General features: G+C 55.1%; 115 protein-coding genes and 2 tRNA genes (1 of these 117 cut by a window edge). 51 read left to right on the forward strand and 66 right to left on the reverse strand.

The genetic code is table 11. The features are described from left to right. Positions 1-339 precede the first annotated feature (339 nt). The gene (locus BUC32_RS09165; protein ID WP_073251859.1) at positions 340-1,113 is read right to left on the reverse strand and encodes a hypothetical protein; all 774 of its coding nucleotides are present in this window, start codon (positions 1,111-1,113) and stop codon (positions 340-342) included. Between the two features lie 288 nt (positions 1,114-1,401). Between BUC32_RS09165 and BUC32_RS09170 the strand changes: the two genes are divergently transcribed. Both BUC32_RS09170 and BUC32_RS09180 read left to right on the forward strand, forming a co-directional pair. Then, entirely contained in the window at positions 1,402-1,722 is a 321-nt protein-coding gene (locus tag BUC32_RS09170; RefSeq protein ID WP_073251861.1) for a hypothetical protein, read from the forward strand. 417 nt (positions 1,723-2,139) lie between these two features. Further along, positions 2,140-2,535, forward strand: a complete 396-nt coding sequence (locus BUC32_RS09180) for a hypothetical protein (protein WP_073251864.1) — start codon at positions 2,140-2,142, stop codon at positions 2,533-2,535. Between the two features lie 238 nt (positions 2,536-2,773). On the opposite strand, the gene BUC32_RS09185 is transcribed toward BUC32_RS09180, so the two are convergent. From BUC32_RS09185 to sfsA, 7 genes are all read right to left on the reverse strand, one after another. Beyond that, positions 2,774-2,848 (reverse strand) — tRNA-Phe (locus tag BUC32_RS09185). Positions 2,849-2,929: 81 nt separating this feature from the next. Continuing rightward, on the reverse strand, positions 2,930-3,112 hold the full coding sequence (locus BUC32_RS09190) for a DNA gyrase inhibitor YacG (RefSeq protein WP_073251866.1): 183 nt from the start codon (positions 3,110-3,112) through the stop codon (positions 2,930-2,932). Further along, the gene (locus BUC32_RS09195) at positions 3,109-4,134 is read right to left on the reverse strand and encodes a ribonuclease E/G (RefSeq protein WP_073251868.1); all 1,026 of its coding nucleotides are present in this window, start codon (positions 4,132-4,134) and stop codon (positions 3,109-3,111) included. The genes BUC32_RS09190 and BUC32_RS09195 overlap by 4 nt, the downstream gene beginning before the upstream one ends. Beyond that, complete coding sequence (locus BUC32_RS09200; RefSeq protein ID WP_073251870.1) at positions 4,131-4,709, reverse strand: Maf family protein; 579 nt, start codon at positions 4,707-4,709, stop codon at positions 4,131-4,133. Before BUC32_RS09200 ends, BUC32_RS09195 begins: the two co-directional genes overlap by 4 nt. A gap of 43 nt (positions 4,710-4,752) precedes the next feature. Beyond that, the gene (gene infA, locus BUC32_RS09205) at positions 4,753-4,971 is read right to left on the reverse strand and encodes a translation initiation factor IF-1 (RefSeq protein WP_007205486.1); all 219 of its coding nucleotides are present in this window, start codon (positions 4,969-4,971) and stop codon (positions 4,753-4,755) included. A gap of 80 nt (positions 4,972-5,051) precedes the next feature. After that, on the reverse strand, positions 5,052-5,930 hold the full coding sequence (locus BUC32_RS09210; RefSeq protein WP_073251872.1) for a carbon-nitrogen hydrolase family protein: 879 nt from the start codon (positions 5,928-5,930) through the stop codon (positions 5,052-5,054). A 79-nt stretch (positions 5,931-6,009) separates the two neighbouring features. Then, positions 6,010-6,714 carry a DNA/RNA nuclease SfsA gene (gene sfsA / locus BUC32_RS09215; RefSeq protein ID WP_073251876.1) on the reverse strand — a complete coding sequence of 235 codons (705 nt, stop codon included), beginning with the start codon at positions 6,712-6,714 and terminating at the stop codon, positions 6,010-6,012. Positions 6,715-6,759: 45 nt separating this feature from the next. On the opposite strand from sfsA, the gene BUC32_RS09220 reads away from it, so the two are divergent. The 4 genes from BUC32_RS09220 to BUC32_RS09235 are packed head-to-tail and all read left to right on the forward strand — an operon-like array spanning position 6,760 to position 9,738. After that, on the forward strand, positions 6,760-7,479 hold the full coding sequence (locus BUC32_RS09220) for a competence/damage-inducible protein A (protein ID WP_073251878.1): 720 nt from the start codon (positions 6,760-6,762) through the stop codon (positions 7,477-7,479). Further along, positions 7,476-8,201 carry a GNAT family N-acetyltransferase gene (locus tag BUC32_RS09225; RefSeq protein ID WP_073251879.1) on the forward strand — a complete coding sequence of 242 codons (726 nt, stop codon included), beginning with the start codon at positions 7,476-7,478 and terminating at the stop codon, positions 8,199-8,201. The genes BUC32_RS09220 and BUC32_RS09225 overlap by 4 nt, the downstream gene beginning before the upstream one ends. Before the next feature lie 11 nt (positions 8,202-8,212). Beyond that, the gene (locus BUC32_RS09230; RefSeq protein WP_073251881.1) at positions 8,213-8,776 is read left to right on the forward strand and encodes a peroxidase-related enzyme; all 564 of its coding nucleotides are present in this window, start codon (positions 8,213-8,215) and stop codon (positions 8,774-8,776) included. Further along, positions 8,773-9,738, forward strand: coding sequence for an OmpA family protein (locus tag BUC32_RS09235; RefSeq protein ID WP_073251883.1), 966 nt, complete (start codon positions 8,773-8,775; stop codon positions 9,736-9,738). The genes BUC32_RS09230 and BUC32_RS09235 overlap by 4 nt, the downstream gene beginning before the upstream one ends. An 84-nt stretch (positions 9,739-9,822) precedes the next feature. Here BUC32_RS09235 and BUC32_RS09240 read toward each other — a convergent pair whose 3' ends face one another. The 3 genes from BUC32_RS09240 to BUC32_RS09250 all read right to left on the reverse strand — a co-directional run bounded on the left by BUC32_RS09240 (position 9,823) and on the right by BUC32_RS09250 (position 13,947). After that, complete coding sequence (locus BUC32_RS09240) at positions 9,823-10,728, reverse strand: LysR family transcriptional regulator (protein WP_073251885.1); 906 nt, start codon at positions 10,726-10,728, stop codon at positions 9,823-9,825. A gap of 141 nt (positions 10,729-10,869) precedes the next feature. Next, positions 10,870-11,778 (reverse strand): AEC family transporter, encoded by a 909-nt coding sequence (locus tag BUC32_RS09245; RefSeq protein WP_073252107.1) that lies wholly within the window; start codon positions 11,776-11,778, stop codon positions 10,870-10,872. Positions 11,779-11,919: 141 nt separating this feature from the next. Next, positions 11,920-13,947 (reverse strand): NADPH-dependent 2,4-dienoyl-CoA reductase, encoded by a 2,028-nt coding sequence (locus tag BUC32_RS09250; RefSeq protein ID WP_073251887.1) that lies wholly within the window; start codon positions 13,945-13,947, stop codon positions 11,920-11,922. A 158-nt stretch (positions 13,948-14,105) separates the two neighbouring features. Here BUC32_RS09250 and BUC32_RS09255 point away from each other — a divergent pair, with 158 nt between their 5' ends. Next, the gene (locus BUC32_RS09255) at positions 14,106-14,870 is read left to right on the forward strand and encodes an SDR family oxidoreductase (RefSeq protein WP_073251889.1); all 765 of its coding nucleotides are present in this window, start codon (positions 14,106-14,108) and stop codon (positions 14,868-14,870) included. 43 nt (positions 14,871-14,913) lie between these two features. Here the strand turns inward: BUC32_RS09255 and BUC32_RS09260 are convergent, their stop codons facing one another. Both BUC32_RS09260 and BUC32_RS09265 read right to left on the reverse strand, forming a co-directional pair. Further along, positions 14,914-15,291, reverse strand: coding sequence for a hypothetical protein (locus BUC32_RS09260; RefSeq protein WP_073251891.1), 378 nt, complete (start codon positions 15,289-15,291; stop codon positions 14,914-14,916). A gap of 23 nt (positions 15,292-15,314) precedes the next feature. Next, on the reverse strand, positions 15,315-16,088 hold the full coding sequence (locus BUC32_RS09265) for a DUF6478 family protein (protein ID WP_073251893.1): 774 nt from the start codon (positions 16,086-16,088) through the stop codon (positions 15,315-15,317). Positions 16,089-16,289: 201 nt separating this feature from the next. On the opposite strand from BUC32_RS09265, the gene BUC32_RS09270 reads away from it, so the two are divergent. The 3 genes from BUC32_RS09270 (at position 16,290) to BUC32_RS09280 (ending at position 19,494) form a co-directional block, all read left to right on the forward strand. Continuing rightward, a complete protein-coding gene (locus BUC32_RS09270) occupies positions 16,290-17,171 on the forward strand; it encodes a CPBP family intramembrane glutamic endopeptidase (RefSeq protein ID WP_073251895.1) in 882 nt (293 codons plus the stop codon). Positions 17,172-17,245: 74 nt separating this feature from the next. Then, positions 17,246-18,223 carry an acetyl-CoA carboxylase, carboxyltransferase subunit beta gene (gene accD / locus BUC32_RS09275; protein WP_073252110.1) on the forward strand — a complete coding sequence of 326 codons (978 nt, stop codon included), beginning with the start codon at positions 17,246-17,248 and terminating at the stop codon, positions 18,221-18,223. Next, entirely contained in the window at positions 18,220-19,494 is a 1,275-nt protein-coding gene (locus tag BUC32_RS09280; RefSeq protein WP_245815160.1) for a bifunctional folylpolyglutamate synthase/dihydrofolate synthase, read from the forward strand. Before accD ends, BUC32_RS09280 begins: the two co-directional genes overlap by 4 nt. A gap of 255 nt (positions 19,495-19,749) precedes the next feature. On the opposite strand, the gene zapE is transcribed toward BUC32_RS09280, so the two are convergent. Further along, positions 19,750-20,817 (reverse strand): cell division protein ZapE, encoded by a 1,068-nt coding sequence (gene zapE, locus BUC32_RS09285; RefSeq protein ID WP_073251897.1) that lies wholly within the window; start codon positions 20,815-20,817, stop codon positions 19,750-19,752. A 132-nt stretch (positions 20,818-20,949) separates the two neighbouring features. Here zapE and BUC32_RS09290 point away from each other — a divergent pair, with 132 nt between their 5' ends. After that, positions 20,950-22,185: an MFS transporter gene (locus tag BUC32_RS09290; RefSeq protein WP_073251899.1), complete on the forward strand. Its 1,236-nt coding sequence runs from the start codon at positions 20,950-20,952 to the stop codon at positions 22,183-22,185. A 3-nt stretch (positions 22,186-22,188) separates the two neighbouring features. On the opposite strand, the gene BUC32_RS09295 is transcribed toward BUC32_RS09290, so the two are convergent. From BUC32_RS09295 to mbfA, 7 genes are all read right to left on the reverse strand, one after another. Continuing rightward, positions 22,189-23,100, reverse strand: coding sequence for an ornithine cyclodeaminase family protein (locus BUC32_RS09295; RefSeq protein WP_073251901.1), 912 nt, complete (start codon positions 23,098-23,100; stop codon positions 22,189-22,191). After that, the gene (locus tag BUC32_RS09300) at positions 23,097-23,717 is read right to left on the reverse strand and encodes an HAD family hydrolase (RefSeq protein WP_073251903.1); all 621 of its coding nucleotides are present in this window, start codon (positions 23,715-23,717) and stop codon (positions 23,097-23,099) included. Before BUC32_RS09300 ends, BUC32_RS09295 begins: the two co-directional genes overlap by 4 nt. A gap of 26 nt (positions 23,718-23,743) precedes the next feature. Continuing rightward, on the reverse strand, positions 23,744-24,712 hold the full coding sequence (locus tag BUC32_RS09305; RefSeq protein ID WP_073251905.1) for a DMT family transporter: 969 nt from the start codon (positions 24,710-24,712) through the stop codon (positions 23,744-23,746). Positions 24,713-24,787: 75 nt separating this feature from the next. Further along, positions 24,788-25,240 carry a YaiI/YqxD family protein gene (locus BUC32_RS09310; protein ID WP_245815161.1) on the reverse strand — a complete coding sequence of 151 codons (453 nt, stop codon included), beginning with the start codon at positions 25,238-25,240 and terminating at the stop codon, positions 24,788-24,790. A gap of 7 nt (positions 25,241-25,247) precedes the next feature. Next, complete coding sequence (gene fghA, locus BUC32_RS09315) at positions 25,248-26,081, reverse strand: S-formylglutathione hydrolase (RefSeq protein ID WP_073251909.1); 834 nt, start codon at positions 26,079-26,081, stop codon at positions 25,248-25,250. 83 nt (positions 26,082-26,164) lie between these two features. Continuing rightward, complete coding sequence (locus tag BUC32_RS09320; RefSeq protein WP_073251911.1) at positions 26,165-27,094, reverse strand: AEC family transporter; 930 nt, start codon at positions 27,092-27,094, stop codon at positions 26,165-26,167. Between the two features lie 54 nt (positions 27,095-27,148). Next, positions 27,149-28,123 (reverse strand): iron exporter MbfA, encoded by a 975-nt coding sequence (gene mbfA / locus BUC32_RS09325; protein ID WP_073251914.1) that lies wholly within the window; start codon positions 28,121-28,123, stop codon positions 27,149-27,151. Positions 28,124-28,243: 120 nt separating this feature from the next. Here mbfA and BUC32_RS09330 point away from each other — a divergent pair, with 120 nt between their 5' ends. Next, positions 28,244-28,861: a TetR/AcrR family transcriptional regulator gene (locus tag BUC32_RS09330; protein ID WP_073251916.1), complete on the forward strand. Its 618-nt coding sequence runs from the start codon at positions 28,244-28,246 to the stop codon at positions 28,859-28,861. A 58-nt stretch (positions 28,862-28,919) separates the two neighbouring features. Here BUC32_RS09330 and BUC32_RS09335 read toward each other — a convergent pair whose 3' ends face one another. After that, complete coding sequence (locus BUC32_RS09335; RefSeq protein ID WP_073252115.1) at positions 28,920-30,050, reverse strand: S-(hydroxymethyl)glutathione dehydrogenase/class III alcohol dehydrogenase; 1,131 nt, start codon at positions 30,048-30,050, stop codon at positions 28,920-28,922. Positions 30,051-30,187: 137 nt separating this feature from the next. Here BUC32_RS09335 and BUC32_RS09340 point away from each other — a divergent pair, with 137 nt between their 5' ends. From BUC32_RS09340 to xsc, 5 genes are all read left to right on the forward strand, one after another. Then, on the forward strand, positions 30,188-30,460 hold the full coding sequence (locus BUC32_RS09340; RefSeq protein WP_073252117.1) for an I78 family peptidase inhibitor: 273 nt from the start codon (positions 30,188-30,190) through the stop codon (positions 30,458-30,460). Between the two features lie 191 nt (positions 30,461-30,651). Beyond that, positions 30,652-32,049 (forward strand): aminotransferase family protein, encoded by a 1,398-nt coding sequence (locus BUC32_RS09345; RefSeq protein WP_073251918.1) that lies wholly within the window; start codon positions 30,652-30,654, stop codon positions 32,047-32,049. A 68-nt stretch (positions 32,050-32,117) separates the two neighbouring features. Further along, positions 32,118-32,705, forward strand: coding sequence for a GNAT family N-acetyltransferase (locus BUC32_RS09350; protein ID WP_073251920.1), 588 nt, complete (start codon positions 32,118-32,120; stop codon positions 32,703-32,705). A 65-nt stretch (positions 32,706-32,770) separates the two neighbouring features. Next, positions 32,771-34,228: a MocR-like pyridoxine biosynthesis transcription factor PdxR gene (gene pdxR, locus BUC32_RS09355; protein WP_073251922.1), complete on the forward strand. Its 1,458-nt coding sequence runs from the start codon at positions 32,771-32,773 to the stop codon at positions 34,226-34,228. A 116-nt stretch (positions 34,229-34,344) separates the two neighbouring features. After that, entirely contained in the window at positions 34,345-36,120 is a 1,776-nt protein-coding gene (gene xsc / locus BUC32_RS09360; protein WP_073251924.1) for a sulfoacetaldehyde acetyltransferase, read from the forward strand. A 51-nt stretch (positions 36,121-36,171) separates the two neighbouring features. On the opposite strand, the gene BUC32_RS09365 is transcribed toward xsc, so the two are convergent. The 8 genes from BUC32_RS09365 to BUC32_RS09405 form a co-directional block, all read right to left on the reverse strand. Beyond that, positions 36,172-36,825, reverse strand: a complete 654-nt coding sequence (locus BUC32_RS09365) for a DUF1523 family protein (RefSeq protein ID WP_073251926.1) — start codon at positions 36,823-36,825, stop codon at positions 36,172-36,174. A gap of 10 nt (positions 36,826-36,835) precedes the next feature. Then, positions 36,836-37,102 (reverse strand): hypothetical protein, encoded by a 267-nt coding sequence (locus BUC32_RS09370; RefSeq protein ID WP_073251928.1) that lies wholly within the window; start codon positions 37,100-37,102, stop codon positions 36,836-36,838. A gap of 4 nt (positions 37,103-37,106) precedes the next feature. After that, positions 37,107-38,450: a DUF6638 family protein gene (locus tag BUC32_RS09375; RefSeq protein ID WP_073251929.1), complete on the reverse strand. Its 1,344-nt coding sequence runs from the start codon at positions 38,448-38,450 to the stop codon at positions 37,107-37,109. Continuing rightward, positions 38,447-39,100, reverse strand: coding sequence for a hypothetical protein (locus BUC32_RS09380; protein ID WP_073251931.1), 654 nt, complete (start codon positions 39,098-39,100; stop codon positions 38,447-38,449). The genes BUC32_RS09375 and BUC32_RS09380 overlap by 4 nt, the downstream gene beginning before the upstream one ends. Beyond that, complete coding sequence (locus BUC32_RS09385; RefSeq protein ID WP_073251933.1) at positions 39,097-41,034, reverse strand: AAA family ATPase; 1,938 nt, start codon at positions 41,032-41,034, stop codon at positions 39,097-39,099. Before BUC32_RS09385 ends, BUC32_RS09380 begins: the two co-directional genes overlap by 4 nt. After that, the gene (locus tag BUC32_RS09390; RefSeq protein ID WP_073251935.1) at positions 41,031-41,300 is read right to left on the reverse strand and encodes a hypothetical protein; all 270 of its coding nucleotides are present in this window, start codon (positions 41,298-41,300) and stop codon (positions 41,031-41,033) included. Before BUC32_RS09390 ends, BUC32_RS09385 begins: the two co-directional genes overlap by 4 nt. 73 nt (positions 41,301-41,373) lie before the next feature. Continuing rightward, the gene (locus BUC32_RS09395; protein ID WP_073251937.1) at positions 41,374-42,495 is read right to left on the reverse strand and encodes a hypothetical protein; all 1,122 of its coding nucleotides are present in this window, start codon (positions 42,493-42,495) and stop codon (positions 41,374-41,376) included. A 201-nt stretch (positions 42,496-42,696) separates the two neighbouring features. After that, complete coding sequence (locus BUC32_RS09405) at positions 42,697-43,773, reverse strand: coiled-coil domain-containing protein (RefSeq protein WP_073251941.1); 1,077 nt, start codon at positions 43,771-43,773, stop codon at positions 42,697-42,699. 222 nt (positions 43,774-43,995) lie between these two features. Here BUC32_RS09405 and BUC32_RS09410 point away from each other — a divergent pair, with 222 nt between their 5' ends. Next, on the forward strand, positions 43,996-44,337 hold the full coding sequence (locus tag BUC32_RS09410) for a cupin domain-containing protein (protein ID WP_073252119.1): 342 nt from the start codon (positions 43,996-43,998) through the stop codon (positions 44,335-44,337). Between the two features lie 105 nt (positions 44,338-44,442). Here the strand turns inward: BUC32_RS09410 and BUC32_RS09415 are convergent, their stop codons facing one another. Continuing rightward, a complete protein-coding gene (locus tag BUC32_RS09415; RefSeq protein WP_073251943.1) occupies positions 44,443-45,651 on the reverse strand; it encodes an aminopeptidase P family protein in 1,209 nt (402 codons plus the stop codon). A gap of 234 nt (positions 45,652-45,885) precedes the next feature. Here BUC32_RS09415 and BUC32_RS09420 point away from each other — a divergent pair, with 234 nt between their 5' ends. Continuing rightward, complete coding sequence (locus tag BUC32_RS09420; RefSeq protein ID WP_073251945.1) at positions 45,886-46,866, forward strand: P1 family peptidase; 981 nt, start codon at positions 45,886-45,888, stop codon at positions 46,864-46,866. 3 nt (positions 46,867-46,869) lie between these two features. Here the strand turns inward: BUC32_RS09420 and BUC32_RS09425 are convergent, their stop codons facing one another. Next, the gene (locus tag BUC32_RS09425) at positions 46,870-47,328 is read right to left on the reverse strand and encodes an Lrp/AsnC family transcriptional regulator (RefSeq protein ID WP_073252121.1); all 459 of its coding nucleotides are present in this window, start codon (positions 47,326-47,328) and stop codon (positions 46,870-46,872) included. A gap of 142 nt (positions 47,329-47,470) precedes the next feature. Between BUC32_RS09425 and ald the strand changes: the two genes are divergently transcribed. Then, positions 47,471-48,583: an alanine dehydrogenase gene (gene ald, locus BUC32_RS09430; protein ID WP_073251947.1), complete on the forward strand. Its 1,113-nt coding sequence runs from the start codon at positions 47,471-47,473 to the stop codon at positions 48,581-48,583. Positions 48,584-48,731: 148 nt separating this feature from the next. Next, positions 48,732-49,724 carry an Lnb N-terminal periplasmic domain-containing protein gene (locus BUC32_RS09435; RefSeq protein ID WP_073252123.1) on the forward strand — a complete coding sequence of 331 codons (993 nt, stop codon included), beginning with the start codon at positions 48,732-48,734 and terminating at the stop codon, positions 49,722-49,724. Between the two features lie 42 nt (positions 49,725-49,766). Here BUC32_RS09435 and BUC32_RS09440 read toward each other — a convergent pair whose 3' ends face one another. Both BUC32_RS09440 and mscL read right to left on the reverse strand, forming a co-directional pair. Then, positions 49,767-50,567 (reverse strand): mechanosensitive ion channel family protein, encoded by an 801-nt coding sequence (locus BUC32_RS09440; RefSeq protein WP_073251949.1) that lies wholly within the window; start codon positions 50,565-50,567, stop codon positions 49,767-49,769. A gap of 89 nt (positions 50,568-50,656) precedes the next feature. After that, positions 50,657-51,091: a large conductance mechanosensitive channel protein MscL gene (gene mscL, locus BUC32_RS09445; protein WP_073251951.1), complete on the reverse strand. Its 435-nt coding sequence runs from the start codon at positions 51,089-51,091 to the stop codon at positions 50,657-50,659. Positions 51,092-51,235: 144 nt separating this feature from the next. Here mscL and BUC32_RS09450 point away from each other — a divergent pair, with 144 nt between their 5' ends. After that, on the forward strand, positions 51,236-51,934 hold the full coding sequence (locus tag BUC32_RS09450; RefSeq protein ID WP_073251953.1) for a glutathione S-transferase N-terminal domain-containing protein: 699 nt from the start codon (positions 51,236-51,238) through the stop codon (positions 51,932-51,934). A gap of 48 nt (positions 51,935-51,982) precedes the next feature. Here the strand turns inward: BUC32_RS09450 and BUC32_RS09455 are convergent, their stop codons facing one another. From BUC32_RS09455 to pheT, 3 genes are all read right to left on the reverse strand, one after another. Then, positions 51,983-52,432 carry a YtoQ family protein gene (locus BUC32_RS09455; RefSeq protein ID WP_073251955.1) on the reverse strand — a complete coding sequence of 150 codons (450 nt, stop codon included), beginning with the start codon at positions 52,430-52,432 and terminating at the stop codon, positions 51,983-51,985. A gap of 102 nt (positions 52,433-52,534) precedes the next feature. Then, complete coding sequence (locus BUC32_RS09460) at positions 52,535-52,981, reverse strand: GNAT family N-acetyltransferase (RefSeq protein ID WP_073251957.1); 447 nt, start codon at positions 52,979-52,981, stop codon at positions 52,535-52,537. A gap of 5 nt (positions 52,982-52,986) precedes the next feature. Continuing rightward, complete coding sequence (gene pheT, locus BUC32_RS09465; RefSeq protein ID WP_073251959.1) at positions 52,987-55,386, reverse strand: phenylalanine--tRNA ligase subunit beta; 2,400 nt, start codon at positions 55,384-55,386, stop codon at positions 52,987-52,989. A gap of 153 nt (positions 55,387-55,539) precedes the next feature. On the opposite strand from pheT, the gene BUC32_RS09470 reads away from it, so the two are divergent. Both BUC32_RS09470 and BUC32_RS09475 read left to right on the forward strand, forming a co-directional pair. Beyond that, positions 55,540-56,388: a DMT family transporter gene (locus tag BUC32_RS09470; protein ID WP_073251961.1), complete on the forward strand. Its 849-nt coding sequence runs from the start codon at positions 55,540-55,542 to the stop codon at positions 56,386-56,388. Between the two features lie 85 nt (positions 56,389-56,473). Continuing rightward, positions 56,474-57,607 carry a DUF2652 domain-containing protein gene (locus BUC32_RS09475; RefSeq protein WP_073251963.1) on the forward strand — a complete coding sequence of 378 codons (1,134 nt, stop codon included), beginning with the start codon at positions 56,474-56,476 and terminating at the stop codon, positions 57,605-57,607. 6 nt (positions 57,608-57,613) lie between these two features. Here BUC32_RS09475 and BUC32_RS09480 read toward each other — a convergent pair whose 3' ends face one another. Both BUC32_RS09480 and pheS read right to left on the reverse strand, forming a co-directional pair. After that, positions 57,614-58,387, reverse strand: a complete 774-nt coding sequence (locus BUC32_RS09480) for a type 1 glutamine amidotransferase (protein ID WP_073251964.1) — start codon at positions 58,385-58,387, stop codon at positions 57,614-57,616. Between the two features lie 121 nt (positions 58,388-58,508). Then, positions 58,509-59,579 carry a phenylalanine--tRNA ligase subunit alpha gene (gene pheS / locus BUC32_RS09485; RefSeq protein ID WP_073251966.1) on the reverse strand — a complete coding sequence of 357 codons (1,071 nt, stop codon included), beginning with the start codon at positions 59,577-59,579 and terminating at the stop codon, positions 58,509-58,511. Positions 59,580-59,787: 208 nt separating this feature from the next. Here pheS and BUC32_RS09490 point away from each other — a divergent pair, with 208 nt between their 5' ends. Continuing rightward, a complete protein-coding gene (locus tag BUC32_RS09490; protein ID WP_073252125.1) occupies positions 59,788-60,975 on the forward strand; it encodes a YbfB/YjiJ family MFS transporter in 1,188 nt (395 codons plus the stop codon). A 77-nt stretch (positions 60,976-61,052) separates the two neighbouring features. On the opposite strand, the gene rplT is transcribed toward BUC32_RS09490, so the two are convergent. The 4 genes from rplT to pyk all read right to left on the reverse strand — a co-directional run bounded on the left by rplT (position 61,053) and on the right by pyk (position 63,438). Further along, a complete protein-coding gene (gene rplT, locus BUC32_RS09495; RefSeq protein WP_073251967.1) occupies positions 61,053-61,418 on the reverse strand; it encodes a 50S ribosomal protein L20 in 366 nt (121 codons plus the stop codon). Positions 61,419-61,429: 11 nt separating this feature from the next. Then, positions 61,430-61,630 carry a 50S ribosomal protein L35 gene (gene rpmI / locus BUC32_RS09500; protein WP_073251969.1) on the reverse strand — a complete coding sequence of 67 codons (201 nt, stop codon included), beginning with the start codon at positions 61,628-61,630 and terminating at the stop codon, positions 61,430-61,432. Between the two features lie 108 nt (positions 61,631-61,738). Continuing rightward, positions 61,739-61,963: a hypothetical protein gene (locus BUC32_RS09505; RefSeq protein WP_073251971.1), complete on the reverse strand. Its 225-nt coding sequence runs from the start codon at positions 61,961-61,963 to the stop codon at positions 61,739-61,741. Between the two features lie 35 nt (positions 61,964-61,998). Then, positions 61,999-63,438: a pyruvate kinase gene (gene pyk / locus BUC32_RS09510; protein WP_073251973.1), complete on the reverse strand. Its 1,440-nt coding sequence runs from the start codon at positions 63,436-63,438 to the stop codon at positions 61,999-62,001. Positions 63,439-63,555: 117 nt separating this feature from the next. Between pyk and BUC32_RS09515 the strand changes: the two genes are divergently transcribed. The 4 genes from BUC32_RS09515 to BUC32_RS09530 all read left to right on the forward strand — a co-directional run bounded on the left by BUC32_RS09515 (position 63,556) and on the right by BUC32_RS09530 (position 65,451). Then, positions 63,556-64,299 (forward strand): N-formylglutamate amidohydrolase, encoded by a 744-nt coding sequence (locus BUC32_RS09515; protein WP_073251975.1) that lies wholly within the window; start codon positions 63,556-63,558, stop codon positions 64,297-64,299. A 3-nt stretch (positions 64,300-64,302) separates the two neighbouring features. Then, complete coding sequence (locus BUC32_RS09520; RefSeq protein WP_073251977.1) at positions 64,303-64,650, forward strand: 5-carboxymethyl-2-hydroxymuconate Delta-isomerase; 348 nt, start codon at positions 64,303-64,305, stop codon at positions 64,648-64,650. Positions 64,651-64,779: 129 nt separating this feature from the next. Continuing rightward, entirely contained in the window at positions 64,780-65,022 is a 243-nt protein-coding gene (locus BUC32_RS09525; RefSeq protein ID WP_073251979.1) for a DUF6868 family protein, read from the forward strand. Between the two features lie 111 nt (positions 65,023-65,133). After that, complete coding sequence (locus tag BUC32_RS09530) at positions 65,134-65,451, forward strand: DUF1244 domain-containing protein (RefSeq protein WP_073252127.1); 318 nt, start codon at positions 65,134-65,136, stop codon at positions 65,449-65,451. Positions 65,452-65,613: 162 nt separating this feature from the next. On the opposite strand, the gene BUC32_RS09535 is transcribed toward BUC32_RS09530, so the two are convergent. Then, positions 65,614-66,135, reverse strand: a complete 522-nt coding sequence (locus BUC32_RS09535; RefSeq protein WP_073251981.1) for a fasciclin domain-containing protein — start codon at positions 66,133-66,135, stop codon at positions 65,614-65,616. 166 nt (positions 66,136-66,301) lie between these two features. Here BUC32_RS09535 and BUC32_RS09540 point away from each other — a divergent pair, with 166 nt between their 5' ends. Then, complete coding sequence (locus BUC32_RS09540) at positions 66,302-66,889, forward strand: helix-turn-helix domain-containing protein (protein WP_073251983.1); 588 nt, start codon at positions 66,302-66,304, stop codon at positions 66,887-66,889. A 72-nt stretch (positions 66,890-66,961) separates the two neighbouring features. Here the strand turns inward: BUC32_RS09540 and BUC32_RS09545 are convergent, their stop codons facing one another. The 4 genes from BUC32_RS09545 to BUC32_RS09560 form a co-directional block, all read right to left on the reverse strand. Further along, entirely contained in the window at positions 66,962-67,825 is an 864-nt protein-coding gene (locus tag BUC32_RS09545) for a D-amino-acid transaminase (protein WP_073251985.1), read from the reverse strand. A gap of 10 nt (positions 67,826-67,835) precedes the next feature. Further along, positions 67,836-68,798, reverse strand: a complete 963-nt coding sequence (dgcA, locus tag BUC32_RS09550; protein WP_073251987.1) for an N-acetyl-D-Glu racemase DgcA — start codon at positions 68,796-68,798, stop codon at positions 67,836-67,838. 73 nt (positions 68,799-68,871) lie between these two features. After that, positions 68,872-69,873 carry an N-acetyltransferase DgcN gene (gene dgcN / locus BUC32_RS09555; RefSeq protein ID WP_073252129.1) on the reverse strand — a complete coding sequence of 334 codons (1,002 nt, stop codon included), beginning with the start codon at positions 69,871-69,873 and terminating at the stop codon, positions 68,872-68,874. Positions 69,874-70,023: 150 nt separating this feature from the next. Continuing rightward, positions 70,024-71,268, reverse strand: a complete 1,245-nt coding sequence (locus tag BUC32_RS09560) for an MFS transporter (protein ID WP_073252130.1) — start codon at positions 71,266-71,268, stop codon at positions 70,024-70,026. A gap of 174 nt (positions 71,269-71,442) precedes the next feature. Between BUC32_RS09560 and BUC32_RS09565 the strand changes: the two genes are divergently transcribed. The 5 genes from BUC32_RS09565 (at position 71,443) to BUC32_RS09585 (ending at position 76,144) form a co-directional block, all read left to right on the forward strand. Continuing rightward, on the forward strand, positions 71,443-72,402 hold the full coding sequence (locus tag BUC32_RS09565) for an HpcH/HpaI aldolase/citrate lyase family protein (protein WP_073251989.1): 960 nt from the start codon (positions 71,443-71,445) through the stop codon (positions 72,400-72,402). Positions 72,403-72,472: 70 nt separating this feature from the next. Then, the gene (locus BUC32_RS09570; RefSeq protein ID WP_073251991.1) at positions 72,473-73,099 is read left to right on the forward strand and encodes a hypothetical protein; all 627 of its coding nucleotides are present in this window, start codon (positions 72,473-72,475) and stop codon (positions 73,097-73,099) included. After that, positions 73,096-73,692: a LysE family translocator gene (locus BUC32_RS09575; RefSeq protein WP_073251992.1), complete on the forward strand. Its 597-nt coding sequence runs from the start codon at positions 73,096-73,098 to the stop codon at positions 73,690-73,692. Before BUC32_RS09570 ends, BUC32_RS09575 begins: the two co-directional genes overlap by 4 nt. A 120-nt stretch (positions 73,693-73,812) precedes the next feature. Then, entirely contained in the window at positions 73,813-74,775 is a 963-nt protein-coding gene (locus BUC32_RS09580; protein ID WP_073251993.1) for an acetyl-CoA carboxylase carboxyltransferase subunit alpha, read from the forward strand. Positions 74,776-74,812: 37 nt separating this feature from the next. Beyond that, positions 74,813-76,144 carry an MFS transporter gene (locus BUC32_RS09585; protein ID WP_073251994.1) on the forward strand — a complete coding sequence of 444 codons (1,332 nt, stop codon included), beginning with the start codon at positions 74,813-74,815 and terminating at the stop codon, positions 76,142-76,144. 12 nt (positions 76,145-76,156) lie between these two features. On the opposite strand, the gene BUC32_RS09590 is transcribed toward BUC32_RS09585, so the two are convergent. Together BUC32_RS09590 and BUC32_RS09595 are read right to left on the reverse strand one after the other, a co-directional pair. Then, on the reverse strand, positions 76,157-76,807 hold the full coding sequence (locus tag BUC32_RS09590) for a GntR family transcriptional regulator (RefSeq protein ID WP_073251995.1): 651 nt from the start codon (positions 76,805-76,807) through the stop codon (positions 76,157-76,159). Positions 76,808-76,838: 31 nt separating this feature from the next. Next, positions 76,839-77,531, reverse strand: coding sequence for a M48 family metallopeptidase (locus BUC32_RS09595; protein ID WP_073251996.1), 693 nt, complete (start codon positions 77,529-77,531; stop codon positions 76,839-76,841). 110 nt (positions 77,532-77,641) lie between these two features. Between BUC32_RS09595 and BUC32_RS09600 the strand changes: the two genes are divergently transcribed. From BUC32_RS09600 to BUC32_RS09615, 4 genes are all read left to right on the forward strand, one after another. Further along, positions 77,642-77,965 (forward strand): TIGR02300 family protein, encoded by a 324-nt coding sequence (locus tag BUC32_RS09600; protein WP_073251998.1) that lies wholly within the window; start codon positions 77,642-77,644, stop codon positions 77,963-77,965. An 85-nt stretch (positions 77,966-78,050) separates the two neighbouring features. Further along, positions 78,051-78,126: transfer RNA gene (locus tag BUC32_RS09605), tRNA-Ala, on the forward strand. A gap of 237 nt (positions 78,127-78,363) precedes the next feature. After that, on the forward strand, positions 78,364-79,095 hold the full coding sequence (locus BUC32_RS09610) for a lipid-binding SYLF domain-containing protein (RefSeq protein WP_073252000.1): 732 nt from the start codon (positions 78,364-78,366) through the stop codon (positions 79,093-79,095). 80 nt (positions 79,096-79,175) lie between these two features. Then, positions 79,176-80,831, forward strand: a complete 1,656-nt coding sequence (locus tag BUC32_RS09615; protein ID WP_073252002.1) for a U32 family peptidase — start codon at positions 79,176-79,178, stop codon at positions 80,829-80,831. On the opposite strand, the gene BUC32_RS09620 is transcribed toward BUC32_RS09615, so the two are convergent. The 7 genes from BUC32_RS09620 to BUC32_RS09650 are packed head-to-tail and all read right to left on the reverse strand — an operon-like array spanning position 80,832 to position 87,310. Further along, positions 80,832-81,308 (reverse strand): class I SAM-dependent methyltransferase, encoded by a 477-nt coding sequence (locus BUC32_RS09620; RefSeq protein ID WP_073252004.1) that lies wholly within the window; start codon positions 81,306-81,308, stop codon positions 80,832-80,834. After that, positions 81,305-82,066 (reverse strand): polysaccharide deacetylase family protein, encoded by a 762-nt coding sequence (locus BUC32_RS09625; protein WP_073252006.1) that lies wholly within the window; start codon positions 82,064-82,066, stop codon positions 81,305-81,307. Before BUC32_RS09625 ends, BUC32_RS09620 begins: the two co-directional genes overlap by 4 nt. Then, entirely contained in the window at positions 82,063-83,202 is a 1,140-nt protein-coding gene (locus BUC32_RS09630; RefSeq protein ID WP_073252008.1) for a glycosyltransferase family protein, read from the reverse strand. The genes BUC32_RS09625 and BUC32_RS09630 overlap by 4 nt, the downstream gene beginning before the upstream one ends. Then, complete coding sequence (locus tag BUC32_RS09635) at positions 83,199-83,783, reverse strand: histidine phosphatase family protein (RefSeq protein WP_073252010.1); 585 nt, start codon at positions 83,781-83,783, stop codon at positions 83,199-83,201. The genes BUC32_RS09630 and BUC32_RS09635 overlap by 4 nt, the downstream gene beginning before the upstream one ends. Further along, entirely contained in the window at positions 83,780-84,856 is a 1,077-nt protein-coding gene (locus tag BUC32_RS09640) for a glycosyltransferase family 4 protein (RefSeq protein WP_073252012.1), read from the reverse strand. Before BUC32_RS09640 ends, BUC32_RS09635 begins: the two co-directional genes overlap by 4 nt. Before the next feature lie 4 nt (positions 84,857-84,860). After that, positions 84,861-86,096 (reverse strand): glycosyltransferase, encoded by a 1,236-nt coding sequence (locus tag BUC32_RS09645; RefSeq protein WP_073252014.1) that lies wholly within the window; start codon positions 86,094-86,096, stop codon positions 84,861-84,863. After that, positions 86,093-87,310 carry a glycosyltransferase family protein gene (locus BUC32_RS09650; RefSeq protein WP_073252132.1) on the reverse strand — a complete coding sequence of 406 codons (1,218 nt, stop codon included), beginning with the start codon at positions 87,308-87,310 and terminating at the stop codon, positions 86,093-86,095. Before BUC32_RS09650 ends, BUC32_RS09645 begins: the two co-directional genes overlap by 4 nt. A gap of 411 nt (positions 87,311-87,721) precedes the next feature. On the opposite strand from BUC32_RS09650, the gene BUC32_RS09655 reads away from it, so the two are divergent. Next, on the forward strand, positions 87,722-90,085 hold the full coding sequence (locus BUC32_RS09655; protein ID WP_073252016.1) for a mechanosensitive ion channel family protein: 2,364 nt from the start codon (positions 87,722-87,724) through the stop codon (positions 90,083-90,085). A gap of 87 nt (positions 90,086-90,172) precedes the next feature. On the opposite strand, the gene BUC32_RS09660 is transcribed toward BUC32_RS09655, so the two are convergent. Genes BUC32_RS09660 through BUC32_RS09675 form a run of 4 tightly spaced genes read right to left on the reverse strand, consistent with a single transcriptional unit; the run spans position 90,173 to position 96,016 of the window. Beyond that, entirely contained in the window at positions 90,173-91,324 is a 1,152-nt protein-coding gene (locus BUC32_RS09660) for an ABC transporter permease (RefSeq protein WP_073252018.1), read from the reverse strand. After that, positions 91,321-92,349, reverse strand: coding sequence for an ABC transporter permease (locus BUC32_RS09665; RefSeq protein WP_073252020.1), 1,029 nt, complete (start codon positions 92,347-92,349; stop codon positions 91,321-91,323). The genes BUC32_RS09660 and BUC32_RS09665 overlap by 4 nt, the downstream gene beginning before the upstream one ends. 12 nt (positions 92,350-92,361) lie before the next feature. Continuing rightward, positions 92,362-94,251 carry an ABC transporter substrate-binding protein gene (locus BUC32_RS09670; protein ID WP_073252022.1) on the reverse strand — a complete coding sequence of 630 codons (1,890 nt, stop codon included), beginning with the start codon at positions 94,249-94,251 and terminating at the stop codon, positions 92,362-92,364. Further along, positions 94,244-96,016: a dipeptide ABC transporter ATP-binding protein gene (locus BUC32_RS09675; RefSeq protein ID WP_073252024.1), complete on the reverse strand. Its 1,773-nt coding sequence runs from the start codon at positions 96,014-96,016 to the stop codon at positions 94,244-94,246. The genes BUC32_RS09670 and BUC32_RS09675 overlap by 8 nt, the downstream gene beginning before the upstream one ends. Before the next feature lie 234 nt (positions 96,017-96,250). On the opposite strand from BUC32_RS09675, the gene BUC32_RS09680 reads away from it, so the two are divergent. From BUC32_RS09680 to BUC32_RS09715, 8 genes are all read left to right on the forward strand, one after another. Next, complete coding sequence (locus BUC32_RS09680; protein ID WP_073252026.1) at positions 96,251-96,742, forward strand: class I SAM-dependent methyltransferase; 492 nt, start codon at positions 96,251-96,253, stop codon at positions 96,740-96,742. A gap of 142 nt (positions 96,743-96,884) precedes the next feature. Beyond that, positions 96,885-98,111 carry an aminotransferase class I/II-fold pyridoxal phosphate-dependent enzyme gene (locus tag BUC32_RS09685; protein WP_073252028.1) on the forward strand — a complete coding sequence of 409 codons (1,227 nt, stop codon included), beginning with the start codon at positions 96,885-96,887 and terminating at the stop codon, positions 98,109-98,111. A gap of 179 nt (positions 98,112-98,290) precedes the next feature. Continuing rightward, positions 98,291-98,740, forward strand: coding sequence for a DUF4833 domain-containing protein (locus BUC32_RS09690; protein WP_175556918.1), 450 nt, complete (start codon positions 98,291-98,293; stop codon positions 98,738-98,740). After that, entirely contained in the window at positions 98,737-99,837 is a 1,101-nt protein-coding gene (locus BUC32_RS09695; protein ID WP_073252032.1) for an inositol-3-phosphate synthase, read from the forward strand. Before BUC32_RS09690 ends, BUC32_RS09695 begins: the two co-directional genes overlap by 4 nt. A 4-nt stretch (positions 99,838-99,841) precedes the next feature. Continuing rightward, complete coding sequence (locus BUC32_RS09700) at positions 99,842-100,636, forward strand: SDR family oxidoreductase (protein ID WP_073252034.1); 795 nt, start codon at positions 99,842-99,844, stop codon at positions 100,634-100,636. Beyond that, complete coding sequence (locus tag BUC32_RS09705; protein WP_073252036.1) at positions 100,633-101,517, forward strand: phosphatidate cytidylyltransferase; 885 nt, start codon at positions 100,633-100,635, stop codon at positions 101,515-101,517. Before BUC32_RS09700 ends, BUC32_RS09705 begins: the two co-directional genes overlap by 4 nt. 40 nt (positions 101,518-101,557) lie before the next feature. Next, positions 101,558-102,667, forward strand: a complete 1,110-nt coding sequence (locus tag BUC32_RS09710; protein WP_073252038.1) for an LptF/LptG family permease — start codon at positions 101,558-101,560, stop codon at positions 102,665-102,667. After that, complete coding sequence (locus BUC32_RS09715; RefSeq protein WP_073252040.1) at positions 102,664-103,794, forward strand: LptF/LptG family permease; 1,131 nt, start codon at positions 102,664-102,666, stop codon at positions 103,792-103,794. Before BUC32_RS09710 ends, BUC32_RS09715 begins: the two co-directional genes overlap by 4 nt. On the opposite strand, the gene BUC32_RS09720 is transcribed toward BUC32_RS09715, so the two are convergent. Then, complete coding sequence (locus BUC32_RS09720) at positions 103,791-104,540, reverse strand: phosphocholine cytidylyltransferase family protein (RefSeq protein ID WP_073252042.1); 750 nt, start codon at positions 104,538-104,540, stop codon at positions 103,791-103,793. The genes BUC32_RS09715 and BUC32_RS09720 overlap by 4 nt on opposite strands. A gap of 90 nt (positions 104,541-104,630) precedes the next feature. On the opposite strand from BUC32_RS09720, the gene BUC32_RS09725 reads away from it, so the two are divergent. The 3 genes from BUC32_RS09725 to BUC32_RS09735 all read left to right on the forward strand — a co-directional run bounded on the left by BUC32_RS09725 (position 104,631) and on the right by BUC32_RS09735 (position 108,005). Then, positions 104,631-105,752: a glycosyltransferase family 4 protein gene (locus BUC32_RS09725; RefSeq protein WP_073252044.1), complete on the forward strand. Its 1,122-nt coding sequence runs from the start codon at positions 104,631-104,633 to the stop codon at positions 105,750-105,752. Positions 105,753-105,834: 82 nt separating this feature from the next. After that, entirely contained in the window at positions 105,835-107,376 is a 1,542-nt protein-coding gene (locus tag BUC32_RS09730) for a xylulokinase (RefSeq protein WP_175556919.1), read from the forward strand. 11 nt (positions 107,377-107,387) lie between these two features. Beyond that, the gene (locus tag BUC32_RS09735) at positions 107,388-108,005 is read left to right on the forward strand and encodes a CDP-alcohol phosphatidyltransferase family protein (protein ID WP_073252048.1); all 618 of its coding nucleotides are present in this window, start codon (positions 107,388-107,390) and stop codon (positions 108,003-108,005) included. Here BUC32_RS09735 and BUC32_RS09740 read toward each other — a convergent pair. The 4 genes from BUC32_RS09740 to BUC32_RS09755 all read right to left on the reverse strand — a co-directional run. Next, a complete protein-coding gene (locus tag BUC32_RS09740) occupies positions 107,990-108,751 on the reverse strand; it encodes a Frag1/DRAM/Sfk1 family protein (RefSeq protein ID WP_073252050.1) in 762 nt (253 codons plus the stop codon). The two genes, BUC32_RS09735 and BUC32_RS09740, sit on opposite strands and share 16 nt — an antisense overlap. Beyond that, complete coding sequence (locus BUC32_RS09745) at positions 108,748-110,463, reverse strand: ATP-binding cassette domain-containing protein (RefSeq protein WP_139280690.1); 1,716 nt, start codon at positions 110,461-110,463, stop codon at positions 108,748-108,750. The genes BUC32_RS09740 and BUC32_RS09745 overlap by 4 nt, the downstream gene beginning before the upstream one ends. Before the next feature lie 56 nt (positions 110,464-110,519). Further along, positions 110,520-111,476 (reverse strand): hypothetical protein, encoded by a 957-nt coding sequence (locus BUC32_RS09750; RefSeq protein ID WP_073252054.1) that lies wholly within the window; start codon positions 111,474-111,476, stop codon positions 110,520-110,522. 101 nt (positions 111,477-111,577) lie between these two features. Further along, positions 111,578-112,495: the 3' portion of a THUMP domain-containing class I SAM-dependent RNA methyltransferase gene (locus tag BUC32_RS09755; RefSeq protein ID WP_073252055.1), read on the reverse strand. Its footprint extends 198 nt past the window's final position; the window shows 918 of its 1,116 coding nt (coding positions 199-1,116); the start codon falls outside the window, past its right edge; it ends in the stop codon at positions 111,578-111,580.

Here is a 112,495-nt window from a genome sequence, read left to right on the forward strand (position 1 = left end):
CTGTCTCATGTCCCACTCCTTGGTGGTTACGATGAGCCAGAAACACTCCCTTATCAAATCACCCTATTTGGACCCATAAGCGCTGACGTCAGACAGGCCCGAGGTAGAGCAAGGACGGAAGTCACTGAAGAAGACAGCATTGGTGTTTGCAAGTTCATCGGTGACTAAAAACGTCTTACAGGAGCTCACGGGGGCATTGAGAAGGTTCGAAATTCAGGCCAAATAGACTTGGCGATTTGGGGAAGTCCGATTGGTGACCTTGCACGTTCCTAGTGCTCATTGGCACCGCCCGTAAGGGTCGGACTCCCAAGGCCCTGCTAGCTTCACGTCCGGAAGAGGCTAAGCCCGATGTTGTACCAGCTTAACCTCACCTTTCGAAATCATCAAACCCTTGCGCCACTGATTGCCCTTCATCACTGTTGGGTATTCTGGCGCATAATCGCGGAATAGATCGTTTGTCACAGCAAATGAAATTGGTAGGTGTTTCAAGCTCTCCAGAATAAATTTGTCCGCCTGTACTCCGCTAGGCACCACATAGATTTCATCTGTCTTCAGCCCAAAAATGTCCTCAAGCTCCGCCAATGAATGCAGTTGACCACTTGGGAATGCTCCGTGATCGTTGAGCGTGTAAAAAATATTGGCATCAAAGAAACAAACGATACGATAGCCTTGTGTTCGAAGTTGATGCACGATCTCTCCGAGTGGTTGCGCATCTTTTCCATTGTCGTGGCCAAAGTGGTAAATATTGCTACCATCAAATATGGCTGTTTTCGCATCCAACCGCAGATTGCGCATAAATCCCTGACGATCATTTGCCAGCAATGAATGTATCTGGGGGTGCGCGTTTATTATTTCGGCCTTGCTGACTTGAAGTCGATGATAAACGATCAACCATAATGCAATCAGCACTGCCAAAAGGACCACCATGATATTCCCCCCGATTTCGGGGCGCATCAAAAGCCACCATAAAAGCAAAGCTGAAATTGCCGTCAGCAGGGAAAAATTAAGCAGCGTAAGCACTGTGTTTCGCAACCACGCGCCAAATTCGAATCGAGGATTCTTGGATTCCACAGGCGCTAGCTTCTCGCCCAGTGTAATTGGGTTGTGCTTCATAATGTGGCTCTGTCAAATACCTTTCGCAGGAACGTATCTCAGGATTTCAAAGAAAACCATAAGCTCTCAACCGCCGTTCGCAGAGGCGCTCACGTAGGTCGGCCAATGACTGAAAATCCTAGGCGTTTACTCGGCTTTTGTGAACATGATGGCATGTGAATAAATGTCGCCCAATTGCTGCATCCTGCACATTTAGACAAAAATTGCGAAATCTCTAGCTCTCACTGTGACTGAACGATTTTGAAACCTTAATAGTGCAATATTTTCTTCTACAATTTGGAGAAAAAAATGAGGCTATCGACAAAGAAATACAATTTTGCTTGGAAAGTACTGGAGTTGATTTCGAGTTCAAATCAGGTGGAGAAATCCCGGATTGCCAATCTTGGTTGGTTTGGGATCAAGTTATCATGGAAAAATGACGTCGAGCTTGCTTGCGGTGAACTGGACGTTCAGCTGTGGTCTGGTAGCGAGGTAGATCCCGGTGCACGGGAGATCGTTCTGGCTCCCTACAGGTCGCGGTTAGAAGACGAAGATCTGGTCGCCGAAATTGCAGACGATATTGAGCGGCACTGGGACCGAACTGCCGGAGTTCGAGAACTAGAGACATAAAGAAAAGATCGGAAGCCCTTCCGCTCATTCTACGGGAGCGACAAAGGCAGAACTTTGCTGGGCACATTCCTAGTTCTTCAACTTATCCATTTTCAATTCCAAGGCAGGAATTTCAAGTTTGAACTTTTGGATTACTCTTTGAAAAAGAACCACATTCTGGCATGAGAAGAATTCTAAAGGCGGCAACCAGTCTATTGGACCGGATGCCCCTTTATCTCGATTGACGCGAACCGCGATTGAGGTACTGACAGGAGCGACGCCCTTCATCGCTGCGGAGCCATAGTTTCAACTTTCTGACTTCGCCCGTTTGTTTCGGTTGCGCCAACCGGAACCGTTGAAGAGCCCGTTTTGATAAGCTCCCGACCAGTCTTGTCCCTTGCATCGGCTTACCCATTTACGGGTGAAAAGGAGCCCGAAATGAGCGCAAATTGCAGACTTAGACTTTACAAAGACAAGGCCCTGAGCGAGCCCAATCGGCCAATTTGGTCCGCCATAAAAAAAATCGGCAAACATCGCTTTCTCGTTCTTGGGCAATTCGAACTTTATTCCAAGTCAGATGGTGGCCTCTTTCTTGAATTCTTTCGAATTGGCAAGGGCAACAATGATTACAATCGTGGAAAGCTGGAGACACTAAAGCGCAGAAAGAAAGCAACCGATCCACATTTGTTCGGGTGTCTAAAAATCTTGGATAAAACCTTCACTGCGGCGGCTTGGATATGTCGTGACGAAAACCAGAAATACTTTCACCTTACACTTCTCAAAATAAAGGAAGCCGCTCATGCTGAAGGCGGCGCCTTCAAATCTTCAAAGTGAGCTTGCACACAGGCTAAAAGTGCCGGACCTTAGAATGGGGCAGCGGTTATCTGAAACAACAAAGCCCGCTTGTCCAAATGCGCGGAGTGTCTGTAAGCGCTCGTGAACGAGCTTTTTAACCTAACAGAAATGTCAGTTAAAATGAGATCAAATGGTACAGCGATGGTACAGAAGCATTTTTTGCAAAATTTTATCGCAATCCATCTCACGTATTTTTCAATAATATCAAGGTGTTAAATGGTGCCCAGGGGCGGAATCGAACCACCGACACGAGGATTTTCAATCCACTGCTCTACCCCTGAGCTACCCGGGCACCGGGGAATGGAAAAACCATTCGGGTTGCGGCGTTCTATGTCAGGTCTCGGGAGCTGTCCAGAGGGTTTTCGCAAAAAAGTCAGTGCAGGTGCGAGGAATTTCTGGTCAATTCTTCCAGGGCTTCCTGCTGCTCTTCAGGATCTTGCGATGGCACCGAATATTCGCCGTTGAACCAGCGCCCCAGATCGACATCTGCACAACGCTTTGAACAGAAGGGGCGAAAGACTTCGACGGTATCCTTTTTGCAGGTCGGGCAGCTCATTGTAGAACTTCCGTGATCGGCAGGCGGGCGCGTTTGCGTTGAAGTTCGAAGTGGCCCAGAGGCGTCCACCCAACCGAAGTCGTCTCAATGGAATCAGCCCGGAACGCAGCCCTAAGCGCGCTTTCAAATGCACGGCGGTCTTTCTTGGGCATTGGTGCAACATCCAGTGTGATCTGCCCCCCCAGCCCACGCAACCGCAGTTGGCGCGGCAATTCGCGAGCGGTTGCCATATTGGCCTTGAGCCCTGCGGCTGGAGATGTGTCCGCACCCGTGTTCACATCCACTGCGACGAGCGCGCGTGTGGGTTCTATGAACAAGGACGCGCCGCCGCCCAAGGACACGGAAATGTCTTTGACATGTTCCAGGGCATCCAGCACGCCATGAGTATCAAAACTGCCTTCGTCCGTGACCACTTCGGCATCCACGGCCCATTCACGCCACGCCTCAAGGTGCGGTCCGTCACCGTCGGTCAGTTTCTCCATCGGCCCTTGGGCGTCTCCTGCCACTTGTTCGGCCAGAGAGAGCATGGCAGCGATATCCTCCGCAATCTCATCTGCATCACCTTCCACGCAGGAAGAGCGCAGGATGAGCCCCATAGAATTGTCTTCGTCCATCACCTCGTGAACAAGCCCGCGAAGCATGTCTCGCACGTCGTCATCTCGGATAGAGCGGCTGATGTTACGACCCGGTGCGCCGGGAGTGGCAATCGCATAGCGGCTTTTGAACAGGATTTTTTGGGTGACCGGAATGGCCTTGCCATCTTCGGCATAGCCGGTGACCTGCACCAAAATAGTTTGGCCGGGCGACAGGCCTTTGACCTGACGCAGAAAGGCCGGGCCATCAGGGGTCTTGAGAAACATGCCGCCCTGACCTTTGACCGGTCGATCTGCAATCGCGCGATAAATCGTGCCGGGGCGCGGGGCGTCGGCATCTACCAAAAGGTCTTCGAGCTTGCCATCCACCATGAGGGCGGCAGCCTCGCGTCCGTTCAGGTGGTCGAGAATGATCTGACTGCCCTTCATGATCTGTCCTTATAAAGAGGGTATCCAGCGGCTTGCAAAAGCGTCGCTGTCTCAGCGACAGGCAAGCCCATTATGGCTGAAAATGAGCCACTGATCCACGGGATGAAAGCACCGGCAGGGCCTTGGATGGCATAGCCACCTGCCTTGCCGCGCCAATCGTCGGAGGCCAGATAAGCGTTCAGTTCATCATTCGAGAGGCGTTTCATTTTGACGTCACTGACCACGGCGCGTTCCCACATCTGATCGCCACGTCTCACGGCAACTGCCGTGATCACACGGTGACGTCTCCCGCCAAGAGAAATCAAAAACTCGGCTGCCTGACCCGCGTCGCGGGGTTTGCCAAGAATGCGGCGTCCCAAAGCAACCGTCGTGTCTGCACAAAGCACGATATCACCGCGATCCGCCTGCACAGCCAGCGCCTTTTCATGCGCGATGCGCGCGCAATAGGGGCGTGGCAATTCACCTTTGAGGGGGTCTTCGTCAATATCGGGGGGGCGGATGTCATCTGCCACCACACCGATCTGAGCGAGCAATTCCTTGCGGCGCGGGCTGCCGGAGCCGAGGATAAGCTTCATGCCTTCGGTCCTGTCTGTTGCCGCGCCACCAGGGCTTTGGCGCTTATTTAAAGCGATAGTTGATCCGACCCTTGGTCAGATCATAGGGGGTCATTTCCACCTGTACTTTGTCGCCTGCCAGAACCCGAATGCGGTTCTTGCGCATCTTACCTGCCGTATGTGCGATAATCTCATGGCCGTTCTCAAGCTCGACCCGAAATGTCGCATTGGGCAGGAGTTCCTTTACGACGCCGGGAAATTCGAGCAGTTCTTCCTTGGCCATGTTTTCTCCTTCACAAAACACCCGCCAATCGCGGGCTGCCCTTAAATGGGCCGAAACGCTCTGATTTTCAAGGGCGATTCTCAGGTGAGTGGGGAATATGTGACCTCTTGGTGACGTGGCTCTTGTTCGCCCCAATGATGCCGGTTCAGAACCCGGCCATCTGCCCGCACATTGGCAATCGCATCAAGGTCGGCTTCGCCATAGGTCCAACCCGGCGTATTCATCCGGCCCTCGGCGATCACGCCTGTTTGAGGAAAGCCTACATCGGGAGGAGCAAAGATGCCGCCCATGCCGGTTGTGACCCCTACGGCCTCGGACCAGCCGGTGGTGCCACACAAGGATGCCATGGCCGTCACGCATTGGTTTTCAAGCGCACGGGCCATCGATCCAAGCCGCACCCGCCAATAGCCGGACAGGGCTTCGGTACAGGAGGGCGACAGGATCACATCGCAGTCTGACAAGGCCCGGCCAAGCAGGGGAAATTCACTGTCATAACAGATCAACACGCCGATTTTACCCAACGTCGTCTCAAATATCTTGAGCGACCCGCCAGAGACCACATTCCAAGGATCGCGTTCGAACTGCGTCATGATCTGCTTGTCCTGAAAATCGACCTTGCCATCTGGCGTGAAGAAATAGGCGCGGTTGACCGGGCGGGTACCGCCATCAAAAATCGGGGCGGATCCACCAAGGATATGGACGCCCGCTTCGGACGCGAGCCGTTCATGCAGAGCATTGGCCTCATCCATCTTCTCGGACACCGAAAACAAGGATTTCTCAAGATCATCTGCCACGTCAAATCCATCAAGCGTGGCCAATTCCATGGCAGCGTACTCTGGAAACACCAACAGTTCCGCTCCCTGCCCGGCGGCATCTGACACCCACCGGGCAATTTTTTCTTCATAGTGCGCCCAATTGTCCAAAGTGCTGAGCGGATAGGCGGCGGTGGCGATTTTCATGAGAACTCCGGGACGTGGTTGGTGGGTTTATCGGAACGTGCCCTATTTCCATGCGCCTGTCACATGTTTCGAAACGGGTTTACCCCCACGCGAAGGGCAAAGGTTTTCCGATGTCGACACCTTCGGGCGAAATCACGCAATCATAGGCCATCACATCGACCCCGGCGGCGCGGGCTCCGGCAAAGGCGGCGGCGTAAGTGGGATCAATATCGTCCGCAAGCGTGACACTGTCGATGTCGGTGCGCTGCACCAGATAGAACATCATCGCGTGATGTCCTTCGGCGACCATCTGTTGCAATTCCCGCAAGTGTTTGGTGCCGCGCGCTGTGACGCTGTCGGGAAACTCGCCCAAACCCTTTTGCCGTGAAAGGGTCACGCATTTCACCTCGACATAAAGGTCCGGGCCGTTGCCGGACAAAAGGAAGTCGACCCGGCTGTTTTCACCATATTTCACTTCTGCGCGCACGACTGGATGCGCGGCCAGCTCGGGGATTTGCCGGGCCAGAAGCGCGGATTTCAGGGCGCGATTGGGCACCGAGGTATCCACCCCGGTGAAATGGCCGTTTTCATGGTCAACCAACCGCCAGCCGTATTTTAGCTTTTTCTTGGGATCATCGTTCGGCTCCAGCCAGATCCGAAGTCCTGAATCCTTTAGACCCAACATGCTGCCGGGATTGGCACAATGAGCGGTAACCTCGCGGCCATCTTCGAGCCGAACATCAGCCAGAAAGCGTTTGTAGCGGCGGATCAGCACTGCGGGCACAAGAGGGGTTTGAAAGCGCATGTGCCAGCCCTATACCTGCGGATAAGATCTGACAAGGAGAGCGCAATGCCCAACCCCACCGCAGCCATGCTGGTTATCGGAGATGAAATTCTCTCGGGGCGCACACGCGATGCCAATATGTATTTTTTGGCCGGTGAGCTGACCAAGCAGGGGATCACACTGGCTGAAGTGCGTGTGGTCGGTGACGAAAGCGACGACATCATCTCGGCGGTTCGGGCGTTATCGAAACGTTATGATACGGTGTTCACCAGTGGAGGTATTGGCCCGACACACGATGACATCACAGCCGATTGCATCGCTGCGGCCTTTGACCGGCACATTGATGTGCGTGACGATGCGCGTGCGTTGCTGGCAGCGCATTACGAAAATACAGGATCTGAATTGAACGAGGCGCGTCTGCGCATGGCGCGCATTCCAGACGGAGCAGGCCTGATTGAAAACCCGGTTTCGGTGGCTCCGGGATTCACGGTTGATAATGTGCATGTCATGGCCGGAGTGCCTTCGGTATTCCAAGCCATGGTCGCGTCTGTTTTGCCAAATCTGACAGGGGGCGCACCGCTGTTATCGCAATCCTTGCGGATTGATCACGGGGAAGGTGATATTGCAGGGCCTTTAGCGGCACTGGCGCGTAAGTATGACGACCTGTCTATCGGGTCCTACCCGTTTCAGAAAAATGGCGCTTATGGATCAAATATCGTCATCCGTGGCACAGATGGTTCTCGCATTGATGCTGCGATGACCCAACTTGCAGGGATGTTTCCATGAGTTTGCCAGATGCAAAAAAACTCTACGATGTTATCGACGCCACTTGGCCGTCAGCAAGTAAACTTACCTGTGGACCGTTTATTATAGGCGATGGTCAGGATGGCGGTAAACGCGTGTCCTCGGCCACAGCAACGGGCCCGTTTCAGGACACTGACATTGATGCCGCCGAAGTTGCGATGCGTAAAATCGACCAGACGCCGCTGTTTCAAATTCGCGAGGGCGACGAAGCTCTGGATGCCGCGTTGTCGGCACGCGGTTACGAGATCATCGACCCGGTCACGATGTACGCCATTGAGGCGGAAAAGCTGACCAGCGAACGCCCCCCACGCACAGCGGCTATTGAGACCACCGGACCGCTAAACATTATGCGCGAAATCTGGGCCTCGGGGGGGCTTGGCCCCGGTCGGGTTGAGGTTATGAACCGTGCCTGCAGGCCCAAGGCCGGTTTCGTGTCGCGGTGGAATGACAAACCCGCCGGATCAAGCTTTGTCGCGATGCACGATGGAGTTTCCATGGTGCATGCAATTGAGATTGTGCCCTTTCAGCGTCGTCAGGGCGTGGCCCGCTGGCTGATGATCCGCGCCGCTTTTTGGACGCTGGACAATGGCGGAGACACGCTCACGGTGATTTGCACCTCAGCAAACACTGCGGCAAACAGCTTATATTCTTCCCTCGGCATGTTTGTTGTGGGACAATACCACTATCGTATTCTACCTGACTGAGAGGACTTCTGATGAGCAAACCCACCGCCCTTGATCTGCCGATGGTGGACCCTCTGCCCGAGGCCACTCAAAAGTATTTTGACATCTGTCAGGACAAACTGGGCATGATCCCCAATGTCCTGCAGGCCTATGCGTTTGATATCGACAAGCTGAACGCCTTTACGGCGATGTACAACGACATGATGCTGGGTGACAGCGGCTTGACCAAGCTTGAACGTGAGATGATCGCTGTGGCCGTGTCTTCTATCAACAAGTGTTTTTATTGCCTGACAGCCCATGGCGCCGCCGTGCGTCAATTGTCCGGCGATCCCGTTTTGGGTGAGCTGATGGTGATGAACTATAAAGCCGCAGACCTTGAACCACGCCAGCGCGCGATGTTGGATTTCGCCGAGAAGATCACCAAGGAAAGCAGCTCTATCGAGGAAGCAGACCGTCAAGCTTTGCGCGATGTCGGCTTTAACGACCGGGACATCTTTGACATCTCCAGCGTCGCGGCGTTCTACAACATGACCAACCGGGTGGCCTCTGCCATCGATATGCAACCCAACCCAGAGTATCACGCGCAATTTAGATGATCTTTCGCACAGCCATAGCGCTTGCGGTTTTACCGCAACTGGCCCTGGCCTTTGAACCTGCCCTACCCACAGGGGCACGGCAGGTTGCACTCGAAGATCGCCCTCGCACAGCTTATGAGCTGCCAATAGGTCCGTTTCGCAATGGCGCGCTCCCGAGCGAACGATATTTGGGACTGGTACAGCTTCGATCCTGGCGCATGGAAGAAAAAACCAGCGCACTCACCGAAATTAGCGCCGAGCTTGCTAGGCAACTGGTCAGTGAAGGCTACGAAATCGTGTTTCGATGTGAAACCGAAGACTGCGGTGGGTTTGACTTTCGCTTCAACACGCTTGTCCTCCCTCCACCCGAAATGTTTGTGGATCTGTCGAGCTTTCGTTTTCTTTCTGCGCGCCGAGAAACCGACCAAGGCACTGAGGCGGTGAGCCTTTTTCTCAGCAGAACCTCAAGAGCTGCTATCCTTCAAGCGGTCTGTGTGACACCGATGGAACGGGTGACCCTTACGATTGACCCGGAACCGAAAACAGATGCACTGCTTGTCCCTACTTTGGTGACGCCGCCCTCCAACTCGGGTGCGCTTTCGGCCGACACCATTGGAGATTTGTTGATCGCGCAAGGCCACCTCATTCTGGAAGACCTAACGTTTGACACGGGATCAGCAAACCTGACTGACGGCAATTACAAAACCCTCAACGCCCTTGCAGACTGGTTGTTGCAAGACGAAAATCGCAAGGTTGCGTTGGTTGGACATACTGATAGTCAGGGGGCCCTCGACAGCAATGTTGAACTGTCTCGTAACAGGGCTAAATCGGTTCAGGCCCATTTGACTGACACCTACAAAGTACCTCAGGCCCAATTAGACGCACAGGGGATCGGCTATTTATCTCCGATCGCCAGTAACGCTGGCAAAGAAGGGCGCGACGCCAACCGCCGGGTCGAAGTCGTGCTTTTGTCAGGTTCCTGAACAAGAAAAAGCCCGGGAGCCTTAGCACCCGGGCGAGTTTATGCTTTCACTATGAAAGCCAGGGGAAGTCTTTCCTTTGCGGAATTACCAGTCAGATGGGCCTTTGTCGGCAAAGGCATGCACGAGAAAATCAATAAACGCGCGGACCTTAGGCTGTGTAAACCGGCCGGGTGGGTAAACGGCATAAATGCCTTGCGTTTCAATGGGCAGGTCCGGGATTGCATCTACAACCAGGCCTTCTTCCATGGCTTCTGCGTACAGAAAACTTGGCAAATAAGCGATCCCAAGGCCAGCAATGGCCGCGTTCAACAAGGATTGCCCGTCATTGACGCTCAGCCAGCCCGCCGTGCGAACTTGTCTCTTTTCGCCTGAGGGTGCTGTCAGTTTCCAAACCGCACCTGTGGATTGGCTGGAATAGTGCAACAGCTTGTGATCATTCAGATCGTCGATCTTTGGTGGGCGGCCATATTTTTCAAGGTATTCTGGGCTCGCAATCATGCGTTTGGTGGTTTCCGTCAGCTTTCTTGCCCGAAGACTGCTGTCCTCAAGTTCACCAATACGGATCGCCATATCAAAGCCTTCGCTGATCAACTCAACGTAGCGATTGTTCAGTACCATGTTCACCGTGATATCCGGGAATTCGACAAGGAAGTCTCCCAGAACCGGACTGAGGTGGTTGACTCCAAAGTCCGTGGCCACGCTGATCCGTAAAAGTCCCGAAGGCGCCGATTGCATGGACGTGACCAAAGCGTCGGCCTCGCCTGCATCATTCAGAACCCGGCGGGCACGGTCATAATATGCCAGGCCAATCTCGGTTGGGCTTACGCGTCGTGTGGTGCGGTTCAAAAGTCGCGCACCCAGACGGGCTTCCAATGAGGAAACATGTTTCGACACAGCAGATTTCGAGATGCCCATCTTTTTTGCGGCATCTGTGAAACCACCTTGATCCACAACCGTGGCAAAGGCTTCCATTTCCGTCAGGCGATCCATATTTTTCCTACCTCAATCTCATATTCGAGGATCAGTTATCCCGTCGAAATTGGGCAGAAGCAGGGCAGTGCTCAGACAATATCAGGGTTTTGTCGCGGATCGTTTGCGGCATGGAAACAGCGAAACAATTGGTTTCGATGTTTAAAAAGCCAGTTCAATCGCAGTGACCCAGAACGGCAAAGTTGCCGCCGCAAGCAGTGTTGATTGCGCAACAAGCGTTGCCGCCAGTTCACGATCAGCCCCAAAGCCAGCGGCCAAAACATGCGCGGCTGAGGCGGTGGGCATCGCTGCGAACAATGTCAGTGTCTGAGCAATCGCCGTGTCCACACCCAATATTACGCATGCACACAATGTCACGACCGGCAGAACCAGCAATTTGGTGGACACAAGAATACCGCTGAACCTGTTTAGGCGCGCCAAAGCGCCCCAGTTCATCGTTGCACCAACCGAAATCAGCGCCACGGGGATGGCTGCCTGAGCGACCATTTCCAACGGCGCCATCAACGGTGCGGGAATGGTCAGGCCGCTTAACCCCACAAGCACGCCTGAAACACTGGCAATCAAAAAGGGGTTCGTCGCCACTTTGATCAGTGTTTGCTTCAGGCTTCCACTGCCGCGCGACAACGCACTGACCGCAAAGACATTGGCCAACGGAATGGCCAGACCAACCGCCACCGCCAATTCTCCAAGCGGTGGTTCCGAAAGCGTGGCCACCGCAACAAAGGCCATGGCGGTGTTAAACCGCCACGCCGTTTGCCAGGCCCCGGCAAAATCCACAAATTTTCCGGGCCCAAAAGGGCGCGCCAAATACCCGGCCCCCAAGCCAAGTAATAGAATAGCCCAGACAGCCGGGCCAATGCTGACGATATCTCCAACCGCGATGGGCCGGCCCGACGCCGCGACAAAGATCAAAGTGGGAAACAGGATTTCAAAATTCAGCTTGTCCAAACCCTGCCAGGCATTCGCTGACAGACGGTTGCGAACCAACCCACCCAGAATCACCATAAGAAAACTGGGCAGCAGTCCCAGAAGGATCGTGACAAACACCATCGCGCGCATTCCTTTGCATCGCGATCATCTAGTCCCGGCAACACCAAAGACGCAATGGAAACCTGTGCGCATCTTTTGGCCGAAAATATCCCGGGGGAAGCATGAAAGGCCTACTGGCCTTTCATGGTGGGGGCAGAGTCCCTAAAATGTAGCTGCCAGACGCGTGCCTTGATTGATTGCCCGCTTGGCATCCAGTTCAGCCGCCACATCCGCCCCGCCGATCACATGACAGGTGACGCCTTTGGCTTCGAGCGCGTCTGCAAGCGAACGCTCCGGCACCTGCCCAGTACACAGCACAACATTATCTACTTCGATCACCTGAGGGTTCTCACGTGTCTCGCCAAACGAGATGTGCAACCCTGCGTCATCAATCTTTTCGTAGTTCACGCCGCCCATCATATTGACGTTTCTCATCTTGAGTGCGGCCCGGTGAATCCAGCCTGTGGTTTTACCCAGACCTTTGCCCAGCGCTTTGGCTTTTCGCTGCATCAATGTGACGTCACGCGCTGGCGCATCAGGCTGCGGGCCTTCAGGTGCCAGACCGCCGCGAGTTTTCTCTGGGTCGCCGACCCCCCATTCTTCCATCCAGTCGGGCAAGCTCTCGGTGATGCTCTCTCCCTCGTGCACGAGGAATTCGGACACATCAAACCCAATGCCCCCAGCCCCGATGACTGCAACGCGTTTGCCAACTGGTTTTTTGTCACGCAACACATCCAGATAGCTCAGAACTTCGGCGCGATCCTGACCCGGAATGCCTGGATCCCGCGCCACAACACCTGTGGCGATGACGACTTCGTCAAAGCCCGCCAGATCACCTGCCGATACATCGCGACCCAGTTGCAGGTCGATATCCGAAGCCTCCACCATGGCTTCGTACCAGTCAACCAATCCCCAGAACTCTTCTTTGCCGGGGATTTGCTTGGCCACGTTCAGCTGACCACCCACTTTGTCGGACCGGTCAAACAAACTCACTTTGTGCCCGCGTTGAGCAGCCGTCAGCGCCGTCGACAAACCAGCAGGGCCTGCACCAACGACGGCGATGGTTTTGGGTGTCTCAACCGATGAGATCGAAAGTTCAGTTTCATGGCAGGCTTGCGGGTTCACCAGACAAGAGGTCAATTTACCGCCAAATGTATGATCAAGGCAGGCTTGGTTACAGCCAATGCAGGGCGCAATCAAAGCCGCCTGACCGTTGGCCGCTTTGTTCACAAAATCCGCGTCAGCCAGAAACGGGCGCGCCATCGACACCATATCAGCGCAGCCTTCAGCCAACACATCTTCGGCCACTTCAGGCGTGTTGATGCGGTTCGATGTAATCACCGGGATGCCTACTTTGCCCATCAACTTTTTCGTCACCCAGGCGAAAGCCCGACGCGGAACAGATGTGGCAATCGTAGGAATGCGCGCCTCGTGCCAGCCAATGCCCGTGTTGATGATTGTCGCCCCTGCGTCCTCGACGGCCTTGGCCAGCAGGACCACTTCTTCATGGGTTGATCCTTCGGGAAGGAGATCAATCATCGACAGGCGGTAGATGATGATGAAATCCTCACCCACAGCCTCGCGGCACCGACGCACCACTTCAACCGGCAAACGCATGCGGTTCTCATAAGACCCGCCCCAGCGATCCGTGCGCTTGTTCACGTGGGTGACAAGGAACTGATTGAGGAAATAGCCTTCAGAGCCCATAATCTCGACCCCGTCATAGCCTGCCTCGCGGGCGCGCACGGTGGCGGTGACAAAATCCTGAATCTGCTTTTCGATGCCGTCTTCATCCAATTCCTTAGGTGGGAAAGGTGAGATTGGCGATTTTATCGGAGATGCGGACACACATTCAGGTCCATAGGCATACCGACCCGCGTGCAGGATTTGCATGGCGATCTTGCCGCCAGCCTCATGCACGCGATCCGTCACAACCTTGTGGTTGGCAATATCCTGATCGTTGAACAGCCCTGCTGCACCTGGAAACACACCACCTTCTTTGGATGGAGCCATACCACCGGTGACAATCAACGCCACGCCGCCTCGGGCGCGTTCGGCGTAAAACTCGGCCACGCGGTTCCAATCCTTGGTCTCTTCCAGGCCGGTGTGCATGGATCCCATCAACACGCGATTTTTCAGCGTGGTAAAACCCAGATCAAGAGGTGCCAGTAGGTGCGGGTAATCAGTCATGGATGTCTCCTAAAAATCTGCTTTACCAAAACGTAAAGCAAAGGTGTTGTCACCCAAAACGCGGCGTCAAAGTCTGGACTTCCCAAGGGCAAAATCGGTTTCTTGTGGCAGAAGGTGGATTGCCTTGGCACTATAATCGCGCAAATGAGGAGCCCGCCATGTCAGACTATGGAGTATTTTCCCTGAACGGCCAAATCGCGCTGGTGACTGGCTCAAACAGCGGGCTGGGGTATGAAGCGGCCCTTTTGCTGGCCCGCGCAGGCGCAACGGTTTGGGTCAATGGACGCAACGAAGCCACAACCGAGGCTGCCGCAGAGGCAATCCGCGCTGAAGGGGGGATCGCTCTCCCGTTGCCTTTTGACGTGGCGGATGATGCGGCGGTTTCAAAAGCCTTTGGCCAGATTGATGACGCAGGTAACGGGCTGCACATCCTCGTCAATAATGTTGGAATGCGCGACCGACGCAGTTTACCTGAATTCTCTCGCGAAGACGTCATGCGGCTGTTGGACGTAGATTTGGTTGCGCCCTTCATGCTGTGCCAACGCGCAGCGGCGTTGATGGGTCAGGGTGGGCGCATCGTAAACATCTCGTCTATTGCAGGGCTGATCGCCCAGGCAGGCGACGCAGCCTATACCACGGCCAAAGCAGGTATTAACGGAATGACCCGCGCTTTAGCCGCCGAACTGGGACCGCAAGGTATCAATGTGAATGCTATCGCTCCGGGTTTTTTTGAAACAGAACCCAACCGGGCGGCGGCTGCTGACCCAGCCGTGAACCAGCGGTTGCAGACATCCACCGCTTTGGGGCGTTGGGGTAAGCCAGCCGAGCTGGCCCCAGCCATCCTGTTTCTGGCATCACCCGCTGCCAGCTATGTCACGGGACAGGTGCTGGCAGTTGATGGGGGATATACCGCGCACTACTGAGTTTAAGTATCGCCACCCTAATATACGCAATCTCCGGATGAACTTACGCCGTCTCAAGACAGTGACGACGGAACGCGCGCTTGAGCATGTCCAACTCGGCGCGCAGCAAATCCATTTCGGCGCGAATGTCATCCGAAAGCACTTCGCCCGAAATCATAGTGATTTTTTCAAGCAAAACGCCGGTTCTACTGTCTGTTATCAGAAATGTCTGAACGCCATCCGCCACGGCCTCTTGCGGAATAGGAATGCGCAGAACCCACCTGTTTTGCGGTGCATCTTCGGTCAATTGAACCCCATGGACCGGCTTGCCCAGCAAGGTGACTTTTACGTCTGGCTGCGCGCCCTCGTTGCCTTCGCAGGTGAGTACCCCTTCCCAAACACCCTCAAAAAGCCGGGTTTTTGTCAGCATCCAGTCACTCATGGTTTGCTCTCCTGTAAGGCACTCTAAAACTCTGCGCGTGGTCGACGGCTAAAGGTCACGTCGCGCAGTGTCACTTGGTTCATTTCCGGGCCCTCAAAAATCAGATCGATCCAAGCCTTCTCTACCCGCTTTTCGTTCAGCTTCGAATAAGCAAGGTCAAACTCGACCATAATCTCTTCTTCGTTCAGGGGAAGTTCCCGCACGATCTGTTCTGTGTTGGGCCCGTGCTTGATGTTCAATCGGGCGAAAATCTCCAGCGGTTTTTCCAATTCAACAATTGAATCAAGCCGGATGAGGTGATTGCGTTTCAGACCATCCACAGCTTCGAACGGCAGATCGATCACCAGCGACAAAAACGATCCATCAAACCGAAACACGTCCATACGCAAACCGTAAGGTGCCAGATCTGCTTCGCGGGTGTTGCGCAATTGGCGTAGCGTCAGCTCTGACACCCGGCAATCATGAAACAGTGTCACCTCTTCGCCCAGCATTTCGCGGTTCGGTGCCGAAGACATACCGACCTGTGCCAATGGTTCACGCCAAAGCGCCGGACGCCAGTACCAATCCGTACCGTGGGGGCGGAAAAAAGCGGTCGAACCAACCAAAGGTAGCGCCAGCCGCCCTTCGGAAATCGAGATGAGTGTATTGAGGTGTTGGCGTAGTTTGCGCGCACGCAACCGCTGTTTTCTCAGCGCTGGTAATTCCGTTGTGGATGCAGCACGCGCACTGCGCGCCCAATAGCGCGCAAGCCCTTTTTGGTAAAACCGCTGAATAATTCCGGTCTTGCCCTGCCTCATGCTTACCCTACTCCGAACCCTAACGATGTTTCCGAACGAGAAACAATACTCACCCGACTCTTTAATTATGTACCGAATTGGTTTGCAGGAAACAAACCTGCAATGGCTTGTAACTACGTTTTTATTCAAAACGTTGCCCAGGGTCGCGCAACTCTGGCGACCTCTCTTGCCTGAACCCGTAAAAACAGGCAAAGCAAACACATGAGTGCTTATCGGTTACATGAAGTGTTGGTGTCACAGGCGCGCCCCTCAGCAAGCCTCGGAAAGCTGTTTGGGGGACTGGCACTTATTGTTGTTGGGTTCTTGATTCTGAACGTCATCTATTTTCAAGCCCTGCAAAACCTGCCCAACTGGCCCGTTATCCGGGCTGAATTTATGGGGGGTACAACCGCCCGCGCCCTGTGGTTGATGTTGCTGAACTTCGCGCCTTTGCTGATTGCTTTGGGCCTCGTTGTTCATATGTTGCATAATCGATCTCTGGCCAACCTTGCCGGACCACGTGTCATGCTGTTTATGGATTTTCGCCGGGTGCTGCGCGCCACGATTGTTCTGTTTGCCGTTGTCTTGCTAATTCCGGGCCCTGAAAACATAGAACCCGTTCGCAATATGTCCTTCAACAGCTGGCTTTTGCTGGTCCCCATATCCCTGCCATTGATCTTTCTTCAGGTGTCGACGGAAGAATTGCTGTTTCGGGGCTATCTGCAAAGCCAGTTGGCAGCGCGGTTTTCTTCGCCTTTGGTATGGATGGTTCTGCCATCGCTGTTATTCGGGTTATTGCACTATGATCCCGGCACTTATGGTCCAAATGCGCTTTTGCTTGCAGGCTGGTCTGTTCTATTTGGGCTGGCGGCTGCTGACCTGACAGCGCGGGCTGGCAATCTCGGACCCGCTCTCGCGCTGCACTTCGCCAACAATGTCAGTGCAATGATGTTTTCATCCATGCAGGACTATTGGGATGGCCTGTCGCTATATGTCTTGCCATTTGGCCCCGATGCTGTTGAAACATTGCGTATGCTCATGCCCATTGAGGTCATGGTGATCCTGTGCAGCTGGCTGGTTGCCAGAACTGCGATACGGCGCTGATTGCATTTTCTGACGTAGCGTCTTATCTGACAGAAGCACAAAATATCAGCATCCCCCGAAAAGGATTGCAGCCTATGAACTGGATCACCAACTACGTCCGCCCAAGGATCAACTCGATCTTTTCCCGTCGCGAGACCCCGGACAATCTGTGGTCGAAATGCACCGAGTGCGGCACGATGCTGTTTCACCGTGAACTGACTGAGAACCTGAATGTTTGTACTCAGTGCGATCACCACATGGCCATCACGCCTCGCGACCGTTTCATCGCATTGTTCGATGGTGGCATTTTTACTGATGTCGAGGTTCCGGCCCCAATAGCCGACCCGCTGCAATTCCGTGATCAAAAGAAATACCCGGACCGCATGAAAGCCGCCCAAAAAGTCACAGGCGAAAAAGAGGCCATGCTGGTTGCCGAGGGCGAGATTGGCCGGACACCTATTGTGGCTGCCTGTCAGGACTTTTCCTTTATGGCCGGCTCCATGGGCATGTATGTAGGCAACGCCATTATTGCTGCCGCAGAACGGGCCGTCGCGCTAAAACGTCCGCTTGTCCTGTTCTCGGCCGCTGGTGGCGCGCGTATGCAAGAGGGCATCTTATCTCTGATGCAAATGCCGCGTACAACAGTCGCCGTTCAGATGCTGAAAGAGGCCGGTCTGCCCTATATTGTTGTGCTGACGCACCCCACGACCGGTGGTGTGACCGCATCCTATGCGATGCTGGGGGACGTCCACATTTCTGAACCCAATGCGCTGATCTGCTTTGCGGGCCCCCGCGTGATCGAACAAACCATCCGTGAAAAATTGCCCGAAGGGTTCCAGAGGGCCGAGTATCTGTTGGATCACGGTATGCTGGACCGGGTCACCCCGCGCACCAAAATGCGCGCCGAGTTGATCACCATCACCCGTATGCTTTTGGGATTGTCTCCTGCGGTCGCTGGGGACTTGCCGTCGCCTGAAGCAGTTGAAAAGGCTGACAGGGCAGCCCAAGCCGCCCAAACAAAAGGTGATGCAAAAGAAAAACTGGCCGAAACCAAAGCGGACAACAAAAAGTGACCCTGCAATCCTCGGATGCGGTATTGGCCCGCATGATGGCGTTGCACCCGAAGATCATTGATCTGACGCTGGACCGTGTCTGGCGGTTGCTGGACGCTTTGGACAACCCGCAAAAGAATTTGCCGCCGGTGATCCATCTGGCCGGAACCAATGGCAAAGGTTCGACCCAGTCGATGATCCGTGCCGGACTTGAGGGCATGGGCAAATCCGTACACGCCTATACCTCGCCACATCTGGCCCGGTTTCACGAACGCATCCGGCTGGCGGGTACTTTGATCACCGAAGATTACCTGACCGAGATTCTGGATGAGTGTTATGCCAAGAACGGCAACATCGATATCACCTATTTCGAGATCACGACCTGCGCGGCTCTGCTGGCTTTTGCCCACACCCCTGCAGACTACACCTTGCTCGAAGTTGGGTTGGGAGGGCGGCTTGATGCCACTAATGTTCTCGACACCCCTGAGCTGACCGTCATCACACCGGTCTCGATCGATCACGAACAGTTTCTGGGTAATACTCTTACCAAAATCGCGACCGAAAAAGCCGGGATCATCAAACGCGGCGTGCCATGTGTTGTCGGCCCGCAGCCGGACGAGGCGATGGACGTGATCGAAGCCACAGCCGCAAAGCTGGGCGCACCTTTGTTAGCGCACGGTCAGCATTGGCATGTCTGGGAAGAACGTGGACGCTTGGTGTATCAGGACGAACGCGGTCTTTTGGATCTGCCCTTGCCTGCCCTGATCGGCGATCATCAAATCCAGAATGCCGGGGCGGCGCTGGCCGCTTTGCGCTTCTTGGGTGCGGATGACAACGCTTGCGAAGCCGCGATGAAAAACGCTGAGTGGTTTGCACGAATGCAGCGTCTGCGAACTGGTCCTCTGGTGGAAAGTGCGCCCGAGATCGAACTGTGGCTCGACGGTGGCCATAACGCTGCGGCCGGCGTTGCTCTGGCCAAGGTGCTATCTGATCTACCCAAACGCCCAACGCACCTGATTTGCGGCATGCTCAACACCAAAGATATCTCGGGCTATCTGTCGCCGTTGGCGGCTGAGGCCGCCAGTCTTACGGCCGTGTCCATTCCCGGTGAAGCCAACACTCTGCCAGCGCATGAGACCGAGGCCGCAGCACGTTCTGTTGGCATGAAAGCTGGCAGTGCTGACACCACGGCCAGTGCCCTAGCTGCAATTGCGGCCGCAGATGCCAATGCACGTGTGCTGATTTGCGGATCACTCTATCTGGCCGGTGCAATTTTGCGCGAAAACGGCTGAACACCCGCGTGACGCGAAAAAAAAGCGAATCAAAACAAGCGCCTTCCCGGAAAGCGAATCAGGGGCCATTGACTGATTCGAATCACCGCGCTTATAGTCAAGAAAATTCAGATTTCCCTGCGAAGCAGAAGTAAACAAACGGGAAATCATTACGGGCTTTATGGGACAGGCAGGCAGGCAAACAGGGGGGTGCATCGGCGCCCCCCTAATAATTTGGACAGAGGTTATTCAGATATCTGCCAAAATGGGTTGGGCTTACCCTTCGTCCGCGCCCCAGTTTTCATCCTGCATCTCGCGCAAACGGCTGGCCGTGCGTTCAAACTCAAAAGTTCCTTCACCCTCAACGTAAAGCATCTCCGGCTGCGCCGCGGCGGAACAAATCAGACGCACTTTGGCCTCGTACAAGGCATCAATGAGGATCACAAAGCGTTTGGCTTCGTTAAAATTTGAGCGCGACAAACGGGGAATATCTTCTAGGATCAAAACTTTGACCGCATCCGCGATCGCCAGATAGTCACCCGGCCCCAGCATCGCACCACAAAGATCAAAAAACCGTGCCCGCGCAATTCCGTTCCTAAAGGAGGGTAATACGACATCTCGTCCTTTGACGTTCAACACCAAGGGTGTTGCTTCTCCACCAGTGAGATCTTCCCAGATCCCCCGAATGTCAGCGCGGGCCTCGGTTCCGGCCTGTACGAAATAGACCTGACTGCCTCTGAGCCGGTTTTGACGATAGTCATTCGGGCTGATCAATTCGCGCACATTCAGATTTTGCTCAATGAGATCAATAAAAGGCAGGAACAGTTGCCGATTCAGTCCGTCTTTGTACAAGTCACCCGGAACACGGTTCGATGTGGTGATCACCACCACGCCCGCCTCAAACAGCTGCTCGAACAGGCGTCCGACAATCATCGCGTCAGTGATATCTGTGATCTGCATTTCGTCAAAGGCGAGAACCCGAACAGACTCCGCCACCGAACTCGCCACGGGTTGAATTGCGTCTTCAACGCCGCGTTGACGAGCCTCGTGCATGGCTGTGTGAATTTCCTGCATGAATGCATGAAAGTGCACTCGGCGCACGGGCACCTCAAGCGAGTCGACAAATAGGTCCATCAACATCGACTTGCCGCGGCCAACACCGCCCCAAAGATACAAGCCCTGCACATGCTCGGGAGTTGCCTTGCGAAACCAACCCTTTTTCACAGGTTGAGCAACGGCCTCGCGAATCCGTTCGAATTCAGGCAAGATCGCCTCTTGGGCATCGTCAGGATGCAATTCGCCGCGCGCGACCTTGTCGGCATAGATGTCTGGCAAGGTGTCCATAGTTCTCCCTTAGCGAATGGTGACGCAGCTGAAAAGACAGTGCATACGATGAAGTGATGAATTCGTTCACAATTCCTGATTTGACCTACCCTGTTCACAACACCATCCTGCCATCGCGATCAGGAGAGAGACATGGAACAACGCACCCCCTTATTTACGCCGGTACTGCTTGTTGGTTGTGCGATCATTCTGGTGTCCTTTGCGATCCGCGCCAGCTTTGGGGTGTTTCAAATTCCGATCGCGAATGAATTTGGCTGGCTACGCTCCGAATTCTCTATGGCGATTGCGATCCAAAACCTGGCCTGGGGCTTTGGTCAGCCAATCTTTGGTGCGATTGCCGAAAAGATCGGAGACCGGCGTGCGATTATTATGGGCGCGTTAGTCTATGCCGCCGGGCTTGTTCTGTCGTCCTTTGCCATCACACCCGAAGCCCATCAGTTGTATGAAGTTTTGGTTGGTTTTGGCATTGCAGGCACCGGTTTTGGGGTGATCCTTGCAGTGGTTGGCCGCGCCAGCTCGGACGAAAATCGCTCGATGTCATTGGCCATAGTCACCGTTGCCGGGTCGGGTGGTCAGGTATTTGGCGCACCGATTGCTGACTGGATGCTGGGGTTCATGACCTGGCAGTCCACCTTTGTCATCTTTGCAGCGGCGATCCTGGCGACCTTGTTGCTGTTGCCGATGATGCGGGCCCCTGCGGCCAGCAAAGCCGAGCTTGAAGAAAGCATGGGGCAAATCCTGCGCAAAGCCTTTCGCGATCCGTCTTACACACTGATCTTTCTGGGTTTCTTTTCTTGTGGCTATCAGCTGTCATTTGTGACTGCGCATTTTCCAGCGATGATAACTGAGATGTGCGGGGCGATTGACCCCTCGGGCATGCTGGCCTCTGCGGGCTTATCCACCACATCGCGGCTCGGGGCGCTGGCGATTTCACTGATTGGTCTGGCCAATATTGCAGGTACGTTGGCCGCCGGCTGGTTGGGCAACAGGTATCCCAAGAAATACTTGCTGGCTGGAATTTACACAGCCAGGACGTTGATCGGCGCCATGTTCATCCTGATGCCCATCACCCCGACCAGCGTTGTTGTTTTCTCATTGGCCATGGGCAGTCTGTGGCTGGCCACAGTGCCGCTGACCAGCGGTTTGGTGGCCCATATTTACAGCTTGCGTTACATGGGCACGCTTTATGGCATCGTGTTTTTCAGCCATCAGCTGGGCAGCTTTCTGGGTGTCTGGCTGGGTGGGCGCATGTATGACGCCTATGGTGACTACACTTTGGTGTGGTGGGTCGGCGTTGGTGTTGGCGCGTTCAGCGCTATTGTGCATCTGCCGATCCGGGAACGCCCCTTGTCTGAAGTGGCCGCCTGACGCTCAGCCCTCTTGCCATCGATCCAGAATGAAGCGGCTGGTAATCAAATCCAGATGTGCCCCGCCGCCGTTTTTGAACAAGGTAATTTCATCATCAGACCGGCGTTGGAATGCCTCGATATTGTAGTAATCCGCCACCACATCCGCGACTGATATCACCCCCTCTTCGATTGGGGTTTTCAACTCTCCGATATGGCCTATCGTGGTGTCAAAGCTGTCCACAAAGATGCGTGACCGAAGCAAGGCGGCATCATCAACCTCACGCATATCCGGGCGATAGGCACCAATCAGGTCGATGTGCTGACCCGGCTGAAACCATTCGCCGCGCAAGGTGGGCTCGGTCGACATGGTGGCCGAGGTGACAATATCTGCCTGCCCGACCGCCGCTTCAAGGTCATCGACAACTGTCAGGCCCGCAATTTCAGCCGCCATCTTGTCTGCATTTGCCCGGGTGCGATTCCACACGGAAAACTGTGCATCCGGAAAGGCCGAGGCATAGGCTGCGTGCAGGTTTCGCCCTACTGTTCCGGCACCGACGATCAGAATGTTGCGGCTGTCTGGGCGCGCAAGCTTGCGTGCCGCCAAAAGGCTGTCCCCAGCGGTTTTCCATTTCGTGACAAGATGAAAATCTATCAGCGCTGACAGAATGCCATGCGCATCGTCAAACAGTGTAACTGCCCCGTGGATCATGGGCACACCCTGCGCTGGGTTCTCGGGAAACACAGTAGCAGATTTCACCGCTATGCCCAGCCCGTCAATCCACGCCTGACGCTGCAACAGAGTGTCTTTACCGCGATACAAAAAGCTGTCGGAAATTTCGGCCTTGGGCAACCTGTGGCCCGCCTCGATCGCCTCGGTCAGGCCCCGCCAGTCGAGATTTTCCTGCCCTTTATCAAACGGAATTATCGTGGTCATTCTGCGTCCTTTGCACTCAATAGCCCTTCGGCGACAAGGCGATCCGCCCATCCCATTGGACCGGTGAAATGATGGGTTTGCCAACCGCGCGCTGAAGCCGTGGCAATATTGTCTTCCCGGTCATCTGTGAATAACAACGCCTCAGGAGTGATGCCGCAGTCTTGCTCAACATGGGCATAAATCGCCGGATCGGGTTTAATGAGGTTCAGACGCCCCGAGACATATTCGCGATCAAAGCACTTTAGGAAGCCGAACTTTTCTTGCGAGATTGGAAAATTATCGTGGCCAAAGTTGGTCAGCGTAAACACCGGAACACCGCGGAGTTTCAAGGCATTTAGCAAGCGCACAGAATGCGGGATTTCCGGAGCCGCTAGATCGTTCCAATTGTCGTGCCACATGCGCAGCTCGTCTGCCCATTCCGGCGTTTGATCTGCCAGATTGTAAAACACGTCGCGCAAGGATGCGCCTTCGTCCACTTTCTGGTGTTCTTCATGCAAAGGCACATCAGCAAAAAATGCCTTTCGCCGTTCAGGGCCAATGACGCGGTCATAGTAACTTTCTGGCTGCCACTTGATCAGCACATTGCCGATATCGAAAATCACTGCTTCGATTGTCATTCACGCCCCCAGCTTTGCAACAAAGATTAGCGACGTGTGCGCGGCCTCGCCACCCCTTTGGGGCGCCCGACACGACTTTCGCGCCAGAAAATAAACAACCCTGCTCCGATAATCAGCGACATGCCAAGCCAGGACGCAGGCTCGGGCCATTCGCCAAAGATAACCACTCCAAAGACAATTGCCATCGGCATGGCTGTGTATTCCAGTGGCGCAATCACGCTGGCTTCGGCCAACCGATAGGCTTGGGAAATGAAAAAGCCACCAAGGGCGCTGGAAAAACCCAACAGGAACAAAATCCACAGATCACTTTGCGCGGGCCAAACCCAGCCACGCAGCAGGAACTCTAACATCGGACCACCCTGCCCGGCATATTGACCATGACCCAGCATCAAACCGATGACACCACTGACAACAATGAACGTGATTTGAATATACACCGACATTGTTGCCGCGCTTTCGGTGGCGCCAATCTTACGAGTCAGAATATGCAGCGACGCATAGGCAAACGCGGACACGAACGGCAGCATCAACGCGACCTGAAAATCACCTGACCCCGGGCGCACCATGATCAAGACACCAAGCAAGCCAGCCCCAACAGCAATCCAGCGCCGTGGACCGACCTGTTCACCAAGAACCAGAACCGAAAGGGCCGTAATGATCAGCGGCGAGATAAAAAATACCGCGACGGTATCCGCCAAGGGCAGCACTGACAGGCCTAGAAAGAATGTCATATTGGCAAAAACCACGCAGAAACCACGCATCAGATGCATGCCCAATCGCTTGGTCTTTAGAACGCCAAAGCCTCCATCAAACGGCACAATGACCAGCAACAAGAAGATTAGCGCCAAAACCGAACGAACCAGGACGATCTGATGCAAAGCATAGCCACCCGATAGAAACTTGATCGAGCTGTCGTTCAACGAAAAACAGAATGTCGCCACAAGAGCAGAGATTGCTCCTAAGGTGCCGACGTTAAGTGTGCTTTGCTTGGTCATTCGCTAAATGCACCACGTCCAAGCCTTGGGGTCTGGCCCGGAAACGACCCCGGCGTCGTAAAGCGGCATTGATCACTAACCACGTTTGGCGGCGCGTAGTTCCCGCTCAAGCGCTTCCAAAAACCGCGACCGGTCCGCTTTGGTAAAGCCTTTGCCACCACCCTGACGAAACGGGTCCGCCGCGCGTAAATCCGTCATCAGATCACGTGTGGCCAAAACGTTACCTATATTGGCAGCCGTCAGAGCCTCGCCATTGTGCTTCAAAACCCGCGCGCCAGCCTCAACGCATTTGGCTGCCAATGGAATGTCGCCAGTGATCACCACGTCCCCCGGTCCGGCCCGGTCTGCAATCCACATATCTGCGATATCTGGCCCCTCGGGCACAATCACATTATCGACCAGCGGATTTTGCGACGGGCGCAAACCGCCGTTACTGACAACATGCATTTTCACGCCGTGCCGGGTTCCCACTCGTTCGACCTCGGCCTTGACCGGGCAGGCATCGGCATCGACGTAAATCTGGCTCACTTCAGGTTCAATCCGCGTACAGTGCCTCGGCATGGAAGGCGACGTGATCTTCCATAAAGGTCGAGACAAAGAAATAGCTGTGGTCATAACCTTTTTGCATTCGATGCGTCATTTCCTGACGGCTTTCGGCAGAGGCCGCGACAAGCGTTTCGGGACGCAACAGGTCGATAAACTGGTCATCAGCACCCTGATCCACCAAGATAGGCCCGTCGAAGCCGCGTTCACGGATTAGAAGCGATGCGTCCTGCGCGGCCCACTGCCCCGTGTCGTCGCCCAAATAGGCCTGCAATTGTTTGCGGCCCCAATCGGCACCTGTGGGATTACAGATCGGTGCAAAAGCCGACACCGACCGGAACCGGCCGGGCAAAGACATTGCAAGTGTCAGGGCACCATGTCCGCCCATTGAATGGCCAGTGATGGCCTGACGTGACATGTCCAACGGGAACTCTTCCTGCAACATTGAAGGCAGATCCTCGGCGATGTAGTCCCACATGCGGAAATGTGGTGCCCAAGGTTTTTGGGTGGCATTCACATAAAACCCCGCCCCTTGTCCCAGATCATAGGCGTCATCATCCGCCACACCTTCGCCGCGCGGACTGGTGTCCGGGAACACAACCGCGATACCCTGTTCGGCAGCCCAGGCTTGCGCGCCAGCCTTAACCATGGCGTTTTCATGCGTACAGGTAAGACCAGACAGATACCAAAGAACCGGCACAGGGCCATCCCGCGCCTCTTCCGGCAAAAACAGACCAAAGGTCATTTCGCAACGGGTTGTGTGAGACTGATGCGAATACACGCCCTGCACACCACCAAAGGCCTTGTTTTCGGAAATCGTTTCCATCCTGTCCTCCCGGAAAATTCTTGTCTGACATGGCTAACGCACGGGCGCAGGTGCAGACAAGGAAAACCGCACTCAAGAGATGTTTAAAGCGCGCTCACCCAAGCGATCACAATCGAAACCGTTGCCACGCTTACCAGTGTTGAAAACAAAATCGCCGCCGACACCCGATGCGGCGCCACGCCATAATGCTGCGCCAGAATGTAGACATTGCCCGCTACAGGCAGGGCAGCAGCCGAGATGATGACACCTGCAGAATAGGTATCAACCGGAAACAGCCACAGCGCACCGATTGCGACAAACAAGGGATGCAATACCAATTTGCAGAACGACAGCCACGCCGCGACCTGAATACGCTCGGCTGATTTCGACGCCAGAGACGCACCGATTGCAAAGAGGGCACCCGGAGTGGCCGCCCCGCCTAGGATGGCCAGAAATTCATTCACTGGAGCCGGGAGCGGAAAACCCATCGCCGCCCAAAACAAACCGGTCGACATCGCCACAATCATCGGATTTTTCACCAGCCCAAGACCGACGGTCTGTAGGATCTTCCAACTTAGGCGACCCTCACGAGAGCCCGTAATCAGGATGACGATCAAAGACGAAAAGACAATGAGATCCACCGCCAGAACCAACATCACGGGTCCAATGGCCTTTTCACCCAAAAGCAAAACCAGCATAGGAACGCCCAGAAATCCGGTATTGCCAATGGCTGCACATTGCGCCTCAATCGCCGCGGTTGCGACATCCAGCTTTCTGAGAAAGGCCACCGCGGTTGCAATCCCGTAGACCACCAACGTGCCCCATAGATATGCACCAACCAACGTCCAGTCGAGAACCTCGCCCAACGACAAGTTGGCGGCAAAACGAAATAGCATCGCGGACAGGGCAAAGTAGAAAACGAATTTTGTAAGATAGGCTGTGGCTTCTTCAGTGAAGAACCGGGTTCGACCAGCCCAATACCCGACGCCGATCAACGCAAAAAAGGGTATGGTTTTTAGAAAAATCGCTAACATGTGAGTGTGTTAACACCTCAGCGCGTGGCGTCAAAATAATTCACGAGTTGTGCTTTATCCGCTGCCAATCAAAACGCCTGCGGCAAAAACCAGTGCACCGCCCAAAACAACTTGAAACGCGGCCCGGAAAAAGGGTGTTTCCATAAACTTGTTCTGAATCCACGCAATGGCCCATAGCTCTACAAACACGACGATGATCGCGATCACTGTGGCGGTCCAGAAATCCGTGATCAGATAGGGCAATGCATGGCCAAGTCCGCCAACAGTGGTCATGACGCCCGACGCGACCCCGCGCTTGATTGGCGATCCACGGCCAGAAAGCTCTCCGTCATCGGACGCAGCTTCGGTGAAGCCCATCGAGATACCCGCACCAATAGAGGCCGCCAACCCAACCAGAAATGTCGTCCATGTGTTGTGCGTGGCAAAAGCCGTGGCAAAAATGGGCGCAAGTGTTGAGACAGAGCCATCCATTAACCCGGCCAGACCCGGTTGTACCCACGTCAGAATGAACTGGCGTTTGGCCACATCACTTTCTGACGCTTCTGCATCGCCATCCACATGGGTGGCCTCCAGCTCATAAGCTGCATTCTGATGGCCCGCTTCGGCCGCAGCCAGATCACCCAACAATTTGCGTGTGGCGGCATCGCCGGATTTGGCTGCAGCAGCAAGATAGAACCGCTCCGCGTCGTGTTCCATTGCGGCAGCTTCGGTGCGCATACGATCGATCCCAAGGTTTTCAATCAACCAAATTGGGCGGCGCGCATAAAATCCAGCCACGTGTTCACGACGGATCAGGGGAATCACACTGCCAAAACGCGACTCGTGTAAGTCGATCAAGAGCCGGCGGTGTTCGTCTTCTTCTGTCGCCATGCCTTCGAAAATTTTTGCTGTGGCAGGGAAATCTGTCCGAAGCATTTCGGCATAACTGCGGTAAATACGAGCGTCATCCTCTTCCGAAGAAATCGCAAGCGCAATCACTTCCTGTTCACTTAGATCGCGAAAATGGCGGCGTTGTGAAAAAAAGCGCATGACAGCCTCATATTAGAATTATTCTAATCTAGCGGGTTCTCCTCCATGAGCAAGTGCCTTTGGCTTGTGAAAACTGAACTGACCAGTTTATATTCCAAGACACAAACATCAGGGGCATAAATGAACACGCAGAGGCCAGAAATCCGCAAGGGGCGGAAATATGATCAAGTGCTGGCCGGTGCGCGCGAAGTGTTTCTGCGTGACGGATTTGAAGGCGCAAGCGTGGACGACATTGCACGGGCCGCCAAAGTCTCCAAGGCGACTTTGTACAGCTATTTTCCGGACAAGCGTCACATGTTCATGGAAATGGCCCGTGAACAATGCGCCCGGCAGGCCGAAGTTATGTTGCAGGAAATAGATCGCACTGCCCCTGCTACCAAGATTTTGGCCCAGACCGCACGGGGGGTACTGCAACTAATCCTCTCGGAATTTGGTCTCAAGGTCTTTCGCATATGTGTAGCCGAAGCAGACAGATTCCCGGAGTTAGGACGCCGTTTTTACGAAACGGGCCCTGCAATGGGACGTCAGCATCTGGCAGCATATCTTCGAGAAGCCACAAGCCGTAATGAATTGAAAATCGACAATTTCGAATTGGCTGCAGCCCAGTTTCAGGAGCTTTGCAAGGCCGATCTTTATTTGCGGTTGGTTTTTGGCATCAACGTTTCATTTACCGAGGATGAAATCGAAACCGTCGTTCAGGAAGCTGTCTCAACCTTCATGGCCCGGTATGGGGCTTAGGTACAGTTTACTACATCAAAATCCGGCGTACCGCGTATCGATACGCCGGAATTGAGATCTAGAATTCGACGACGGCGCGGATCGATTTACCGGCATGCATCAATTCAAATCCTTCGTTGATGTCTTCAAGGCTCAGCTTGTGCGTGATCATTGAATCAATCTCGATTTTGCCATCCATGTACCAATCGACGAACTTAGGCACATCTGTGCGCCCTTTGGCGCCACCAAATGCGGTGCCTTTCCAGACGCGGCCTGTGACCAGCTGGAAGGGTCGTGTCGAAATCTCGGCACCCGCCGGTGCCACGCCGATAATAACCGAAACGCCCCAGCCACGGTGTGAGCATTCCAACGCGTCACGCATCACCTGCACGTTGCCCGTCGCATCAAACGAATAGTCCACACCTCCAAAGGCATCTTGCTCAGTCTTGGTCAATTCGACGATTGCATCCGTGACTGAGCCATCAATTTTGGAAGGATTCACAAAATGCGTCATGCCGAATTTCTTCGCCATTTCCGCTTTGTCGTCATTCAGATCGACCCCGATGATCACGTCTGCCCCAGCCATGCGCAGGCCTTGGATCACGTTCAGACCAATGCCGCCAAGGCCAAAAACCGCAGCCGTTGAACCGATCTCGACACCGGCCGTATTGATGACCGAGCCAATGCCTGTTGTGACACCGCAACCGATGTAACAAATCTTGTCAAAAGGCGCATCGTCACGCACTTTGGCCAGTGCAATTTCGGGCATGACAGTGTGATTGGCAAAGGTCGAACAGCCCATGTAGTGATAGATCGGCGTACCATCCAGCATCGAAAAGCGGGTTGTCCCGTCAGGCATAAGGCCTTGGCCTTGGGTGCCGCGAATGGCCGTGCAAAGGTTGGTTTTACCGGAAAGGCAGGAATGACACTCGCGGCATTCCGGGGTGTAAAGCGGGATCACGTGATCGCCGGGTTTCAGAGTGGTGACGCCTTCTCCCACCTCCATAACGATACCGGCACCTTCGTGGCCAAGAATCGATGGAAACAGGCCCTCGGGATCGGCACCGGATCGGGTAAATTCATCCGTATGGCAAATTCCGGTTGCCTTTATCTCAATCAAAACCTCGCCAGCCTTTGGGCCTTCAAGGTTCACTTCCATAATCTCAAGCGGTTTACCGGCTTCTAAGGCCACCGCAGCTTTTGTGCGCATCATTTTCGCATCCTCCCTAAAACTTTGACCCGACCGTGAGCGAAACTGCGCCGCTTTTCAATAGAGGTTGCGACGTCGCCTTGTGTCCAAACGACGCCAACCCCAAATTTGTACAACAAGCAAAATTGGAGTTTTCAATGAAGTGGTTGGGTCTGACGACTTTGATTCTATTGGCAGCCTGTATTGGTGAAGACGAAACGGAAACTGTAATGCCGGGTAGTAAGACATGTGATCCCGCAGCGTTTGAATTCCTGATTGGCCAACCCAAGGAATCGCTCAATGGAGTTCTCACGCCAAAAACTCTGCGGGTTCTTGGTGAAAACGCAGCAATGACGATGGATCATCAACCAGAACGATTGAATGTCTTTCACGACGAAAGCGGCAAGATTACAAAGGTAAGCTGTGGTTGAGACTGCAGTTCTCATCTTCTGACACAGCCCCCATTCTGGACTTAAAGTTGAATTACGCTGGCGCTATTCTTAAAGCCGGATTTCGAGTGAACATACGCTTCTGAGTTTGGCTGGATTCTCCGGCCCCTGATTCCAACACCTGCGCCAGAGTTTGCCCTGCGGGCGGCGCCCAACCTATGCGAGGAGTCCCCATGGACGGCAATTTCAATGACAATGACCTGGAAAAGGTTGTTTCCGCTGATAAAGCGCACGTTTGGCATCATCTGACGCAACACAAACCCTTTGAGACCGGCGATCCACGGATCATCATCGAAGGTAAAGGCATGCGTGTCTGGGACCAGAACGGCAAGGAATACCTAGATGCTGTTTCGGGTGCCGTGTGGACCGTCAATGTCGGCTATGGCCGCAAAGCAATTGCAGACGCCGTGCACGAGCAAATGATGAAAATTTGCTATTTTGCTCAGACTGCGGGCTCAATTCCCGGCTCTTTGTTTGCGGAAAAGCTGATTGAAAAAATGCCTGGCATGAGCCGTGTGTACTACACCAACTCGGGCTCCGAAGCGAATGAGAAAGCCTTTAAACTGGTTCGCCAAATTGCCCACAAAAAGTATGGTGGCAAGAAAACCAAAATCCTGTACCGCGATCGCGATTACCACGGCTCCACTCTAGCAACGATGTCAGCAGGTGGTCAGGACGAGCGCACCGCGCAGTATGGCCCCTTTGCACCTGACTTCGTGCGCGTTCCGCACTGCATGGAATATCGCAAGCACGAGCTGGGCCTTGAGCACCTTTCCGGTGCCGAATTTGGACGCGCCGCCGCAGACGCCATCGAGGAGGTAATCCTGCGCGAAGGCCCTGAAACGGTTGGAGCCCTGTGCCTTGAGCCTGTCACTGCGGGCGGTGGCGTGATCGAAGCCCCCGAAGGTTATTGGGAGCGCGTTGAAGAAATCTGCAAAAAGTACGAAGTACTGCTGCACATCGACGAAGTTGTCTGTGGTGTTGGCCGAACCGGCACTTGGTTTGGCTACCAGCACTATGGCATCAAGCCTGATTTCGTAACCATGGCCAAAGGTGTGGCGTCTGGTTACGCAGCGATTGCCTGCATGGTCACCACCGAAGAAGTTTTTGACATGTTCAAAGACGATTCATCTGACCACCTGAATTACTTCCGCGATATCTCGACCTTTGGTGGCTGTACTGCAGGTCCGGCTGCTGCGCTGGAAAACATGCGCATCATCGAAGAAGAAGGTCTTCTTGAAAACTGTACCGCCATGGGGACCCGCATGATGGCCAACCTGGAGGTGCTGAAAGAGAAGCATTCTGTCATTGGCGATGTGCGCGGCAAGGGGTTGTTCATCGGGGCAGAACTGGTTGTCGATCGCGACACCAAAGAGCCCGTGGATGAGAAAATCTGTGCTCAAGTTGTTGCAGATTGTGGTGCGCAGGGTGTCATCATTGGCATGACCAACCGGTCCATTCCGGGGCGCAACAACACATTGTGTTTCTCGCCTGCTCTGATTGCAACAGCGGATGACATCGATGCGATTACAGATGCGGTGGACAACGCGCTGACCAAAGTGTTTGGCTAAGTCGACCAGCATACTAGCAATGAAAGGCCGGGGTATTGCTCCGGCCTTTTTTCTTGAAAGGACAACTCATGTGGCCAGCGCCCGTCACCCTAACCGGCACGCATGTGTCTGTTGTTCCGCTTAATCAAAGCCATGCCAGAGATCTGGCCGAAGCCACGGCCGATGGTGACCTGCACAAGCTTTGGTACACGATGGTGCCACCCCCAGAAGGAATTTCCGCCGAAATTGAACGGCGTCTCGCCCTGCAAGAGGCTGGCTCGATGCTGCCTTTTGCCATTCTGGACGCATCCGGCAAAGCGGTGGGCATGACCACCTACATGAACATTGATGCGCCCAATCGCCGGGTCGAGGTTGGCTCGACGTGGTATCGCGAATCTGTTCAGCGCGGGCCGATGAATACCGAATGCAAACTATTGCTGTTGCGCCATGCTTTCGAAGAGCTGGATTGCATTGTTGTTGAGTTTCGCACGCATTTTATGAATGTACCTTCCCGCCGTGCCATCGAACGGTTGGGGGCAAAACTGGATGGGGTTTTGCGGAGCAATATGATTATGGCAAACGGTTCTTTGCGAGATACGGCGGTGTATTCGATCCTGGCGCATGAATGGCCGGCGGTTCGAGCAAACCTTGAGCTGATGATCGAACGCCCTCGTTGAAATCAGGCGTACCAAATAGATAATACCAGATTGCACCACCTTTAAGTCCAGACTATGGTGCCGCCATGAGCATCTCCGTCGAAACCTTTTTCTTGAATCCGCAATTTCAGGGCACACTGCAATCGCAGATCCAGCAGATGATAGCCGAGGGAATATTGTCTGGGCGCTTTCGCAAAGCCGAACGTCTTCCCTCCACCCGTAAGTTGGCCTCGCATCTTGGGATCAGCAGGATCACGGTCACGCTCGCCTATACCGAGCTGTTGGCCAATGACTATCTCACGTCGCGGGGACGGTCTGGTTATTACGTATCCGAAAATGCCCCTGTTCCTCCGAACTACAAGCCGGTGCAACGTCAGGAAGACAAGGTTGATTGGTCACGTGTGATTGGTCGCCGATTTAGCGACGGCAACACGCCTGAAAAACCGCAGGATTGGGCCAGCTACCGTTTTCCGTTTGTTTACGGACAGGCGGATCCAAAACTGTTCGATCATGCCAATTGGCGCTTATGTGCGCTGCAGGCGCTGGGGCAAAAGGACTTTGCTTCGCTTGCAACGGATTATTACGATCAGGACGATCCTCGCTTGGTCGAGTTCATCGCCCGTAACACGCTTCCGCGACGAGGCATTGTTGCGCGACCCGAAGAAATCCTGATTACAATGGGCGCACAAAACGCCTTGTGGCTTTCAGCCCAAGTTCTGCTGACACAACGGCGCATGGCAGCTATTGAAGACCCTTGTTACCACGCGTTGTTTGACATCCTGAACCAATCACGATGCCATCTGGCCCCCATAACGGTTGATCGAGACGGTTTGCCACCCGACAGCATTCCACCGGAAACAGATGTCATTTTCACCACCCCCAGTCACCAGTGCCCGACCACAGCCACCATGCCGATGGCGCGCCGTCAGGCGCTGTTGGAGAGGGCCCGAGAGTTGGATGCGGTAATTGTGGAAGACGACTATGAATTTGAAATGTCGTTTCTGGATGCCCCGTCTCCTGCGCTCAAGTCATTGGATGCAGACGGGCGCGTTATTTACGTCGGCAGTTTCTCCAAATCAATCTTTCCCGGCTTGCGTCTTGGCTATCTTGTTGGTTCAGAAAGCTTCATCCGCGAAGCGCGTGCCCTGCGGGCATCGGTACTGCGACACCCGCCGGGACACATACAACGCACCGCCGCCTATTTTCTAAGCCTTGGCCACTATGACGCCCTGATCCGCCGCATTCGCGAAGCCTTTCGGGAGCGACGCGAAGTCATGCAGGAAGCGCTGGATAAGCACGGCCTGAAAATCGCCGGTCAGGGCATGCACGGAGGCTCATCGTTTTGGATGGAAGCGCCCGATCATATCGATACAGAAAAGCTGGCCGAAAAACTACGACCACAAGGTGTGTTGATTGAACCGGGTCATACTTTCTTCAATGGTTCTGGCCGCCCACGCAACTACTACCGTCTGGCCTATTCCTCAATTCCGGCAAACCGGATCACCGAGGGCGTGTCAAGAATTGCTCAGGCTATTCGGGACTGAGCATTCACACCACAATCTGGACCTACGCCAACGTCAATACTGGCCCTAACCCGGTTTGCCGCTGGTTCGTAAATTCTTAAAAGAAATGGCCTGCGCGCCCAAGGAGTGATTCACCAATGAAAATGACCACAGAAGAAGCCTTTGTCAAAACCCTGCAAATGCATGGGATAGAACATGCATTTGGGATTATTGGCTCGGCTATGATGCCCATTTCGGACATCTTTCCAAAGGCTGGAATTAGCTTCTGGGACTGCGCCCACGAAGGCTCCGGCGGCATGATGGCCGACGGATACACACGCGCCACTGGCAAGATGTCAATGATGATCGCGCAAAACGGTCCCGGCATCACAAACTTTGTGACCGCTGTGAAAACCGCTTACTGGAACCACACTCCGGTTCTACTGATCACGCCACAAGCTGCCAACAAGACCATTGGTCAGGGCGGGTTCCAGGAAATGGAACAGATGCGCATGTTCTCGGACTGTGTCGCTTATCAGGAAGAGCTGCGTGACCCATCTCGTGTCGCCGAAGTTCTGAACCGCGTGATCCTGCAGGCCAAGCGTGCCTCAGCCCCTGCTCAAATGAACATCCCGCGCGACATGTGGACTCAAGTGGTCGACATCGAACTACCGAAAATCGTTGAGTTCGCCCGAACTGCTGGCGGTGACGAAGCTCTGCAAGAAGCAGCTGACCTGTTGTCTGGTGCAGAATTCCCCGTGATCCTGAACGGCGCAGGCGTTGTTCTGGCTGGCGCCATCCCTGCGTCTGCTGATCTGGCTGAGCGTCTGTCGGCACCGGTTTGCGTTGGCTATCAGCACAACGATGCCTTCCCCGGTTCGCACCCACTGTTTGCTGGCCCTCTGGGCTACAACGGCTCAAAAGCTGGCATGGAACTGATCTCAAAGGCCGACGTTGTTCTGGCTTTGGGCACGCGTCTGAACCCATTCTCAACCTTGCCCGGCTATGGGATCGATTACTGGCCAACCGACGCCAAAATCATTCAGGTTGACCTGAACCCAGATCGCATCGGCCTGACCAAAGATGTCACTGTTGGTATCGTTGGTGACGCCAAGAAAGTCGCCGAAAGCCTGCTGGCCCGTTTGGGTGATACTGCTGGCGACGCTGGCCGTGATGATCGCAGAAATCTGATCTCGACAACCAAATCGGCATGGGCGCAAGAACTGAGCTCGATGACATCCGAGAACGACGATCCCGGCACCAACTGGAACGAACGCGCCCGCGCGGACAAACCAGAATGGATGAGCCCACGCATGGCATGGCGTGCCATTCAGGCCGCTCTGCCAACCGAGGCGATCATCTCGTCCGACATCGGTAACAACTGCGCCATCGGTAACGCCTACCCCGCCTTTGAAGAAGGTCGCAAATATCTGGCTCCGGGCCTATTTGGCCCCTGTGGCTATGGCCTGCCGGCTGTCGTTGGCGCCAAAATCGGCTGCCCGGACGTGCCGGTCGTTGGCTTCTCGGGCGATGGTGCCTTTGGGATCGCTGTGAACGAACTGACCGCGATTGGTCGCGAAGAATGGCCTGCCGTCACTCAGATCGTTTTCCGCAACTACCAGTGGGGCGCGGAAAAGCGTAACTCGACTCTGTGGTTTGACGACAACTTTGTTGGCACCGAACTGGACCAGCAAGTGTCCTATGCCGGCATCGCGAACGCCTGTGGTCTGAAAGGCGTTGTTGCCCGCACTCAGGACGAATTGACTGCCGCTTTGGATCAGGCTGTGAAAGATCAGAAGAACGGTATCACCACCCTGATCGAAGCCATGATCAACCAGGAACTGGGTGATCCGTTCCGTCGTGATGCGATGAAAAAGCCTGTTGAAGTTGCTGGCATCAGCGCCGACGACATGCGCCCGCAGATCGTCGACTAAGCGACACCTTCAAAACGAAAAGAAAAGGCGGGGTCAAAACCCCGCCTTTTTTCATTTCCTTGGTTTGGATTTCCAACTGTTCAACCATCGGCTGAACCGACCGCGTTTTTCTGCAATCCGATCTCCGGCAACATTAAAACTATCGCCCATATCCTCAAGTACGGGATCAATCCGCGCCTGACGGAATCTGCGCCAGCGCACATAGATGGCCCAGACAATGGCAAAGAACACGATCAGGATCGCGATATTGAGCCACGGAATGATCCGCACGTCCGGCCCTTCCACCGACTTTACCCCAACAGCATTGGGGTAGATCGACAAAAACTCATTGCGCCAGCCATAGTGTTTGACGGCCACCCAGTTCGGTGACTCTTTGACAGATTTCAGATCGGTTGCTTCAGCCTGCAAATTTGAGGTGTCGAATTTGAAATAAGGTGGCCAACCCCAGCTGGTGTCCTCATTGCGAAACACCATTGGGCGGTCATTTTCATAAAACGTCTGTATGAAAAAGACGTCGCGGTTGGCACCGCCAACGGCACTACCTGCATCTTCTTTCGCCCAAAAGATTGAGTTCTCGCCGAAATCAATCCGCTTTTCATAGGTATCGGCAACCCGCACGATATCGTTCTGTGGCAGCGTATAATGAAAGAACGCCGCCACAAGCACCCAGAACGTGCCCCAGAATACCCATTTTACATAGACCATTTCGGCCCCCTTAACTGAAGTTCGTCAGATAAATGATGGTGATCATCAGGATCACCGGAATGATATAGACACCCAGGATCAGTTTGCGACGCAACGAGCCGTCGTAATCCTTAAGCCCCTCTTGCACCCACGCATCCTTGTCGCCGGTCATGCCCTCTTCGTCCCACTTCGCGTTGAGTTTTCCTCGCCGAACCGCGCGCGAATAGAACGACAGGCAAACATAGACGATGGTCAGCACCACAAAGCCAATCACCATCAAACGTGCCATTGCAAACATATCTCTACCTCCTCAACGCGCCCCAGGGACCAACCCGGGCAATCAGATCGTCCTGCCGGGCGGGTTCTGGTTCTTCCATGGGGGCATCATGCCCGAAAAGCGCGGCCCGTGCACCGGTCTTGTCGGCCTGATACTCACGGTCCAGAAAATCCGCCACATAAGACTTCTTTGTCTCAGTCCAGCCTGCATAGGCGCGATAGAACGCTTCCTTGTGACAGATGAACAATTGCCGCACATCCTTTGGGGCCAGTTCCGCGAGCAGCATATTGACCAAATCCTTGTCCGGCGTATCTGCCGCGCGCAGCGTATAGAAATAGGCTGGATGATCGCTGGTGATACGCGGCCAGCGGCCTTCGCTTTCGGCCCAGCTCACCAGTTTTTGCAATGCATGGTATTCTTCGGGCAAATGATCCGCATTGTTACGGGCCAGAGCGCGGATATCGCGCCTGGTCGCCCCGGTCAGATCCAAGCCCGCATCCTGCGCCGCATCCACGACAATGAAATCCATCTTCTGGCGCAGAATGGCGCTGGCATCGATGCCGCGCGCTTTGACAATGGGTTCAACCAGATCATTGTATTCAAAGAACTTTGCGATCTGGTTTTTGTCTCGGAAGTCGAAGGTGTACTTGATCGGTAGTTTGCCCAGATCTGCCTTGTTTTCCTTTGAAATTACCGCCGGGTGATCGGCCCCGCGAAACACATACATGCCACCAAAATGTGCCGTCCAAAAATTATCTTGCTGGAAAGACATATGTTTGAGCCGCACCGGATTACGCGTCACATCACCGGTGCGTTTGGCCAACGTGATCATGTCGGCGATCAACACGTCGTCAAACCACGCGTCCTCTTCACCTTTGAAGGTGTCGACCATGCCCCCAAGCTTGTCCGCATCGCGCAGGGTGCCTTCTGTGGTGTCGGCCTCGACCTCGACTTTTCGAATGTCGAACAGGCGGGTGGGATCCGAGACGCTGAACACGGAATTTACCAACTCACCCGCCACGCAATCGCGGGCGGTCAGGGCAAAAAGCTGCGGTTCATTTTCGATGATGAATTGTTTCAGAATGCCCCGGCTGGTTGAGAACTGCGCATTCAAGAGCGGCGCGGTCTTTTGCTCGGTCGTGAGCAGGATGAACTGCCGGTTACAGCCACCTTGGTTAAGGTACAGATCATCCCCCAACTCATCACCGATCTCAGGGGAATAGCCCGAGATATCGATATGAAAATCAGATAGTTGCGTGGTCTTGCCTGTCAGATGCCTGAGCGCGCGGTTATAGCGCTCGACCAATACCGGCGAGGCCACCTCAATCAGATTGCCAAACATCAGGCCGCGTTCGATGAGGCGTTTCAATTTGCGTCCTCCTCCAAGAGAAGTGCTTCACGGATATCCGTTTTTAGGCGGCGCCATTCATTTCGAAGAAACTTGTTTCCCGCCTCTGTCGCATCAACAATTGCTTGTGAATGCTCATCTTCGGTTTGCTCTTCATCTGGAGTGAGATCGCCGAGAGCGTCAACAAGTTCCGAAGCCAATTCCTCTTGTTCATTAAGGCGCAGCTTAATCTTTCGATCTAAATAAAACATTCGGGCAATTTGTTCTGTAGTTTCGCGATGAAAAGCCAACTGCAAGAACTCAGCAACTTCGTTTCTAGTCTCATCTATCCAAGCTTGGCGAAACCGGGAAATCTGCAGTTCCGCTTGAACCCTTTGGTTCAGCGCCTCTCTTCGATCAGTTGCCTCCGCAACTAACTCTTCTCTCCTTTCGGCAGCTTGCTCAGCAAGACGGTTCCGGCTATCCGCAGATTGATCTGCCATGCGAGACGTGAGTAGAGCGAGAAATGAAATTAGGGCTAGAGTTCCTAACGATATTATCGTTCCGCTGTACTTTCGAACAAATCTTTCGAACTCCTCAAGGGGAAGCCCTCCGAAGTAGATTACCAATACCAATAGAAAAACGGGCAAACCGACTATTGCCGCAAAGTCTTTGTATAATTTAAGAATCACCCCTTCCCCTCCAAATACCGCCGCTTGGCCTCTTCCTGACGGCCATAATCCCGCACCATGTTTTCAATCGCCACCTCGTCGGATTTGTCGGCATAGCGGAACTCGGAATCGGCGTAGCGGTTGATTTCCTGCACCACCATCTCGACCGTGATCGGCACGCGCAGGGCGCTGATCATATCCTTTTTCCGTTCATAGGTTTGGAACAGGAACAGCTCGGGGTTTTCCATCCATTCGTCGGGCAGTTCAAAGTCCATCGCGCGGACCTTGACCGCGTCAGTGATGTTCTTGATCGCACGGCCGGTAAAGCGCGGGTCGGCCTCTTGGATGGCTTTGAGGTAGGTGCCGAGTTTGGCAATCGTGTCGAGCCCGCCGATCTGATCGTGGACCTTGTCGAACACGTTCATCAACCCGGCCTCATGTGGGCGGGAGTGGGATTCGAACGATGCGGCCACGGCCTTCTGAATGGCTTGTGCCTCAAATAAATCGTGATTTCCCAAAGGGATATCGTGGTTCTTGCCCATCAACAGCGCGAGGATGTCGATATAGTCGTCGCGGGTCTTGGGGCCATCGACAAGGAACCGTGCCCCGGCGCGTTGGCGCAGGGCATCGTCCACGTTCTCAGGGTAGTTTGAGAACATGCCAAAGGTACAGTTACCGCGCACCACGGTGTTGGCGCCGGCAAAGCTCTCCATCAGGACGGCGGTGATCTCTAACTGCCCTGCCGAGGACTGCCGGTCGCCGCGTTTGCCTGCCAATTGGTCGATGTCGTCGATGGTGCCAAAGCCAATCGCCATCGGGTCTAAGATATTGTCGATAAACGCTTTTGCGTTTTGGCCGGACTTGCCCTGATAGCTGTCTATGTTGTCGGTCGACAGGTTTTGATAGCGAAACGGATAGCCCGCAACCTGACAGTAATCGTTGATCAAACCGGCCATCATCTGGATCAAAGTGGTCTTGCCAGTGCCCGGCATACCATCGCCCATGAAAGTGAAAATGAACCCGCCCAAATCGGCGAAGGGGTTGAGTTTCCTATCAAAATCATAGGCCATCAGCATTTTGGCCAGCTTCATCGCCTGATACTTGGCGATGTGGTTGCCGACGACCTCGTTCGGTTTCTTAAAGGTCATCGTCAACGTCGTGCCTTTGGCGGCGCGAGCGGGTGTAAACCCTTGAATTGTAAGGTCATCTGCCTCGACCTTCCAACTGGCACCGGTAAAGGCGCCGAGCCGCGCGGCGGACTGTGCACGCAAGGCGACCTTTTCCATCACCTGCTCGGCAAAGGCGAGGATGCAAGGGATCAGCCGGTCTTCGCCTGAGACCAAGGCGGCGATGTCCTGATCCAATTCCCATAAGGCGCCGTGCAGGGCCAGGGGGGCATTGTCAGTGAGGATTTCTTCGACTTGCCCGACCTCGACCTGAACCTCACCGGAAAATGACGAAAGCAGGAAAGATGTTGTATTTGCAAAGACATAGAGAACAGACAGCGCCTCGGCCGCCAAGAGTTCTGAGAACTCAGACTTGCGATCTGCCCCCAAAGACCCGGCCAGATTGTCCCGCTTGAGATCGGCCAGACCCGAGGCTTCAGCAAAGTTTTCACCTACTGCAAGCGCGATGGCTATCGCCCGGCGCAAGCTGTTCAGGACATTGGCCTGCGCAGGGCTAATCAGAGGATCATCACCATCCGCACCTTCGATCCGTTCCACCAGATGCACACCTTCGGGACGGGCTGTGGAGCGGGTGACAAGCCCCGGTGTGGTTGATCGAAACCGACGGCGTGTTCCGATGCCCGAAGACCGTTCAGGAACCGCCGCAGCCTCGCGTCCTTTGGCGATCCGGGGGGTGTGATCAAAGCCATCCAGAAACCCATAAGCCGCATCATAGTGCTTTTGGATATCTTCTTCGCGCAGTTCCATCTGATCAGCTGTCAAACTCATGTTTCAGCATCCATTTTGCCGCCATTCAATTCGAATTCTTCGCGTGTTACCCAGCCCTTCGTTCGCTTCAACCAGGCCCGATTGGCCAATCCCAATCCAATCAACGTGCCGGATGTGAAGATAGTGCCACCAAATGGAGCAGAAAAAGGAAAAATATCCGGCAGGCTTTCGATCACGCCACTTGGAAGAAAGGGAATCAGATAAAGAACTACGCCCAAAGAAATGGGGTGCCAGGGTGACTCGAGAACCGATTTCAGTTTTTTCACACCAATTTCCTTTTCTTCTTAACACTCTTCAAAACCGCGACGTCCGTGGGGCTCTCTCCCACTTACTTTTCAATCAATAGCTCAGCACTCGCCCCTGTGGACTAACCACATACTTCCGCACCGCAGCGAACCCCGGCGGGTTCAGCTCTTCGAGCACCTGATATGGGCGCTGCGGCAAGATAATGGCGCGTTCGGTCGTTGTGGCGCCGGTGTCGACGCCGCGCCCCGAAAATGGATCGAGCGCAAAAACCTCGCGTTCAACAGTCGAAAACCAGCCGGATTTTTCCTCTGTGACGCGTTCGCTTTCCAGCGTCTCGACAGTCCACGCCAATGCCCAGTCTTCACCCTCGGGTGAGCGGGCGTTTTCCAGAACTTGACGGATCGGCCCGGCCTGTTGCGTAAAGGCCGAGGAATACATCGGGCCCACATGATAACGCCGCAGACGCTTGGGGTGCAGATCATCAAAGCTTTCGTCAAAGCCGCGGGCAATCGTCACCAGTTTCAATCCACCCAGCGCCTGACCCATCAGATGCATCTGCACCTCAGGCCAGCGGCGTTCATCCTTGGGCAGGGCGGTGCGCCCGGAATCCTCGACCTCCATCATATAGATCGTCGGCAGGTTCACCTGACTGTCATAGACCGCCCAATGGATCATAAATCCGCGACGGTCGTCTTCCAGATTTCTGACCCATTGGATTTCCGGGTGGTTCTGCGCCCAGAACATTTCGCCTTTCAGAAGTTCTTCGTAATACAGCCGTTGTGACAGGGCGAATTGCAGTTTGGTCGGCACATCGCGATCACCAATAATGACGCGCAGCATCTGGTCCTTGAGGTCTTCGACCGGGGGCATGTTGCGCAGATGGCTTTGCGCCTGTTGTGCATCATTGGCCATGACCAACAATTCGTTGAATACCGGAAAGCCGCTTTCGACCGCATCCATTGACAGAGAGCCAAAGAACTGGCCCGTCTCGCGCCCCACCAGAAGGTACTTCATGGATAGAGCGCGAAATGTGTAGGAAATCCTGGCCAAATAGCGGGTCAGGATACGCACGTCTTCATTGCTGAGCGCGCCATCTGCGGCCCGCGCGCCCGCCACCCGCGTCAGATGGTCGGTGATCGCCTCGAATTTTTTGAAGTAGCGGCGTGAGGCATAGGTGTCGCGCAGCGCTTTGTGGTCGGCGGTGGTGTCAGTCATTTGGCAGCTAACTTTTGCTCAACGCGGAACTCTGCAACGAAGAAACCGGTGATTGCCAAGGCCAAGAAGCATCCGGACACAAGCACCCAGAACTGAGGAAGGAACCAAAGCAAGATGGGCCAAGTCCATATTGTTGGAAGAATCTCCTTAGCCCAAGCGGCCCAAACAGAACTAGAGCGAATTGCGGTCCGGATTCGCAAATCAGCCACCATACAGGTTCTTATCGTGCTTCTCGACGATCTTCTCGAACCGGCGGGCAAAGCGTTCATCCGCTTTGGCCTTGGCCTCGAGCACGTCGCGGGCAAACACCATGTGGTCTTCGTGGGCTTCCAGCATGTCGGCCATACGTTGGTTGGTGGCGGTGCCGATCGCGGCCATAGAAGCTTGTGCCTCTTTGTCGGTCTCAACACCAATTTCGTTGATCCGGTGGGCGACGTCCTGTTGCTGTGCGGTTTTCAGCGATTTTGACAGGGCATCATACAGCACAACCCGTTGTTTGGTGTCGGTCTGTAACTTGTTGATCAGCACCATCTGGGTCGCGGCCTGATTTTGCAGGGAATCGATCCAGGTTTTGCCCTTTTCAATATACCGCTCCAGCGTCTGGGATTTGGCCACTTTGACCTGCTCGTCCTGCACCAGAGCGTTGTATTGATTGTTGAGCGCGGCCAGTTCGGTCTCCAGCTGTGTGCGGGCGGCGGCATCCTGTTCGACGGAAATCTTGTTTTCCAATTCGATGATCCTGGGATCCATGCCCTTGATCTCGGTCTTAACGGCCTCCAGCGCGCCAACCGTCGCTTCGCGTTCATCCAGCGTTTCAGAAAGGTTGCTCTCAACCTTGTCCTTTTGCTCGTTCAGCACGGTCAACTGACCTTCAAGCAACTGGGTGATCACATCAGATTTGGCGATCAGGTCCTGCAGTTTGTCATCAATGTTGGCGGTTTTAATGCGTTCCTGACGCATGGTCTCGGCCTTGCCACGGCTGAACACGCCAACAAAGCTTTCCCAGCCGGTTTTATCGCGCATCTCATCAAAGTCTTTTGAGAAGGCAGCCGTCACATCGTCCAGCCCCATAATCAGTTCGGCGATATTGGCGTTCATCACGTCCGTATGGGCATGAACATCATCAAGCGTCGCGTTTTCGATATCGATGGAAATATCATCGCCAGTCTTCATTTTGGCGCGCGCAGCATCTATCCGTCCGGTCAATTCGGCAATTTTGGATTGCGCTTGTTCGACCTGCGCCTGGGATTCGCGCACCTGCGCATCAAAATTGGACATAAACTCTCCCCTTACTTTCAATACCTTGGCCCTGATATGGGTAATGTAAATTTAGTTTACATCAGGGCGTCTTTCATTGTTGTCCCAAGTGTTGCAAATGAGCACGCACAAAAAAAGACCCAAGCGCGTCAGTTGTTTGGCAAATCGTCTCAGGTGCTTGCGCTGCTGACCCGAACTCTGTCAAAGGAACGCCAACAGAAACTGACAATTCCAGAGGCTATCATGTCTGACTTGCTGCAATCCGTTTCACCAAATGTCGAACCCGAGTACGACACCCCTGCTGCGGATCGCCTGATTGAGGGTGATCCAAAGTTCACAACCTGGAACCTCGAAGAAACCGATGGTCTTTATGCCGGCATCTGGCAATCCACGCCGGGCAAATGGCGGGTCGTCTATGATGAGTGGGAATACTTTCGCATCCTCAGCGGCGTGTCGATCCTCACCGACGCTGACGGCAATGCCACAACCCTCAATGCCGGCGATGCCTTTATCCTGCGCCCCGGTTTCAAAGGCACATGGGAAGTGATCGAGACCACACGCAAAGACTATGTCATTCGTCTTTGATCTTCACCTTGTCAAAAATACTCTCGCCGAAGGCAAACGACCTCCCCAATTCGGGGAGGCCGTAAAAAACTGCCGCGCCGCAAGGCGCGACAATGAGATACCGGGCTACCCGACAATGTTGAATTCGGGGCCATAAGGATAGCCCGTGATGTTTTTGTTGCCGTCTTCGCCAATCACCAGAATATCATGCTCTCGGTAGCCACCAGCGCCGGGTTGGCCGTCCGCCACCGTCAACATCGGTTCCATTGAGATCACCATGCCGGGTTCTAACACCGTATCGATGTCTTCGCGCAATTCCAGACCAGCCTCACGACCGTAATAATGCGACAAAACCCCGAACGAGTGCCCATAGCCAAAGGTTCGGTATTGCAAGAGATCACGCTCGGCAAAGAAATCGTTGATCTGATGGGTAACCTCGGCGCAGGACGCGCCGGGTTGCAACAATGAAATCCCCAGTTCATGCGCACCGACGTTGGCCTCCCACAGCTTCAGGCTGGCCTCATCGACTTCACCCACAAACAGCGTGCGCTCAAGCGCGGTGTAATAGCCCGAGATCATCGGAAAGGTATTCAGCGACAGAATATCGCCGCGCTCAAGCCGCCGTCCGGTGACGGGGTTATGCGCGCCATCAGTGTTGATCCCGGACTGGAACCACACCCACGTGTCGCGGTACTCGGCATCCGGGAACCGTTTGGCAATTTCCGCCTCCATCGCGTCGCGACCCGCCATGGCCACATCAATCTCGCGCACGCCCTCTTTGATGGCATCGCGAATGGCATAGCCACCCACATCAGCCACCGCCGCTCCGGCGCGGATCATTTCGATCTCAGCGGCACTTTTGTGCATGCGCTGGTGCATCGTCGCATCATAAAGGTCGATCATCTGGCTTGGTTTCAGAAAGGCTTCGAGCTTGCCCATCTGCAACAACGACAGGTGATCACTTTCAAAGCCAATGATTTTGCCCGGTCCTGCCACTGACAGGATCGCCCGCCAATAGTTGTCACGCTGCCAGTCGGTGTAGGTGATGTTATCACCATAACAGCGCCGCCATGGCTGGCCCGCGTCAATGCCTGCCGAAATGGTCACGCATTCGGTCGCTGTGACCACCAGCCCGTAGGGCCGGCCAAACGAACAATAGGTAAACCCCGAGTAGTAAGAGATGTTGTGCATCGACGTGAACACAGCGGCATCCACGCCTTTGTCAGCAAGGATCTTGCGCAGGCCTTCGACACGCGATGCGTATTCGTCATCTGCAAATTGCAAACCGGCCTTTTGGCCATTGTGGAAACGATAAAATTCTGGACGTGCAGTCATTTTTGACCTCCCGTAAAAGAGGTCCCGGCGTTCAGGACTGTTGAAAAAGCGCATCCCTTTGGGGATGTGGCGACGCCATCGCCATTTGCCTGAACCCGATCTTGGCGGGTTTTAATGCCGGCTTCAAGCCTGTTCCCGGCGTGAAACACGTCGGATTTAGACTTTTACTCAGGCCCGAGCTCTTGCACCGCCCGGACAAGCCGCTAGGCTCATGGCAAAACAACAGGAGCAGACATGCAGGCTGGCAAACGGAACCTGATAACCGACGTTGAGGGGCTTGTCGTTGGTAATGCAAGCGACGCCACGATCAAGACCGGTGTAACGGTGCTTACTTCTAACATGGCCTTTACCGCAGGCCTGCAGGTGATGGGTGGCGCACCGGGCACGCGAGAAAGCGATTTGCTGGCGCCGGACAAAACAGTGCAACAAGTTGATGCTTTGGTCTTGTCGGGTGGCTCGGCCTTTGGCCTGGATGCGCCATCCGGGGTGGCGGATGCCATGCGATTACAGGGGCGCGGGTTTCCGGTTGGCGATCAGATTGTGCCGATTGTACCCGGAGCGATCCTGTTTGATTTGTTGAATGGTGGCGACAAAAGCTGGTCTGAGAACCCTTATAAACAACTGGGTGCCGAAGCTTTGGCTGACGCGTCAGACTTGTTTGACCTTGGGACTGTTGGGGCCGGAACCGGCGCAACGCTGGCGTCTTTGAAAGGTGGGTTGGGTTCGGCAAGTGTGGTTTTGCCTTCGGGACACACGGTTGGGGCTTTGGTGGCGGTGAACGCCTTGGGGGACGCAACCGTAGACGATAGCCATTTTTGGGCGGCCCCGTTTGAAACGGACAATGAATTTGGTGGACTGGGTGTCGCACAGAGCTATCCCAGGGGCTTGCCGCGAACCAAAATGGCCAGTCACGCTGCCAACACCACGATCGCGATAGTGGCCACCGATGCGGCGCTGGACCAAAGCCAGTGTACGCGGCTGGCCACTGCCGCTCATGACGGCATGGCGCGTGCGCTGGTGCCATCGCACACGCCAATGGACGGGGATCTGATCTATGGTGTGTCAACCGGTGCCAAGCCGCTGGACAATCCGGCGTTGGATACATTGTGGCTGGGTCATGCGGCGGCAACGTGTTTGGCGCGGGCGATTGCGCGCGGCGTGTTCCACGCCACCCCTGCGGACAAGGACACAGTGCCAAGCTATGCCTATCGGTAGAGGCTAAACCGGCAGCGCAGTGGTTTTGAACACAGTACGCAGCGCAAAGGACGACTGCATTTGGGCGACACCGGGCAGGCGCGCCAGATATTGCCGGTGAATACGGGCAAAGTCGTCGGTGTTTTCAGCCACCACTTTGAGAAGGTAATCCGCCGATCCCGCCATAAGGTGACATTCCAACACGTCGGGAATACGCGACACGGCCTTTTCAAACGCCTCAAGCACTTCATCCGCCTGCGCGGACAAAGTAATCTCGACGAACACCGTTGTCGGAACGCTCATTTTGCGCGCGTCCAACAGGGCAACATAGTCGCGAATGTACCCGTCTGCCTCGAGCCGCTGAACCCGTCGATGACAGGCGGATTGGGACAGGTTCACCTGATCCGAGAGGTCCGAGTTCGAGATTCGGCCTTTCTTCTGCAATACCTTCAAAATCCGACGATCCGTTTGGTCCAAACTCATCTGACAGCATCCTCTTGCGTATTTTGCCAGAATAATCGAAGATTCTTCGAATTGCATGTTTTTATTTCGCGTAAAAATGCAGCACTTTCACAACAACCTCCCTCAGTTTGTGCGCAGACAAATTCAGGGAAGGAAACCTAACATGAAAATCGGATGCCCCACCGAAATCAAACCACAAGAGTTCCGCGTAGGTGTCACACCAAACGCAGCTTATGAAGCCATCGTAAACGGCCATGACGTTGTTATTCAGGCCGGCGCTGGTATCGGATCTGGTTTTACGGACGAAGATTACTCTGCCGTTGGTGCCGTGATCATCGACACCGCAGAAGAAATTTTTGCCACTGCCGACATGATCGTCAAAGTGAAAGAGCCTCAGCCCGGCGAGCGTAAAATGCTGCGCGAAGGTCAGCTGTTGTTCACCTACCTGCACCTGGCACCCGATCCCGCTCAGACCAAAGACCTGCTGGACTCGGGCTGTACTGCGATTGCTTATGAAACCGTGACAGACCGTTCTGGCGGCCTGCCCTTGCTGGCACCGATGTCGGAAGTTGCCGGTCGTCTGGCTCCACAGGTTGGCGCATGGACCCTGCAAAAGGCCAACGGTGGCCGCGGCGTTCTGATGGGCGGCGTTCCCGGTGTTGGCCCGGCCAAAGTTGTCGTCATCGGCGGCGGTGTTGTTGGTACTCATGCGGCGCGCATCGCCGCTGGCATGGGCGCAGACGTCACCGTACTGGACCGTTCGCTGCCACGTATGCGTTACCTTGACGACGTCTACGGCGGCGTATTCAAAACCGGTTTCTCGTCAGCAGGCCACACAGCCGAGTTGCTGACCACGGCTGACATGGTCATTGGCGCGGTTCTGATCCCCGGTGCCGCAGCCCCGAAACTGGTGCGTCGCGAGCAGTTCGCCACAATGAAGCCCGGTGCTGCATTGGTAGACGTTGCTATCGACCAAGGCGGTTGCTTTGAAACGTCCAAAGCCACCACACACGCTGATCCGATCTACGACGTAGACGGCATCATGCACTATTGTGTGGCCAACATGCCGGGTGCGGTTGCACGTACCTCGACCATCGCGCTTGGCAACGCCACTCTGCCGTTCATGCTGGCCCTGGCCAACAAAGGCTGGCGCAAAGCCTGTGCCGACGACGTTCACCTGCTGAACGGTCTGAACGTTCATGCCGGTCAGCTGACTTACGAAGCCGTTGGAACGGCTTTGGGTCTGGACTCGGTTGCACCAGAGTCGGTTCTCTAAGGCATCTCGACTCTCGCTGTTTTAGCGATGACAGAAACACCCCCGGCGGCCCTTGGTCGCCGGGTTTTTTTGTTCTGTCGCCAGAGGGAACTTGGCCCTATCTTGGGCCTCAAATCCATGGGATGGCAAATGCATATAGGTGAAAGAGTTGTATAGTTTTCTAAGATTTCTGGTTCTCGGACTGATCTCAATTGTCATTCTGCTGGGGTACGGGCTTGCCGGCGGGGCACTGTGGTTTCACTTACCCCAAGGTCTCAATCGTTTTGCCGCGCTCGCCTTAGGAGCGGTTGGCGTTGGGCTGGTTATAAGCGCGCTGGTGTCCCGGTCGCAGTGCATCCGAATGCTGGGGCTGGCTTTGATGCCTCTGGTGGCCGTTTTTGCCTGGTGGGTTCAGATTTCCCCGCGCAATGATCGCGTCTGGGCGCCGGAACTGGCGCAAAGTGTGACGGCCGAGATCGACGGGTCAGACGTCACATTGCGTAATATCCGCAATTTCAACTGGCGCAGTGCCACAGATTTTGACGCCAATTGGGACACTCAGACCTATGACCTCAACAAACTGGATAGTGTTGAGGCGGCGTTGTCTTACTGGGGGCTCGAAAAAATCGCTCATGTCCTTATCAGTTTTGGCTTTGATGACGGCGAGCAAATCGTCTTTTCCGTCGAAATTCGCAAAGAACTGGGCGAGGAGTTTTCCGAACTGGGCGGGTTGTTCAAGCAATTTGAGTTGTCGCTGATCGCCGCAAAAGAACAAGACATTCTGTACTTGCGAACCAATGCGCGGGACCCTCTGGAGGACGTCTATCTTTATCCACTAAAAGTGGACGCCGAGGCGCGGCACGCGCTGTTCCTGTCTTATGCGCAACTGGGAAATCGGCTCGCTGAAAAGCCGCTTTGGTACAACACCATTACCGCCAACTGCACGACTGTGATCTACCGGCTGGTGCGCAGTTTTGCGCCTGATCGCGGGTTTGACCTTCGGTTTGTGCTGTCGGGAGGGTTGCCAGAGTACTTTGCAGAAACCGGCATGCTCGACTGGCCAGAACCGTTTGGGGATATTCGGACGCGTGCGGCAGTCTCGGCCCTAGCACAGGCCATGGAGCCCGGACAAAACTATTCCCGCGTGATCCGGGGCGAATAAGGAAAGGCCCGAACCGCTCATGGGTTCGGGCCCTGGGCGTTCTTACGGCTTCACCATGACGGTGTGCGGGTACGGAATAGAAATGCCGTCACGATCAAAGGCTTCTTTGACGTCTTTGGTCAGGGTGAATTTCAGATCCCAGTAATCGTCAGCTTTGCACCAAAGGCGGGCAGTGATATCGACCGAGCTGTCGCCGAGATTGGTCACCCGAGTCCAAGGCTCAGGGTCGCTCAGAATGCGCCCGTCTGCAGCGGCTGCGGCCAAAATGATCTCCATCGCCTTGTTGGCGTCGTCGCCATAATCAATCCCAAATGTCAGATCGACGCGACGTGTATCATGTGCTGAATAGTTGGTGATCACAGCGCCCCAGGCCTGACCATTGGGCACGATGATTTGCACGTTGTCCGGTGTCACCAATTCCGTGATGAACAGATTCAGATCCTTAACCGTCCCGGCAGTGCCGCCAATATCTACATATTGGCCGAGCTTGTAGGGGCGAAACAGGATCAGCATGAAACCGGCGGCCAGATCGCTGAGCGTGCCCTGAAGTGCCAGACCAATGGCCAGCGTCGCGGCCCCCATCATCGCCACGAGCGATGTCGCTTCGATGCCAAAAATCGACAGAACCGCAATCAGCACCATCAGCAGAATCACCCAGCGAACGATCGAGGCCGCAAAATTACCCAACGTATTATCGATCTCTTCGCTGGCGTTGACCTTGCGGCGCACGGTACGGGCGACCACACCGGCCACTGTCCAACCGACAATCAGGACGATAAACGCCTTAATCGTTGCTATTATGAGCGGGCCCAACGTACCCGCGTATTCAAGTATTTGATCCATCGTTCTGCTCCAAGAATCTTTGTACTGTTCTCATAGAAACAGCCCTCGTGTTTCCACAAGAGCTGTTCTAGCGCCAATTGGCGAAATTGCTATTTTTTAAGCGAGTCGCGGATTTCCAGAAGCACATCCAGCTCGCTTGGACCGGCCGGTTCTTCTTCGACCGGTGCGGCCTCTTCTTCTGCGGCGGCAGCTTCTTTCACTTTGTTCACATAGCGCACCAGCATGAACACCACGAAGGCGATGATCAGGAAGTTGATGATCGCCATAATGAAGGCACCATAAGCAAACACAGCGGCGCCTGCTTCGCGGGCAGCTTCCAAGCTTGTACCATCTGCCACTTCGCCGGAAATGACAAAATAGAGGTTGTTGAAATCAACACCGCCCATAAACAATCCAACAATGGGGTTGATCAGATCACCCACCATGGATTTGACAATGGCGGTAAAGGCAGCACCGATAATAATACCGACGGCCATGTCCATCACATTGCCCTTGGCAATAAAGTCTTTGAACTCTTTAAGCATAATGTCCCTCTCTATCCTGTTCGCGCGGTTGATTGTTCTCTCTGCGTATTTGCAGAGTACCATGTTGTCCTTCGCACGGAAACGGCTCTGGTTTGATGGGAAAAACTGCATATCTTCCCCGTAACGCACAACAGGAGAACGCAGATGCCTTTCATTATCGACCACCCGATCAATGCCAAATGGCCCGCAGAAACCCCAGACGTTCTGCAATTGTATTCGTTTCCGACACCCAATGGTGTGAAGGTGTCGATCATGTTGGAAGAAATTGGCCTGCCTTATGAGGCGCATCTGGTGACGCTTGCGGATGCGGATGTGAAAAGCCCGGAATTTCTGAGCCTGAACCCGAACAACAAAATCCCGGCAATCATTGATCCGAACGGGCCGGATGGCGAACCTGTGACAGTGTTTGAAAGCGGTGCGATCCTGATCTATCTGGCCGAGAAAACCGGCAAGCTGATCGGTAAGACAGCTGCCGAAAAGGCGACCATAATCCAGTGGCTGATGTTCCAGATGGGTGGCCTCGGACCAATGTTGGGCCAGCTTGGGTATTTCTACAAATTCGCCGGATCCGAGATCGAAGACCCGCGTCCACGTGAACGCTATATCAACGAAGCCAAACGGTTGCTGGCGGTTGTCGACAAACAGTTGGAAGGCCAGGAGTGGATTGCCGGTGATTATTCCATCGCTGATATCGCCATTGCCCCATGGCTGAGCGCCTTGGCGTTTTATGAGGCGGAAGAGATCGTTGGCCTGAACGACCTGGCCAATGTTGTGGCCTATATTGAACGGTTCCACGCACGGCCTGCGGTTCAAAAAGGGATCAACATCCCACCCCGCCCGTAAACCAAAAGGGGGCCGCAATGGCCCCCGATTTCCTCGAACTCGTCACGATCAGCCGGGCAATGCGCCAGTGAGAACATAGCGCAGGATTTCGACAACCTGGCGGGGTTCTTCGGCCACGGCGAGGGCGGCGGCGTCGACCTCTTTCAGTGCATGCTGATGATCTGCGCCGTGCAGAACGATGACAGATTTGCCAAGGGCGGCGGCGTAGCCTGCATCAAAGGCCGCGTTCCACTGTTTGTATTTATCGCCAAAGCGCACGACGACCACGTCCGCATCTGCAATGCCTTTGCGGGTGCGGATCGCGTTTACTTTGGCACCTTTGTTGTCATGCCAGAACTTGTTTGGCTCGGCCCCAAGGATCGCAACGCCGCAATCATCGCTGGCGTCATGGTCGGTGACAGCGCTGTTGAAAGAGATATCCAGCCCCTTGGAGCCATCGATAATCTGTTCGCGCCAATCGGTGTGAATTTCGCCTGACAGGTAAACATTGAGGCTCATGGGTGGGCTCCTTTAAATCTGTTTGGCCTTGGGTAGCGCGTGGGCGCTGAAAATTGAACCCCGCAGGGACCGAAAGCGTTTCAGGGAAATGTTGAAGACCGTTCAGAGGGTGGTCAGGCGTTTGGTCATTCGCACGCGTGATACGCCCGTGTCGGTGGTCTCCCAACCAAGATGCGTATAGAGCGCGATGTTCTCACAGAGGTCTGCATGCGTGGCCAGATCGAGGGTTTCACAGCCCGCATCTGTGGCCAGCCGCACGGCAAACCGGATCAAAGCTCCGCCGACACCCTGCCCTTTGGCCACAGGTGACACGGCGACATTGATGAGATGGGCTGCGGGAAGGGACAAGCTGAGGTTCAAAAGACCGAAAAGGCCTGTGGGGGCCATTGCGACCCAGACACGGCCTGCGGCAATCTCGTCCGCCAGCCCGTTGGTCACATCCGGCAGGGCAACGCCGCGATCGCGATACGGTTGATAGGCGGCTTCCAGCAAACCGCAAAGAGCCGCGCCCTGTTCGGGAACGGCTCTTTGGATTTCAAAACCGGGCATCGACGTTATCCGCGCAGGGTGCCGCCAGTGGCCTTGGTTACCTTTTCGACGATCTTGGCAGAAACTGCTTCTATATCAGCTTCTTTCAACGTCTTTTCGGTCGGCTGCAAACGCACCGTGACCGCAATGGATTTCTTGTCATCGCCAAGGCTGCCGCCGATGAATTCATCAAACACGCGCACGCTCTCGATCAGCACCTTGTCGGCACCGCCAGCGGCATTCACGAGGTTCAGCGCTTCGACCTCTTTGTCGACAACAAAGGCAAAGTCACGCTCAACCGCTTGCAGATCGTTCATGGTGACAGCGCCCCGGCTGGCCGACTTTTTGCGCGGCAGGGGGATGTCCTCGGGATAAAGCGTAAAGGCCACGGCTGGACCTTTGACGTCCATCTCAGCAAGCACTTTTGGGTGCAGTTCACCGAAAATACCCAGAACCTTTTTCGGGCCAAGGCAGATTTTGCCGTGGCGACCGGGATGCCACCATGCGTCCGCACCGCGCAGGATTTGCACTTTGGCAGGGGCGCCGATGGCAGACAGGATCGCTTCGGCGTCGGCTTTGGCGTCATAGAGGTCAACGCCGCGGCTTTCGCCATGCACGTCTTTGGCCACTGTTTTGCCCACCAACAGACCGGTCACCTGCAAGCTCTGCTCGCCGGGTTCGCCACCCTGAAAGGCTGAGCCACATTCAAACAAAGCCATATCCGCAAAGCCACGCGCCTGATTGCGGGCTGCGGCCTGCAACAGACCCGGCAAAAGGTCGGGACGCATGTGGGACATTTCCGAAGAAATCGGGTTTTCCAGCATGGTCGCATCCGACCCGCCGCCAAACAGGTCAGCAGATTTGCGGTCGATAAAGCTGTAGGTGACGCATTCATTATAGCCCAGCGCCGCCGTGGTGCGCCGCGCGATCTGCTCGCGTTTTTGCATTGGCGACAGGATCATTTCCGGCAGACCAGCCTGTACGCGGGCCATTGGTTTGCCGATTAGCTTGGTCAGAGAGGCCACACGGGCGACCTCTTCGACCAGATCAGCCTCGCCTTTGACGTCGGGGCGCCAGCTGGGCACATGGGCCATGTCGCCTTTGATGACAAACCCCAAATCGGTCAGCGTTTTTACCTGTTGTTCGGCTGGAATTTCCATGCCGACCAGAGATTGCACACGATCTGTATCCAGCTTGTAGGCGCGGCTCACGTCGGGCACTTCGCCTGCGACAACCACATCGGACGGCTCACCACCGCACATGTCGATAATCATCTGCGTGGCCAGATCAACGGCTTCCATGTTGAAGGCCGGGTCGATGCCGCGTTCGTTGCGGTAACGCGCGTCTGAATTGATCTTAAGCGCGCGGCCAGTATAGGCGATCTGGATGGTGTCCCAGACAGCGGCTTCGACAAATACGTTGGTCGTGGTTTCGGTGCAGCCTGTGGCCAGCCCCCCCATGATGCCCGCGATGGATTCGATGTTCTTGTCGTCCGAAATCACCACCTGACCTTCGGAGAAGGTGTATTCCTTCTCGTCCAGACCCACGAGAGTTTCACCACCCTTGGCGCGGTGTACGCGCAGATTGCCGTTGACCTTGTCAGCGTCAAACACGTGCAGCGGGCGATTGCGATCATAGGTGAAAAAGTTGGTCACATCGACAAGCGCAGAAATCGGACGCAGACCGATGGCGCGCAGGCGGTCCTGCAACCATTCGGGGCTGGGGCCGTTTTTCACATTCTTAATCAAACGACCCGCAAAGACTTCACAGCCTTTTTCGCGAGTGTCGTCGTCAATGCTGATGCCAATCGGGCTTGGGTAGCCCCCTTTGATATCGGCGGTTTTGGCAGGTTTCATGGTGCCAAGGCCCCGCGCGGCGAGGTCCAATGCGATGCCACGCACGCCCAGCGCATCGGGGCGGTTGGGTGTGATGGCGATATCGATCACCGCGTCGACTTTGGCAGGGTCATTTTCGGCCAGCCAATCAACAAAACGGTCGCCGACTTCGCCTGAGGGCAGTTCAATAATGCCATCGTGCTCGTCTGACAGCTCCATCTCGCGTTCAGAGGCCATCATACCATAGCTTTCGATGCCACGGATTTTGCCAACACCAATGGTGGTGTCGATGCCCGGCACATAAACGCCCGGTTTGGCCACAACCACGGTGATCCCGGTGCGCGCATTCGGAGCGCCACAGATGATCTGCAATTCGCCTTCGTCGGTGGCGACCTTACATACCCGAAGCTTGTCCGCATCGGGGTGCTTTTCGGCATGCAGCACCTTGCCGATGGTAAAGTCCTTGAGCCGCTCGGCGGGATTGATGACCTCTTCGACCTCGAGACCCAGATCGGTCAGGGCATAAAGGATTTCATCAATGCTTGCCTCGGTGTCGAGGTGATCTTTCAGCCAGGAAAGTGTGAATTTCATCGGTCGGTTCCGCCAGTAAATCTTGGGTCAGAAGGGCTTTAGCGGATATGGCGCACAGGGGAAAGGGTGCAATAGAGTTTGAACATGCGTTTGGTGATTGTGGGACGCTGACCTGTGGTCTAGCGTCAGGCAAACCAAACCCGAGGCACGCCCATGTCCACAACCGTCTTTTTTGCCGTGATCGGTGCCGCCATATTGCACGCGTCATGGAACGCCTTGGTCAAGGGTGGGGCAGACAAATATGTCGGCATCGCAGCGGTGGCGATTGGGCATGTGCCCTTTGCAGTGGTGGCGTTGATGTTTGTGCCCACCCCTGCCGCCGAGAGTTTTGGCTATCTCGCAGCCGGCATTCTGTTGCATGTGGGGTATCAGCTATTTTTGCTGCAATCGTACAAGGTTGGCGACCTCACACAGGTCTACCCTATTGCGCGCGGATCGGCGCCATTGATCGTCGCGCTGGTGTCGGTGACAGTGCTGGGCGTCGTTTTGGTTCCGATGGAAATTGCGGCCATCTTGATCATTGGCGTGGGCATCCTGAGCCTGTCGCTCACCCGGCACGCTGATGGGATGCGCAACAACAAGGCGGCCTTGTTTGCTTTGGGTACCGGTGTGTTCATCGCCTCATATTCGTTGATCGACGGCATCGGCGCGCGGCTTGCCGGAACTTCGGTGGGGTACTACGCGTGGCTGTCCATCGGCAACGCGGCCATCATGGTTGTGTATTTTCTGATCCTTCGCCCGGTGACCTTGACCGATATGGCCCGCCATGGACGCAAAGTGTTCTTTATCGGCGGGGGGGCATCATTTGTGGCCTATGCCCTGGTCACCTGGGCCTTTACCCAAGCCCCTATCGCATTGGTCACAGCCCTGCGTGAAACCAGCATTGTTTTTGCCCTGCTGATTGGCGTATTTTTCCTCAAGGAAAGACTGAACCTCGCCAAACTATTGTCGACCTTCGTAACTTTGCTGGGGGCCGCGTTGTTGCGGTTTGCCAGAACTTAACATCTATTTCCCAATCACCTTTTTCCTGTGTTTTCCCCCGCGCCTGACGCATAGTGATTGGGAGAGAGCTTCAGGGGTGACAAAAATGACGACGCAAGACGGCGGTGTTAAGACCGCATTTTTCGTGATTGCTGATATATCCGGCTACACGAAGTTCATGGCCGAAACCGCCATCGAACACGCCAAGGGCATACTTGAATCTTTGTTTGGCGATCTGGTGCCTGCGGTGCGATCTCCATTGATGATCTCTGGTTTGCAGGGTGACGCCATATTTGCCTATGCTTTTGAAACCGATGTGATGACCAAACAGTTCATCCTTGATTTTTCAGAGCAGCTGTACTGCGTTTTTGCCCGCAGCAAAGAAAAGATGATCCTGAACACCAGCTGCCCCTGCGATGCGTGCTCGACTGTGGACGGGTTGGAGTTGAAAATTGTTGTGCATCACGGCGACTGTGTGATCCAGAAAACCGGGGACCGCGAGGAATTGGCCGGCCAGGATGTGATCACCGCCTTTCGCCTGCTCAAGAACAAGGTCAAAGAACGTACCGGTATGAATGCCTATACGCTGATTTCCTGTGATGCGCTGCGCGCGATGGAGATGAAGGAATACTTTAGCGACTCCGAGTTTCACACCGAAGAGATCGAACACATTGGCGAAGTCGAGTACGTGGTGCGTGATATGCGCGCCGCTTGGGACCGCCGCCGCACCACGCAACGCACGTTTGTGGAACCCGGCGATGATCTGTTGATGGACGAATGGATAATCCCCCTGCCGGTGTCACCAGAGGTGGCCTTTACCATCTGCACCCGGCCCGACCTGCGTGGCGAATGGCTTGGCTCGGACAAGGTGGAATTGATTGAGACCAACAATGGAAAAATCGAACCGGGCACGACCTATCACTGTTACCATGGAGATGCGATTTTCCCGTTTGAAATTGTGGATTGGTACCCCGGTGAATACGCAACGGGCCGCTATAACATGGCCAAGGGTCTGAGCATGCTGGAAACCAACGAGCTGGTCGAAATGGGCGATGGCACGCTGGTCAAAATCCGCTTTACTTCCCCCACATCAAGCACGTTCATCGGCAAGTTCAGTGTGGGAAAAACCAAAAAAATGCTTCTAAGCATCATCGAACCGGACAAAGAAAACCGCATCAATCGGATGAAAGCGTTGGGCGAGAAAATGGCGGCCGAGGCCAAGGCATTTGCGGCCGAGTAACTGACCTTAGGCCCGCGCTTTGACGTGTTCCAGCCAGTTAGACAATTCACGGGTGCGGTCTGGCAAGCCCATCGCGTCTGGCGTCGTGCCCAATCTGGCGGCTGCATCCGGGTCAGTGGATGCGGCCATCAAATCAGCGATTTTTTCTGCATGTTTGTCCGCATCGACCCGTGCCAAAGCGCCTGCGATATCTTCCGGGGTCAGTTCGGGATGATACTGCGTGCCCCAAAAATCGATCCCATCCACTTTATAGGCCACCGCCTGCACCGGTGAATGCGCATTTCCGGCCATCAGGACAGCGCCCTTAGGCAGCGTTTGAATTTCATCGCGGTGAATACAAGGTGAAGCAAAGCCATCCTGTCGTCCTGCCATCATCGGGTGGGATTTGCCCGCCTCTGTCAGTCGGATATCGCGCGCCAGACCAGATTCATGCCCGTTTGGCGACGCCCCAACTGTGCCCCCCAGAACCGTTGCCAGCAATTGCAGCCCGTTGCACGATCCCCAACAAGGCAGTTTTTCTGCAAACGCAGCCTTCATGGCGTCAGCCTGCGGTTTGCCCCTTGGATCCGAGGTGTTCCATTCCACCGCTGAACCGGTAAACACCACCCCGTCGACACCTGTGAAATCGTCCGCTGTAACCGGCCTGAGATTGGGGTTCTGCACCCTGATCCGCAGCCCCGGATCAATCGCCATCAGAACCGACAGAAAAGACGCCGCATAAGAGCGCCCCTGTTGAACGGTTTCAGGCGAATGGCCTTCGATAATGAGAATGGTGGTCATGGGCGCGCTCCTTCTTGGGGAAGAAGGGTAGCGCAGGGGTCATCATAGTCCCAGACATCCGCGACATTAGAAGGTTGGAAGGCGGCGTTGAGGTGGTCGGACAAATTGGCCCGATCCAAGGCTAGCGCGACAACCCACCATGCAGCGTCGGCTGATCCAGAGACGCAAAGCCATAGTGGCGCAGCCAGCGCAGGTCGCTGTCAAAGAACGCGCGCAGATCGGGGATGCCGTATTTCAACATCGCCAGACGGTCGATGCCGATCCCAAAGGCAAAGCCCTGGTATTCATTGGGATCAATGCCACCGGCCTCGAGCACCTTGGGGTGCACCATGCCGGATCCAAGAACCTCAAGCCAGTCATCGCCTTCGCCCACTTTCACGGTGCCATCCTGCCACGAACACTGGATATCAACCTCGGCCGAGGGCTCAGTAAACGGGAAGTGCGAGGCGCGGAAACGGGTTTCCACATGGGTGCCAAAGAACGCTGAGAAGAACTCTTCCAGCACCCATTTGAGGTTCGCCATGGAAATGTCTTTGCCCAGCGCAAGCCCTTCGACCTGATGGAACATCGGCGTGTGGGTCTGGTCGTAATCGGCGCGGTATACACGACCCGGACAAATGATGCGGATCGGCGCTCCGGTCTTTTCCATGGTGCGGATCTGCACGGGCGAGGTATGGGTGCGCAACACATGCGGCGGGCGATCGTCGCCCTCGGCACGGTGCGTATAGAACGTGTCCATCTCGGCCCGCGCGGGGTGGTGACCGGGAATGTTCAGCGCATCAAAGTTGTACCAGTCGGTTTCGATCTGCGGGCCCTCGGCCACGGCAAACCCCATGTCGGCAAAAATCGCGGTGACCTCTTCCATGACCTGGCTGACCGGGTGAATCGTCCCCTGACGACGGCCTCGTCCGGGCAAGGTCACATCCAGCCATTCGGTCTTCAGGCGCGCATCAAGTGCCGCATCGGCGAGCGCCGCTTTCTTCGCAGCCAGTGCCGAATTGATCTCGTCTTTCAGCGCATTCAGCGCCGGGCCCGCGACTTGGCGTTCTTCCGGGGTCATCTTGCCCAGTTCGCGCATCTTCAACGACACTTCGCCCTTTTTACCCACGGCCTGCACCCGAAGATCCTCAAGTGAGGCTTCGTCAGCGGCGTCTGAGATCGCCTCGATATACTTTTTGCGCAGTTCTTCCATGTCCCGGGCCCTTAGAAACTTCGTGCCCCTGCTAGCGAGACCAGCGCATGATTGCAAGCCAATGGGCTTCACCTTGGCCCAAATACTCCCGCCGGAGGCACATCCGAGGGTCCCGCGGACCCGAGACACCCTGCGCGCCTTCAGGCGCACATTTGGATTGCGCCCCCCCAAAGCCGCAGGTACCCCTATGAAGAAACGCAAGGGTCACATGACAACAACTTCCGCCTCACAGCCAAACCATCCATGGCTCGTCCTCATTGGTCTCGCTCTTGGCGTGACCGTGACCAACGGCTTTGCCCGCTTTGCCTATGGTCTTCTGCTGCCCGCCATGAAGTCCGAGATGGGATGGAACTATGCGCAGGCCGGGTGGCTGAATACGGCCAATGCCATTGGCTATATCGTGGGTGCGGTGGCGACCATGATATTGATCCACCGCGCCTCTCCCTCCCGGTTGTTTGCCTTTGGTCTTTTGGCGACCACTCTGTCTCTGCTGGCCACGGGGCTTTACGCCGCCTTGTGGTGGCAAACCCTGTGGCGGGTGTTGGCCGGTGTTTTCGGGGCGATGTCTTTCTCAACCGCAGGCGCTCTCACAGCCCAGTTGTTTCGCGACGATCCCAAACGCAACGCTCTGGCCATTGCCATTCTGTTTGGCTCGGGTGGCGGGTTTGGCATCGTTCTGGCAGGTGCCGCGTTGCCCCTGATGCTCGGCACCTTTGGGTATGGGTCGTGGCCGTTCGGCTGGGTCATGATCGGCGCGACCAGCCTTTTGTTCCTGCCTTTGGGGCTTTGGGCAGCACGGCAGCTACATGCCCCCCGTCAGGCCGACAGTAAGGCCCCGCCCCTCCCGATCCGCCGCATACTGCCAGAACTGGCGGGCTACGCGGGCTTTGGGTTGGGCTACATCGTCTATCTGACTTTCCTGTCGGCATGGATGACTGAACAATCTGCCAGTGCCGGGTTCATAGCCTTGGTCTGGGTCATTCTTGGGCTGTGCATTTCGGCCTCGCCCATTGTCTGGAGGCCCATTCTCGCGCGCTACGCCTCTGGCCTGCCGCTTGCGATGATCCTCACAGGGATTGCCATCGGGTCAGCCCTGCCGGTGATCTTGCCAAACGGCCCTGCGTTGCTGATCTCAGCTGTGGTCTTTGGGCTTTCGGTCTTTATGGCGCCGGGGGCTGTTACCAATTTCTCCCGGCAAAACCTGCCGCCAGAAAGCTGGGGGACTGCAATCAGCTTTTTCACTGTCGTATTCGCCGTGGCCCAGACTATCGGGCCTTATGCGGCGGGATGGGTCGGGGATCTGTCAGGCAATATCGGCACCAGCCTGTTGGTTGCGGCGGGCATCCTGTTGATCGGAGCCGCATTTGCCTTGCTGCAAAAGCCGCTTGAACAGTGAGACATCACAAGGACCCGACAAAAGAAAAACCCCGCCAGCGGAACTGACGGGGTTTCTCAAATCTGTTGAACGTTGGCTTAGGCTGCCAATGCGTCCTGTGCTTGCTTCACGATTGCACCAAAAGCATCAGGCTCGTGTACAGCCAGATCGGCCAGTACCTTGCGGTCCACTTCGATGCCGGCCAGGTTCAGGCCGTTGATGAAACGCGAATATGTCAGCGCTTCGTCGTGCGAACGCACAGCCGCGTTGATCCGCTGGATCCACAACGCGCGGAAATTGCGCTTGCGATTCTTGCGGTCACGGGTTGCGTATTGGTTCGCCTTGTCGACGGCTTGCGACGCGACCTTGAAGGTGTTCTTGCGACGACCATAATAGCCTTTTGCGGCTTTGATGATCTTCTTGTGACGGGCGTGGGTGACTGTACCACCTTTTACTCGGGACATATCAGCTCTCCTTAGCGGTCGTAGGGCATAAAGCCCTTGATGATCTTGGCATCGGGTGTCGACAAAGTAGTTGTCCCCCGAGCGTTACGGATAAATTTGCGGGTCCGCTTGATCATGCCGTGGCGTTTGCCAGCCTGTCCGCCGATGACTTTGCCTGTGGCTGTCACCTTAAAGCGCTTTTTAGCGCTCGACTTTGTCTTCATCTTGGGCATTTCCGTCTCCTTAAGTAGTCGGTTTCAAACACGACTCGGCATGCCACTCAGGCCGGTCGCGCGGATAGAAGCGCCCATATACGTCCCAAACCCCAAAGGGGCAAGGGGTTATTTGATGATATCGGCGATCACGGTGAACACCACATTGGGCACATCTGCTACCGCGTATCCACCCGGATGCCTTGCATAGGCCAGAGCGAGAATGGCAACCGACAGAATGAACGCCGCCATCGACGTTCGTGGCGTGCGCCGGTCCGCATAGGCCGACAGCATTGCAGGAATTGAAAACAGCCCCAGAACAAGTCCAATCGTCAACAAATAGTCAGTAAACATTCTGCCTGCCTTATCTTCTGCAGGCGAAGTTACTCTTATTCCATGTTGAAAATCAAACGTTCATCACAGGGCGCAACCCTAAGGATATTTGTAGTTCCGGGCACATTGAACGGCAGACCAGCGGTCACCACGATCTGGTCTTCGGGTCCGGCAAAGCCACCTTGGGTGGCGGCACGTGCCGCGGATACCACGGCCATCTTAAAGCGGCTGACGTCCTCGGCGATGACACAGTTTGTGCCCCAACTCAGAGCCAGACGGCGTGCGGTCCCGCGCAAGGATGTCAGAGCGATGATCGGAACACGAGGCCGTTCGCGCGCGGTCAAAAGCGCAGTGGTGCCTGATTCTGTAAAACAGCAGATGGCCTTGATCGGTGTGGTTTCTGCCACTTCCCGAGCGGCGGCCACTATCGCGTCAGCCACGCTGGAACGTGGTGCACTCCGCGAGGCTTCGATCACCTGACGATATGTTGAATCGCGCTCTACTTCGACGGCCACGTCGTTCATTGTGGTGACCGCTTCGATGGGATAGCTCCCGGCCGCAGATTCCGCAGACAACATGATGGCATCTGCACCTTCGTAAATGGCGGTGGCCACATCCGAGACTTCTGCCCGCGTGGGCATCGGGCTTTCGATCATGCTTTCGAGCATTTGGGTGGCCACAATCACCGGTTTGGCCGCAAACCGACATTTGCGCACAAGGCGTTTCTGGATGGGCGGCACGCTACTGACGGGCAGTTCCACACCCAAATCACCGCGAGCCACCATAATGCCATCCGACGCCGCGAGAATGGCGTCAAAGTGTTCAACGGCGGCGGGTTTCTCAATTTTGGAAAGGATCGAAGCACGCCCTTGCGCCAATTCACGCGCTTCATTGACGTCTTCGGCGCGCTGCACAAAACTCAGCGCGAGCCAATCCACGCCCAAACCGCAAACAAATTCCAGATCGTCCCGGTCTTTTTCCGAAAGCGCCGCAAGAGGCAGGACCACATCCGGCACGTTCACGCCCTTGCGATCGGAAATAGTGCCTCCGGCAACAACCACACAATCCGCAAAATCGGGTCCGCAATCTTCAACCTTCAACCGAATTTTGCCGTCATTGACCAATAAAGACGATCCAACTTTCAAAGCCTGAAAAATCTCGGCATGTGGCAGGCAAACCCGGCTTGCATCGCCTTCGGCAGAATTCAGGTCCAGCCGGAACTTGGCGCCTTCTTCAAGCTCTTCGCTGTCATTGGCAAAAACACCGACACGAAGTTTTGGCCCCTGAAGGTCCGCAAGAATGGCAATCGGGCTTGCCAGATCTTTCTCGATCTGACGAATAATCCGGTGCTTTTCACGAATCTCGTCATGGCTGCCGTGGCTCATGTTCAGACGAAACACGTCCGCGCCGGCCTCGTGCAACGCGCGGATCATGTCGTAGGTTTCACTTGCCGGGCCCAAAGTGGCCACGATTTTCACATTTCTTAAACGTCTCATCAGTTTTTGCGCCCCTGCGCCAAATTGTTATCGCTAACATTGCTCGCGTCGCTTATCGGCTATTTCCATTTCCTAAGCAACTGGCCTAAGTCTTTTGCTGAAGGATACGACACGAATATGACTTACCACCCTTTTTACATCCACGGCGCCGAACGTAAATCACGTTGGTTGATTACCGTGGATCACGCATCAAACCATGTGCCTGTCGAAATCAACGGCGGCGATCTGGGCTTGAACCCCGCAGACATGAACCGCCACATCGCCTATGATGTCGGTGCTTTGGGCTGTTCGTTGCGTTTGGGGGAATTGCTGGATGCTCCGGTGATTGCGTCAAACTTTTCGCGTTTGGTGATTGATCCCAACCGGGGCGAAGATGATCCGACTTTGGTGATGCATCTTTATGATGGCACTATTATTCCAGCCAACCGGCACATTGACGATGTTGAAATCGAACGCCGTAAAAATGCGTATTACCGCCCCTACCACAAGGCGTTAAGCGCCTTGGCCGGCGCCCGCGACGATGTCATCATCATCGCCATGCACAGCTTTTCACCCAAGTTGAATGGCCGGTCGCCACGACCTTGGGAAATTGGCATTCTGCACGCCCCTCAGAATGAACGCTTTGGCGTGCCACTGGTTGAACGCCTGATGCAGGAAAGTGACCTGACGGTCGGTGACAATGAGCCCTACGCAGGCCATTTGCCGGGTGACTCAGTGGATCAGCATGCATTTCAGGACGGGCGGCTGAACGCACTGATCGAATTGCGACAGGACGTGATTGCAACACAAGAGGGCCAGATATCCTGGGCCGAGCGCCTTGCGCCCATTTTCACGGACGTACTTGAGACCACAGGACTATGAACGATGCCCCATCTGATCCTTGAGCATTCCGCCGAGCTGGCGACTTCACATGACCTGCAGGCACTCGTCGATGATCTGTTTGAGACCGCCTGCGCGCACCCCGCCATCTCGGCCAACCCCAGTGCGGTGAAGGTGCGCAGCAATGCCTGTCAGCATCTGCGCAGTGGCGTGTCGCCCGAGACCTTTGCCCACCTTGAATTGCGCCTATTGCCTGGTCGCTCATCCGAGACCAAAGCAGACTTGGCGGGTGCTTTGCTGAAAGCTCTGGAACGTCACCTCCCGAAGGTCGGCAGCCTGAGCGTTGAACCTGTGGAAATGGACGCGGCGACTTATGTAAAGCGCACGCTCTGAACGCCCTTGAGGGACGTAACGCGGCGTCATCGGCATGGCGAACAAAGCTGCAAATTCTTGCAGCATCGCCTACGAGCCCCCATATTTCAGGCAAGCAAGACACGCTGTTTCTCAAGAAAGGAGACCGCTATGACATATGAAATCCTAACCGCCTTTTTCGGCTGGATGACCGTTATCAACTTTGCTCTGCTGGCGGTCTCCGGCATCGCTGTGCTGGCAATGCGCGACTGGATAACGTCCATTCATATGCGGATGTTCAAGATGGATGAAAAGGACGTGCACAACGCCTATTTCAACTATCTCGCACAGTACAAAGTGGCGACAATCGTGTTGTCACTGGCACCCTATCTGGCGCTGCGTTTCGCAGGATAGCCATAGGAATATACCGACTACAAAGGCCCCCCGGGGGCCTTTGTCTTGTGGCGAATGGCTCGTCCGCACAAAACTTGGCAAAACCCATTTACCGGAGCTGACCTGATGAACATCGACAAACAAACCCAGATCGAAATAGAAGCTGCGGCCTTTCGCACGTTGCGCGCCCACCTGATGGAAAAGCGCACGGACGTGCAAAACATCGACATGATGAACCTAGCCGGGTTTTGCCGCAACTGCTTGTCGCGTTGGTACCAAGAGGCCGCCAATGAACGCGGCATCGAAATGGACAAAACCCAAGCCCGCGAAATCTACTACGGCATGACCATGGACGAATGGAAGGCCACCTACCAGACCGACGCCAGTGCCGAAAAGCAGGCCGAATTCAAAGTGGCCTTTGCCGAGAACGTGGGCGAAGACAAAGGCTAAGTCGGAGCGCTCGGAAGTATCTGCCTTTCGAGCTTTCCGGATCTTCGCTTCGATTTTCCAAACGACTATTTTCTCACATCGTGAGAGCGGTTTTGCATACCCGTCTCAAAATGGATGCGCCCCCGGTTTGACCGAGGGCGTTTGGTGTGCATGCCAAAGGCGTCAGTGGCAGTTTGGACGCGCCCCAGGGATCAGCACCTTATCAATCACATGGATCACGCCATTGTCAGCTTGGATATCAGCGATGATGACATTGGCGACATCGCCCGTGCCGTCCGCAATCGTGACACCGTCAGACGATTTGGTGATACACAGACGCTTGTCGGCCAGAACCGGTTTGAAGTAGGTCGAGCCAGACGGGATCTGTGCAGCGGGCAGGTTTCGGTCATCGACGTGGTATAGCAAGATGTTGGTGAGCTGGCCCTTGTTTTCCGGCTTGAGCAGCGTTTCGACGGTGCCTGCTGGCAGTGCGGCGAAGGCATCATTGACAGGCGCATACACTGTAAATGGGCCCGGGCCCGACAGGGTTTCGGCCAGCCCGGCTGCGCTAACTGCGGCAACAAGAGTCGAGAAGCGTTCATCTCCGGCGGCAATTTCAACGATGTTGCTGGCGTTCGCAAAGGTACCAGCAACAGAGAAAGCGGCGGCGGCGAGAGTTGTGGCGAGAGGGGTGCGGTTAAACATGTTTCGTCCTTTTCATGGCTATTGCATGCAGCGCATTTGCTGCTGTAATACTGTCATGAGGTGAAAAAGTTGTTCCCACAATGCAATTTTGCGCATTATGAACTATTTTTTCTTTGGGTGAAAATGCAAGCCCCGATGTTGAACCAAAAGTAAAAGTGAGGTCGAAATGTTGAGTGATGTGCTTTCAGAAGGGCTGGGAATCTACCAAATCGGCCCAAAGATTCGATTCTTACGGACTGCCAAATCGCTTGGACTGGCCCAATTAGGAGACCACACCGGGCTTTCAGCAGGCATGCTGTCAAAAATTGAAAGAGGCCAGGTTACTCCGACGCTTCCGACATTGATGAAAATCGCGTTGGTTTTTGGGGTGGGTTTGGAACATTTCTTCCAGGAAAGCGAAGAACCAACGCTTGCAGTCATCCGAGCCAAGAAGCGGATCAAGCTTCCAAACACAACTGAAGTCATGCCAAGCTACTATTTCGAGAGTTTGGATTTTGCTGTGAACGATCGACCAATCGACGCCTATCTTGTCGAGTTTATGCCCAGAACCGCCGCGACGGTTCCGCACGAGCATAGCGGCATAGAATTGGTCTACGTTTTGTCCGGCGAAGTCAAAATCACCATTCACAACGAAGTGCATGAACTGGGGGCCAGTGACTCGATGTATTTCGATTCCCAATATCCCCACACATACAAATGCGGTGGCCAAGACAGAGCCAGCGCAATCGTCGTCGCTGCCAAAGAATGCGGTTAGCAGGATGCCACAATGCCAATACGAAACGGATATCCATAGGTCAGCAGAATGTAGACGTTAATCTGGCCAGCTTCAGATCGCGGCCTGAAGACTCTCTTCCAGATAAATCTCGCGTAGGCGCTTTGCGATTCGGCCCGGTGTGCCGTCACCCAGTTGCACCCCGTCGATCGAGACCACCGGCATGACAAAAGCGCTGGCCGAGGTCACGAAGGCTTCGTCTGCCTCTTTTGCCTCGTCGATGGTGAACAGGCGCTCAACGATTTCCATCTGCGCCTCTTCGGCCATGCGCATGACGGCCTTACGGGTGATGCCATGCAGGATATCGTTCGACAGCGGGCGGGTGACGATCTTGCCGTCTTTCACGAAATAAGCGTTGTTTGATGTGCCTTCGGTCACATAACCATCTTCGATCAGCCAGGCGTCATCGGCACCGGCCTTTTTGGCCATCATCTTACCCATCGATGGGTAAAGAAGTTGCGTGGTTTTGATGTCACGGCGATGCCAGCGAATGTCGGGAATCGCGATCACCGAAATGCCTTTTTGCGCTGCCGGGCTGTTGGCGAGGCCAGGTTTGTTTTGTGTGAACAATACGATGGTCGGCTTAGTCGTTTCCGGATCGGGAAATACAAAATCACGGTCACCGTCGGACCCACGCGACACCTGCAAATACACCAGACCTTCGACAATGCCATTAACTTCAACCAGCTTGCGGTGAATCTCCAGCAGCTCGTCCTTGGTGCAGGGTGCGGCCATGTCCAGCTCGTCCAGAGAGCGTTTCAAACGCACGGCGTGGCCATCAAAGTCAATCAGCTTGCCATCCAGAACCGAAGTCACTTCGTAGACAGCATCCGCCATCAAAAATCCACGGTCAAAAATGGAAACCTTGGCTTCAGTCTCGGGCAGGTATTCGCCATTTACGTAAACGGTGCGTGTCATGTTGGTCTCCTTAGCCCCAAAGTGCGGCCACGGGCGGGTGCACTCCGGAATCGTCAAAAGTCAAAGGTTGGTCGCGGTCTTCGGCCAACAGAAGCGGCCCGTCAAGGTCTGTTACCATCGCACCCTGCGCAACCAATGTCGCCGGGGCCATAGCAAGCGATGAGCCAACCATGCAGCCGACCATCACTTTGTAGCCTTCGACAAGTGCTGCATCACGCAAGGCAAGTGCCTCGGTCAACCCGCCGGTTTTGTCGAGTTTGATGTTCACCACATCGTATTTGCCCTTGAGGTTCGGCAGGCTGGTACGGTCATGACAGCTTTCGTCAGCGCAGACAGGCACCGGACGATCCATCCCAATCAATGCCTCGTCTTCACCGGCAGGCAAAGGTTGCTCGACCAAGGCCACGCCCAGACGCACAAGATGCGGCGCAAGGTCAGCGTAAACCTCGGCGCTCCAGCCTTCGTTGGCGTCCACAATGATGGTCGATTTTGGCGCACCCGCACGCACCGCCTCAAGCCGCGGCATATCATCCGGCGTGCCCAGCTTGATCTTGAGCAGCGGACGGAACGCATTTTTGGCGGCCTGTGCCTGCATCGCCTCAGGCGTATCAAGTGACAGGGTATAGGCGGTGATTTCCGGCCCCGGCGCGGGCAGACCGGCCAGTTCCCAAACCCGTTTGCCAGTTTTCTTGGCCTCAAGATCCCACAAGGCACAATCCAGTGCATTGCGCGCGGCCCCGGCGGGCAAGGTGTACAACCCGGCGCGTGACACCGGACCTTTGACACCTTCAATCAGCGCCGTCACATTCTCTAACGTCTCTCCATATCGCGCATAGGGCACACATTCGCCCCAACCGGTCACACCGTCTTCGGTGACGCGCACAGTCAGAACCTTAGATTCGGTCCGTGAGCCTCGTGAAATGGTAAAGACCTGTGCCAGCTTAAACACATCGCGCGATACTGAAATTTCCAAACCTCAAACCCTCATCATCTGGTCAAAAATATCCCGGGGGTCCGGGGGCAGCGCCCCCGGCCTTCCCGGCTACTTACATCGCCGCCAAGGCGTCGACCAGCTTGCCTGCGCCAAACCGATAAGGATCGGTGGCAGGCAGCCCCAAGCTTTCTTCCAGCCCCGCCAGATAGGATTTCGCATCCGCTTCACCCATGTGCTGGGTGTTGACGGAAATGCCCACCACTTGCGCATCCGGGTTGGCCACTTTGGCCAAGGTCAGCGCCACGTCGCGCAACTCTGCCAGAGATGGCTGTGTATAGGTCGGCAGGCCACGCATGTGTTCGCGGGTGGGCTCGTGGCTGAGGATCAATGCATCCGGCTGGCCACCGTGGATCAACGCCATGGTCACGCCGGAATAGGACACGTGAAACAATGATCCTTGCCCCTCGATCAGGTCCCAGTGGTCGTCATCGTTGTCCGGGGTCAGCCATTCCACCGATCCGGCCATGAAATCGGCAATCACGGCATCCAAGGGCACGCCGTCGCCGGTGATCAGAATGCCGGTCTGGCCAGTGGCGCGGAAGGTTGATTTCAGACCGCGCTCGCGCATCTCGGCGTCCATGGCCAGCGCGGTGTACATTTTGCCCACGGAACAATCGGTCCCTACTGCCAGACAACGTTTGCCCTTGCGCTTAATGCCATTGGCGATTGGGTAATCAACTTCGGGAACACGCACGTCGTGCAGGCTGCGACCACAGGCTTCGGCGACGGCAACCAGATCAGGCTCATCGCGCAGCAGGTTATGCAAACCGGAGGCAAGATCAAAGCCCTCTTCCAGCGCCATGACCAGCTCTTTTTTCCATTCTTTGGAAATCAAACCGCCCCGGTTGGCCACACCAATCACCAGCGTTTTGGCACCTGCCGCTTTGGCGTCTTCCAAGGACATATCCGTCAACCCCAGGTCTGCTTTGCAGCCGTCCATGCGAAATTGACCCACAGCGTTTTCAGGACGCCAGTCTTTAATTCCCTGGGCGACCTTTGCGGCCAGTTGGTCAGGCGCATCGCCCAAAAACAGCAAATACGGTGTTTCAATCATCGACATCGCGCATCATCCCCTTGAAGTGAAAATTCTGCGATAGTTTCCACTTCTTTTTGGGCAAATGCATACGAAAGGCGACGGATTCTCCATCACTGGGGGGATTTTCTTGCTCTATTTCCGAAATATTTCGAAGAATTTCCCAACACGTCAGTCAAGGTTACCTTCTTCTTCCTCGGCCAACCGGGATTCGGTCTGCAGGACCCCGGATTGCGGGGCCCCAAGCACGGGCATGGCCTGCCAGCTGCCGGTATCCTCTGGGGCAACCTCCTGGGCACGACGTACCAGAGCGACCACAGTCACCATAAAACAAAGGACCAACAGGAACATCACGAACCCTCTTCCGTCAGCAATGCTGACCATATTTGGCCCAATCAGAATGCCGATGAACTGTCCGACGTTCAGAATGAACAACATGGTGCCGCTCGCGGCCACAATCTGAGAGGACTTTAAGTGATCATTCGCATGCGCCGTGCAGACCGCATACATCGGCAGGCTGGCGCCTGCGAGGATGCTAAATCCAACGATCATACTGGTTGGCGATGCATCCAGAAACATCCACAGACAGGTGACGCCGCCAATCACGCCGAGCCCCGCAAGGACAAGTCTTCGGTCCGTCTTGTCAGAAATCCAGCCCACGGGGTACTGCACCAGTGCCCCAACAATCATGGCAATCACCAAAACCCCAGAAGCCTGCGCGGTTGTCATGCCACGCGCCAGGGCAAAAAGCGGCAAGGCAATAAACCACGCGGCCACCGCCGTGGCGCTGACGAAATTGCCGACAACGGCGGTTGGAGAAATTCCATAGAGCCGCCTGACGGACATGCGATCTGGCACTTCGTAGTCCGGGGCTTTGTTGCCCGACAAAAGAAGCGGCACGATCGATAGGGATATGAGAATAGACACCAACCCGAACAGCATATTGCCAGAAGGGTCGGGGGCGGCCACAAGTGCGGTTCCAATTGCGGGCCCCGCCATCCAGATCATAAAGTAGAGCGACAGGATCTGTGCCCGGTTCTTGTTTTCGGATTTTGCGCTTAGCCAGCTTTCGGTAATCACATAAAGCCCCGGATAACACACGCCCGCCAGAAACCGCATTGCCGACCAGGTCGCAGGATCTGAGGTCAACAAGTGCAGGATTGCCGCGATTGAAACCAAGGATGCAAGCGCTGAAAAGGCACGAATATGGCCAACCTTTTCCACCAAACGTGGCGCTATCGCCGTGCCCGCCAAAGCCCCCAGGGGATAGGCTGCCTGCATGATTGAAATGGTCAAATCTGAGAACCCGAGGCCAGCGCCACGAATTGTCAGCAAAGTGACCAACAATCCATTGGCCACCATCAGCATGATCATGCCCAGAAACAGGGCCCAGTTGTCATAAAGCGCGTTTTTCATTCCATCGCCTTGCACTGTGTCGAAATCCTGTGCGCGTCTGTTTGCGGCAACAAAAACGCCGCCGCACTGCGGCACAGAATGCTGCAGTGCAAAATCTGCTTGCGCGCCGGGGCGCAATTTAATAACGCTTCACCCAACCAGAACGTAATTTCCTTACCAAGAGGACCAATTCATATGAGCTTTCGCACGCAACCTGCCGCCCCTGCCCGTCCAAACCGCTGCCAGTTGTTTGGCCCCGGGTCGCGCACTGAATTGTTCGAAAAAATGGCCAAGTCGGCTGCGGACGTGATCAACCTTGATCTGGAAGACAGTGTTGCACCCGGTGACAAGGATATTGCGCGTAAGAACATCATTCAGGCCACCCACGACGTAGACTGGGGCAATAAGACCCTGTCGGTGCGGATCAACGGTCTGGACACGGAACACTGGTACAAGGATGTTGTCGAGCTGTTGGAAAACGCCTCGGACCGTCTGGACCTGATCATGCTGCCAATGGCGGGCTGCGCAGAAGACGTTTATGCGCTTGAAGCACTGGTCGCTGCGGTTGAAAAAGCCAAAGGCCGCAAAAAACCCGTCGGTTTTGAAGCGATCATCGAAACCGCCGCTGGTATCGCCCACGTCGAAGAGATTGCCGCTGCCAGTCCACGCATGCAGGCGATCAGCCTTGGCTATGCCGACTATGCCGCGTCGATGGGCATGCAAACCACTGGCATCGGTGGCACGCAGTCCAACTATTACATGCTGAACGAAGGCGAAAAGCATTACACCAACCCATGGCACTGGGCACAGACCGCGATTGTCGCAGCGTGTCGCACGCATGGCGTGTTGCCGGTTGATGGCCCGTTTGGTGATTTCTCGGACGACGAAGCCTTTGTGGCACAGGCACGCCGCTCGGCCACGCTTGGCATGGTTGGCAAATGGGCGATCCACCCAAAGCAAGTCAAGCTGTCGAATGAGGTCTTCACACCTTCTGCAGAAGCCGTCGCCGAAGCCCGCGAAATTCTCGCCGAGATGGACAAGGCCAATGCGGCAGGCATGGGTGCCGTGACCTATAAGGGCAAGCTGATCGATCAGGCGTCGATGAAACAGGCGCAGGTGATCGTGGATCAAGCCGAGTTGGCTGCCCAGGACTAAATCTCCTCTTTATGAGTTTCGAAGGGGCGGAGCCATTGGCTCTGCCCTTTTCCTTTGTCATAACGCTGGCATGACAACGATCACTCTGCTTCACACCTCGGACGCACATGTACCAACGTTCCAAGCACTACAAACACGGTTGGCGCCGGACTGCACATTGGTACAGATCGTGCGTAGTGACTGGTTGGCTCAGGCCCAACATCACGGGCTCAGCGATCCCTTACGACAGGAAATTGCAGACATCGTCAAAGAAGCACGCGGCACAGTGATCTGCACTTGTACAACTATCGGGCCTGCTGCCGTTGACGCAGGCGCCATTCGCGTAGACGCCCCGATGATGGAAAGGGCCGCAATAACAGGTGGAACCGTGTTGCTGGCCTATGCCTTGGAAAGTACCAAGGACACGTCCACAGAGCTGTTGAAGAGCGCTCTGGCGGCTCAGGGGCAGGATCAGGACATCCGACATCTGTTTTGTGGAACACTTTGGCCGCTGTTTACGGCTGGTGAATTCGCGGCCTTTGTTAATGGCATTGCGAAAGCTGTGGAACGGGCAATATTAGAAAACGATGTGGACTGCGTGGTTCTGGCCCAAGCCAGTATGGCCGACGCGGCGCCTTTGCTATCTCATCTGAATGTGCCCGTTTTTGCCTCACCGGAAAGCGCGATGTTGTTTGCGCTGGAGCGAAAAACAATATGACGTTCGATGTGTTGTCCGCGCTGGCGGCTTTCTCCTTTGTGTCCTCGATTACGCCGGGGCCGAACAACCTGATGCTGATGGCGTCCGGCGCGAATTTCGGCTTTCGCCGCACCATCCCGCATATGTTGGGCATTGGTATTGGGTTCACGATTATGGTGGTTCTGGTGGGCATCGGTCTGATGCAGGTGTTTGATCAACTGCCTGCCACCTATCTGATCCTCAAAGTGTTTAGTGTAACCTATCTTTTGTGGCTCGCCTGGAAGATTGGCAACGCGGGTGCGCCGGATCGGGCGGGTCAGGTTGGAACTCCGATGACCTTTGTTCAGGCCGCTCTGTTTCAATGGGTCAATCCCAAGGCCTGGACCATGGCGCTGACTGCGATCACGCTGTATGCGCCAGATCGTTCCTTGACGGCGGTTCTGTTGGTGGCGGGTATTTTTGGTGCAATCAACCTGCCAAGCGTCAGCGTTTGGACACTGCTGGGGCAGCAAATGCGGCGTTTGCTCAAACGTCCCCGGCTGTTGATTGCCTTTAACTGGACCATGGCGACTTTGCTGGTTGCCTCGCTCTATCCTGTGCTTTTCACTGGCTGATTAACCGGGGGGTCTGTTGAACATGCCAGCCTCTTGGCAAAACTCCCTGCTGCACGCATTATTGCAATTACCGAACGTCACCGTCATATAGCAAAACGCAGACCTGCTCCGGAGAGAGACATGACCAACTACCTCGATTTTGAAAAACCCTTGGCGGAAATTGAAGGCAAAGCCGAAGAGTTGCGCGCATTGGCGCGACAGAATGAGGAAATGGATATCTCTGACGAAGCCGCGGCGCTGGATCGCAAGGCCGCTGAGATGCTGGAAGATCTTTACAAAGATTTGACTCCCTGGCGGAAATGTCAGGTCGCGCGGCATCCCGAACGACCACACTGCAAAGACTACATCGACGCCTTGTTCACTGAATATACGCCCCTAGCAGGGGACCGGAACTTTGCCGATGACCATGCCGTCATGGGCGGGTTGGCACGGTTCAACGACACGCCTGTGATGGTGATTGGCCATGAGAAAGGCAACGACACCAAATCCCGGATCGAACGCAACTTTGGCATGGCACGCCCGGAAGGCTATCGCAAAGCGATCCGCCTGATGGAAATGGCTGACAAGTTTGGCTTGCCGGTCATCACGCTGGTCGACACCCCCGGCGCCTATCCCGGTAAAGGCGCCGAAGAGCGCGGCCAGTCCGAAGCGATTGCACGGGCAACCGAAAAATGCCTGCAGATCGGCGTTCCGCTGATTTCAGTGGTGATTGGCGAAGGTGGATCCGGCGGGGCGGTGGCCTTTGCCACGGCCAACCGTGTCGCGATGCTCGAACACTCGGTTTATTCGGTGATTTCCCCCGAAGGCTGTGCGTCGATCCTTTGGAAAGACGCCGAAAAAATGCGCGAGGCAGCCGAAGCGCTGCGTCTGACTGCACAGGATTTGACCAAGCTCGGCGTGGCCGACCAGATCATCGACGAACCCAAAGGTGGTGCGCACCGCAATGCCAAGGCAGCGATCGAGTCGGTTGGCAAAGCCATCAGCAGCATGCTGAAGGAAATGGACAATCAGGGGCCTCAACAATTGGTCAAAGCACGCCGTGATAAGTTTCTGGGGCTAGGCTCCAAAGGCTTGGCTGCCTGATCTTTCCCTGCCCGACGGATCGCATTAGTCTGCGGCCATGTCGGGTATTCTGAGCAACACCACTTTTCGCCGTCTGTTTGCGGCACAGGTCGTGGCCCTGACGGGCACGGGCCTGCTGACGGTGGCGTTGGGCCTGCTTGCCTATGATCTCGCGGGTCAATCGGCGGGCGCGGTTCTGGGCACGGCCTATACGATCAAGATGATTGCCTATGTCGGCCTGTCGCCAGTGGCCGGGGCCATCGCGGCCCGGCTGCCGCGCAAGCAATTGCTGATCGTCATGGACCTTGTGCGGGCGGGTGTGGCCTTGTGTTTGCCGTTTGTGGATGCGGTCTGGCAGGTCTATGTCCTGATCTTCCTGCTGCAATCCGCTTCGGCAACTTTCACGCCTGCCTTTCAGGCGGTGATTCCCGATGTTTTGCCGCACGAGGCTGACTATACGCGGGCCCTTTCGCTGTCGCGACTGGCTTATGATCTGGAAAATCTTGTGTCCCCGGCGCTTGCGGGGCTGTTGTTGTTGGTGATGGATTTTCATTGGCTGTTTGCAGGCACAGTCGTCGGCTTCTTGTGGTCCACTTTGTTGATCCAGATCGCCGACGTACCCCCGTTAAAAACAGACATTCAAAGACCGTTCTTTGAACGGGTGACACGTGGCAGCTGGATTTACCTCGCGACGCCACGATTGCGCGGACTTCTGGCGTTCAACTTTGCGGCGGCTTCGGCAGGCGCGTTTGTGTTGGTCAATACAGTTGTTATGGTGCGTGTGATCTATGATCTGGGAGAAAGCCATCTGGCCTATGCGATGGCCGCTTTTGGGGCGGGTTCAATGCTGGCCGCTTTGAGCATTCCGCGCCTTCTGGACTACGTTTCCGACCGCAAAGTCATGAGCCTGTCGGCTTTTGCGCTGTCGGTTCTGACATTGTCACACGCCATGTGGTTCCTGGTTAACGGTGCCTTGCCGTGGCACTTGTTTCTGCTGGCATGGTTGGCAGTTGGCGTTTTCTATTCGGCGATCCTGACGCCGTCAGGGCGGCTGTTACGGCGATCTGCACATTCCGAAGACCGCCCCGCAGTGTTCACTGCGCAATTTGCCCTAAGCCATGCCTGTTGGCTGGTGACCTATCCGATGGCTGGCTGGGTCGCAAAACTGGCCTCTTTGCCAGTGGCCATGGGCGTTCTTGGCATAATGGCCCTGATCGCCACTGTGACGGGGTTACGGCTGTGGCCTCAGTCCGGGGAAAAGAATGTCGCCCATTCACACCCAGACCTGCCAGAAGACCATCCGCATCTAAAAGCCCACAACGGAGCGCGGCACCACCTACATGAGTTCGTGATTGACGATGCGCATCGGGTTTGGCCCACACAGGGTTAATTTCAAACGGCTTTAGCGCGCCAACATCCGAAGACCCTGGGTCACATCAGAACGTACGGCAAGCCGCAGTCCCGGCTCATCCCCAGCTTTAAGAGCTGCGATGATCAGGCGGTGGAAGTGCGGTGGGTCGCTTTTGCGCAAACGTCCATACAGTGCGCGCATGGTCGGGCCCAACTGAAGCCAGACAGTTTCTGCCATAGCCAGCATCGCCGGGGCCTGAGCCCGCAAATAAAGGGTGCGATGAAATTCGAGATTGGTTCGGATATAGGCCACGGCATCGCGGTTCTCGACGGCTTGGGTGACATTGCCATTGATCGTCTGCAACCGATCAATCAGCGCCATATGGGCCCGAGGCAAGGCCCGACTGGACAGTTCAACCTCAAGCAAAGCCCGCAAGGCTGCCAGTTCTTCCATGCGCTCGCTGGTCAGCTCTGGTGTCGATACCCGGCCCGAGTTGGACAGGAACAGTGCCCCCTCTGCCACCAACCGCCGCACGGCTTCGCGCGCGGGCGTCATGGACACTTCAAATTCCTTGCCAATGCCGCGCAGGGTCAAGGCCTGCCCCGGCGCAATCTCACCGTGCATAATGCGGGTCCGCAAGCGTCGGTAAACCCGGTCATGGGCGGAACTGGACAGGTCATGAGGGCGGTTTTGTGACAGCATGCATCATTTGTGATCACAAATGATGTTCCCGTCAATCTTCAAATCGGTAACGATGTAATTCCTCGCCGCTTTTCCGAAGCCAGCGACGTTGTTCGAGGTAAGGGCCATGTATGTCTTCAACCCGCGCCCAAAAGGCGGGTGAATGGTTCATTTCTGCTAAATGAGCGACCTCGTGGGCGGCGACATACTCCAGCACACCGGCCGGTGCCATCACCAACCGCCAACTGTACATCAACGCCCCGGCCGAAGAGCACGATCCCCACCGAGACCGCGTATCGCGCAACGTGATTCGAGTGTACTTCCGACCGAGCCTTTCTGCGTATCGATCCGAAGCTGCCGCCAGTCTTTCGCGAGCGATCTGTTTCAAAAATCCCTGAACCCTTGCCGCCGTGCGATCCGCAGCACCCGGCACAAGCATTTCCCCGTCCTGAACACGAATCGAACGTCCGGTGCCGTCACGCAGGCGCAACAGGCGACCTTCAACCGGCAGATCAATGCCAAGAGCAACGCGTACCCGGTCAGGCCGCTGGTCCAGCTGGCCACGTACCCAGGCTTCTTTTTCGCGCACAAATGCGAGCCCTTCCCGCTCGGGCACGCCTTTGGGAAGCGTCAGAGACACCCGCCCGTCAAGCCGCGACACCCGCAAGCTGATCCGACGCGCACGCGCCGATCGGCGCAATGTGATCGAAATCGGCGGATTACCGGGTAGGAAATGTTGCGTCATGCACGCTCCAGACTGTGAATAGGCGTTATACCCTTTGACACGCCGCAACTCTTATGGCAGTTGGCCCGAACCGTCGACAAGACTTGAAAAGAATTTGAAGGGGATTTCTAATGCCCAAGGAAGAATGGGGCGTCAAACGCATGTGCCCGACCACCGGCAAGCGTTTCTACGACCTGAACAAGAATCCAATCGTCAGCCCGTACACCGGCGAAGCGGTTGAAATCGAAAACGGCAAAAGCCGTATGATCGCAGCTGACGCAGAGGATGCGGCAACGCTGAAAGCCAAGGCTGCTGAAGCAACTGATGGCGATGATCTGCTGGACGATGACTCGGTTGATATCGAGCTGGAAGACGACGTTCTGGATGACGACGATGATGGAAATGTCTCGTTGGACGAAATCGCAGACGTCGCGTCGGAAGACGACGACAATTAATCTTTCCGGGGCTGGATTTTTTCACTTGATCCCGCCCCGGCAAGCGCCTAAGTAAGCGCGCACAAGCAGAGATGCTTGTTGGTTTGGGGCCTTAGCTCAGCTGGGAGAGCGCTTCGCTGGCAGCGAAGAGGTCAGGAGTTCGATCCTCCTAGGCTCCACCAAATCCTTTCAACCTTGATATAAAAATAGTGCGAATTCGACGCACGGGGTTGCTCTGCGATTTTCTGCGTTTGCGAAGGCCACCTTTTTGACGGAGCCGGTGTCGCCAAACGCGCTGGCCGTCTGTCATTTTGCGAATTGTTTTGGACAGCGCATTGCCACCAACGCAGCCATGGAGATTTCGCTAGCTGCCCATAGCTTTACTGGTATCCTGTTCCAAACTGAAAAGGATACCCGTTATGAAGCGCTTGACCCTCACCTTAGTTCTATGTGCCGCCTTGCCTTGCGCAGCTGTTGCAGAAGGCCTGTGGAGTAAGGTCAAGAAAGGTGCGTCAGACACCGGTCAGGCAATTGGCAACACCGCCGGGGATGTGGGAGACGCCGTTGGTGACGCGGCCAGCAAGACAGGGGATGCAATCAGCGGAGCGGCCAAAGCCGTTGACGATGCGGTCAGTTCGACTGCCGAAATGGTCACAGATGAAGAAACCCCGGAAATGACTCGTCAGAGAATTGATGGTGTGGCGACCGAGTCTCTTGAGTTGCTGTTTACATCAAACCCCGAGGCCAGGGCGCTCTATGAAGTCAGCTTTGGCTATGCGGTGTTTGATGCACGCCAAGTGACTTTGATCGGCGCCACAGCTGGATATGGGCGGGGTGTTGCTGTGGTCAAAGAGACCGACGCCAGAACCTATATGAGCATGGGAACCGGCGGTGTTGGCTTGTCCCTTGGTATCGGTGGATTCGATCGAAAGATCGTGGTGCTTTTTGAACATGAAGACCTATTCAGGCAATTTGTTGACAATGGGTACGACGCCACGGCCGAAACCGGTGCGATGTTTGGGGACGACAAAGAAAGCCAGGCTGTTCGGTTCGTGAATGGGAGGTCGATTTTTGTGCTGACAAAGAAGGGCTGGAAAGTATCGGCCTCGGCTGCTGGCACCAAGTATTGGAAAGACGCCGATCTGAACTAGATAGAGCGCAACAAACACCCCTTTGCCCGTCACGGTGAAGTGCTGTAAGGAGGGGCCTTCTTAGTCTGGAAGCGCGAAAAATGACTGAACACAGATCCGAATTGCTGATGCCTGCGGGCAATCTGCGCAAACTGAAAATGGCCGTTTTGTACGGGGCGGATGCCGTCTATCTGGGCACGCCGGACCTGTCACTGCGCACCAAGTCCGAATTTTCGCTGGAAGAGGTCATTGAGGGCGTCGAGTTCTGTCATGCCCACGGTAAACGCGCTTATCTGACACTGAACCTGTTTTCGCATAACAAGGATATTCCCAAGCTTTATGAATACCTTGAGACCGTTCGCAAGGTGAAACCAGACGGGCTTATTATCTCAGATCCCGGTGTGTTTCAGTTCGTGCGCGAACGTGCGTCCGAGATCCCTTTGCACGTGTCGACACAAGCCAATATCGCCTCGTGGCTGACGGTGAAATTCTGGGAAGGCCAAGGTGCTGATCTGGTGGTTTTGGCGCGCGAAGTCTCCTTTCCTGAACTGGAAGAGATTCGCGCCGAATGTCCGGATATTAAGCTCGAGGCCTTTGTGCATGGTGCGATGTGCATGACCTATTCAGGCCGCTGTTTGCTGTCCAACTTCATGGCGGAACGCGGTGCCAATCAGGGCAACTGCGCCAATTCCTGCCGGTGGAATTACAAGTTCCACATGCGGCTCAAGGATGGCACGGTTCAGGAGCTGATTGTTGATGAAGACAACGCCAACATGTTCGAATTCCTGCTGGAAGAAGGTGTGCGCCCCGGTGAATTCCTGCCCATTCAGGAAGATGAGCGTGGCAGCTATATATTGAATTCCAAAGACCTTTGCCTGATGCCGAAGCTGGATGATTATTTGCGCATTGGAGTCGATAGCCTCAAGGTCGAAGGCCGTGGCAAATCCGAATACTACGCCGCCGTGGTGGCGCGGGCTTATCGCATGGCGATTGACGACTATTACGCCGATCCAGAAAGCTGGAACGCCGCGGACTACATGGAAGAATTGGAAACCGTGGGCAACCGGGGTTACACGCTGGCCTTCCACAAGGGACGGCTAACCAATCTGGCACATGGATACGAACAGACCCAAGCGATTGCCCATTGGGAGTACGCAGGGTTCGTGACCGAGTTGAAAGACGATGCATTCTTGGTTGAGGTGAAAAACAAACTTGAGCCCGGCGATGTGATCGAGATCGTCTCGCCCGTGGCGCGCAACACAATTCTGTTGCGCGGTTATGACTATGAGATCGCCGCAACAGGTGAACGTCGGGATGTGATCCACGGGTCGACCAAGTCGGTCATTCGCTTGCCGTTTGCATTGTTTGAACACGAAGACATCAACGATCTGCGCACCAACTTCCCGCCTTTCACTGTGCTGCGCAAAGAACGCGCGCTGTCAGAAGAGCAATGGAAGCGCCTTCAGCTGGACAAGACTGCGCTGGCGATGGAAGTCAAAGACACCACCAATGAGACGGCCTATATCCGCCGTCGCGATGCATTGGTTGAGGCGATTGATGCCGACACCAACACCAAACGATTCAAAACCAATCGTGTGGGCACCGAAGGGTGTTGTGGCAAAGGCTGTAACGGCTGTCTGATCTTCTGGCAGGACGACATCTATGCCAAAGCGCGCGAAATTCTGCTCGAGCGCAAACAAGGCGCGATGTTGACCCGGGCCGAAGCCCTTGAGTTCAAACTGCCCGCCGCCGAGTAATCACGACCGGTAAAAACAATAGCGATCCGGGGCGACGGTTTCCGGGCCGCGCACCTGTTCAAAGCCCGCCAGTGGCTGACCCGAGATCAGAACACCACCGGGTGCCATACAGTCGGCGATCATCGGAGAAAGACGCGCAGCTTCAGCCACGTCTTTTTCTTTCTCACCAAATCCAAAATCATAATGTGCAAGCACGATTTTAGCACCGGAAGCGGCCAACTTTTTCAACATTTCCTCGGCTTCACCCTGTAGGAAATCCTGTTCAGGCGGCACGCAGGACGGGTGGCACTGAAGAATGCGGTCAATCACCCAGATACGGCGATCCGGGGCAATTTCGCGCAAGTGATCATAGGTGCGACCATTGCCAAGCCCCATATCAACATAGTCACCAGCCACATCGGCAACCAGTGCATGACCCCACTCCAACCCATCCCGTTGGGCCGCAAGGCGGCGCATAATGCTGTTCAGTCGGCTCATGCCGTGTCCTTTCTGTCATGGCGATAGAGGCGCGTTGGCCCGTCGCACATCTCATTTAAGAATTGCCGTGAGAACTCCCAGATATCGGCATCATGCACAAGGTGGTGCGTGAGGTATCCAAAGGGTTCTGTGTTGTCGGTGATGCCGCGCCTGCGATCTTTGAGGAAAGCAACGACCTTTGCGACAAGGAGTTCGGGGTCAACCAATCCGCGCGTGCCGCGCCAAAAGATCGGGTCAATGTGGGTGTTGATCTGCGTCAGCCCTGGAACCGGTGTCGCTTCGCGGCGGGGCAAAAAGGTTGAAACCGCATCATAGCCTTGCTCGACCAGTGTCACCATCAGAGCAGGATCAATCCGGTTCCACGGAGGCACAAACATTGCCGCCAATCCGTCCCCAAACATGTCTTGCAAACGAGCGTGCGCATGTCTCATGTCATCAGCGCATTCAGATGCAGATCGAGAGGCCCCAAACTCGGCCTTTTTAACATCCGCAGGCGCATGGTTCTGGTGGGACCAGCCATGCACGACAGGGATCAGCATATCGGTAGTGGTAATCACGCTGGCCAAAGTACTGATCGCATCGCGGGGGATCACAGCAAGATGCACGGGCACGCCGGTTTCAATGGCGAGTGCAATCAATTGATCCAACGCCGGAGTGGGCTCAATCGCATCGTCATCGCGCCACCAGAATGAAAGCTCCAGATTGTTCTCACGCCACTTTGTGAACTCGGAACGCAACGGGGACCAGTCGATGTTCATGCCTTCCCCTCCCCTAATTGTTGCGTGAGGTGAACAGCCTTTACCGCCCCGTTCATTTGCAGGTTAACGTCCTGACGGTGGCCTTCTGCCATCACCTGATCCACCAGCGCGGCCATTCGGCTTGGGGTCATATCGGCGGCCATCAGCACATCCATTGCAGGTTGCTGCGCCAGGGAACGTGCGCGCAAGGTCTGTTCGACCTCGCCACCATCGTCAAAAGGCACCAACACAGCCGGGATGCCGGTTTGCAGCAGATCCAACGCCGTGTTGTAGCCACACATGCTGACCGAGCACGCGGCCCCATGCAGCATTTGGCGAAAGTCAGGGCGCACGGATTCAATGGTAATGTCCAGATCGTCAGCGCGCGCTTTGAGTGCCGCAATGCGCGCATCACGATCCTTGCCACCGATCAAAAGACGCCAGTGCAGATCGCTTTGCCGCGCCGCTTCGATTGCGCATTCAAACAGAGCCTGCCCGACTGAGCCGCCGCCTGCACTGACCAGGACGTCCCCTTGCCCAACGCCATCGGGATGCGGAGTGGCCGATGGTGGAGCGACATAACCCGTGTAGCGCAGCAAGTTTTCCAGCGCAGGGCTGACCGGCCAGCTGTCTGACAGTGTGGTGATATGCGGGTCGGAATGCACCAGAACGCCATCATAATATGACTCCAAAATTGTCTGTGCCTTCTCCGCTTTTGAGGGCTTGGATGGCGGTGCAAGAATGTCCCGGATCGAACACAGAATACGCGGGCGCGGCGTCAGGGCTTTGGCCCCTTCCAGCAGGGCCAGAAATTCCTCCGACAAAGACCGGCGGCCAAATGGGAATAGTTCGGTAATCACCACATCCGGCTGCATGTCTTGCAGCGTGGCTAACGCCATATCGACGCGGGACTGCATATAAGCTTCATCCACAACCTGGCCGTCTGCTGTCAAAAGGCGGGTGAAATTGGTGCCATCCGAGGCGATCGCTGGCAACTGGGTCAAATGCACACCATCGTAGTCCATATGCGGTGCGGGCTGGCCGCCGGACAGAACGGTCACTTCATGCCCTTCAAAGGCAAAAGCCCGACCCAGCGTCAAAGCCCGTGACAGATGGCCTGCTCCCAAGAGATGCGTGACGGCGATCAGAACCTTCACGTAGTGCTCTCCAATCGCACGATATCGGGATCAGCAACACGCACGTGGCCGTCCTCTAACTCAACAACAAACAGGCGATTGCGCTTGATCGCAAAGGGTGCGGGCCCAAGGAAATCCCAGCCATGCGCCTTGGCCAGAACCATACGCATCGTGCCAATATGACAGACCGCGATACTGTCCTGTGTCAGACTGAACAACCAGGGCGACAATCTCGCCCAGACATCCGCCGGGCTTTCGCCTTCGGGAGGCCGATAATCCCAGCCCCAATATTCAATGTCGCGAAAGCCACTGTCTGGCTGGGCCTTAAGGTCAGCGCCTTTCAGGCCTTCCCATTTGCCCCAGTCCATTTCGATCAGGGGATCAACGGTTTGCGGGTCGCGCCCCGACACAATTTCAGCCGTTTCGCGGGCCCGTTTCAGGGGGCTCGCATAGAGGTCCGCATCCCGCCAACCTGAGGGTAGCCGATAGGCCTTAAGACTTGCGCGGGCTTCGTCGTCCAAAGGAATATCGGTGCGGCCCTGAATGCGGCCAGCCCGGTTCCAGTCTGTGTGGCCGTGGCGGATCATGGCAAAGCGGATCATGTGGCGCCTTTCAAAAGCGGATCGAGAACCGACCATAGGGTTTCGCGGGCAGCCCCCAAAAGGTGGCGTTGTTTCACCAGATCGCGCGCTTGCGCAGATCGCTCCGCATTGTAGTCGGCGTCATTCAACAACCGGGACAGCGATTGTGCAAGGTGGGCTGTATCTGCAACCGAGGACAAAGCTGGCGGTGGCAACACATCACGCACACCGGGGCGGTTCTCGGCGACAACCGGAACTCCGGCGGCCTGAGCCTCAAGGTACACCATGCCAAAGGCTTCGTTCACCCCCGGCCACAAAAAGGCGCGTGCGTGGCCATAGGCCTTTTGCAAGTTCTGCTTATCCAACTGCCCCAGAAACCGAACCTTGCTGCCAAAGGGCGCAAACAACGCTTCAACCTCGGCACGAGCCGGACCATCACCGGCAATTTCATAGGTCCAGTCACCGGTGAGATGAGTCAGAATCTCGGCAATGATCTGATAGGAAGCCAGTTTGTCGCCCTGACGCATCATGCCAACACTCAGAAAAGCCGGAGCAGCAGGGCGATGACCGGTGGAAACATCTTCCTGCGTAAGGAAAGGGTGAAGTCGGACCTGAGGCTGGTCATCGCGTCGATACGGAGCGAGCCCTTCACCGTCCTGTTCGGTCAAATAAAAGATCGCAGATGCCGCATCACACGAGGCGTCCGCCGCACGCGCAAATCGGTCCCATGGGCCGCCCAACCGTTTGGCTGCGCGGGTGGCTTCAATCTGAATATAGGGAATGCCCATTGCCTGACTGACCACAGGGCCCAACAGGTCTGGCGCTTTGTAATAACTGTGATACGTCACCCAAGCCGACCAGCCGCCAAGCGCAATCAGGCGGGACGCTTCGGCACTGGCCTCTTGAAACAACGCATCCTGAACCGCAACGTCGCCTTTGCCATCGTAGCAGCGGAACTCGGACACCAAAGTGACGTCATATCCACGGGTGTCGTCGGACAAGGCCGTCATCACATTGCGTGCCATTTCGCGGTCACCCGACGGAACCGGGTGATTGGGGGATTTCATCGGAGCAAAAAAAGCGATGCGGGCCATCTGATCAGCCCTTGTGCAAAGTGGCAATACGGCGGTCCAGTTGCGCAATTCCCGGCGCCATCAGAAAATGGGAGGTGAGCCGGTCATACGCGGCCTCGGACAGCAACCGACGTTTCTCAGGGCCCTGAGCAAGGTCGGACATCGCAGCGGCCAGGGCCTCCGGCGCATCGTCCGACAAAATGCCTTGGGCGCCTGATGTGATGAATTCCGGTATCGCTGAGACCGGTGTCGACAAGATGCAAAGTTTTTGCGATGCCGCCTCCATCAGAACGTTGGGCAGCCCGTCGCGATCGCCATCGCTGGCAATCCGGCTGGGGAGTACAAACACATCTGAACGCCGCATGGCCTCGATCACCTCGGGCTGATCGCAAGCGCCATGCCAGGTGATGCGATCTGTTAATCTCAGCGCTTCTGCACGTGTTTTGAACTGATCGCCCAATCCACCGCCGCCAATATGATCCCAATGCCAGTCCAGAGAATCTGGTAACAGCGCCAGAGCTTCGATCAGATTGTCGAAGCCTTTCTTCTCAACCAATCGCCCAACTGACAGAAACCGAACAACACCTGTTTCTGTGCGGCTGTCAGGAGGGGCGGGAAAGCGCGCGAGATCCAAACCGTGATAAATCAGCTCAACCCGATCCGGAGTATCCGCCAGCCCTTGCAAATGTTCGGCGCCAAACCCGGTGCATGTCGCCAAGAAGGTCGCCCCGGCCGTGCTGGCCTGCAGTTTCTCGCGTTTCTCCCACTCAGGAGAGGTCCAGATATCTTTGGCGTGGGCAGACACCCCCCAATTTAATCGCCTCATTGCAGCCGCATACCGCGTGACCGATGCAGGGGTATGCATGAAATGGGCGTAAAGCGCACCCGTATCGTTCGGCATCTCAGCTGCCAAAACGCAAGCTTGTCCAAAACGGCGCGCACGATTGCGCGTGAAATCCCGGCGCAGGTCTTTTGCCCAAAGTCCTAACGCAGTCCAGAACCCTTTACGGCCCAGATTGCACAAAAGGCCTTTAACAACGCGCCACGGTTCCTGGTGCAGATATTCAGGCAGGTAGCGGACAGGTGCCCTTAGACGTTCATGCAAAGGATGGGTTTTTTTATCGGTGGGAAAGCGCAGCGACCAGATTTCAAGGTCGTGCCCTGCTTCTTCCAGCGCGACAAGTTCCTGCGCGATGAAAGTCTCAGACAGGCGCGGCCAGCCTTTGACCACCACGGCCAGCTTTGAACGGGCAATGGTCATGCGACCCCTTGTGCATCCTGTCGAAGTCCAAGCAATTCCAGTGACCGGCTTGACACAAAATCCAAACCGTCCAGCAGACCCGGCACAAAGGCGTGCGAGGGTTTATTCTGGCTGGGCAAGCTGCGAATGGCGTCGATCATAGCCGTAACGGTCAGCCCGTCACGATATTCGTCCAAAACGCGCACCAGCCCCAGTTCCTCGGCGCGATGCGCGCGGATATATTGTTCCAGCCGTGGTTTCGTGCGTGGGACGATCACTGCGGGTTTGTCAAAAGACAGCACTTCGCAAAACGTGTTGTACCCACCCATCGACACAATGCCCTTCGCCCCGGCAATCAGGTTCTCAATGCGGCTTTCGAACCCAATGGATTCCACGCGTCCATTGAGCGCCGCGACTCTTGTTTCGAATTCGGCCCGCTTTTCACCCGACAGAAACGGTCCATAGACCAGTTTGGCATTGGGTTGCAGAGTGGGGTCTTGTTCGTAGGCGGACAGAACAAGGTTCACCATGCTTTCGCCATCACCGCCACCACCGGGGGTGATCAGTATATAATTCTCGTGAGGCACGATGCCTTCATTCAGCTCTTCGCGGTGCAGATAGCCCGTGTATTTCATCCGGCTGCGGAAGGACGGGGATAAATCCAGACCAGCAGTAGGGTCATAGATCGAACGCAGGCCATAGACCCATGCTTCGTCATAATATTTCTCTGCGGCCTCAACCGCACCCTTGCGGGCCCATTCTGTGGCCAGAACTTCCGGTTCATCCAGGACGTCACGCAATCCCAGCACGATGCGCGCCTGGCTTTGGCTGCGCAGCCAGTCCAGGGCCGGGATCAACTCACCGCGAAAGCCCGTAGGCTCTTTGTCGACGATCAGAATGTCGGGCTTGAAATGCATGGCCGCCGATTTGATCAGGCCGGCCCGCAGATCAGTGGTCTCGTCAATATCCAGACCCAGAGTCTCTGACGCATAAGACCCGTCGGGATTCTTGGTCACACCGGGCAGGCGGATATGGTCCACATGCCGGGGAAAGGTAAAGCGCCCGGCCACTGGAGAACCGGTCAGGATGATCGCAGAAATCCGCTCGTCCGCGCCAGTGATCGCGCTGGCGAGGGCCCTGGAGCGGCGCAAATGGCCAAGACCAAAGGTATCGTGACTGTAAAACAGAACACGAGGCGAGGCCGATGCTGCCCCTTGTCCCGGATTGTGTGTCACGTCAGGCAACTCCCCGCCCCCTTTGATGCGACTCTACAAATGCAAATCCGACTCGGATCTAGCCAGCACATCCTTGATATCGTAAAGCAAAAAGTCTGGCTTTCCGAGTGCTCTTATTGCGCCACTTCTTACTGAGGTAAACTGCGAATGCGTCATGGCAAGAAGAATCCCGGCAAGAAAACCCTCAAAGTATGAGATAACCGTTAGAAAGGGCCCCAACTCTCGGCTGATCCAACACTCCCGGGTTTGCTATTCCAAACCATTGCGCCACATGTCCTCAGCAACATCGACGACTTGTGAGTTGCGTGTGCTGGTGATCTCTGTGCACAATTTGATCGCAATGTTGTGCATTTGCCCGCCCAATTGCGTTGGTCTAAACCTGTAAAGAATGATTTTTCCGAAAGAATCTCCATGTACCTGACCCGCCTGATCGCCACGCTCGTTTTTGTTACGACTCTGTTTCTGTCTCCTTTACAAGGAATTGCGCAAGACGACGGTGCGGCATCAACCGAGACCTTCGCGGAGATAATGAAAGAAGCCGCACAAAGCGGTGTAAGCGTCATCGTTATGGACCCCGGTGGAAACGTGCTTGGAGCAGCGCAGGGCAACCAGCCACCCGAAGAGATTTTGGAACCAGAGGCCGCCAGCGAACGCATGTCGTCCCTGATGAAAGTGCAAACCAAGATCGACGGCTTTCGCCAAATCCTGCAACAGCGGCTGGATGCGCTTCCCGCGGCCATTAATGAAGTAGAATTCATCCTGAGGGCGTCCAGTCCGACAGGTCAGATCAGCGCCTTTTTCAAAACATTGCTGTGGACGCTTGGGCTGCTAGCTGTGGGGCATTTGTTCGAGCGTGAAATTTTTGGCAAACGATTTGCGCGCAACTACGTCGTCTCGAGGGTCAAGGAAAACCCACAAGGGTATTCGGAAAAACTACCATTTCTGGCGTTTCGGTTTGTCGCTGGCACCGTTGGCATTTGCATATCGATCCTGGTGGCGATCATCATCAGTGCCATGCTGTTTGGCATCTCGGATGATACAGCAATCGAATTCACCTATTACACGATCACAACGGCCTATTTTGCGGTCAGAATGGTGTCGCTTGTCTGGCGTATGATCCTGTCGCCATATCTTGAACAATACCGTATCCCTGCATTTTCAACCCCAGATGCCAAGCGGCTGCACAACTGGCTATTCTTTGTGGCCACCCTTGATGTCTGCACCGCCATGTTCGGCACATGGCTGAACGAACTTGGCCTGAATTACGATGTCTATGCAGTTATGGTCGTGGCTCTGACGACTTTGTTTGCCATGCTCAATATTGCCATGGTTCTTGTAAATCGTCGGTCAATCTCTGCGGCTATTCGCAAAGGCAGAGAAGTTACACAAGTCACTTTGGCAACCCGTCTGGCCAGCCAGCTTTGGGCGCCCGTCATGATCGTTTACATGATCTTTGGCTGGATGCAGATGAGTTATCAGTTGATGATGAACGTGCCCGCCACCATTCCGCTGATTGCCGGTGCATATATCATCTTCACATCAATCATCGTGGTGTACGCGACAATCAACTTTGGCATCGAAAGATACTTTGACCGGGCGCGTTCAATCCAGGAAATGAATGACGCCGCCGAGGAGGCCGCGCAGGCTTTGGCCGCCGGGCATGAGATCACAGATGAAGAAGCCAGTGTTTTGGGTGAGGTTCTGGACGAAAGCTCGGCAAGACGCTTGAACACCTTCGAAGATCTTGCGCGGCGTATCTCCGGTATTCTGGCAATGGTGGCAGGTCTGTTCGCTTGCATGCGCATCTGGGGTGGCGAAGGTATGCTAACCAGCGATGGCTTCATCGGCCGGGGTCAGGATGTCATTGTGATCATGTTCATCGGATACATTTTCTACAATGCTTTCCGCATCTGGATTGACAGTAAAATCCGCGAAGAACAGGGTGAGATGTCCGGGGAAGAAGGCGAGTTGGGCGATGAAGGCGGGGCCAATGGGGCCAGTCGTCTGGCGACACTATTGCCGTTGTTCCGCAATTTTATCCTGATCATTATTCTGGTCACCATTGGGCTGATTGTCCTGTTGGAAATGGGTGTCAACGTGAGCCCCTTGTTTGCCGGTGCCGGTGTTGTTGGTCTGGCCATTGGCTTTGGTGCGCAAACGTTGGTGCGTGATATTTTCTCCGGAGCGTTCTTTTTGTTCGATGATGCATTCCGCAAAGGCGAATACATCGACATTGGCGGGGTTAAAGGAACCGTTGAGAAAATCTCGGTTCGGTCATTTCAGCTGCGTCACCATCTTGGGCCACTTCACACGGTTCCATTTGGGGAAATTCAGTTCCTGACCAACTATTCACGCGACTGGGTGATCATGAAACTGCCCTTGCGGGTGACCTATGACACCGATGTCGAAAAGGTACGCAAGCTGATCAAAAAGCTGGGCGTGGAACTATTGGATGATCCGGTGATCGGTGACAACTTTATCCAGCCTTTAAAATCACAGGGTGTCATCCAGATGGAAGATTCTGCGATGATCATTCGGGTGAAGTTCATGACCAAGCCCGGCGATCAATGGCTGGTGCGTAAAAAGGTCTTCGAAGAAATCCGATCGTTGTTTGAACGTGAAGACATCCACTTTGCACACCGCCAGGTCACTGTACGGCTGGCTGATGAGGACTCTGACAAACTGACACCGAAACAACGAGAAGCCGTCGCTGGGGCCGTTCTGGGGGCCATCGAAGAAGAGATGGAAGACGAAGGCGGTGGCGACGACCGATAGGTCGGCAAGGGGCGCTGCCCCCCACGCCGTCTTTGAAATGCAAAGACACTGCTCACCCCGGGATATTATTATCCATTTGGTAGACGATCAGGCCCGGTTGGGGTCTAGTGCATCGCGCAACCCATCGCCAAAAAAGTTAAAAGCCAAAACCACAATTACGATGGGCAGCATGGGGATGGCCGTCCACGGGTAAATTTCAATTGAGGCCAGATTCTGGGCATCATTCAGCATCACGCCCCAGCTGACGGCAGGGGCACGTAGACCAAGGCCCAAGAACGACAATGCCGTTTCACCAAGGATCATCGCCGGGATAGACAAGGTCGCGCTGGCAATCAGATGGCTGAGAAAGTTCGGCAACAAATGCTTGCGGATCACACGAGAGGGCTTGGCCCCCATCATTTCAGCCGCACGCACAAATTCCTCTTCGCGCAACGACAGGAATTTGGATCGCACCGCCCGGGCGAGTCCGGGCCAGTCGAGTATCCCCAAAATTATCGATATGATGAAAAACACCGACACGGGCCCCCAATGTGAGGGCACTGCCGCCGAGAGCGCAAGCCAAAGAGGCAGTTCAGGCAGGCTGCGCAAAATTTCAATCACCCGGTTGATGATCCAATCCAGGAAGCCCCCGAAATACCCTGCGATACTGCCTAAAACGATGCCGATCAGGAAAGAAACCGAGATGCCGACAAGTCCAACTGTCAAAGACAGTTGTGCGCCATAAAGGATGCGCGAGAACACGTCGCGCCCAAGTCGATCTGCCCCGAGCAGGAAGATCGTGGCGCCTTCGGGGGCGCACACCAAGTGGCGATTGGTTTTGATGAAACCTGCGAGCTTGTAGTACGAGCCCTCGCAGAAGAAATTCAGCCTGGCCGGATTTTCGTAATCCGGTGTGTATTCCCAGCTGAAGGTTTCCAGATTCACTTCCGCCGAAATCGGGTACACATATGGCCCGATCAGCTTGCCTTCGTGGAACATGTGAATGCCCTGAGGTGACGCATAAAGGTGATCCGGTGCGCGTTCATTGGCGGTATAGGGCGAAATGAATCCAGCAAAAGGCAGCATTACATAAGATATCAGCAAGAACAGGCCAGAGATCAGGCCAAGTTTGTGTTCCCTGAACCGCCGCCAGACCAGCATCCAGTTGGGCATGTCCAGTTCGGCATGGCGCGCCTCGGCCCCTGTATCGGGTTCGTAGGGTTTTGGATCGATGTAGCGTCCGTCAGGTAAGGTCGTCATGCAGAACGTCCTCCAAAGCGGATGCGCGGATCAAGCAGCGCCAGTAACAGGTCAGAGATTAGCGTACCAACCAAGGTCAGCATGGCCACAAACATCAGAACGAAAGCCGACAGGAACAAATCCTGCGATTTGAGCGCGGTGAGAAGGAACGGGCCAATGGTTTGCAGGCCCAGTACAACCGACACCAGAACCGAGCCGGAGACCATCGCAGGCAATAGCGTTCCTATGTCGGCGACAAAGGGGTTGAAGGCTACACGCAAAGGGTATTTGACCAGCATACGTGTCTCGCTCATGCCTTTGGCGCGGGCGGTCTCCACATAAGGTTTACCCAACTCATCCAGCAAATTGGCACGAAGGCGTTGCATCATCGCGGCGGCACCTGAGGTGCCAATGACAAATGTCGGGATAATCAGGTGCACCAGAACCGACTTCATCTTTTCATAACTCATCGGTTCGCCTTCGAATTTCGGATCCATAAGGCCGCCGATGGGCAGGTTCAGATAGCGATTGCCATAGTAAAACAAAATCAACGCCAGCAAAAAGTTTGGTGTTGCGAGACCTAAGTAACCGACAAAGGCCGATGTGTAATCGATCCATGTTTTGGACCGCGCCGCGGCGATCACCCCCAGCGGTAAGGCGACCATATAGACGAACAAAATGGCTGCCATATTGACCAGAACCGTGAGCCACAAAGCCCCGCCCACAATGTCCGCGACAGGGCGGTCAAATTCGAATGACCAGCCAAATTCGCCTTGGATCATGCCGGAAAACCCATGTGGGCCCGGGGCAAAGCCCATCCAGATCAGGTATTGTTCCCACAAAGGCCGGTCCAATGCATATTCCGTGCGCAGGAATTCCGCCTTGGCGACGCCAGAAGATTGCCCGGTGGCCCGCAGTTCGTTGATTTGGTTGGACAGGTAGTCGCCCGGGGGCAGGTTGATGATGGCGAAAATCATCACTGATACCACCACCAAAGTGGCGAGCATTGTAATAAACCTGAAGACTGCAAATCGCAGTATTGCCATGAGGTCTGCTCCTTACCGGTCGAACCAGAATTCGTCGGGGCGATGGATTCCGAAATGCGCACCCGGCGACCAGGCCCAGATGCCGGTCTCTGGTACATTCATAAGATCGTTGTTCACCACCACAGGCTGACGCGCGCCGGACAAAAGCCCAATTGCAAAGACCTGATCTGCGTGAATATCCACTATTTCCTGCCAGATGGTGGCGCGTTCCCGATCGGATGACGACCGGCGCCAAGCCTCCGCCAACTCAATCAATCGCATGGCTTCGGGCATGTCCGGGGCTTCGCCAGCGTCCCCATGGGTCTGGTAATATTGCCCCCATTTGGGCCAGGCAAAAAACTCTTGCTGCTGCGGGGTAGCGTAGGTGGGAGGTGTAAACGGTTGCGCCAATCCATTGTCCCAACCAAACCAGACCGCCGCCTGAGTTTGCCCGGAATAAACCCGGTTGCGCAGGATATCCCTCTCCAGCGGACGCATAATCAGCTTCACGCCCACGGCCCGCCAATTGTCGACGATGATTTGCAGGGCATTTTCGACTTCTTGGCGTTCTCCGGCAGTTTCAACAACAACCCAAAGAGGGCGCCCATCCGGCAACAGGCGGTGCCCGTCCTTGTTGCGTTCTGTCAGGCCGATCTCGTCCAGAAGAGCATTGGCAGCATCCACGTCATACTGTGACCAAGCCCTAAGGTTCTCCTCTTTGAAAAACGGGCTTTCCGGAAGCATTGTCATCGCGCCTTCGTCAGCGAGACCAAAGTAAAGCACCTTATTTATGATCTCACGATCAATCGCCATTGAAAGCGCACGTCGAAACCGAACGTCACGCATCAAGTTGCGCCAACCTTCGTCATTATAGTTAAGATTCAGATAGATAGCGATCTGAGATGCGGTCCCATTTCCCCACAACAGAGTGTGGTAGCCACCCTGTTTCTCACCCTTTTTCAAGATGGCTATATCTTTGAAATCAAGTCCGCGTGCTTGAAGGTCTACTTCGCCTGCATTGGCCTTGGCGGCGACAAGCCCACCGCTCACCACATTCATTTCAACAATATCGAGATAGGGAAGTTGAGTGCCCGCCGTGTCGACGCGATGAAAGAAGGGATTGCGCACAAACAGGAACCGGCTTTTGCCATCTTTGGTTGCCAGCATCCATGGCTGAAGCGTCGGCAGAGACGCATTATCGAATTTATACAGATTGTCTGACTTGTTGTGTAACGCGGCCCAACTGCGCACCCGTTTTTCACGTAATGCCGCCCGAAGCGATTCTTCGTCTGCGTACTTATTATGCAGAGGTTTCAGGAAATGGGCCGGACGGTAGATAAACGGCGGGCGCGCTTCGGCGAGTTCCTGAATGAACTGCGGATTAGGCTTGGACCACTCATAGATCACCGTGGTCTCATTGGGGAAGGTCACCTTGGGCAGTTCGCCTTCAACACGTAAGAATTCCAGCGGGCCTGACGGAGACAGCTGTTCATTGTTGGCCACGTCTTCCCACCAGTAGCGGAAATCTTCGGACGTGAAGGGCGCGCCATCTGACCATTTGTGGCCCGGACGCAAACGCAGCGTGAACTTCCGGCTTTCTTCATTCTCCAGCGCCAACAAAAGATCAGGAACAATTTCGTATTCGTGGTTGTACCCCACCAGCCGGGTGTACCCATAAACCACCATCTGGCGCACATCTTTGGTGCGGGTCACCAAGGTGCGCAGTGTTCCGCCCTGTTTGCCGGTTGCGCGATCCTTGGCCTCAAGATCAACAACCAGCGGTGCGAACGGCATGCGTTCGGCTACAGGTGGCAAGTTTCCGGCGTCTACTTCCGCCTTCCAGAAACTGCTTTCACCCAATTCCGCAAGGGCAGAGGTGGCCAGAATCAAGGCCGAAAAGGTTACGGCAACACGCTTAAACATGGCAGCGTACCTTGTGACCGGGGCTGGTTTCCAACAAGGGTGGGATCGTCACGTCATCAAACCGAAACGCCTCGGGCCATGTTGTGGGCTTGCCAGCGCCCTGGCTGACGGTCTGGAGGTCAATCGGGCGATTGATATCCGGTTCCGGCTGCGCGGCAAGCAGGGCCTTTGTGTAAGGGTGCTGCGGTGAATAGAACAATGCCTCGGGCGGGCCTTGCTCGATTACCAGACCTTCGCGCATCACGGCGACTTCATCAGCAATCCGGGCAACAACGGCAAGATCGTGACTGATGAACATGTAAGACAGGTTCAAACGGTCGCGGATTTCTTCGAGCAATTGCAAAACCTGCTCTTGCACGGACACATCCAGCGCTGAGGTCGGTTCATCACACACAAGAAACATTGGTCCCAACATCAAGGCCCGCGCGATTGACAAACGTTGGCGTTGGCCCCCAGAAAACGCATGCGGATACCGGGTCAGCATATTTTCACTTAACCCCACCCAACGCAACATCTCTGTGGCGCGTTCTATTCGTTCGCCGTGGGTTCCCAGCCCGTGAATCTCCATAGGTTCGCACAATGCATCTTTGACCCTCATGCGCGGGTTCAGCGTGGAATACGGGTCTTGAAACACCATTTGCGCTTTGCGCTGAAAGGCGAGGCGGTCGGCAGAGCCCAACTCCTGAAGGTTCACTGCCTCAGCGCCTTTTTCCGGCTTGAACAGGATTTCCGCACCGGGGTCCGCCCATTCTGCACCCAGCGCCATATGGGCACAGGTGGTTTTGCCCGAACCCGACTCGCCCACAACCGCAAGCGTTTTGCCGCGTTCCACTCCAAATTCAATGCCGCGCACCGCATAAACATGTTCTTTAGGGTGCCAGGGCGCTTTGCCCTTCAATGTGTAGGTCTTGGAGACATTGCGCATCTCAAGAATATAATCGCGCCCGTCGTCCTTGGCCTTTTGCTCACTGGATTCTGGAATCATTGGTGCGGCGGCGAAAAGTTCTTTGGTGTAGCCATGTTGTGGACTGCCCAAAACCAACGGTGCTGGCCCGGCCTCCATCACACGGCCCCGGTTCATCACAGTCACACTGTCGGCCATGTTCGCAACGACGCCAAGATCGTGAGTCACCAGGATCATCGCCATGCCAGTTTCGTGCTGAATCTCTTTGATCAGCCCAAGAACCTGCGCCTGAGTAGTCACATCCAGAGCTGTGGTCGGCTCGTCCGCGATCAGCAAATCAGGCTTGCCGACAATGGCCATTGCAATCATTGCCCGCTGGCGCATGCCACCCGAAAGCTCAAACGGATATGAACCATAGATACGTTCCGGGTCTTTAAACCCGACACGTTCAAAGGTTTCCAAAACACGTTTGCGAGCGCCCTGCCCTTTGGCTGTGCCATGCAAGCGCAGCACCTCGATCACCTGATTGCCGATGCGATGCAGCGGCGACAGTGACCGCATAGGCTCCTGAAAAATCATCGAAACACGGTTGCCGCGAACATAACACATCTGGCGCTCTGTGAGCCCCATCAGATCACAGGGTCCATCCGGGCCATCAAGCATAACCGCGCCGCCACGGACCTGCGCCACGGCTGGCAAAATGCGCAATGCAGCCCGACAGCTTAGAGTTTTTCCTGAGCCACTTTCGCCGACCAAAGCCAGAGTTTCCCCCGGATCCACCGAAAAACTGACGTCATCCACGACAGGAGCGGCATTGCCGAAACCAATGGTTAGCCCCTCAACCTTCAATAGTGCCGTCACGCGATCTCCCCTGGCTCTGTTTTTTTTGCATTCGCGGTACTTGAGTAATTATGTTCCGGCGACGCCACATGAGCTCTGTCCGAGTGAAGCACGTTTTGTCGCAATCGGGCAAGCCGGTTCACAGGAAGTTTTGCAGTCAGACGCCCAACCGGCTCACAATCTTATGGCAGGGTTGTATTTGGTGCGATAATTCGTCTAGGACGAAGACGGATTTACCCACTGCGAGGACACCCAATGAGCCGTCTGGACGTTTTCATAAACCGCATGGTTTCCCAGCGCGCCTGTCTGGATTATGCCATTGACGCAACCACAGGCATGGGCGGACCCGTGTTTGAACTTGGATTGGGCAACGGCCGTACATTTGACCACCTGCGTGAAAGAATGCCCGAGCGCGAAATCTACGTCTTTGAACGCAAGGTCGAATCAAACCCTGCATCGACCCCTGATGAAGACATGACCATTCTGGGCGATGTCCGCGAAACGCTCCCGCAGGCTTTGAAACGGTTTGGCCCCACGGCGCAGCTCGTCCATGCAGATCTGGGGGGACACAATCTGGAAAAGAATGTTCTTTTTGCCAAAACCATTTCACCACTCATTGAACCAATGTTGGCAGTTGGCGGGTTGATGGTCTCAAGCGATCGAATGTTTTTTGAAAACTTGACCGAACAGCCTATCCCGGACACGGCCATTCAAGGACGTTGCTTCATCTACCGGCGAGACATTTAAGGTTCCGCAACCAGATTTGCACCGGAGACCCCGCAACAGTTTGGAAATTCACAAAAAAGCTCCCCGATGGCCAAACTTTGCGGTAACATCGGAACATTGCAAAACTCACCCTATTCTGACTGAATATTGATCGGAGAAATTCATGCCGCCGGAAAACAAAAGTTTCCTGACCTATGCTGAGCGGAGATTCCGGCTGAGCGGCAAAGCTCTCATTGAAAATGGGCATCCGTATTTTGTACCAACAGATACGTTAGAAGACTCGTCTGCTCAATGGCCGGACGGCTATCTCAGCATGTCGCACTACGACTATCTTGGCTTGATGCAAGACCCTGAAACAACCGGAGCCGCAAAGCTGGCTATTGATCGCCATGGCACAGGTGTTGGCGGGTCTCGCTTGGTGGGCGGCGAGCGTTCAGAGCACCGGGCTTTCGAAAATGCGATGGCTGAATTTCTGGGCGTGGGTGGCGTCTTAACCATTATTTCCGGGTATTTGACCAATTTCTCTCTGATTGGCCATGTGTTGGGTTCAAAGGATTTGGTGATCGCGGATGAGCTTTCACACAACTCGATCATCATGGGCTGCAAAGCAGGTCGCTTCGATTTTCAGACCTATCCGCACAATGATCTTGACACGCTGGATGCCTTTTTGACCGAAAATCGGGAAAAATATGCCCGAGTTCTGATCGCGACAGATGGCTTGTTTTCGATGGATGGCGATCTGACGGATCTTCCGCGTTTGCTGGAAGTAAAAGAACGCCACGATGCCTGGCTTTTGTTGGACGAAGCGCATTCTTATGGTGTTCTGGGACCTACCGGCAGAGGATTGTGTGAACATTTTGACCTGGACCCAAAACGCGTAGAGCTGACCGTGGGCACGCTGTCAAAAAGTTTTGCGTCGTCAGGTGGTTTCATCGCCGCCGAAGGTGAAGTGATTGAATGGTTGCGGTTCACTCTGCCCGGATTCGTATTCTCGGTTGGATTGCCACCGGCAACAATCGCAAGCGCCCATACGGCGCTGGACAAGCTACAATCTGAACCATGGCGTGTGACCAGATTGCGCAACAACTCGCGTCACTTCATGCAAGCCGCTCAGGCCGCTGGTCTCGACACCGGTACCGCCATTGGCGAAGCCGTAGTGCCCATTCTGTTTGAAACTCCGGAAGAATGCGTTTTTGTCGCCGAATCTCTGATGGACTCCGGAATTTACGCACCGCCAGTCGTTCACGTCGGAATTCCCAAAGATCAGCCTCGAATTAGGTTTTTCATTTCGGCATCTCATACAGAAAACGATCTGAATCGTGTTGTTGCGGCAGTCACTGAGGCTTTGGAAACGTGCCGTTCAGGCGTAGCTCGGATCAGTGCCGAGTAATGACGTCACCGCAAATACCGAAACGTCGCGCCCTGATCGGTGCCATTTTGGCTGCGTGTCTTGCATGTATTTTGCCAAACTCGTCTCCCGCCGACCCAAGTCTGAATCTGACTCGGTCAGAGACCTCTGCCAGCTTGCCCAAAATTCAGCCAACCTGGAAGACGCCAAGCGATCAGAACATGGTGTTTTATCTTCAGCGGTCGATGAACCGGAACACAGTTGTCTATACCACACAGTACGACCCGAAAGGGGCGCTGAAAAAAGTCCCCATCAAAGCGTATTGGCGACGCTACGCCGAACAGGGTCAAACACGCGCGCTGAAGTGGATCGAACGCAAGTTCGCCTATGGTGTAAAATCCCGGCAAAACCAAAATGATAAGATCTGGGCTGTTCGCTTCGCGGCTTTGTCGAATCTGCCATTGGAATTGCGTCATACCGGGCCAAATTCAGCTGCATTGTGGGCACGCATAAACAACCGTGACTATAGGCTGATTTATGGCTATCTAGACCTTGACGAAAGTGGATTGATTACACGAGTTGTGCAACTGCGCCTCGTCACGTTTGATCCAACTTTGAATAAATACGTAACACATCTAATTTCTGTTTCCGATGGGGACATCCGCGAATGACAAACAACAATAAAATCCGCACGGCGATTGTAGGTGTTGGCAACTGTGCCAGCTCTTTGATCCAAGGAGTTTCTTACTGCCGTGCTCTTGGTGCCAATGCGATTGGCGTTAGCTTTCCAGAATTGGATGGCTATACGCCAGCTGATGTTGAGCTGGTGGCTGGCTTTGATGTCGATGCCCGCAAAGTTGGCTTAACCTTGGGGGAAGCCGCTTTTGCAGCGCCAAATTGCACCGAGCAGTTTCACACTGACCTGGCCGAGCAATCAGCGATCGTCCACCGCGGACCTGATCTGGACGGAGTTGCGGCTCATATGCTGACAAAACCCGAGGATCGCAGTTTTAGGCTCTCCAAAACACCGGCACTCAACAAAGAGGGTGTGGTTCGGGTTCTGCGTGAAAGCGGCGCAGAAGTGATGATCATCTTCCTGCCTGTTGGGTCTCAGAAGGCTTGCGAATTTTACACAGAATGTGCGATCGAGGCTGGCGTTGCCTTGGTCAATGGCATTCCAGTGTTCATTGCGTCAAACCCGGTTTGGGCTGCCAAGTTCGAAGCGGCTGGCCTCCCGGTTCTTGGGGATGATTTCAAGGCACAGCTGGGCGCAACCATTGTTCACCGTACATTGGCAAATCTGGCGGATATGCGCGGCGTTGAGATTGACCGCACATATCAGTTGAACGTCGGTGGCAACACAGATTTTCTGAACATGTCCGAACATGGCCGTCTGGAACTCAAACGTGAATCCAAGACCGAAGCGGTTCAGGCCGCCATGGAAGAACGGCTTGAAGAAACAGACATTCGCATTGGCCCATCGGATTATGTGCCATGGTTGAACGACCGAAAAGTCGCTTATGTCCGCCTTGAAGGGCGTTTGTTTGGTGGCGCACGCACCAATATCGAAGTGCGGCTGGACGTCGAAGACAGCCCCAATGCGGCCGCAGAAGCGCTGACCGCGATTCGATGCGCAAGAATTGCCCGCGACCGTGGCCTTTCCGGACCTGTGAACGCAGCAAGTGCGTTTTTGTTCAAGCATCCTCCGGCGCAGGTTGAAGACACAGACGCGCACGATCTGTTGCTCGGCTTTGCCAACGGATCCTAAGCAGATGAAGCCGGGGTTTGTCACCGGCGGCTCTAGCGGTATCGGCTTAGCCGCCGCACGTCTGATGGCGGAGTCAGGACGCGACATCGCGCTGTTTGCGCGGGACGAAAAACGGCTTGCGGACGCCAAACAGGACATCCTGTTTGCCTCGCCCGGCGTAACTGTCTGCACCTATCCTGTGGATGTCAGTGATCGAGTAGCCATTTTTCAGGCGGTAGACGCGGCCATCGCAGAACTGGGAACGCCCGGACTGGCCATCGCCAGCGCAGGTATTGCCACGCCGGGGCTTTTTACCGAACAGCCTTTGGATTTGCATGAAGAACATATGGCCATCAATTATTTTGGAGCGCTGTATTTCACACATGCGGTCACCGGGCCCATGAAGACAGCTGAGGCCGGGCAGATCGGATTGATTTCTTCCGGCGCGGCATTTTTTGGAATCTATGGTTACGGTGCTTACGCGCCGTCAAAATTTGCCCTGCGCGGTTTGGCCGAAGTCTTGCAGGTTGAGCTGGATCCCATGGGCATTGGCATTACGCTTTGCTATCCGCCAGACACGGACACGCCACAGTTTGTAGCTGAAAAACGCACCAAGCCCAGAGCGACACAAAAAATCACCGAGGGTGGCGGGCTTTGGAGTGCTGATGGCGTGGCCAAGGCTTTGTTGGATGGCATGGAAAGAAATCAATTCATTGTCGCCCCGGGTGTCCAGATGAAGGCACTAAACCGTCTGACCAGCCTGATTGCCCCCGTGTTGCGATGGCATCAGCGACGGATCATCCGCAAGGAAGCACTATGAACGCTCTTTCCGTCAACGACGTCGTGCTAACCACCGCCATTTTGCTGGTGATTGGTGTAGGAATGGTGTCTTCACTGCTGCTCGTTCCGGGTAAGCGCGAAGCGGCGCGCGATACGTTTCAGGCCATGCTAAGCATGCTGATTGTTGCGGGCACCATTCTGATGATGTTTTGGGGCGGAGCCCTAACGCTTGTGCCATTTCTGCTGATTTTGGCTTTTCGGACAGGATATGAGGCAACCCATGTCCGGCTGGGTGCCCCCGCAGCGGTCAAAGTTGGTGTTGGCGCCGCAGTGGCGGCAGCAATGGCAATGTTATCGCCTATCCTGACAATTGGACTGGCCGGTCTGTGGCTTTTGATTTTTTCCCGACGGGTGTTTGTGCCAAACCCTTCGACTGGCAGGTTGCACGCATTGGCCGAAGTGGCCCTGTTTCCCGTAATCCCGATGGCAATTCTAGCATTCTCCGCCCTGAACCCTGACCTGCGGCCGCTGGTCCTGATCATCTATGTTCTGGTCGAGCTGTTTGACAGCTGCGCCTATGCAGTGGGTAAGTTTCTTGGTCGCACTCCGGCCTTTCCTGTGCTCAGCCCACGCAAAACTGTTGAAGGGCTGATCGGAGGGGCATTGTGCCTGATGGTTGTGGTCGCGGGTGTCACCTTTTGGGCAAATCTGCCGGTTTGGCCCGCGATCTTGCTGACCGCTGCGGCCTGCGGCTTTGGGGTCGCCGGAGATTTGGGAGGATCGCGGCTGAAACGGGCCGGCGGGGTCAAGGATTTCCCGGCCGTTCTGAAAAAACAAGGCGGGGCTTTGGATATTTTTGATTCCTGGATTGCCGCCGGTGCCGCAATTTCATTGCTTATCACCCTGCAGAACCTGCTTTGAAGCTCTTGCCACAGCGGTCCGGCAATAGGAAACTCTGGGCATGATCCGTTTTGGCCCTGTCTTTCGCATTCTTGCTATTCCGACGCTGGCACGTCTGGCATTGCTTCTGGCACTTGTCGTCGCAGTGTTTATGGCCGAAAGCTTTACCTCGCTTTTAGAAGAAGCGCTGCGCAACGACGCTGAGAGCAGCGATGTGCTGTGGCTGCTAACTCTGGAAGCACCTGAGATCATGGACCTGGCGCTGGCGTTGGGCGTTCTGATTGCCGTCTATTTTGCAGTTCTGGACTCGCGGAACCGTGGCGAATTAGTCATTCTGTCAGTCGCTGGAGTTCGCTGGACCAAAGTGGTGAGTTTTGCCCTGCTTTTTGGGCTGGTTGGCGGGGTCTTATCGATCTGCATCGCGGGATATCTCGTGCCCCAAGCCCGTTACATCGAACGGATTTCGATGACGAAGCTCAAGGCCGACTTCATACTTCGCCAAATCACCACTCCCGAAGGACACAGCTCACGGCTGACCATTCTGGACACCACATTCATTGCAACGTCTCCGACCTCTGACAAACAAGAGCGTGGCCAGCTTTTCGTGTTTCAACCGGGCATCGCCGACACTTGGAGAGTGAGCCAATCTCATGACTGGACCGTCGTCGGACCCGATCTGAATGGAAGCCACAATATCAGACTGGAGTCTTTGCGCGCCTATGATGGCAGCTTTGGAGCAGACCCGCCCCGTGCGGTCAGTGCTTTTGGGGTTAACAGTGGCGAAATGGCGTTTCGCCTAAGCGATGTGGTTCACGACCCGGATTATTCGATCCAAGAGGATGAGAGGCTATTAAATTTCTCGCCAGAAGAGATGAAACATGCCGCCAGTGTTGGAGCGCGGGCGCTTTTGGTGCCTATGGCCGCATTGCTGGCTTTGGTGGCCGTACTGGCAGGTGGGGCGGGTTTCGCGCGGTTTCTAACTCTGCCCCTTGCCTCGATCATTTTGCTGTTCTGCGATGTTGCCGGGCGCAGTTTGATTGCTGAAGCCAGTCTGTCCCTGTCGCCATGGGTGCTTTCGGTTTTGGCGGTGTTTGCGTATCTTGGCCCCCCGCTTGGCTATGTTCTGTGGCGCGGAGAGGCCATCATGAAACCCGTAAAGGCAAGCACATGAACGCCCGTGTTTTCACCGGCATAGCCTCTCGCAATATTGCGGCCACCCACCTCAAATCAATTGCTTTTGTGACATTTGTGCTGCTGACAGTGGCTATTGCTATCGATCTTGCACAAACTATCGAAGACATCCGTACTAAGGCCGCTGATGAAAACATCTCATTGCTGCCACTGATGCTGGAGTATTTGCTTTACCGATCGGCCGATATTCTGGCGCGCCTTCTGCCGATGGCCTGTCTCGCAGGGAGTTTCATCGCAGAGCTGCTGCGTCACCAACGTATGGAAAACGTCATCCTGGGCGCGGCAGGAGCACCTCCGACATTGATCTTTGCGGCTCTTGTGGGTGTTGGCGCGGTAACAGGAACTTTGCAGGCCACATTAGAAGGCTGGGTACGTCCTGCCGCTGTCTTTGCTCAAGTGGATTTGCAGATTGGGACCTATGCCAAACGCTTTCGACAAGGCGAGCTTGGAACCCAGTGGATCCTGGAGGGTGACCGCGCGATACAAGCGCGCATTCTACGCAGTGACGATCCGAAATTACACGATCTGCGCGTGTTCGAAGGTGTGGGAGATGTAGACCTTCGCCGGATCATATCAGCTTCGCGCGCAGAGCCTGCTGAGGCCGACGGGCAGTGGACTTTGTTTGATGTAACCGTCTGGCAAGGGTCAGAAGGAAACACCATGTTCCCGACGCAATATGAACAGTTGTCGTTGCCTCTGGCGCTCACAAAAACACACCTGCAGTATTTTGGAATTCTGGGATTTTATCTGCCCAACGCACCATTGCACCAGATTGCCGCCGTGAAAGGCGCAGAACAAACTCCAGATGCAGAGACAGCCGTCATGCGCCGTTTGGTGGCCTGGATATTACCCGGTGTGTTTGCCTTTCTTGGTGCAAGCCTTGCGCAAGCCGGGCACAATGGCCGTTTCTTTGCTTGGTGGCGCCTGCTGTCGCTTGGGGCGTTTGGATACATCTGCCTGGTGTCTGTGAAATCCTTCTGGGCGCTGGGGGAGTTCGGAGTTCTATCGCCGCTCGCCGCGACAACGACGCCGCTGATTTTTGCAATGCTCGCGGGCATCCTGATCCAGCTGAGATTGAATGGCGCGCCCCGTCGGCAGAAGCCTTAGCACCGACCATCACGCTTTTGAATAAGCGGCCAGATATCATCGGTTGCATGGGCATACATCACTTCGTCATCAATCTCGGTCCACACCAGATCCGGAATGAGGTGGCAATCCACGTCATGATCTTTAGACAACCGGATCATAGCCAATTCATATTCAGATTTGGGATTGGCCGACAGGCAAGCTTCGGCAATGCTTTTTAGCGCCTCGGTTCCTTCAGGAGAATAGCAGCTCAGCCCCACAAATTCGCCATAGTGGTCCCGATCGTGCGCCGCGGCGTCTTTGGACATCGTATCGAGTACGGGGTTGCCTGCCTCTGAAGAGCGGGCCCAAGTATAATATTCGTCCCCTGTATCGGTTGGGCCGGAAACCCAAATGCGCGAATGATGTGCTACCACGGGATCAAGCGCCGCGCGCTCATAGATCAAATCAGATTCCAGAAGAAGAAAAGGTCCTTGCAAGTCTTCCAGCCCCGTCATCAGAGATCGCAAACTACCCGTGGTCGCGTACAGCGGATTATGCACCAGCTCAACGCCGTCAACATCTTCAAAGGCAGCGTTGTACTGGTCGGCTAAATGGCCTGTCACAATTCGTACTGACTGAATGCCGCGCTCCTGCAATAATCGCACTGATCTTTGTACAAGTGGCGTACCAGCAACGCTGATGAGCCCCTTGGGCGTAAGTTCGCCTCGGGGCCCCATACGGATGCCGCGCCCGGCGGCGATAATCAGGGCTTTCAACTCAGTCATTTGATGAACTTATCCAAATCTGCTCGAATACGAGGGCGAGCCTATGGTAGGGCTTGGTTAACCTCAAGCTTCACGCAACTCAATTCGTATATGAAGATAGTTCAGATCAGCCCCTATGCCATGGACCGCCCCGGTGGGGTTCAAACGCATGTGCGTGATTTGTCGTCCTGGCTGCGCCGACAGGGTCATGAAGTGCGTATTATCGCACCCTCCGGTCATTGCGAAGAAGATGACATAACGCAGCTTGGATCCTTCCGGTCCATGGCTCTTCATGGCACGGCCTTTGAGATTAGCCGAGCCTCGCGTGCAGAGCTGAAGGATTGCACCCGCTCTTTGCAGGATTGGGGCGCCGAGGTCGTGCATTTGCATACGCCGTGGACACCTATGATGGCCTGGCAACTGTGGCGCCAGCTAAAGCTACCTTCGATTGCAATGTTTCATGCCACCCTGCCAGACGACACGGGTTTTGATCCATTCACATGGTATATTCGCCGGGCCGCCCGCTATTTCCACAAGCGGCTCGATTGTGTGACTGTGCCCTCGCTCGCTCCACAAGCGCAATGGCAGCAACTACAGGTGCCCACAGTCCCGGAAATCCTGCCACCTACAATCGATTTGTCCCGGTGGCACGCTGCGCGCACACCTCGATCCGGCCCTCTGCATGTTCTCTATATGGGCCGACTGGAAGAGCGCAAAGGTGTGCGCGTTCTGCTAGAAGCCTGGCCGAAGATCGCTGCAGTCTTGGAAGGTGCCCGATTGACGATTGCAGGGGGAGGGGAACAGGAAGCCCAATTGCGCGCTCTTGTAAGTTCTCAGGCGATACCCCGCGTGACTTTCTTGCCTCCGCCATCAAACGCCCAGGCCCCTGCCCTGATGGCCAGCGCCGACGTGTTCGCCGCACCGGCAACGGAAGGCGAGAGCTTTGGCTTGGTTCTGATCGAAGCGATGGCGGCAGGGGCGTTGCCGATTGCCGCTGCCAATGCCGGGTTCACTACTGTGCTGACGGGCGCAGGAAGTGATCTTTTGGTGCCTCCGGGCGATGCAGGCGCTTTTGCCAAAAAGATATTGTCCATCGCGAGTGACAAAGAACGTCGTAAGGGATTGCAATTCTGGGCAAAAACTCACGCCAGTGCCTTTGATGTCGGCACCTGTGGCCCCGCATTCCTCAGCCTGTACCAAACCGCTCGGCAAAGGGCCCTGACCCACCGCTAGTTTCGGTTTTTAAACCGCCTGATTGGTTGCGCTCGCGGCCATTATTGTGCCAGCTTGCAGCGAGCCAACAAAGGGGACTGGCGTGCAACACGGCGATCTTGTGATCACTGCTGATTTTGGCACTTCGGCTGTAAAAGTCGGGGTGGTTGATGGCGATCTGACGCTGCTTTCCAAGGCAACTGAAGCCTATCCACTAAATCTTGCTCCCGGAGGCATTGCCGAGCAAAATCCGGCTGATCTTTGGGCTGCGCTGGCGCGCGCATTGTCGCACCTTCGACACGACATCCCGAACCTTAAAGAGCGGGCAACGACTCTGGTGTTCAGCAGCCAGATATGCGGGCTGATTTGCGCGGATGTTAATGGGCGACCTTTGATGCCCTGCATGACGTGGTTGGACAAAAGAGCAGCCCAAACCGGGCGCGACCTGATAGGGGGGTTCCCTTCTGCCCATGGATACCAGATTGGCAAACTGCTGCGCTGGTTGCGGATTGCCAATGGCGCCCCGGCGAAAAATGGGATGGACCCAATTGCCAAGATACTGTGGGTCGCCAAACACAAACCTGATATTTCCGCTCAGACCCGTTGGTTTCTGGATGTCAAAGACTGGTTGGTGCACCGCGCCACTGGGCGTTTCACGTCATCAGCCGAAAGCGCGAATGTAACATGGCTGTTGGATTCGCGCCCCGGCCGCGAGGGATGGTCTAAAACTCTGTCGAAAATGACGGGGATTCCTTTCGAAAAACTACCCGAGATTGTTGATGCAACGGACGTTGTTGAAACTCTCACGGCTGAGGCCGCGGGTGAGTTGGGGTTGAGCAAAGACGCCATTGTTTTGGGTGGCACATCTGACGTGACCGCAGCGGCCTTAGGATCGGGAGAGGTTGACGACGGTGCTTTGCATATCTGCGCGTCAACAAGCTGTTGGATATCCGGCTTTATGAGCGGTCGGCGGCTGAACGTGCCCAATTCTTACGCCACGATTTCAAGCAGCCTGAGCTTTCGTCCTCTTTTGGTGGCCTCTCAGGAAAACGCGGGCTCTGCGATGGAATGGGCCGTTCGGATCAGCGGAGGGCAAACTGAAGGTGAGAACCTGGCCAATGCGTTTGACGACATGGGCACTCCATTGCCGGATGACCCCTACTTTGTGCCCTGGCTTGCCGGAGAGCGCGTTCCGATCGACAACGATCTTGTGCGCGGAGCATTTCATGGGCTGGCGCTGCACCACGATCCGCGCGCGATGCGGCGGGCAACGGTAGAAGGCGTGGCGCTCAACATGCTGTGGTCCTACTCAAAGGTGACGCGTGAAAAGGGTATTCGCATGGACGGACCTTTGTCGATGGTGGGCGGCGTTGCCGCAAACCCCGATTTTGCGCAGACCGTTGCGGACGCTTTTGATCGCGAGATCCGTGTTGGAGAAGCCCGTCATGCCGGTGTTTTGGGCACAGCAACTCTTGCCGCGAAAGTGCAAGGCTGGGCGGCTGACCCGTTTGAGGCCGCAGCCCGTTTGCGCACACACACGACTGCGCACTATGTTCCAAATCCTGACCGTGTCGAAGCGCTGGCAATGCGAAACACACGGCTTGAAAAAATCCGGCGGGACCTGATCCGCAGTTATCGCCCTTAAAGGAGAGCGCTATGATCGACGGTCTAATCAAGGACAAGATTGACCCTCTGTGGGAAGCCATGGCAACCCCGTTGGTCAAGGCCGGATGGTCCCCAAATCAGGTCACTTTTGCAGGCTTGGTTTTAGTCGTCTTGGTCTCTTTGGGTTATGTTTGGCACGGTTCACCGTTGATATATGGGCTCGCTTTGGGGGTCGCTTTTGCCTTTGACGCTCTGGACGGCGCGGTGGCACGTCGGCGCGACATGCGATCCCTGTCGGGTGGTTATTTCGATGCAGTGGTGGACCGGTATCAAGAGCTTGCTGTGCTGGGAACACTTGCATACGTCCACGATGTCTGGATTTTGGCGTTGCTGGCCTTTTCTGGCAGTGTTCTGACCAGCTATGCCAAGGCGCGTGCAGCCATCGAAATGCCCGTCAGCAACGAAAACTGGCCGGATTTCTTTGAACGCATGGAACGCGTGATCTATCTGTGTCTGGTGTTGGTTTTGGCGGGTCTGCTGCCTGCGTACAAAGACGGAATTGTGGTTGCTGGGCTTGCTGGATTTGCTTTGCTCTCACATGCCACCGCTTTGCAACGGGCAAGGCGTGCCTGGGGAATGCTGAAAGTCGAAGATCAATCGCGCAAATAGCTGCGAAGACCGCTCCAAAGATCAAAGTGATAGGCCAGAACATACCCTAGAAACGATGAAATAAGCAGAGGCTCTGTGATTGTATAGGCAATGTAGAGACCTTCGTTGATCGCACCCAAGTCAAAGCCTTTCAGGACAAAAAGCGCAAGATAGGCCACACCAAGTATGATCGGCACCCAAACGTATAGCCTTCTGAACCGGGCCATCCGGGCTGTAACCAGCGACCATTGCCGGGGTTGAGCCGCAAGTCTGCGCCCCAGAAGCTCACCGAAGACCACCACAAAAGCCTGCGAAAAAAAGAACAGATAGCTGCCTGCCATATGCATTTCGTCAAAATCCGGAAACCGATAATGGCTAAGGAGAACCATTCCAATTGAGGCAAGCCCCTGCAAACTTACAATAATCAGGCATAAAGCTGTGACGATCCGGTAGTCTCTGCGCGGAATGGCTTGACCGCCTCGTCGCAGTTCCCGCCATGCAACAATGGCCAATGCTGCAACTCCAACAAATAGGACAGGCGCGCATATCGCCATCCATTCAGCAAAAGGCTCTCCAACGATCGGATCAGAAATGGCGCGACTAATGGTTGGAGGTTCCACCGCAATGTAGTCGGGGTTGTTCTGTCCAAAGACAATCCGTGCGCGATAAATAAGGATGTTTACAGCCACGATGACGAAGCCCGTGAATGCCAAACACAGGGTCATCAATGCGGCACTTGAGCGGGTTGGAACAAACCTGGTGGTCATGGCGTTTTCGCAAGTGTTCCGCGGGATTGCGGTTCATCAGAAACGATTTTTCCGGCTTCCATTTTGATCAGGCGGTCGCATTTTCCAAACTGGTGGTCATCATGGGTTACGGCAATCACCAATTGTCCGCTTGCTGCCAATTCCGGTACCAGAACGTCGTAAAAATACGCTCTGTTGGCCGGATCCTGATCTGCCGCGAACTCATCCAGAATAATAATAGGTCGGCTCTCAGCCAGCGCGACAGCGAGCGCCAAACGCCGCCTTTGCCCGGCAGACAAGGTCAGTGTCGAAAACCGATCCTCGTGCAGGCTTACTCGGTCCGACAGTTTGAGTTCAGCAATGCGTTCCTTGAGCAGAGACACCTCTTGGTCGGTCATGCCAAACGTGCGGTCAAACAGGTGAAAACCACTGAATACTCCGGAGAACAGCTCGCGAAAACCCGCCTTGGTTTCTGGGTCCATCGATGCGCCGTCCAACAGAATTTCACCACTGTCAGGATTGCGCAGCCCTGTGATCAACCCCAAAAGCGTGGTCTTACCAGACCCGTTGCCCCCACAAATGAAAATTGTTTCCCCGGGTTTGAAAGTCAAATTGACCGGCCCCAAAACAAAGGGATCTGAATCACGGTTGCCAGCCTCGGAAACGGTGGCCATCACGTTGCGCAACTCCAGACTTTGGAAGCTTCCTCGCGGCACAATTTCACCTTGAAGGCCAGGAGATTGCATGCGCAACAATTCGGCTTCGACAACCTGGATCCGGAAATAGGCATTTTCGGCCCGCGACATACGAGGAAATGCGTTGAACAAAAGCTCGATCGGCCCACTGGTCAGGAACAGCACAGTCAAAATCTGAAACATGACTGCAGTGTTTCCTCCGGGTAAGAGCGGAACCACAACAACAACAAAGCACAGCATAAGAACAACAGCCGCCTGACCAAAAGCTGTACTCATAGAATACAGTTCTTCAGCGCGGTTGGCGCTCGCACCAAATTTTTGGATCACGCGCTGGGTTTCAACTTCGATGGCGTGGCGGCGCGTGTCACGTAGGCGGACTTCTTTCCAACCCGCCAGCATATCACTCACCCGGTCACAGAATTCTGCTCGGGCACGCGAGGTTATCACCATCTCTTTTCGGGCCGGGCGATCAAAGATCAAGTATCCCAACCCGCCAAGAACCATGGCGCCAGAGGTGACGAGCGCAGCACTTGGAGAAATCCAGAACAGATATGGAACCGCGATACACACGATCACAACCGCCTCAATGGATTCAATGACATTGATGATCGCGCCGGAAACTTCGTCAACTTCCGAGGTCATTGCTGAAAAAACCTGCCCGTGCGAACTGGACAAAAGAAAATCAATGTTGGCGCGCAAAAGGGCCCGGGACATACGCAAGCGCATGGCTTCTTTGACACGAACAATCAAACGGTGCACCCGGACCCGGGTTAGATATCCACAAGCCAGCATCGTAATCGCCGACACCACCAACAAAACAACTGACCATCCCATACCATCGCTGGCTGTGCGCGCTGTTTCGTTTATCGCAAACATCATAGCCGCGCGGCTAAGGCTGTTTAGAAACGTCAGAATGATGACCGGATCCCGCACAACTCCGCTCGTGACAAGCAAAGCCCGCAGGACAATCATTCGCCGGTTAATTAACTTGCGAAATCCAGCCTCATCGGGGCTGATAGCTGCATTGGAATTGTTCAATTTTGCTCACTCGTCTTGGTCGGCATACGCTAGTGGCTTTACCCAAAGTATGCGAGTCATTGCAAGTTGTTCCCGCCAACCCGCCATAGGTCACGGAAGTGTTGGATGGCTTTGGTATTGTTACGGCTTTCCAAGTCTCCGTCACCCCGGTTCAAATGTGCCAGTGCAGACTCTGTGTATTGACGGCGCCGCCTGAGCGGCAAGAAGCTCAGGCATCGTATGGGGACCACGAATTTGGCAACACGGCACAGCGCGCTGGTTCGAACATCATCCACCAGAAATGCAGCTCTTGGAGTGTCAGAAAAATCGGTCAACCTGCCGAGGTCGAAAAATCGGGGGCGCAGTGCATAGCCGAACACCCCCAGAAGCACATCAATCTCAACAGGCTTGCGCGTACGGTGGCCTCGAATTGGCGCCGGAGGCTGCTTTAGCAAGTTGGAAAGTATCGTTGTTGGGCGATCCAAGAAGTCTTTTGGAACCACCCAACCCGCACATCCCAGCGCCTTGTCAGGATGCGACGCGGCCTGCTGTTCAATCGCTGCAAGAGTGTTGCGTGGATAAATTCTGTCGTCATCCACCACCATAATCAACTGATCCGCATCTTCGGCCAAAAGTGTCGGAATGACCTTGGTGGCAGGCCCCCAATCTTCGCAACGCCGAACCACAAGGCTTGACAGATTGGTCAGGTGCTCTGGCACTTCGTAAACGCAATTCTCACGTTTAGACCATTCCGGCACATTGAGATAAATTCGTTTTGGTGGCCGGGATTGATCCATTAATCCCTTGAGCGCTGTATCGACAACCCCCATTCGACTGGGAATTGTCGTCAGGCTGACAACAACATCGGATTTGCTGGTGCTGTGCTGCCACTCCCGATCCCACTCGTTAAGAGATCTCCGCCCAAGGCGCCATTCACGCCATAGGTTTCGCAAAAGGCTTTCACCCTCGAACGTATAATGAATCCAAAGCGCAAGGCCGACGCCAATTGCGACCAGAGCAAGCAACCAGTTCATTTGCGTTCCTTTTAATGTCAGCCAAAAAGTACCAGTACGCATTGGCAAGGGCTACAATTGAGTTGCTGGGCTGATAAACAAATTCGACTTAAGAGCCTCACTCAGGGCAAAGGGTTCGTGCGAAACAATTTCACTTTGAGCCCACCGTGCGCGACTACCGGTCCCGGCGGCAGCAGGGGTAAACCCGTGGCACGCGCAAGCCCCGCATCCGTCGTAATAATCCCGACCCGCCATCCGCTGAAACGCTCTTTTAACGTCTTTCCTAACGCTCCATACAGACCAAACAACGCCTTTTTGTCGCCGATCCGAGCCCCATAAGGCGGATTCACAATGACCAGCCCCTTGGGTCCCTTTGGTGGGTGGAGATCGCTTAGCGCCTGATTGGTGAATTCGGTCAGATCGCTGACCCCTGCCCGTGTGGCGTTTGCAACCGCTCCCTGAATGGCACCTGCATCGCGATCAAATCCTCTGAAAACCTGATCCACAGGTTCACGGACTACGGGCCGCCGCATTCCTGAAAAAGCCTCGGCATCAAAAGTTGCTAGCTGTTCAAAAGCAAAACTGCGATCCCGTCCCGGCTGAAACCCGGCAGCAATCTCGGCAGCCTCAATTATGAATGTACCGGAGCCACACATCGGATCAATCACCGGCTCGGTACCATCAAAGTCGCTTTCCCGCAGGAACAATGCCGCCAGCGTTTCGCGCATCGGCGCCTTGCCGGTGAATGTCTTGTGACCGCGTTTGTGCAAGGACTCGCCGGAGGTATCGATACTCAAAACACAGCGGTTCTCTTCGATGCGTGCTTTTATACCAACCTCTGCATCCTTGGATATCGGCGCGCCCAGTTCTTCGGTTATGGCCGTTTCAATACGTTGGGCGGCGGCCCCTGCGTGATAAATCTTGGATTTTCGGCAGGTCACATCAACCTTCACTGCAATATCCGGGCGCAAAACCTTTGCCCACTGGAATTCACGGGCACGTTTGTCCAGCTGCGCAAGGTGGGAGACACTAAAGGCACC

Source organism: Shimia gijangensis (assembly GCF_900142085.1).
Taxonomy (GTDB): Bacteria; Pseudomonadota; Alphaproteobacteria; order Rhodobacterales; family Rhodobacteraceae; genus Shimia; species Shimia gijangensis.

What these genes read in the sequence shown, in the direction of transcription:
- BUC32_RS09695 (WP_073252032.1), top strand. Translation starts at nt 98,737, where the DNA reads ATGACAAACAACAATAAAATCCGCACGGCGATTGTAGGTGTTGGCAAC.
- BUC32_RS09470 (WP_073251961.1), top strand. Translation starts at nt 55,540, where the DNA reads ATGTCCACAACCGTCTTTTTTGCCGTGATCGGTGCCGCCATATTGCAC.
- BUC32_RS09610 (WP_073252000.1), top strand. Translation starts at nt 78,364, where the DNA reads ATGAAGCGCTTGACCCTCACCTTAGTTCTATGTGCCGCCTTGCCTTGC.
- BUC32_RS09370 (WP_073251928.1), bottom strand. Translation starts at nt 37,102, where the DNA reads ATGTTTGCAATGGCACGTTTGATGGTGATTGGCTTTGTGGTGCTGACC.
- BUC32_RS09195 (WP_073251868.1), bottom strand. Translation starts at nt 4,134, where the DNA reads ATGAAGGGCAGTCAGATCATTCTCGACCACCTGAACGGACGCGAGGCT.
- BUC32_RS09600 (WP_073251998.1), top strand. Translation starts at nt 77,642, where the DNA reads ATGCCCAAGGAAGAATGGGGCGTCAAACGCATGTGCCCGACCACCGGC.
- infA (WP_007205486.1), bottom strand. Translation starts at nt 4,971, where the DNA reads ATGGCCAAGGAAGAACTGCTCGAATTTCCCGGCGTCGTAAAGGAACTC.
- BUC32_RS09665 (WP_073252020.1), bottom strand. Translation starts at nt 92,349, where the DNA reads ATGGCAATACTGCGATTTGCAGTCTTCAGGTTTATTACAATGCTCGCC.
- BUC32_RS09385 (WP_073251933.1), bottom strand. Translation starts at nt 41,034, where the DNA reads ATGAGTTTGACAGCTGATCAGATGGAACTGCGCGAAGAAGATATCCAA.
- accD (WP_073252110.1), top strand. Translation starts at nt 17,246, where the DNA reads ATGAACTGGATCACCAACTACGTCCGCCCAAGGATCAACTCGATCTTT.
- BUC32_RS09290 (WP_073251899.1), top strand. Translation starts at nt 20,950, where the DNA reads ATGGAACAACGCACCCCCTTATTTACGCCGGTACTGCTTGTTGGTTGT.
- BUC32_RS09620 (WP_073252004.1), bottom strand. Translation starts at nt 81,308, where the DNA reads ATGAGCCGACTGAACAGCATTATGCGCCGCCTTGCGGCCCAACGGGAT.
- BUC32_RS09525 (WP_073251979.1), top strand. Translation starts at nt 64,780, where the DNA reads ATGACATATGAAATCCTAACCGCCTTTTTCGGCTGGATGACCGTTATC.
- BUC32_RS09645 (WP_073252014.1), bottom strand. Translation starts at nt 86,096, where the DNA reads ATGACCATTGCCCGTTCAAAGCTGGCCGTGGTGGTCAAAGGCTGGCCG.
- BUC32_RS09405 (WP_073251941.1), bottom strand. Translation starts at nt 43,773, where the DNA reads ATGTCCAATTTTGATGCGCAGGTGCGCGAATCCCAGGCGCAGGTCGAA.
- BUC32_RS09715 (WP_073252040.1), top strand. Translation starts at nt 102,664, where the DNA reads ATGAACGCCCGTGTTTTCACCGGCATAGCCTCTCGCAATATTGCGGCC.
- rpmI (WP_073251969.1), bottom strand. Translation starts at nt 61,630, where the DNA reads ATGCCCAAGATGAAGACAAAGTCGAGCGCTAAAAAGCGCTTTAAGGTG.
- BUC32_RS09520 (WP_073251977.1), top strand. Translation starts at nt 64,303, where the DNA reads ATGCCCCATCTGATCCTTGAGCATTCCGCCGAGCTGGCGACTTCACAT.
- BUC32_RS09235 (WP_073251883.1), top strand. Translation starts at nt 8,773, where the DNA reads ATGATCTTTCGCACAGCCATAGCGCTTGCGGTTTTACCGCAACTGGCC.
- BUC32_RS09410 (WP_073252119.1), top strand. Translation starts at nt 43,996, where the DNA reads ATGTCTGACTTGCTGCAATCCGTTTCACCAAATGTCGAACCCGAGTAC.
- BUC32_RS09545 (WP_073251985.1), bottom strand. Translation starts at nt 67,825, where the DNA reads ATGACACGCACCGTTTACGTAAATGGCGAATACCTGCCCGAGACTGAA.
- BUC32_RS09320 (WP_073251911.1), bottom strand. Translation starts at nt 27,094, where the DNA reads ATGTTAGCGATTTTTCTAAAAACCATACCCTTTTTTGCGTTGATCGGC.
- BUC32_RS09230 (WP_073251881.1), top strand. Translation starts at nt 8,213, where the DNA reads ATGAGCAAACCCACCGCCCTTGATCTGCCGATGGTGGACCCTCTGCCC.
- BUC32_RS09740 (WP_073252050.1), bottom strand. Translation starts at nt 108,751, where the DNA reads ATGACCACCAGGTTTGTTCCAACCCGCTCAAGTGCCGCATTGATGACC.
- BUC32_RS09305 (WP_073251905.1), bottom strand. Translation starts at nt 24,712, where the DNA reads ATGACCAAGCAAAGCACACTTAACGTCGGCACCTTAGGAGCAATCTCT.
- BUC32_RS09725 (WP_073252044.1), top strand. Translation starts at nt 104,631, where the DNA reads ATGAAGATAGTTCAGATCAGCCCCTATGCCATGGACCGCCCCGGTGGG.
- BUC32_RS09255 (WP_073251889.1), top strand. Translation starts at nt 14,106, where the DNA reads ATGTCAGACTATGGAGTATTTTCCCTGAACGGCCAAATCGCGCTGGTG.
- BUC32_RS09625 (WP_073252006.1), bottom strand. Translation starts at nt 82,066, where the DNA reads ATGAACATCGACTGGTCCCCGTTGCGTTCCGAGTTCACAAAGTGGCGT.
- BUC32_RS09210 (WP_073251872.1), bottom strand. Translation starts at nt 5,930, where the DNA reads ATGAAAATCGCCACCGCCGCCTATCCGCTCAGCACTTTGGACAATTGG.
- BUC32_RS09565 (WP_073251989.1), top strand. Translation starts at nt 71,443, where the DNA reads ATGAGCTTTCGCACGCAACCTGCCGCCCCTGCCCGTCCAAACCGCTGC.
- pheT (WP_073251959.1), bottom strand. Translation starts at nt 55,386, where the DNA reads ATGAAATTCACACTTTCCTGGCTGAAAGATCACCTCGACACCGAGGCA.
- BUC32_RS09460 (WP_073251957.1), bottom strand. Translation starts at nt 52,981, where the DNA reads ATGCCCGGTTTTGAAATCCAAAGAGCCGTTCCCGAACAGGGCGCGGCT.
- BUC32_RS09680 (WP_073252026.1), top strand. Translation starts at nt 96,251, where the DNA reads ATGAGCCGTCTGGACGTTTTCATAAACCGCATGGTTTCCCAGCGCGCC.
- BUC32_RS09700 (WP_073252034.1), top strand. Translation starts at nt 99,842, where the DNA reads ATGAAGCCGGGGTTTGTCACCGGCGGCTCTAGCGGTATCGGCTTAGCC.
- BUC32_RS09450 (WP_073251953.1), top strand. Translation starts at nt 51,236, where the DNA reads ATGCCTTTCATTATCGACCACCCGATCAATGCCAAATGGCCCGCAGAA.
- ald (WP_073251947.1), top strand. Translation starts at nt 47,471, where the DNA reads ATGAAAATCGGATGCCCCACCGAAATCAAACCACAAGAGTTCCGCGTA.
- BUC32_RS09690 (WP_175556918.1), top strand. Translation starts at nt 98,291, where the DNA reads ATGGTGTTTTATCTTCAGCGGTCGATGAACCGGAACACAGTTGTCTAT.
- BUC32_RS09425 (WP_073252121.1), bottom strand. Translation starts at nt 47,328, where the DNA reads ATGAGTTTGGACCAAACGGATCGTCGGATTTTGAAGGTATTGCAGAAG.
- BUC32_RS09515 (WP_073251975.1), top strand. Translation starts at nt 63,556, where the DNA reads ATGACTTACCACCCTTTTTACATCCACGGCGCCGAACGTAAATCACGT.
- BUC32_RS09330 (WP_073251916.1), top strand. Translation starts at nt 28,244, where the DNA reads ATGAACACGCAGAGGCCAGAAATCCGCAAGGGGCGGAAATATGATCAA.
- BUC32_RS09580 (WP_073251993.1), top strand. Translation starts at nt 73,813, where the DNA reads ATGACCAACTACCTCGATTTTGAAAAACCCTTGGCGGAAATTGAAGGC.
- BUC32_RS09335 (WP_073252115.1), bottom strand. Translation starts at nt 30,050, where the DNA reads ATGCGCACAAAAGCTGCGGTGGCCTTAGAAGCCGGTAAACCGCTTGAG.
- pdxR (WP_073251922.1), top strand. Translation starts at nt 32,771, where the DNA reads ATGAGCATCTCCGTCGAAACCTTTTTCTTGAATCCGCAATTTCAGGGC.
- zapE (WP_073251897.1), bottom strand. Translation starts at nt 20,817, where the DNA reads ATGGACACCTTGCCAGACATCTATGCCGACAAGGTCGCGCGCGGCGAA.
- mbfA (WP_073251914.1), bottom strand. Translation starts at nt 28,123, where the DNA reads ATGCGCTTTTTTTCACAACGCCGCCATTTTCGCGATCTAAGTGAACAG.
- BUC32_RS09635 (WP_073252010.1), bottom strand. Translation starts at nt 83,783, where the DNA reads ATGATCCGCTTTGCCATGATCCGCCACGGCCACACAGACTGGAACCGG.
- BUC32_RS09640 (WP_073252012.1), bottom strand. Translation starts at nt 84,856, where the DNA reads ATGGCCCGCATCGCTTTTTTTGCTCCGATGAAATCCCCCAATCACCCG.
- BUC32_RS09245 (WP_073252107.1), bottom strand. Translation starts at nt 11,778, where the DNA reads ATGGTGTTTGTCACGATCCTTCTGGGACTGCTGCCCAGTTTTCTTATG.
- BUC32_RS09350 (WP_073251920.1), top strand. Translation starts at nt 32,118, where the DNA reads ATGTGGCCAGCGCCCGTCACCCTAACCGGCACGCATGTGTCTGTTGTT.
- BUC32_RS09535 (WP_073251981.1), bottom strand. Translation starts at nt 66,135, where the DNA reads ATGTTTAACCGCACCCCTCTCGCCACAACTCTCGCCGCCGCCGCTTTC.
- BUC32_RS09615 (WP_073252002.1), top strand. Translation starts at nt 79,176, where the DNA reads ATGACTGAACACAGATCCGAATTGCTGATGCCTGCGGGCAATCTGCGC.
- BUC32_RS09345 (WP_073251918.1), top strand. Translation starts at nt 30,652, where the DNA reads ATGGACGGCAATTTCAATGACAATGACCTGGAAAAGGTTGTTTCCGCT.
- BUC32_RS09250 (WP_073251887.1), bottom strand. Translation starts at nt 13,947, where the DNA reads ATGACTGATTACCCGCACCTACTGGCACCTCTTGATCTGGGTTTTACC.
- BUC32_RS09170 (WP_073251861.1), top strand. Translation starts at nt 1,402, where the DNA reads ATGAGGCTATCGACAAAGAAATACAATTTTGCTTGGAAAGTACTGGAG.
- BUC32_RS09220 (WP_073251878.1), top strand. Translation starts at nt 6,760, where the DNA reads ATGCCCAACCCCACCGCAGCCATGCTGGTTATCGGAGATGAAATTCTC.
- BUC32_RS09270 (WP_073251895.1), top strand. Translation starts at nt 16,290, where the DNA reads ATGAGTGCTTATCGGTTACATGAAGTGTTGGTGTCACAGGCGCGCCCC.
- BUC32_RS09340 (WP_073252117.1), top strand. Translation starts at nt 30,188, where the DNA reads ATGAAGTGGTTGGGTCTGACGACTTTGATTCTATTGGCAGCCTGTATT.
- xsc (WP_073251924.1), top strand. Translation starts at nt 34,345, where the DNA reads ATGAAAATGACCACAGAAGAAGCCTTTGTCAAAACCCTGCAAATGCAT.
- BUC32_RS09735 (WP_073252048.1), top strand. Translation starts at nt 107,388, where the DNA reads ATGATCGACGGTCTAATCAAGGACAAGATTGACCCTCTGTGGGAAGCC.
- BUC32_RS09710 (WP_073252038.1), top strand. Translation starts at nt 101,558, where the DNA reads ATGATCCGTTTTGGCCCTGTCTTTCGCATTCTTGCTATTCCGACGCTG.
- BUC32_RS09720 (WP_073252042.1), bottom strand. Translation starts at nt 104,540, where the DNA reads ATGACTGAGTTGAAAGCCCTGATTATCGCCGCCGGGCGCGGCATCCGT.
- fghA (WP_073251909.1), bottom strand. Translation starts at nt 26,081, where the DNA reads ATGGAAACGATTTCCGAAAACAAGGCCTTTGGTGGTGTGCAGGGCGTG.
- BUC32_RS09415 (WP_073251943.1), bottom strand. Translation starts at nt 45,651, where the DNA reads ATGACTGCACGTCCAGAATTTTATCGTTTCCACAATGGCCAAAAGGCC.
- BUC32_RS09260 (WP_073251891.1), bottom strand. Translation starts at nt 15,291, where the DNA reads ATGAGTGACTGGATGCTGACAAAAACCCGGCTTTTTGAGGGTGTTTGG.
- dgcN (WP_073252129.1), bottom strand. Translation starts at nt 69,873, where the DNA reads ATGATTGAAACACCGTATTTGCTGTTTTTGGGCGATGCGCCTGACCAA.
- BUC32_RS09670 (WP_073252022.1), bottom strand. Translation starts at nt 94,251, where the DNA reads ATGTTTAAGCGTGTTGCCGTAACCTTTTCGGCCTTGATTCTGGCCACC.
- BUC32_RS09705 (WP_073252036.1), top strand. Translation starts at nt 100,633, where the DNA reads ATGAACGCTCTTTCCGTCAACGACGTCGTGCTAACCACCGCCATTTTG.
- BUC32_RS09655 (WP_073252016.1), top strand. Translation starts at nt 87,722, where the DNA reads ATGTACCTGACCCGCCTGATCGCCACGCTCGTTTTTGTTACGACTCTG.
- BUC32_RS09440 (WP_073251949.1), bottom strand. Translation starts at nt 50,567, where the DNA reads ATGGATCAAATACTTGAATACGCGGGTACGTTGGGCCCGCTCATAATA.
- BUC32_RS09365 (WP_073251926.1), bottom strand. Translation starts at nt 36,825, where the DNA reads ATGGTCTATGTAAAATGGGTATTCTGGGGCACGTTCTGGGTGCTTGTG.
- BUC32_RS09585 (WP_073251994.1), top strand. Translation starts at nt 74,813, where the DNA reads ATGTCGGGTATTCTGAGCAACACCACTTTTCGCCGTCTGTTTGCGGCA.
- BUC32_RS09420 (WP_073251945.1), top strand. Translation starts at nt 45,886, where the DNA reads ATGCAGGCTGGCAAACGGAACCTGATAACCGACGTTGAGGGGCTTGTC.
- BUC32_RS09560 (WP_073252130.1), bottom strand. Translation starts at nt 71,268, where the DNA reads ATGAAAAACGCGCTTTATGACAACTGGGCCCTGTTTCTGGGCATGATC.
- mscL (WP_073251951.1), bottom strand. Translation starts at nt 51,091, where the DNA reads ATGCTTAAAGAGTTCAAAGACTTTATTGCCAAGGGCAATGTGATGGAC.
- BUC32_RS09660 (WP_073252018.1), bottom strand. Translation starts at nt 91,324, where the DNA reads ATGACGACCTTACCTGACGGACGCTACATCGATCCAAAACCCTACGAA.
- BUC32_RS09685 (WP_073252028.1), top strand. Translation starts at nt 96,885, where the DNA reads ATGCCGCCGGAAAACAAAAGTTTCCTGACCTATGCTGAGCGGAGATTC.
- BUC32_RS09300 (WP_073251903.1), bottom strand. Translation starts at nt 23,717, where the DNA reads ATGACAATCGAAGCAGTGATTTTCGATATCGGCAATGTGCTGATCAAG.
- BUC32_RS09165 (WP_073251859.1), bottom strand. Translation starts at nt 1,113, where the DNA reads ATGAAGCACAACCCAATTACACTGGGCGAGAAGCTAGCGCCTGTGGAA.
- BUC32_RS09595 (WP_073251996.1), bottom strand. Translation starts at nt 77,531, where the DNA reads ATGACGCAACATTTCCTACCCGGTAATCCGCCGATTTCGATCACATTG.
- BUC32_RS09395 (WP_073251937.1), bottom strand. Translation starts at nt 42,495, where the DNA reads ATGACTGACACCACCGCCGACCACAAAGCGCTGCGCGACACCTATGCC.
- rplT (WP_073251967.1), bottom strand. Translation starts at nt 61,418, where the DNA reads ATGTCCCGAGTAAAAGGTGGTACAGTCACCCACGCCCGTCACAAGAAG.
- BUC32_RS09180 (WP_073251864.1), top strand. Translation starts at nt 2,140, where the DNA reads ATGAGCGCAAATTGCAGACTTAGACTTTACAAAGACAAGGCCCTGAGC.
- BUC32_RS09490 (WP_073252125.1), top strand. Translation starts at nt 59,788, where the DNA reads ATGACAACAACTTCCGCCTCACAGCCAAACCATCCATGGCTCGTCCTC.
- BUC32_RS09590 (WP_073251995.1), bottom strand. Translation starts at nt 76,807, where the DNA reads ATGCTGTCACAAAACCGCCCTCATGACCTGTCCAGTTCCGCCCATGAC.
- BUC32_RS09265 (WP_073251893.1), bottom strand. Translation starts at nt 16,088, where the DNA reads ATGAGGCAGGGCAAGACCGGAATTATTCAGCGGTTTTACCAAAAAGGG.
- BUC32_RS09505 (WP_073251971.1), bottom strand. Translation starts at nt 61,963, where the DNA reads ATGTTTACTGACTATTTGTTGACGATTGGACTTGTTCTGGGGCTGTTT.
- pyk (WP_073251973.1), bottom strand. Translation starts at nt 63,438, where the DNA reads ATGAGACGTTTAAGAAATGTGAAAATCGTGGCCACTTTGGGCCCGGCA.
- BUC32_RS09455 (WP_073251955.1), bottom strand. Translation starts at nt 52,432, where the DNA reads ATGAGCCTCAATGTTTACCTGTCAGGCGAAATTCACACCGATTGGCGC.
- BUC32_RS09475 (WP_073251963.1), top strand. Translation starts at nt 56,474, where the DNA reads ATGACGACGCAAGACGGCGGTGTTAAGACCGCATTTTTCGTGATTGCT.
- pheS (WP_073251966.1), bottom strand. Translation starts at nt 59,579, where the DNA reads ATGGAAGAACTGCGCAAAAAGTATATCGAGGCGATCTCAGACGCCGCT.
- BUC32_RS09240 (WP_073251885.1), bottom strand. Translation starts at nt 10,728, where the DNA reads ATGGATCGCCTGACGGAAATGGAAGCCTTTGCCACGGTTGTGGATCAA.
- BUC32_RS09225 (WP_073251879.1), top strand. Translation starts at nt 7,476, where the DNA reads ATGAGTTTGCCAGATGCAAAAAAACTCTACGATGTTATCGACGCCACT.
- sfsA (WP_073251876.1), bottom strand. Translation starts at nt 6,714, where the DNA reads ATGCGCTTTCAAACCCCTCTTGTGCCCGCAGTGCTGATCCGCCGCTAC.
- BUC32_RS09480 (WP_073251964.1), bottom strand. Translation starts at nt 58,387, where the DNA reads ATGACCACCATTCTCATTATCGAAGGCCATTCGCCTGAAACCGTTCAA.
- BUC32_RS09540 (WP_073251983.1), top strand. Translation starts at nt 66,302, where the DNA reads ATGTTGAGTGATGTGCTTTCAGAAGGGCTGGGAATCTACCAAATCGGC.
- BUC32_RS09750 (WP_073252054.1), bottom strand. Translation starts at nt 111,476, where the DNA reads ATGAACTGGTTGCTTGCTCTGGTCGCAATTGGCGTCGGCCTTGCGCTT.
- BUC32_RS09200 (WP_073251870.1), bottom strand. Translation starts at nt 4,709, where the DNA reads ATGAAGCTTATCCTCGGCTCCGGCAGCCCGCGCCGCAAGGAATTGCTC.
- BUC32_RS09190 (WP_073251866.1), bottom strand. Translation starts at nt 3,112, where the DNA reads ATGAGCTGCCCGACCTGCAAAAAGGATACCGTCGAAGTCTTTCGCCCC.
- BUC32_RS09570 (WP_073251991.1), top strand. Translation starts at nt 72,473, where the DNA reads ATGACAACGATCACTCTGCTTCACACCTCGGACGCACATGTACCAACG.
- BUC32_RS09575 (WP_073251992.1), top strand. Translation starts at nt 73,096, where the DNA reads ATGACGTTCGATGTGTTGTCCGCGCTGGCGGCTTTCTCCTTTGTGTCC.
- BUC32_RS09295 (WP_073251901.1), bottom strand. Translation starts at nt 23,100, where the DNA reads ATGACCACGATAATTCCGTTTGATAAAGGGCAGGAAAATCTCGACTGG.